Source organism: Pseudoxanthomonas japonensis, from assembly GCF_043632995.1.
GTDB classification, from domain to species: Bacteria; Pseudomonadota; Gammaproteobacteria; order Xanthomonadales; family Xanthomonadaceae; genus Pseudoxanthomonas_A; species Pseudoxanthomonas_A japonensis.
The window spans coordinates 2355669-2469425 of the sequence record NZ_CP171632.1 but is presented as its reverse complement, the minus strand read 5'-3'; the positions used below and the strand labels follow the sequence as shown (position 1 = coordinate 2469425).

99 protein-coding genes and 1 pseudogene (2 of these 100 running past the window's edge) are annotated in these 113757 nt (G+C 68.4%); 21 read left to right on the top strand and 79 right to left on the bottom strand.

The genetic code is table 11. The features are described 5' to 3' along the window. Both ACGHX3_RS11330 and ACGHX3_RS11325 read right to left on the bottom strand, forming a co-directional pair. Positions 1-277 carry the 5' portion of a hypothetical protein gene (locus ACGHX3_RS11330; protein ID WP_394695012.1) on the bottom strand. The gene continues 161 nt to the left of window position 1, outside the view, so 277 of the gene's 438 nt are visible here — the first part of the coding sequence; the start codon lies at positions 275-277; its stop codon lies off the left edge, out of view. Positions 278-522: 245 nt separating this feature from the next. Next, positions 523-876 carry a hypothetical protein gene (locus tag ACGHX3_RS11325; RefSeq protein ID WP_394695011.1) on the bottom strand — a complete coding sequence of 118 codons (354 nt, stop codon included), beginning with the start codon at positions 874-876 and terminating at the stop codon, positions 523-525. 179 nt (positions 877-1055) lie between these two features. Between ACGHX3_RS11325 and ACGHX3_RS11320 the strand changes: the two genes are divergently transcribed. The 10 genes and pseudogenes from ACGHX3_RS11320 to ACGHX3_RS11275 all read left to right on the top strand — a co-directional run. After that, entirely contained in the window at positions 1056-3476 is a 2421-nt protein-coding gene (locus tag ACGHX3_RS11320; protein ID WP_394695010.1) for a DEAD/DEAH box helicase, read from the top strand. After that, complete coding sequence (locus ACGHX3_RS11315) at positions 3473-4336, top strand: ribonuclease H-like domain-containing protein (protein ID WP_394695009.1); 864 nt, start codon at positions 3473-3475, stop codon at positions 4334-4336. Before ACGHX3_RS11320 ends, ACGHX3_RS11315 begins: the two co-directional genes overlap by 4 nt. Positions 4337-4387: 51 nt before the next feature. Next, entirely contained in the window at positions 4388-5242 is an 855-nt protein-coding gene (locus tag ACGHX3_RS11310; RefSeq protein WP_394695008.1) for a hypothetical protein, read from the top strand. A gap of 173 nt (positions 5243-5415) precedes the next feature. After that, complete coding sequence (locus tag ACGHX3_RS11305) at positions 5416-6537, top strand: HDOD domain-containing protein (protein ID WP_249720310.1); 1122 nt, start codon at positions 5416-5418, stop codon at positions 6535-6537. 159 nt (positions 6538-6696) lie between these two features. Next, complete coding sequence (gene lexA, locus ACGHX3_RS11300; RefSeq protein ID WP_394695007.1) at positions 6697-7302, top strand: LexA family transcriptional regulator; 606 nt, start codon at positions 6697-6699, stop codon at positions 7300-7302. A gap of 1 nt (position 7303) precedes the next feature. Next, positions 7304-7930, top strand: coding sequence for a translesion DNA synthesis-associated protein ImuA (imuA, locus tag ACGHX3_RS11295; RefSeq protein ID WP_394695006.1), 627 nt, complete (start codon positions 7304-7306; stop codon positions 7928-7930). Between the two features lie 9 nt (positions 7931-7939). Beyond that, positions 7940-9358, top strand: a complete 1419-nt coding sequence (locus ACGHX3_RS11290; RefSeq protein ID WP_394695005.1) for a Y-family DNA polymerase — start codon at positions 7940-7942, stop codon at positions 9356-9358. After that, the gene (locus ACGHX3_RS11285) at positions 9355-12615 is read left to right on the top strand and encodes an error-prone DNA polymerase (RefSeq protein ID WP_394695004.1); all 3261 of its coding nucleotides are present in this window, start codon (positions 9355-9357) and stop codon (positions 12613-12615) included. Before ACGHX3_RS11290 ends, ACGHX3_RS11285 begins: the two co-directional genes overlap by 4 nt. 7 nt (positions 12616-12622) lie before the next feature. Continuing rightward, positions 12623-13258, top strand: a complete 636-nt coding sequence (locus ACGHX3_RS11280) for an alpha-ketoglutarate-dependent dioxygenase AlkB (RefSeq protein WP_394695003.1) — start codon at positions 12623-12625, stop codon at positions 13256-13258. A gap of 3 nt (positions 13259-13261) precedes the next feature. Next, positions 13262-13514 (top strand): annotated as a pseudogene (locus ACGHX3_RS11275) (alpha-ketoglutarate-dependent dioxygenase AlkB); the annotation flags it as partial. A 323-nt stretch (positions 13515-13837) separates the two neighbouring features. On the opposite strand, the gene flgL reads toward ACGHX3_RS11275, so the two are convergent. The 12 genes from flgL to ACGHX3_RS11215 all read right to left on the bottom strand — a co-directional run bounded on the left by flgL (position 13838) and on the right by ACGHX3_RS11215 (position 26565). Beyond that, positions 13838-15040, bottom strand: a complete 1203-nt coding sequence (gene flgL, locus ACGHX3_RS11270; RefSeq protein WP_394695002.1) for a flagellar hook-associated protein FlgL — start codon at positions 15038-15040, stop codon at positions 13838-13840. Then, on the bottom strand, positions 15037-16920 hold the full coding sequence (gene flgK, locus ACGHX3_RS11265; RefSeq protein ID WP_162337300.1) for a flagellar hook-associated protein FlgK: 1884 nt from the start codon (positions 16918-16920) through the stop codon (positions 15037-15039). The genes flgL and flgK overlap by 4 nt, the downstream gene beginning before the upstream one ends. 14 nt (positions 16921-16934) lie before the next feature. Then, on the bottom strand, positions 16935-17990 hold the full coding sequence (gene flgJ, locus ACGHX3_RS11260; RefSeq protein WP_394697276.1) for a flagellar assembly peptidoglycan hydrolase FlgJ: 1056 nt from the start codon (positions 17988-17990) through the stop codon (positions 16935-16937). A 10-nt stretch (positions 17991-18000) separates the two neighbouring features. Next, complete coding sequence (locus ACGHX3_RS11255; RefSeq protein ID WP_394695001.1) at positions 18001-19182, bottom strand: flagellar basal body P-ring protein FlgI; 1182 nt, start codon at positions 19180-19182, stop codon at positions 18001-18003. 10 nt (positions 19183-19192) lie between these two features. Beyond that, positions 19193-19879: a flagellar basal body L-ring protein FlgH gene (flgH, locus tag ACGHX3_RS11250; protein ID WP_213602456.1), complete on the bottom strand. Its 687-nt coding sequence runs from the start codon at positions 19877-19879 to the stop codon at positions 19193-19195. A 31-nt stretch (positions 19880-19910) separates the two neighbouring features. Next, complete coding sequence (gene flgG, locus ACGHX3_RS11245; protein WP_162337303.1) at positions 19911-20696, bottom strand: flagellar basal-body rod protein FlgG; 786 nt, start codon at positions 20694-20696, stop codon at positions 19911-19913. Positions 20697-21658: 962 nt separating this feature from the next. Then, on the bottom strand, positions 21659-22411 hold the full coding sequence (locus ACGHX3_RS11240; RefSeq protein WP_313927133.1) for a flagellar basal body rod protein FlgF: 753 nt from the start codon (positions 22409-22411) through the stop codon (positions 21659-21661). A 114-nt stretch (positions 22412-22525) separates the two neighbouring features. Next, positions 22526-23746 carry a flagellar hook protein FlgE gene (flgE, locus tag ACGHX3_RS11235; RefSeq protein ID WP_394695000.1) on the bottom strand — a complete coding sequence of 407 codons (1221 nt, stop codon included), beginning with the start codon at positions 23744-23746 and terminating at the stop codon, positions 22526-22528. Between the two features lie 37 nt (positions 23747-23783). Next, entirely contained in the window at positions 23784-24467 is a 684-nt protein-coding gene (locus ACGHX3_RS11230; RefSeq protein WP_394694999.1) for a flagellar hook capping FlgD N-terminal domain-containing protein, read from the bottom strand. A gap of 27 nt (positions 24468-24494) precedes the next feature. Then, positions 24495-24902 (bottom strand): flagellar basal body rod protein FlgC, encoded by a 408-nt coding sequence (gene flgC, locus ACGHX3_RS11225; protein WP_213602451.1) that lies wholly within the window; start codon positions 24900-24902, stop codon positions 24495-24497. Between the two features lie 11 nt (positions 24903-24913). After that, a complete protein-coding gene (flgB, locus tag ACGHX3_RS11220) occupies positions 24914-25300 on the bottom strand; it encodes a flagellar basal body rod protein FlgB (RefSeq protein WP_162337308.1) in 387 nt (128 codons plus the stop codon). Between the two features lie 311 nt (positions 25301-25611). Next, the gene (locus ACGHX3_RS11215) at positions 25612-26565 is read right to left on the bottom strand and encodes a chemotaxis protein (protein ID WP_162337309.1); all 954 of its coding nucleotides are present in this window, start codon (positions 26563-26565) and stop codon (positions 25612-25614) included. Between the two features lie 142 nt (positions 26566-26707). Here ACGHX3_RS11215 and flgA point away from each other — a divergent pair, with 142 nt between their 5' ends. The 4 genes from flgA (at position 26708) to ACGHX3_RS11195 (ending at position 29522) form a co-directional block, all read left to right on the top strand. Then, positions 26708-27355, top strand: a complete 648-nt coding sequence (gene flgA / locus ACGHX3_RS11210; RefSeq protein ID WP_394694998.1) for a flagellar basal body P-ring formation chaperone FlgA — start codon at positions 26708-26710, stop codon at positions 27353-27355. A 168-nt stretch (positions 27356-27523) separates the two neighbouring features. Then, a complete protein-coding gene (gene flgM, locus ACGHX3_RS11205) occupies positions 27524-27832 on the top strand; it encodes a flagellar biosynthesis anti-sigma factor FlgM (RefSeq protein ID WP_162337311.1) in 309 nt (102 codons plus the stop codon). Between the two features lie 5 nt (positions 27833-27837). Continuing rightward, positions 27838-28182, top strand: coding sequence for a flagellar protein FlgN (locus tag ACGHX3_RS11200; protein WP_313927130.1), 345 nt, complete (start codon positions 27838-27840; stop codon positions 28180-28182). Positions 28183-28370: 188 nt separating this feature from the next. Beyond that, positions 28371-29522, top strand: a complete 1152-nt coding sequence (locus ACGHX3_RS11195) for an ATP-binding protein (protein WP_162337325.1) — start codon at positions 28371-28373, stop codon at positions 29520-29522. Between the two features lie 123 nt (positions 29523-29645). Here the strand turns inward: ACGHX3_RS11195 and ACGHX3_RS11190 are convergent, their stop codons facing one another. From ACGHX3_RS11190 to ACGHX3_RS11125, 14 genes are all read right to left on the bottom strand, one after another. Beyond that, positions 29646-29912, bottom strand: a complete 267-nt coding sequence (locus tag ACGHX3_RS11190) for a GIY-YIG nuclease family protein (protein ID WP_394694997.1) — start codon at positions 29910-29912, stop codon at positions 29646-29648. Beyond that, the gene (locus ACGHX3_RS11185) at positions 29905-31551 is read right to left on the bottom strand and encodes an EAL domain-containing protein (RefSeq protein ID WP_162337326.1); all 1647 of its coding nucleotides are present in this window, start codon (positions 31549-31551) and stop codon (positions 29905-29907) included. The genes ACGHX3_RS11190 and ACGHX3_RS11185 overlap by 8 nt, the downstream gene beginning before the upstream one ends. 65 nt (positions 31552-31616) lie before the next feature. Then, complete coding sequence (locus ACGHX3_RS11180; protein WP_394694996.1) at positions 31617-32246, bottom strand: histidine kinase; 630 nt, start codon at positions 32244-32246, stop codon at positions 31617-31619. Between the two features lie 131 nt (positions 32247-32377). Then, entirely contained in the window at positions 32378-33568 is a 1191-nt protein-coding gene (locus ACGHX3_RS11175) for a methyl-accepting chemotaxis protein (protein WP_313927127.1), read from the bottom strand. 231 nt (positions 33569-33799) lie between these two features. Beyond that, entirely contained in the window at positions 33800-34867 is a 1068-nt protein-coding gene (locus ACGHX3_RS11170) for a chemotaxis response regulator protein-glutamate methylesterase (RefSeq protein ID WP_379608873.1), read from the bottom strand. After that, positions 34867-35430 carry a chemoreceptor glutamine deamidase CheD gene (gene cheD / locus ACGHX3_RS11165; protein WP_162337328.1) on the bottom strand — a complete coding sequence of 188 codons (564 nt, stop codon included), beginning with the start codon at positions 35428-35430 and terminating at the stop codon, positions 34867-34869. The genes ACGHX3_RS11170 and cheD overlap by 1 nt, the downstream gene beginning before the upstream one ends. Positions 35431-35465: 35 nt before the next feature. Then, positions 35466-36377 carry a CheR family methyltransferase gene (locus ACGHX3_RS11160; RefSeq protein ID WP_394694995.1) on the bottom strand — a complete coding sequence of 304 codons (912 nt, stop codon included), beginning with the start codon at positions 36375-36377 and terminating at the stop codon, positions 35466-35468. Positions 36378-36477: 100 nt separating this feature from the next. Further along, complete coding sequence (locus ACGHX3_RS11155) at positions 36478-38703, bottom strand: methyl-accepting chemotaxis protein (RefSeq protein ID WP_394694994.1); 2226 nt, start codon at positions 38701-38703, stop codon at positions 36478-36480. 92 nt (positions 38704-38795) lie between these two features. After that, positions 38796-39200, bottom strand: coding sequence for a hypothetical protein (locus ACGHX3_RS11150; RefSeq protein WP_162337318.1), 405 nt, complete (start codon positions 39198-39200; stop codon positions 38796-38798). A 171-nt stretch (positions 39201-39371) separates the two neighbouring features. Next, complete coding sequence (locus ACGHX3_RS11145; protein WP_394694993.1) at positions 39372-41981, bottom strand: EAL domain-containing protein; 2610 nt, start codon at positions 41979-41981, stop codon at positions 39372-39374. 174 nt (positions 41982-42155) lie between these two features. Further along, entirely contained in the window at positions 42156-44405 is a 2250-nt protein-coding gene (locus tag ACGHX3_RS11140; RefSeq protein ID WP_394694992.1) for a methyl-accepting chemotaxis protein, read from the bottom strand. Positions 44406-44622: 217 nt separating this feature from the next. Beyond that, complete coding sequence (locus ACGHX3_RS11135; protein WP_394694991.1) at positions 44623-45111, bottom strand: chemotaxis protein CheW; 489 nt, start codon at positions 45109-45111, stop codon at positions 44623-44625. Between the two features lie 97 nt (positions 45112-45208). After that, positions 45209-47914: a methyl-accepting chemotaxis protein gene (locus tag ACGHX3_RS11130; RefSeq protein ID WP_394694990.1), complete on the bottom strand. Its 2706-nt coding sequence runs from the start codon at positions 47912-47914 to the stop codon at positions 45209-45211. Between the two features lie 164 nt (positions 47915-48078). Next, complete coding sequence (locus ACGHX3_RS11125) at positions 48079-48858, bottom strand: flagellar brake protein (protein ID WP_394694989.1); 780 nt, start codon at positions 48856-48858, stop codon at positions 48079-48081. A gap of 451 nt (positions 48859-49309) precedes the next feature. On the opposite strand from ACGHX3_RS11125, the gene ACGHX3_RS11120 reads away from it, so the two are divergent. After that, the gene (locus ACGHX3_RS11120) at positions 49310-50851 is read left to right on the top strand and encodes a hypothetical protein (RefSeq protein ID WP_394694988.1); all 1542 of its coding nucleotides are present in this window, start codon (positions 49310-49312) and stop codon (positions 50849-50851) included. 48 nt (positions 50852-50899) lie between these two features. Here the strand turns inward: ACGHX3_RS11120 and ACGHX3_RS11115 are convergent, their stop codons facing one another. Then, on the bottom strand, positions 50900-51643 hold the full coding sequence (locus ACGHX3_RS11115) for a CPBP family intramembrane glutamic endopeptidase (protein WP_394694987.1): 744 nt from the start codon (positions 51641-51643) through the stop codon (positions 50900-50902). A 96-nt stretch (positions 51644-51739) separates the two neighbouring features. On the opposite strand from ACGHX3_RS11115, the gene ACGHX3_RS11110 reads away from it, so the two are divergent. Together ACGHX3_RS11110 and ACGHX3_RS11105 are read left to right on the top strand one after the other, a co-directional pair. Beyond that, a complete protein-coding gene (locus ACGHX3_RS11110) occupies positions 51740-52753 on the top strand; it encodes a L,D-transpeptidase (RefSeq protein WP_394694986.1) in 1014 nt (337 codons plus the stop codon). Between the two features lie 210 nt (positions 52754-52963). Next, entirely contained in the window at positions 52964-53725 is a 762-nt protein-coding gene (locus ACGHX3_RS11105) for a hypothetical protein (protein WP_394694985.1), read from the top strand. Between the two features lie 87 nt (positions 53726-53812). Here ACGHX3_RS11105 and ACGHX3_RS11100 read toward each other — a convergent pair whose 3' ends face one another. The 21 genes from ACGHX3_RS11100 to flhB all read right to left on the bottom strand — a co-directional run bounded on the left by ACGHX3_RS11100 (position 53813) and on the right by flhB (position 80187). Then, the gene (locus ACGHX3_RS11100) at positions 53813-56059 is read right to left on the bottom strand and encodes a methyl-accepting chemotaxis protein (protein ID WP_394694984.1); all 2247 of its coding nucleotides are present in this window, start codon (positions 56057-56059) and stop codon (positions 53813-53815) included. 28 nt (positions 56060-56087) lie between these two features. Next, positions 56088-56849 carry a transporter gene (locus tag ACGHX3_RS11095; RefSeq protein ID WP_394694983.1) on the bottom strand — a complete coding sequence of 254 codons (762 nt, stop codon included), beginning with the start codon at positions 56847-56849 and terminating at the stop codon, positions 56088-56090. 213 nt (positions 56850-57062) lie between these two features. Then, the gene (locus ACGHX3_RS11090; RefSeq protein WP_394694982.1) at positions 57063-59711 is read right to left on the bottom strand and encodes a Cache 3/Cache 2 fusion domain-containing protein; all 2649 of its coding nucleotides are present in this window, start codon (positions 59709-59711) and stop codon (positions 57063-57065) included. Between the two features lie 190 nt (positions 59712-59901). Then, on the bottom strand, positions 59902-62148 hold the full coding sequence (locus ACGHX3_RS11085) for a methyl-accepting chemotaxis protein (protein WP_394694981.1): 2247 nt from the start codon (positions 62146-62148) through the stop codon (positions 59902-59904). Positions 62149-62402: 254 nt separating this feature from the next. Then, a complete protein-coding gene (locus ACGHX3_RS11080; RefSeq protein WP_394694980.1) occupies positions 62403-63596 on the bottom strand; it encodes an OprO/OprP family phosphate-selective porin in 1194 nt (397 codons plus the stop codon). An 85-nt stretch (positions 63597-63681) separates the two neighbouring features. Beyond that, entirely contained in the window at positions 63682-65679 is a 1998-nt protein-coding gene (locus ACGHX3_RS11075) for a chemotaxis protein CheA (protein ID WP_213602433.1), read from the bottom strand. Between the two features lie 48 nt (positions 65680-65727). Further along, complete coding sequence (locus tag ACGHX3_RS11070; RefSeq protein ID WP_162338451.1) at positions 65728-66093, bottom strand: response regulator; 366 nt, start codon at positions 66091-66093, stop codon at positions 65728-65730. Beyond that, on the bottom strand, positions 66090-66401 hold the full coding sequence (locus ACGHX3_RS11065) for an STAS domain-containing protein (RefSeq protein WP_213602431.1): 312 nt from the start codon (positions 66399-66401) through the stop codon (positions 66090-66092). The genes ACGHX3_RS11070 and ACGHX3_RS11065 overlap by 4 nt, the downstream gene beginning before the upstream one ends. A 173-nt stretch (positions 66402-66574) precedes the next feature. Continuing rightward, entirely contained in the window at positions 66575-67675 is a 1101-nt protein-coding gene (locus ACGHX3_RS11060) for a chemotaxis protein CheW (protein ID WP_394694979.1), read from the bottom strand. Next, on the bottom strand, positions 67672-68454 hold the full coding sequence (locus ACGHX3_RS11055) for a ParA family protein (protein WP_213602427.1): 783 nt from the start codon (positions 68452-68454) through the stop codon (positions 67672-67674). The genes ACGHX3_RS11060 and ACGHX3_RS11055 overlap by 4 nt, the downstream gene beginning before the upstream one ends. Then, complete coding sequence (gene motD, locus ACGHX3_RS11050; protein WP_213602425.1) at positions 68454-69413, bottom strand: flagellar motor protein MotD; 960 nt, start codon at positions 69411-69413, stop codon at positions 68454-68456. The genes ACGHX3_RS11055 and motD overlap by 1 nt, the downstream gene beginning before the upstream one ends. Positions 69414-69431: 18 nt before the next feature. After that, complete coding sequence (locus ACGHX3_RS11045) at positions 69432-70172, bottom strand: flagellar motor protein (protein WP_162338456.1); 741 nt, start codon at positions 70170-70172, stop codon at positions 69432-69434. Between the two features lie 217 nt (positions 70173-70389). Continuing rightward, positions 70390-72138: a chemotaxis protein CheA gene (locus tag ACGHX3_RS11040; RefSeq protein ID WP_394694978.1), complete on the bottom strand. Its 1749-nt coding sequence runs from the start codon at positions 72136-72138 to the stop codon at positions 70390-70392. Positions 72139-72165: 27 nt separating this feature from the next. Further along, complete coding sequence (locus ACGHX3_RS11035; RefSeq protein ID WP_162338458.1) at positions 72166-72303, bottom strand: hypothetical protein; 138 nt, start codon at positions 72301-72303, stop codon at positions 72166-72168. A 37-nt stretch (positions 72304-72340) separates the two neighbouring features. Then, positions 72341-72958, bottom strand: coding sequence for a protein phosphatase CheZ (locus ACGHX3_RS11030; protein WP_162338459.1), 618 nt, complete (start codon positions 72956-72958; stop codon positions 72341-72343). Then, entirely contained in the window at positions 72958-73338 is a 381-nt protein-coding gene (locus tag ACGHX3_RS11025; protein ID WP_162338496.1) for a chemotaxis response regulator CheY, read from the bottom strand. Before ACGHX3_RS11025 ends, ACGHX3_RS11030 begins: the two co-directional genes overlap by 1 nt. 204 nt (positions 73339-73542) lie before the next feature. Beyond that, entirely contained in the window at positions 73543-74295 is a 753-nt protein-coding gene (locus ACGHX3_RS11020; protein ID WP_394694977.1) for an RNA polymerase sigma factor FliA, read from the bottom strand. Next, positions 74292-75170 carry a MinD/ParA family protein gene (locus tag ACGHX3_RS11015; protein WP_162338461.1) on the bottom strand — a complete coding sequence of 293 codons (879 nt, stop codon included), beginning with the start codon at positions 75168-75170 and terminating at the stop codon, positions 74292-74294. Before ACGHX3_RS11015 ends, ACGHX3_RS11020 begins: the two co-directional genes overlap by 4 nt. After that, a complete protein-coding gene (flhF, locus tag ACGHX3_RS11010) occupies positions 75160-76821 on the bottom strand; it encodes a flagellar biosynthesis protein FlhF (RefSeq protein ID WP_394694976.1) in 1662 nt (553 codons plus the stop codon). The genes ACGHX3_RS11015 and flhF overlap by 11 nt, the downstream gene beginning before the upstream one ends. Before the next feature lie 154 nt (positions 76822-76975). Beyond that, on the bottom strand, positions 76976-79060 hold the full coding sequence (gene flhA / locus ACGHX3_RS11005) for a flagellar biosynthesis protein FlhA (RefSeq protein ID WP_162338463.1): 2085 nt from the start codon (positions 79058-79060) through the stop codon (positions 76976-76978). Then, positions 79057-80187: a flagellar biosynthesis protein FlhB gene (gene flhB, locus ACGHX3_RS11000; RefSeq protein WP_162338464.1), complete on the bottom strand. Its 1131-nt coding sequence runs from the start codon at positions 80185-80187 to the stop codon at positions 79057-79059. Before flhB ends, flhA begins: the two co-directional genes overlap by 4 nt. 111 nt (positions 80188-80298) lie before the next feature. Between flhB and ACGHX3_RS10995 the strand changes: the two genes are divergently transcribed. The 4 genes from ACGHX3_RS10995 to ACGHX3_RS10980 all read left to right on the top strand — a co-directional run bounded on the left by ACGHX3_RS10995 (position 80299) and on the right by ACGHX3_RS10980 (position 86498). After that, entirely contained in the window at positions 80299-80685 is a 387-nt protein-coding gene (locus ACGHX3_RS10995) for a DUF2946 family protein (protein ID WP_313928673.1), read from the top strand. Positions 80686-80747: 62 nt separating this feature from the next. Next, positions 80748-82037, top strand: coding sequence for a TolC family protein (locus ACGHX3_RS10990; protein ID WP_394694975.1), 1290 nt, complete (start codon positions 80748-80750; stop codon positions 82035-82037). Continuing rightward, positions 82034-83284 carry an efflux RND transporter periplasmic adaptor subunit gene (locus ACGHX3_RS10985; protein WP_162338467.1) on the top strand — a complete coding sequence of 417 codons (1251 nt, stop codon included), beginning with the start codon at positions 82034-82036 and terminating at the stop codon, positions 83282-83284. The genes ACGHX3_RS10990 and ACGHX3_RS10985 overlap by 4 nt, the downstream gene beginning before the upstream one ends. A gap of 25 nt (positions 83285-83309) precedes the next feature. After that, entirely contained in the window at positions 83310-86498 is a 3189-nt protein-coding gene (locus tag ACGHX3_RS10980; RefSeq protein WP_394697275.1) for an efflux RND transporter permease subunit, read from the top strand. 491 nt (positions 86499-86989) lie between these two features. Here the strand turns inward: ACGHX3_RS10980 and ACGHX3_RS10975 are convergent, their stop codons facing one another. From ACGHX3_RS10975 to ACGHX3_RS10835, 29 genes are all read right to left on the bottom strand, one after another. After that, positions 86990-87970, bottom strand: a complete 981-nt coding sequence (locus tag ACGHX3_RS10975; protein WP_394694974.1) for a diguanylate cyclase — start codon at positions 87968-87970, stop codon at positions 86990-86992. A gap of 331 nt (positions 87971-88301) precedes the next feature. Beyond that, entirely contained in the window at positions 88302-88892 is a 591-nt protein-coding gene (locus tag ACGHX3_RS10970; RefSeq protein ID WP_162338469.1) for a TetR/AcrR family transcriptional regulator, read from the bottom strand. A 211-nt stretch (positions 88893-89103) separates the two neighbouring features. After that, on the bottom strand, positions 89104-89895 hold the full coding sequence (fliR, locus tag ACGHX3_RS10965; protein ID WP_162338470.1) for a flagellar biosynthetic protein FliR: 792 nt from the start codon (positions 89893-89895) through the stop codon (positions 89104-89106). A gap of 18 nt (positions 89896-89913) precedes the next feature. Continuing rightward, the gene (locus ACGHX3_RS10960; RefSeq protein ID WP_162338471.1) at positions 89914-90183 is read right to left on the bottom strand and encodes a flagellar biosynthetic protein FliQ; all 270 of its coding nucleotides are present in this window, start codon (positions 90181-90183) and stop codon (positions 89914-89916) included. 133 nt (positions 90184-90316) lie between these two features. Next, positions 90317-91087 (bottom strand): flagellar type III secretion system pore protein FliP, encoded by a 771-nt coding sequence (gene fliP / locus ACGHX3_RS10955; RefSeq protein ID WP_394697274.1) that lies wholly within the window; start codon positions 91085-91087, stop codon positions 90317-90319. 55 nt (positions 91088-91142) lie between these two features. Next, positions 91143-91535 carry a flagellar biosynthetic protein FliO gene (fliO, locus tag ACGHX3_RS10950; RefSeq protein WP_394694973.1) on the bottom strand — a complete coding sequence of 131 codons (393 nt, stop codon included), beginning with the start codon at positions 91533-91535 and terminating at the stop codon, positions 91143-91145. 10 nt (positions 91536-91545) lie between these two features. Then, positions 91546-91893 carry a flagellar motor switch protein FliN gene (gene fliN, locus ACGHX3_RS10945; RefSeq protein ID WP_162338474.1) on the bottom strand — a complete coding sequence of 116 codons (348 nt, stop codon included), beginning with the start codon at positions 91891-91893 and terminating at the stop codon, positions 91546-91548. Next, the gene (fliM, locus tag ACGHX3_RS10940; protein ID WP_162338475.1) at positions 91890-92933 is read right to left on the bottom strand and encodes a flagellar motor switch protein FliM; all 1044 of its coding nucleotides are present in this window, start codon (positions 92931-92933) and stop codon (positions 91890-91892) included. Before fliM ends, fliN begins: the two co-directional genes overlap by 4 nt. Positions 92934-92948: 15 nt before the next feature. Further along, positions 92949-93473: a flagellar basal body-associated FliL family protein gene (locus tag ACGHX3_RS10935; protein ID WP_162338476.1), complete on the bottom strand. Its 525-nt coding sequence runs from the start codon at positions 93471-93473 to the stop codon at positions 92949-92951. Positions 93474-93710: 237 nt separating this feature from the next. Continuing rightward, complete coding sequence (locus ACGHX3_RS10930; protein ID WP_394694972.1) at positions 93711-94910, bottom strand: flagellar hook-length control protein FliK; 1200 nt, start codon at positions 94908-94910, stop codon at positions 93711-93713. Continuing rightward, the gene (gene fliJ, locus ACGHX3_RS10925; protein WP_162338478.1) at positions 94910-95362 is read right to left on the bottom strand and encodes a flagellar export protein FliJ; all 453 of its coding nucleotides are present in this window, start codon (positions 95360-95362) and stop codon (positions 94910-94912) included. The genes ACGHX3_RS10930 and fliJ overlap by 1 nt, the downstream gene beginning before the upstream one ends. 18 nt (positions 95363-95380) lie before the next feature. Then, entirely contained in the window at positions 95381-96778 is a 1398-nt protein-coding gene (locus ACGHX3_RS10920) for a FliI/YscN family ATPase (protein WP_394694971.1), read from the bottom strand. After that, positions 96775-97392, bottom strand: a complete 618-nt coding sequence (locus ACGHX3_RS10915; protein ID WP_394694970.1) for a FliH/SctL family protein — start codon at positions 97390-97392, stop codon at positions 96775-96777. Before ACGHX3_RS10915 ends, ACGHX3_RS10920 begins: the two co-directional genes overlap by 4 nt. Further along, positions 97389-98399: a flagellar motor switch protein FliG gene (gene fliG, locus ACGHX3_RS10910; RefSeq protein ID WP_162338481.1), complete on the bottom strand. Its 1011-nt coding sequence runs from the start codon at positions 98397-98399 to the stop codon at positions 97389-97391. Before fliG ends, ACGHX3_RS10915 begins: the two co-directional genes overlap by 4 nt. Next, on the bottom strand, positions 98392-100068 hold the full coding sequence (gene fliF / locus ACGHX3_RS10905) for a flagellar basal-body MS-ring/collar protein FliF (protein ID WP_394694969.1): 1677 nt from the start codon (positions 100066-100068) through the stop codon (positions 98392-98394). Before fliF ends, fliG begins: the two co-directional genes overlap by 8 nt. 44 nt (positions 100069-100112) lie before the next feature. Next, a complete protein-coding gene (gene fliE / locus ACGHX3_RS10900; RefSeq protein WP_192267821.1) occupies positions 100113-100472 on the bottom strand; it encodes a flagellar hook-basal body complex protein FliE in 360 nt (119 codons plus the stop codon). Positions 100473-100549: 77 nt separating this feature from the next. Beyond that, the gene (locus ACGHX3_RS10895; RefSeq protein WP_394694968.1) at positions 100550-102016 is read right to left on the bottom strand and encodes a sigma-54 dependent transcriptional regulator; all 1467 of its coding nucleotides are present in this window, start codon (positions 102014-102016) and stop codon (positions 100550-100552) included. Beyond that, positions 102009-102389 carry a response regulator transcription factor gene (locus ACGHX3_RS10890; protein ID WP_162338485.1) on the bottom strand — a complete coding sequence of 127 codons (381 nt, stop codon included), beginning with the start codon at positions 102387-102389 and terminating at the stop codon, positions 102009-102011. The genes ACGHX3_RS10895 and ACGHX3_RS10890 overlap by 8 nt, the downstream gene beginning before the upstream one ends. Positions 102390-102404: 15 nt before the next feature. Beyond that, on the bottom strand, positions 102405-103829 hold the full coding sequence (gene rpoN, locus ACGHX3_RS10885) for an RNA polymerase factor sigma-54 (protein WP_394694967.1): 1425 nt from the start codon (positions 103827-103829) through the stop codon (positions 102405-102407). A 237-nt stretch (positions 103830-104066) separates the two neighbouring features. After that, positions 104067-104699 (bottom strand): response regulator transcription factor, encoded by a 633-nt coding sequence (locus tag ACGHX3_RS10880; protein ID WP_162338487.1) that lies wholly within the window; start codon positions 104697-104699, stop codon positions 104067-104069. 215 nt (positions 104700-104914) lie between these two features. Further along, entirely contained in the window at positions 104915-105505 is a 591-nt protein-coding gene (locus tag ACGHX3_RS10875; protein WP_394694966.1) for a PilZ domain-containing protein, read from the bottom strand. Between the two features lie 3 nt (positions 105506-105508). Beyond that, a complete protein-coding gene (locus ACGHX3_RS10870) occupies positions 105509-105814 on the bottom strand; it encodes a hypothetical protein (RefSeq protein ID WP_162338489.1) in 306 nt (101 codons plus the stop codon). Further along, entirely contained in the window at positions 105811-106227 is a 417-nt protein-coding gene (fliS, locus tag ACGHX3_RS10865; RefSeq protein ID WP_394694965.1) for a flagellar export chaperone FliS, read from the bottom strand. Before fliS ends, ACGHX3_RS10870 begins: the two co-directional genes overlap by 4 nt. Positions 106228-106277: 50 nt before the next feature. Then, entirely contained in the window at positions 106278-107645 is a 1368-nt protein-coding gene (fliD, locus tag ACGHX3_RS10860) for a flagellar filament capping protein FliD (RefSeq protein WP_394694964.1), read from the bottom strand. 410 nt (positions 107646-108055) lie between these two features. Next, positions 108056-109255 (bottom strand): flagellin, encoded by a 1200-nt coding sequence (locus tag ACGHX3_RS10855; RefSeq protein ID WP_394694963.1) that lies wholly within the window; start codon positions 109253-109255, stop codon positions 108056-108058. A 174-nt stretch (positions 109256-109429) separates the two neighbouring features. Next, positions 109430-110590 (bottom strand): flagellin, encoded by a 1161-nt coding sequence (locus ACGHX3_RS10850; RefSeq protein WP_394694962.1) that lies wholly within the window; start codon positions 110588-110590, stop codon positions 109430-109432. 187 nt (positions 110591-110777) lie between these two features. Next, positions 110778-111995, bottom strand: coding sequence for a flagellin (locus ACGHX3_RS10845; protein WP_394694961.1), 1218 nt, complete (start codon positions 111993-111995; stop codon positions 110778-110780). 79 nt (positions 111996-112074) lie between these two features. Further along, a complete protein-coding gene (locus ACGHX3_RS10840; RefSeq protein ID WP_394694960.1) occupies positions 112075-113277 on the bottom strand; it encodes a flagellin in 1203 nt (400 codons plus the stop codon). 79 nt (positions 113278-113356) lie between these two features. Continuing rightward, on the bottom strand, positions 113357-113757 hold the final stretch of the coding sequence (locus ACGHX3_RS10835) for a flagellin (protein WP_394694959.1). It continues 796 nt past the right edge of the window; 401 of the gene's 1197 nt are visible here — the last part of the coding sequence; the start codon falls outside the window, past its right edge; its stop codon occupies positions 113357-113359.

Here is a 113757-nt window from a genome sequence, read left to right as displayed (position 1 = left end):
ACCAGTCCAGGCGCGCGCCACGCGCCAGCGCGGCCTCGTAGCGCGCGGGCAGGGCGGGGAGCAGTTCCTGCAGCGGACGGCGGTGCGAGAGCAGGTAGATGTCGAAGGCGAACTTCAGCGTGGGCACGTAGTGGCGGAAGGCCAGGCCGGGGCGGTGGAAGGCCTGGCGTGCGTAGGTCGCTTCCCAGAAATGCAGCTCTGTCTGGATATCGACCACGGCACAGGGCATCGCCGCCTCGTTCCAGGCATGGGCGAGCGGATCGGGCTGGCAGGACATGGATTCCCCTCCATGGCACAGGGCCTGGCGAGGAGGAAACCCGCGGAGAACCACGGTCTGCGCTGCGGGCACGCGAGAGCGCCGGCCGCACGGTGTCGCCGCAGTCGTGACGTGCAACCCTCCGGGAAGAGGCGCGAGGTTCCTGCCTGGTCGGCGCTTGTCGTTATGGTGGCCCCTGCTTCCATGGACACGCAGGGGCACGGCGCGAGCGGCCAGCCGTTCGTCGTTCCTGCAGCGGCGAGCCCTCAATGCATGCGGGGCTGGATGGCGCCGTGCTCGTCGAGCCAGCGCCAGGCCTCGCGCAGCAGGGTGCGGGCGACCGGCCAGTCGGGACCGGCGTCGCCGCTCAGGCGTTCCCAGTGGTCTTCCAGTTCGAGTTCCGTATCGGGATCCAGGTCGCCGGCATGGTCGGCGTGCGACGCGGCTGCGAACGCATACGCACGGCAGGCGTCCTCCCAGGCGACATCCGGATGCAGGCGGCGCCGGCGACCGTAGTCGTGCACCGTAAAGGCAGCGAAGGCATCGCGGGTCGCTACCGGTGCGCGGGGCGGCAGCTGACGGAGCGTGTCGAGCTGGTCGCGGTAGAGCTGTCGGTCCATGGGGGAGCCTCCGTGGGGCTCATGCCGTGGTATCGCGCCGGGCGTTATCGACCAGTGAGAAATCCCTTCGTTGCCTGATCACAAAGCTGAGGTCGCGGTGCGCGATCAGTCGGCAGTCAGTCTCAGCGGTTGAGACGCGCCGCGCGTCAGATGGCGGTCTGTCGCCCTCAAGGACCGCCATGCCTGCCCAGACCGCCCTGATCCGCCGCCATGCCGACGAGGCTTCCCTGCTGCCGGCGGCCAGCGCCAACGGCGGTGCGCTGGCCGAACGCCTCGCCGGCAAGTACCGCGATCGCGTGACCGGGCAGTTCGTCATTCCCGCGCGCGAAGGACGCTACGAGGCGCTGCCCGACGACCTGCCGGCGGCGTTGGCCGGCGCGCTGCGCCAGCGCGGCATCGGGCAGTTGTATTCGCACCAGGCCGAGGCGTGGCGGCAGGCGCAGGCAGGCGACCATCTGGCCATCGTCACGCCGACCGCCTCCGGCAAGTCGCTGTGCTACACGCTGCCGGTGGTGGCGTCGGCGCTGTCGAAGCGCGGCAAGGCGCTGTACCTGTTCCCGACCAAGGCGCTGGCGCAGGACCAGGTGGCGGAGTTGCTGGACCTGAGCAGGGCCGGCGACCTCGGCCTGAAGGCCTTCACCTTCGACGGCGACACGCCGGGCGACGCGCGGCAGGCGATCCGTTTGCATGGCGACATCGTGGTCAGCAACCCGGACATGCTGCACCAGGCCATCCTGCCGCATCACACCAAGTGGGCGCAGTTCTTCGAGAACCTGCGCTACGTGGTGATCGACGAAGTGCATACGTATCGCGGCGTGTTCGGCAGCCATGTGGCCAACGTGCTGCGCCGGCTCAGGCGCGTCTGTGCGTTCTACGGCGCTACGCCGCAGTTCATCGTCTGCTCGGCCACCATCGGCAATCCGCAGGCGCATGCCGAAGCGCTGCTGGAACTGCCGGTGCATGCGATCACCGAGTCCGGCGCGCCGAGCGGCGAGAAACACGTGCTGCTGTGGAATCCGCCGGTGGTCAATCCGGATCTTGGCCTGCGCGCCTCGGCGCGGTCGCAGAGCAACCGCATCGCGCGGCTGGCGATCAAGGCGGGGCTGAAGACGCTGGTGTTCGCGCAGTCGCGCACCATGGTCGAGGTGCTGACCAAGTACCTGAAGGACGTATTCGACAGCGATCCGCGACTGCCGGCGCGCATCCGCGCCTACCGTGGCGGCTACCTGCCAACCGAGCGGCGCGAGGCCGAGCGCGCGATGCGCGACGGGCGCGTGGACGGGATCGTCTCCACGTCCGCGCTGGAACTCGGCGTGGACATCGGCAGCCTGGATGCGGTGGTGTTGAACGGGTATCCGGGCTCGATCGCCGCGACATGGCAGCGGTTCGGCCGGGCCGGGCGTCGCCAGCAGGCGTCGCTGGGCATCCTGGTCGCCAGCTCGCAGCCGCTGGACCAGTACGTGGTGCGGCATCCGGAGTTCTTCGCCGACAGCCCGCCGGAGCACGCACGCATCGCGCCGGACCAGCCGATGGTCCTGCTCGACCACGTGCGCTGCGCGGCGTTCGAGCTGCCGTTCCTCGCCGGGGAACCGTTCGGCCCGGTCGATCCGACGCCGTTCCTGCAACTGCTCGACGAAGACAGCGTGGTCCACCGCGAAGGCGACCGCTACGAGTGGATCGCCGACAGCTATCCGGCCAATGCGGTGAGCCTGCGCTCGGTGGCGGACGGCAACTTCGTCGTCGTCGATCGCACCGACGGTCGCCAGGTGATCATCGCCGAGGTGGACTTCAGTGCCGCACCGCTGACACTGTACGAAGGCGCCATCCACATGATCCAGTCCACCCCGTACCAGGTGGAGCGGCTGGACTGGGAAGGGCGCAAGGCCTACGTCACCCGCACGCACGTGGATTACTACACCGATGCGATCGACTACACCAAGCTGAAGGTGCTGGAGCGCTTCGACGGCTGCATCGCCGGGCAGGGCACCTGCCACCACGGCGAAGTGCACGTGGTGCGGCGCGTGGCCGGCTACAAGAAGATCCGCTACTACACGCACGAAAACATCGGCTACGGTCCGGTGAACCTGCCGGACCAGGAGATGCACACCACCAGCCTGTGGTGGCAGCTGCCACCGGCACTGCTGGAGTCCGCCTTCGAGTCCCGGCAGGACGCGCTGGATGGCTTCCTCGGTGCGGCCTACGCGCTGCACATCGCGGCCACGGTCGCAGTGATGGCCGAAGGTCGCGACCTGCAGAAGGCGGTCGGCGACGGCGACGGTGCGTGGTTCGCGTTGCCGGATACGCAGGGGCGTGGCCAGCTGCGTGGCACGGAGAGCCAGGTGCTGTCGCCGGTGTCGGGCGAGCGCTTCATTCCCACTGCGTACCTTTACGACAACTATCCCGGCGGCATCGGCCTGAGCGAACCCTTGTGGCGGCGCCAGCGCGAACTCGTACAGCGTGCGGTGCAACTGGTGTCCGCATGCGACTGCAAGGCCGGCTGTCCCGCCTGCGTCGGACCCGTGCTGGCGAACGACGAGGACGCAGAGACCACGCCGCGTGCGCTGGCGGCACGCGTGCTGCACCTGCTGGATGCCGCATGAGCGTCAGCCTGGAAAAGCTGCAACGGCTGCGGCGCCAGGCCGGGCATGAAAGCACCACGGCGCCTGCTCCATTGCCACCGGTGCACGATCCTTTGCCTGCACTGCGGCGCATGCTTGGCATCCGTGAGCGCGCACGGCCTGCGGCGGTCGCGCGCGCCTGTGATCGTGCGCTGCCGGGCGAGGAGATCGCACCGGGTCTGCTTCGCCTCGAACAGGTGCTGCCATTCGACGACGTCGCATCGCACATCGACGGCACCTTCGCGCGGACCGATGCGTTGCCGACGCAGGGCATGCTGTTCTTCGACACCGAAACCACCGGCCTGTCCGGCGGCACCGGCACGCGCGCTTTCATGGTGGGCGCGTCGGATTTCGTGCCGGACGGCCTGCGTATCCGCCAGTTGCTGATCACCCACCTGTCGGCCGAGCCGGCGATGCTGCGCGAATTCTCGCGCTGGCTGTCGGAAGACACCCGGCTGGTCAGCTACAACGGACGTTGTTACGACGCGCCCTTGCTCGCCACCCGCTACCGGTTGGCGCGGCAGGGCACGCCGCTGGTCGGCATCGAGCATCTCGACCTGCTGTTCCCCACGCGACGGCGCTACCGCGGCGTGTGGGAGAACTGCCGGCTGGCGACCATCGAACGCAACGCGCTCGGCATCGTGCGCGAGGACGACCTGCCCGGGTCGGAAGCGCCCGGTGCGTGGCTGCAGTACCTGCGTGGCGGCGATGCCGGCCTGCTGCGGCGCGTCCTGCAGCACAACTTCCAGGACGTGGTGACGCTGGCGCACCTGCTGCTGCACCTGGCGGCGCCGGATGATGCCCGGACCGGGGGGAGCGTAGCCGCCTGCAATCCGCCTTGACCTGGCACGGAGGCGGGCGGATGCTGGCTGCGTCGGAACCCACGAAGACGCATGACCCGTCTGCCCTGCCACGGGAGTCATCCCTTGCCTCGTCGCTTCGTCCTCTGCCTGCTGCTCGCAGGCGCATCGTCCACTGCTTTCGCCCAGGACGTCCTGCCGCCCGTCGACCGTTTCCATGTCGGGGCGGGGCGCTACTGGGCCGACCATGACCTCGACACCCGCTGGGATGCCAGCGACGGCTCGATGGGCACACAGGTCAACTTCCAGCGCGATCTCGGCTTCGTCGACCGCCAGGATGCGCTGGTGTGGAACATCGGCGGCAGCGTCGGCGAGGAACGCCGGCATGCCTTCGACGCCTTCGGTTACGACTACGACGACGACACTGCGCGGCTGCTGGACCGCACGCTGCGGATCGGCGACAACGCCTATCCGGTGGACGCCGACCTGGCCGGGCGCATGGACCTGAAGGTCACCGGCGTCTCCTACACCTGGTTCTTCCACCAGGACGGGCGGCGCGCTTTCGGCGTTGGCCTGGGCGCGATGCGCTACGAGGTGGACATCGATCTCGATGCCACGGCGACGGTCGCCGGTTCGCCGGCCGCCTATGCCAACACGCTGTCGGAGGACGAGTGGGCGCCGATGCTGCGCGCGGACTATGCGCAGGTGCTGTCGCCGCGCTGGCGCTGGGGCGCATCGCTGGCCTACACGAAGAAGAACGGCGGCAACGTCACCGGCGATGCGCGCGACGTGCAGCTGCGGCTGGAGTACTTCCCGTGGCAGCACGCCGGGTTCTCGCTGCGCTACAACTACAACGACGTCGACCTGGATTTCGAACGCACGCGCTTCGACGGCAGCCTGAACCTCAACAACCGCGGGCCGCAACTGCTGGCCATGCTGCGTTTCTGAATCCGCGCGCTGTCGGGGCGCCACCGACAGCGGAGTGTGAAGCGCTGCGCATTCCCCGCATCGCGCCTCAAGAATGCCCCGGCACGGCCGACACCCTTGCTAGATTCCATGGGTCCGTGCCTCCCGGAGCGGGAGGCATGCAATGAACTTGCAAGAAAAAAAGGGGACGTGCCTTGCGCATTCTGTACGTTGGCGACACCGCCTGCCTGCCTGACGATCTGGCCGACTACATCGGCGACATGGGCGACGAGTGGACCGTCGAAACGGTGGCCGACGGGAAATCGGCGATGTTCGCGGTCGCCAACGGGCCCGTCGACGTGGTGATGGTGGGGCCGGCGTTGCCGGACCTGCCGCCGGCCACGCTGCTGGGCCAGATCCGCACGCTGCGGTCGGAAACCATCCGCATCGCTCTGCTGGAAGGCAGCGCCGACAGCCTGGCGGCGCCGATCAAGCTGATCGGCGTGGCGCACCGTTTCCTGCCGTTGCCGCTGACGTCGGAGACGGTGCTGGAATCGATCCACAGCCTGGAAGAGCTGCGCGACCTGCTGGACAGCCCGCGCCTGCGCCGTGCGATCGGCCGCGTCGAACACCTGCCGTCGCCGCCGCACCTCTACTTCGCGCTGACGCGCGCGCTGGAAGAGGATGAAGGCACCGCCAACGACATCGCCAAGCTGGTGGCGGGCGACCCGGCCATCGCCGCCAAGGTGCTGCAGTTGTGCAACTCGGCGTACTTCTCCAATGGCCGTTCCATCACCGACCTGCGGGCGGCGGTGACGCGCCTTGGCCTGGGCACGCTGCGCGACCTGGTGCTCGCCAGCGAGGTGTTCTCGATGAAGACCACCTCCAGCGTCGACCGCGGCGCGCTGCAGCAGCGTGCGCTGCTGGCCTCGCGGCTGGCGGCGAAGATCCTGCCGCGCACGAGTTCCGAACTGGGCGCCACCGCCGCGCTGCTGGCCGACATCGGCCTGCTGCTGCCGGGGGTGCGCGACGAGCGCGATACGCCGGCCACCGAGGACGACGACCGCCCTGGCCACACCGAGGCGGGCGCCTACCTGCTCGGCCTGTGGGGCCTTCCGATGCCGATCGTCGAGGCAGTGGCGTTCCACCGCCAGCCGCAGCGTTCCAGCCTGCGCAGCTTCTGGGTACCGGGTGCCGTGCACGTGGCCGGCGCGCTGGCCAGCAACGAGCCGGTGGACGAGAGCTACCTGAAGTCGCTGGGCGTGCTGGACCAGCTGCCCAACTGGCGGCAGATGGCCGAAACCATGGTCGAGCGGGCCGAGGAACAGGCCGCCTGACATCCACGTAGCCCGGGTAAGCGAGCGCACCCGGGAGACGTGATGCATCAGGAACCCCCGGGTGCGGCCGATGGCCTTACCCGGGCTACGGACTAGCCGATAGCCGGCGGCTCCGCCAGTCTCGCCCTGAGCGACGGAAGGGTGTACAAATGTACACCCATGAATCCCATCGACCTGCCTCCGCAACGTGCCGCCGTCCTGGCCTTCCTGCGCCGGGAGCTGGCGGCCGGGCGCGCGCCCAGCCTGGCGGACATCGCCGACGCGTTCGGCTTCGCCTCGCGCAATGCCGCGCAGAAGCACGTGCAGGCGCTGGTCGCCGACGGTCTGCTGGAACAGGCGCCCGGGCAGAAGCGTGGCCTGCGCTTGCCCGGTGGCATGGCCGACCTGCTGCCGTTGCCGGTGCTGGGACGGGTGGCCGCCGGCCAGCCGATCGGCGCCGACATCGGCCTGGACGAACAACTGTGGCTGGATCGCCGGCTGTTCTCGCCACAGCCGGATTATTTGCTGAAGGTGCAGGGCGATTCGATGATCGACGACGGCATCGTCGATGGCGATCTGGTCGGCGTGCACCGCACCCCGGACGCGCGCGACGGACAGACGGTGGTGGCGCGCATCGATGGCGAGCTGACCATCAAGCGGCTGCAGCGCGAACGCCGCCGCATCCGCCTGCTGCCGCGCAATCCGGCGCACGCGCCCATCGACGTGCAGCCGGGGCAGGACTTCGCCATCGAAGGCGTCTACTGCGGTCTGGTGCGGCGCGGCTGAGATGGGCGCCGTCGTCGCCCTCGACACGCTGCTGGCCGCGCGCACGCTGTGGCATGCGGGGCGCAGCGCCGCCATCGCCGCCGATGGCGAACCCACCGGCCACGACGCGCTCGATGCGCTGCTGCCGCAGGGCGGCTGGCCACGACGTTCGCTGACCGAACTGCTGCTGCCCGCCGACGGTGTGGGCGAACTGGCGCTGCTGCTGCCCACGCTGGCGCGGATGACCCAGGCCGGCAGCACGGTGGCGGTGATCGCGCCGCCGTATGTCCCGTATGCACCGGCGTGGCAGGCCGCCGGCGTGGACCTGTCGTTGCTGGAAATCGTCGACGCCGCGCCACGCGATGCATTGTGGGCGTTCGAGCAATGCCTGCGCAGCGGCGCCTGCGCGGCGGTGCTGGGCTGGCCGGTGCAGGCCGATGGGCCTGCGCTGCGCCGCCTGCAGGTGGCCGCCGACAGCGGCGAATGCCTCGGCTTTGCGTTGCGCGACCGCCGCCATGCCGCCAATCCCTCAGCCGCCGCGTTGCGGTTGGAAGCCGTCAGCGATGCGCAGGGCGGCAGTACCTGGCAGGTGCGCAAATGCCGCGGTGGGCCGGCGCCCGCGCAGACCTTCGCGCTGGTCGCGCATTGAGGCCCACCGATGCTCTGGGCCTGTGTACTGCTGCCGCAGCTGGCGCTGGACGCCGTCCTCCGGCGTTTGCCTGATCCCGACGCGCCGCTGGCGCTGGTCGGTGGTCCGCTGCAATTGCGTACCCTGCATGCGGTGAACGCATCCGCTGCGCAGTCGGGTCTTCGTGCCGGCATGCGCCTGACCGCCGCGCATGCGCTGCTGCCGGAGTTCGCAATGGTCGAGCACGATCCGTCGGCGGAAGCACGCTGGCAGCGCTTCCTCGCGTCATGGGCCTACCGGCACAGCTCGCTGGTCAGCGCGCAGTGGCCGGGCTGCCTGGTGCTGGAGGTGCGCGCCAGTTTCCGCCTGCTGGGGCCGTGGCCGCGTATCGAGGCGCGGTTGCGCGAGGAACTCGTCGGGCTCGGTTTCCAGCACCGCATCGCCTTGGCACCCACGCCGCGTGCGGCGCATGTGTTCGCCGGCCTGCGCGATGGGCTGGCGATGATGCAGGCCGAGGCGATGGCCGATCTGCTGGATCGCGTGCCGGTGCGGCGCGCGCGTCTGCCGGACGACACCGGCGAGCGCCTGCACCGCATGGGCATCCGCGACCTGCGCACGTTGCGCGGTCTGCCGCGCGACAGCCTGCGCCGCCGCTTCGGCCTGCCGGTGCTGGAACACCTGGACCGGCTGTACGGGCAGGCCGACGATCCGCTGGCGTACTACGCGCCGCCGGACCACTTCGATGCGCGGGTCGAACTCGGCTACGAAGTCGAGAGCCACATGGCGCTGCTGTTCCCGCTGCGCCGGCTGATCGGCGACCTGTGCACCTACCTGTCCATCCGCGACGGCGGCGTGCAGCGCTTCGTGTTGCGGCTGGAACACGAGGAAGGGCACACGGACGTGGAGGTCGGCCTGTTGGCCGCCGAGCGTGAACCGGCGATGCTGTTCGAGCTGACCCGCAACCGGCTGGAGCGCGTGCAGATCGACCGGCCGGTGGTCGGCGTGCGGCTGTTGGCGCGCGAGCTGCCGCCGTTCGTGCCGGCCGCGCGCGATCTCTTCGATACGCGTCCGCAGCAACAGCTGCCTTGGCCGCAGCTGCGCGAACGCTTGCGTGCGCGCCTCGGCGACGACGCCGTGCATCGCGTGGCGCCTGCCGGTGACCCGCGTCCGGAGCGCGCCTGGCGCCGCGTGCAGGGCGATGGCGAACGCATGACGCAGGCACCGGTACGTCCACCGCGACCGGCCTGGTTGCTGCCGCAGCCGATCCCGCTGCGCGATCCGCATCCGCGCATCGTCTCCGGCCCGGAGCGGTTGGAGAGCGGCTGGTGGGATGGCGAGGACGCGCGCCGCGACTACTACGTGCTGGAAACCTCACAGGGCCAGCGCGCCTGGGTGTTCGCGCCGCCGGGTGAGCAGGGCGGCTGGATGCTGCATGGGTGGTTCGCGTGAGCTGGGACGATGCAGTGGATGGCGTCGACCGCGACACGCCCGGCGGGCGTCCGCCGCGCGCGTGGGAGGTCGCGCAACGCCTGCGCCTGTCGATGGCGGCGAACGACGACGGACCGCGCGAGGATGCATGGCCGGCCTACGCGGAACTGCATTGCCTGTCAGACTTCTCGTTCCTGCGCGGGGCGGCCAGCGCGGAGGAACTGTTCGAGCGCGCACGTGATCTTGGATACAAGGCGCTGGCGATCACCGACGAATGCTCGCTGGCCGGCATCGTGCGTGGCTGGGAAGCGGCGCGTGCGACGGAGGTGACGCTCATCGTCGGCAGTGAGTTCACCCTGGCCTGCGGACTGAAATGCGTGCTGCTGGTGGAAACCGCCGCTGGCTATACGCGACTGTGCGAACTCATCACCACCGCACGGCGCGCGGTCGACAAGAAGGGCTACCGGCTGACACGGCAGGACGTTGAGCGCATCGTGTCGGATGTCGATCCGGTGGTCTGCGGCCTGTTCACCCTGTGGCTTCCGTCGCAGCACATCGACGATGGAGAAGGACGCTGGTTGCAGTCGATCTTCGGCGAACGTGCCCATCTGGCGGTGGAGCTGCACCGCGAACAGGACGACGCGGCGCGACTCGCGGGCCTGCTGGACGCGGCTGCACGTCTGCGGATGACGGCGGTGGCAAGTGGCGACGTGCACATGGACGTGCGCCGCCGTCGCGCCCTGCAGGACACGATGACCGCGATCCGCCACGTCACGCCGCTGGCCGACTGCGGGGCGCACCTGTTCCGCAATGGCGAACGCCACCTGCGCCCGCGGCGGGCGCTGGGCAACATCTATCCGCGTGACCTGCTGGATAACGCCGCGTCCTTGGCGCGACGTTGCCGCTTCGACCTCAAGCGCGACATCCATTACCGGTATCCGGCGGAACTGGTGCCGGAAGGGCATACGCCGACGACGTGGTTGCGCGAGCTGACCGAGCGCGGCATGCGTGAGCGGTGGCCGGAAGGGACGCCGCCGGTCATCGTGCGGCAGATCGATGGCGAACTCGCGCTGATCGAAGAACTGGAGTACGAAGCATTTTTCCTGACGGTGGAGGACATCGTCCGTTTCGCCAAGGACCGAAAGATTCTTTGCCAGGGACGTGGTTCGTCGGCGAACTCCGCGGTGTGCTTCGCGCTTGGCATCACAGTGGTGAATCCGGCCGAGAGCCGGCTGCTGATGGCCCGCTTCCTGTCGAAGGATCGTGGCGAGCCACCCGATATCGACGTCGACTTCGAGCACGAGCGTCGCGAGGAAGTGCTGCAGTACGTCTACGGCAAGTACGGTCGACACCGCGCCGCGCTGGCGGCGACCGTGATCCGCTACCGCGGGAAGAGCGCGGTGCGCGACGTGGCCAAGGCGTTCGGTCTGCCGCCGGACCAGATCGCGTTGCTGGCCGAATGCTATGGCTGGGGCAATGGCGAGGCGCCGATGGAGCAGCGGCTGCGCGAAGCCGGCTTCGATCCGGAAAATCCGTTGATCCGGCGGGTGTTGGCGGTGACCGACCAGTTGCGCGACCACCCGCGCCACCTGTCGCAGCACGTGGGCGGCTTCGTGATCGGCGATGCACCGCTGTCGACGGTGGTGCCGGTGGAAAACGCCTCGATGGACGATCGCACCATCATCCAGTGGGACAAGGACGATCTGGAGACCATGGGTCTGCTCAAGGTCGACTGCCTGGCGCTGGGCATGCTGACCTGTATCAGGAAGGCGCTGGATCTGGTGGAGAAGCATCGGGGGTTCAAGCCGGATATCGCGAAGCTGCCGAAGGAGGACGAGCCTTCCACGTTCGCCATGATCCAGGCCGCCGACACGGTCGGCGTGTTCCAGATCGAGTCCCGGGCGCAGATGAGCATGCTGCCGAGGCTGAAACCCAAGACCTTCTATGACCTCGTCGTCGAAGTCGCGATCGTGCGTCCCGGCCCGATCCAGGGCGGCATGGTGCATCCCTACCTGCGGCGCCGGCAGGGCAAGGACCCGGTGACGTACCCCTCCGAAGGCATCGAGGCGATCCTCGGCAACACGCTGGGCATTCCCCTTTTCCAGGAACAGGTCATGGAACTGGTGATCCACGCGGGCTACTCACCCTCGCAAGCCGATGGCTTGCGGCGTTCGATGGCGGCCTGGAAGCGCGGCGGCGACATGGAGCCGCACCGCGTGCGCATCCGCGATCTGATGGAAGGCAAGGGCTATTCGTCGGACTTCATCGACCAGATCTTCGAGCAGATCAAGGGCTTCGGTTCCTATGGATTTCCACAGAGCCACGCGGCCTCGTTCGCCAAGCTGGTCTACATCAGCTGCTGGCTGAAACGCCACGAGCCGGCGGCGTTCGCCTGCGCGCTGCTCAACGCGCAGCCGATGGGCTTCTATTCCGCCGGCCAGATCGTGCAGGACGCGCGGCGCGGCAAGGGTGGGCGCGTGGGCATCGACGTGCGGCCAGTCGACGTGCTCCACAGCGACTGGGACAACACGCTGGAAGGCGGACACGAACGGCGCGGGATCGATGACGGAGGACAGGCCGCATTGCGGCTCGGCTTCAGGCAGGTGGCAGGACTGTCGGAAGAGGTGGGCGACGCCATCACGGCGGCGCGTACGCAACGCATGTTCACCGACGTGCGCGACCTGTGCCTGCGTGCGCGTCTCGACGAGAAGGCGCGCAACGCGCTGGCGGAAGCGGGTGCGCTGAAGTCGCTCGCCGGCCATCGCCACGCCGCCCGCTGGGCGGTCGCCGGCATCGAACGGCAGCGCCCGCTGCTGCCCGGCAGTCCCGACGAGGACGCGATCCTCCTGCCGGTGCCGATGGCGGGCGAGGACGTCACCGCGGATTACCGCATGACCGGGCTGACCCTGGGCGAACACCCCTTGTCCTTGCTGCGCGAACGCCTGCGCCGGCAACGCGTGGTCGACTCGCGTCAGCTGCGCGGCCTGCCGCACGGGCGCGGCGCGTTCGCTGCCGGCATCGTCACCCAGCGGCAACGGCCGGCGACGGCGAAGGGCACGATCTTCGTCACGCTGGAAGACGAGCACGGCATGGTCAACGTGGTGGTGTGGTCGCACGTGGCGCTGCGCGACCGCAAGGCGCTGCTCGGTGCGCGGTTGATGGCCGTTCGCGGACGCTGGGAGCAGGTGGATGGCGTGGAGCACCTGATCGCGCGCCGGCTCGAGGATTTCAGTCACCTGCTGGGCGAGATCCAGCCCGGTTCCCGCGACTTCCACTGAGGCGATGATGCGCGCCCTCGCCACCCTGACCGACGACCTGTTCGCGCCCGCGATGGTGCAACTGGTGCACGATGCCGAAGGCGGGATCCGCTACTGGCCGGAGGTCATCGATCCGCTGACGGCACGCGCCTGGTTCGACAGGCTACGGGCGAGCGCGGCGTGGACGCACCTGCAGCGGCCAATGTACGACCGCATCGTCGACGTGCCGCGGCTGCTGGCGAACTACGCCGTGGACGCATTGCCTGACGACTTGCCTCTGGTGCACCTGCTCGCCTGCGTGCAGGCGAAGGCACCGGCGCCGTACTCGCACATCGGCATGAACCTGTACCGCGACGGCCACGACAGCGTCGCCATGCACGGCGACAAGCTGCATACCGTGGCGGCGCATCATCCGATCACGCTGGTTTCGCTGGGTGCACCGCGGCGCATGCTGATCCGTGCACGTGAAGGCAAGCGTGAGACCGTTGCGGTCGACCTCGCGCCGGGCAGCGTGCTGTCGATGAGCCATGCCTCGCAGAGCACGCATGAGCATGGCATTCCCAAGACGCGCCATGCGCAAGGACCGAGGATCAGCGTGGTATTCCGGGTGAGGCCGCCGTCGCCTGTGGGAACTGGCGGGGTGGTCGGTGTGGGAGCGACGTAAGTCGCGATGAGGCGTTACCGGTGGCCCATCGCGACTTACGTCGCTCCCACGACCGTTTTCCATCAAAAGCAAAACACTCGACGTGGATCTCGCGCCGGGCAGCGTGCTGTCGATGAGCCATGCCTCGCAGCGCACGCATGAGCATGGCATTCCCAAGACGCGCCATGCGCAAGGACCGAGGATCAGCGTGGTGTTCCGGGTGAGGCCTGTTTCTCCCTCGCCCCGCGTGCGGGGAGAGGGTGCCGAAGGCGGGTGAGGGGCGAGCGGAGAGGAGATGCATCCGCCGAAATCGACGGTCAGCATTCGTCTGTCATAAGAGCGCGGACGTTCTGCGCGAAGCGCGCCCTTCATCCGCCCCCGTATCAAGTACGGGGCAGGCTCTCCGGGCACCTTCTCCCCGCAGACGGGGAGAAGGGATAAGCGAATCTCGTGGGAGCGACGTCAGTCGCGATGGCATAACCGTAACGCTCCATCGCGACTTGCGTCGCTCCCACAACTGTTTTCCTCTTCCTCAAAAAAATCGCCGCGAGGGCGTCGCGGCGTGGAGGGCAAGGACTGCTTGAAAGAGGGGTGCTGTCGTCAGCCCATCAGCTTGAACAGCGACAGCTGCTGCATCTGCATGAAGACCGTCTGCGCGGCCTGCAAGGCGGTGTTTTCCATCTGGTAGCGGCCGATGGCCTCGGCCCAGTCCAGGTCGCGCAGTCCGGACAGCGTGTCCTTCAGGGTGATGTTGTTGGCTTCACGCAACGAGGCGGCGGTCTCGATGGCCGACAGCTGCGCGCCGCCGCTGGCGCGCGCGTCGATCATCCTGCCCTGTGCGGTGCCGATGTCGCGCATCGCACCCTGCAGGCTGTTCTGCATGGCGGCGCGCTGTGCGTCCGTCGTCGGACTGGTGTCCAGCGTATCGATCAGCCCCTGCACGGTGGCGAAGATGTCGCGGCTGCCCGACGGACCCAGCGTGAAGCTGTCACCGTTGGCGGGCTGGCCATCGATCTTCATCTGCACGCCGGCGAAGGCGATGCTTTCGCCCTTGGCGTACGTTCCCGACGTCACAGGATTGCCGCCCGCGTCCGTCACCTGGTAGGTGTTGCCGGCGCCGAACGACAGCGTGTACGTGCCGCCGTTCCACACCGTGGAATCGGTGATGCTGAAGCCCATCAGCAGGCCGGTGCCGGTGTTGCCGCTGGCGGGCGCGCCATCGATGCGACCGTCGCCGGTGCGCAGGCGCAGGAAGACATCGCTGCCGGGCAAGGTGTCGGACACGAACATGTCCGGCGCCACTTCCACCTGCCGCTGCGTCTGGTCGCCGCTGTAGATCACGCCGCCGCCGCTGAGCGCGAACGGCGCGCTGCCGTCGCTGGTGCCGCCGAACAGGTAGCGGCCGGCGCCGTCGGTGCTGTTGGCCAGGTCGAGCAGGCCGGCATGGATCGCCTTCAGTTCGGTGCTGATCGCGTGCCGGCTGTCGTCGCCCATGGCGGCGTTGTTGGCCTGGATGACGAGCTCGTTGATGCGCGCCATCGCGTCGCCGACGCGGGTCAATGCGTTTTCCTGCAGGCCCAGACGGTTCTGCACCGCGTTGGCGTTCTGGCCGAAGCGTTCCAGTTCGGCGACCGCGCGGTCCAGTCCGACGGCGGTGCCGGCGGCGACGGGATCGTCCTTCGCCGTCACCAGCCGCTGTCCGCTGGCGAGCTGCTGCTGGGTGTGCGCCAGCTTCGCCTGCTTGGCCAGCATCGTCGAGATCGACTGCTGGTACATCATGTTGGTCGAGATGCGGTAGTTCATCGGCGGGTCGCAGCCAGGAGCGATTGGAACAGGGTGTCGGCGGTGGCGATGATCTGCGACGCGGCCTGGTAGGCCTGCTGCAGGCGCATCAGGTCGGCCGCTTCCTCGTCCAGGTTCACGCCGGAAATCGCATCGCGCGAGGCCTGCGCCTGATCGTGGATGACCTGCTGCGCCTGCGCGGAATAGTCGGCCTGCCGTGCGGCGGAACCGACCTGCGTGGTCAGGCCGCCGATGGCGCCGTTGAGGGTCAGCGTGCCGCCGTTGAGCACGCGGGCGTCGTCCAGGTTCGACAGCAGCTTCGCGTTGCCGTTGTCGCTGGAATTCGCGCCTGTCGGGCCCACGCGGAAGCTGTCGCCCGCGGCGGGCGCGCCGTCCAGCACCACGCTCCAACCGTTGTACGCGACGGTCTGACCCGGCGTGTACGGGAACGGACCGGTGCCGTTGATCGTGTACTGGGTGGCGTCGAGGAAGTCGATGTCCACCGGGGCCAGCAGGTTGGCGTTGGCGGCATCGGTCACCGTCAGGCCGCTGAGCTTGCCGCTGCCGGTGTTGGCGAGGTCGGTGGTGGTCTTGACCGGCGTCGCCGCGGCGATGCGTGCGGGATCGGTGATGGCCACGCCGAGGTTGCCGGCCGCGCCCGCGGTGGGTTGCAGCAGGAAGCGGTCGTTGGTGCCCGGCGTGGTGCCCGGCGCCAGTCGCAGCTCGATGCCATTGACCACCAGCGGATCGGTGGCCGTGCCGGTGCCGGTCATCGGGATGCTGGCGCCGGTATCGGGATTCGTCGCCACCCAGGCGGCGCCGTCGAAGCGCAGCAGCACGTTCTGCGCATTCAGTGCGCCCACGCTGCCGACCGAGGTCTGCAGCACGGCGTTGCCGCTGTTGCCGGCGTTGGACGAGATGCGCGGTGCGGGCAGCGAGAAGAAATCCGCGCCCAGCTGGCCGTACTGGTCCATGCCGGCGCGGTGGCCGGCGTTGAACGTCTGCGCCAGCGAGGTGGCGACGCGGCCGAGTTCCGCCGCGGCCGGGTCCAGCACGGTGGTGCGGAATTCGATCAGGCCGCCGATCTGGCCGCCGAGCGCGCGCTTGTCCAGCGTGGTGCGCTGGCCGTTGGTTTCCAACGCGACCTGCAGGCGCTCGGGACGGTACGGATCGGGCACGGTCACCAGGGTGCTGGCGGTGGCACCCACCACCAGCGGCTGGCCGCCGGCGCTGAAGACGTTGACCAGGCCGCCGTCCTGCACGACCGCGTTGCCGCCGGTGTAGCCCACCAGTTCGCTGATTAACTGGTCGCGCCGGTCCAGCAGGTCGCCGGAGGGACTGGTGCTGCCGCCGATGCGACCATTGAGCTGTGCGATCTCTTTTGCCAGCCGGTTCACTTCGCCGGTGGCGGCGGTCAGGCCGGCATTGACCTCGATATCCAGCCCGTCGAGATGCTTGTCGATCTGGTGGAAGCGGGTGACCAGCGCATTGGCCTGCGCCAGCACGCTTTCGCGGTCCGCCGAGCCGGCGGCATTCGACGACAGCGCGTTGACCGAATCGAAGAAGCTCGACCATGGCGCGCTGATGCCCGTGGCCTTCTCGGAGAACAACTGGTCCATGCGCGTGGACAGCGTGGACAGCTGCTGCAGGCGCGCGAGTTCGCCACCGCTGTCGAGCAGGCGCGAGGTGGCCAGCGAGTCGGCCATCCGGCGCACGTCGACGATCTGCACGCCGTTGCCCTGGTAGCCGTAGCCGAAGTAGGTGCCGTCGCGCGATTCGAACTCCACGCGCTGCCGCGAGTAGCCCGGCGTGTTGATGTTAGCGACGTTGTGACCGACCGTGGACAGGGCGCGCTGGAAAGCGATCAGGGCGCTGCTGCCGGTGGCGAGTAGGTTCGACATGCGTATTCCCCAGGTCAGCGCCGCAGCGCGTTGCCGATGGCGTTGCCCACCACGCTGCCGACCTTGCCGCCGACGGTGTCGCCGATGGCCGACAGCACCTTGCCCAGCGTGGGTCCGTTGGCGATGGACGCGATCTTGTTGGCGTAGGTCGGATCGGTGGCGTAGCCGGCGCGCTGCAGGCCGCGTGCGAAGCCGGCGATGTCCTTGCCGGCCGACAGTGCCTGCTGGTAGCGCGGGTTGTTCTTCAGCAGCCGCACGTAGTCGGCGAAGCTCTCGGCGGGCGAGGCGTACGCGCGGAAATCCGCGGTCTCGGTGTGCTTCACGCCGTTGCTGTACTCGTGCGTGGCGGTACGGGCACGTTCGCCCTTCCAGCCGGTGGCCTTGATGCCGAACAGGTTGTGCGCGCTGCCGCCGTCGCCGGTCTTGATCTGGCGCTTGCCCCAGCCGGTTTCCAGCGCCGCCTGCGCGACCAGCGCCCGCGGGTCGACGCCCAGCTCCTTCGCCGCCTGCTTGGCGTGGTCCCAGATCTCGGCGACGAAGCGTTCCGGCGTGTTGCGTGCGTACTTGGACGGATCGGCCGACGCGACCTGTTCGACCTCGTCGCACGCCGCGGCGTCGGGACGCACGGTGATCGTATCCAGCGTGATCGTGCCGGGCAGCGAGGTGGCGTCGCGCGCACCCGTGCCGATGCCGCGGCCGGCGATGGCGTCGAGCATGGAATCCGCTTCGCCACCGGGCAGCAGGCGCTTGTAGGCCGACAGCGCAGTGCTGGCAGGCACGGCAGGGGTGTTCGTGTCGGTGGCGCCCAGCTGGCGCGCGATCATCGGCGCCAGGCCCAGCCCGCGGCCCTGCGACATCGCGGTAGCCAGCTGCTGGTCGTACATGTCGCGGAAGACCTGGTTCTCGCCCGGGAACAGCGAGTCGCCGAAGCCGGCTTCGCGCATGCACTTGATCATCATCTGCGCGAACTGGCCTTCCAGCTTCTTCGCGACGTCGTGGATGCGCGCGTTGTCCGGCGTGCCGCCGACATCGGCCAGCGGCAGGGCAGGATTCAACGTTCCGATGGGCATGCTGGCCATGTCAGATCACCTCGAGCTCCGCGCGCAAGGCGCCGGCCTGCTTCAGGGCTTCCAGGATTGCGATCAGGTCGCCGGGGGCGGCGCCGACTTCGTTGACGGCGCGGACGATCTCGTCCAGCGAGGTGCCGCCCTCGAACTTGAACATACGGCTGCCTTCCTGGCTGACCGAGACGCTGGACTGTGGGGTCACCACGGTCTGTCCGCCGCGCGAGAACTCGTTCGGCTGGCTGACGTTGGCCGCTTCGGTGATGGTCACCGTCAGCGAACCGTGCGTGACCGCGGCCGGCATCACCTGCACCTGCGCACCGATGACGACGGTGCCGGTGCGCGCGTTGACGATGACCTTGGCCGGCGCGCTGCCCGGCGTCAGCTCCAGGTTTTCCACCTGGGCGAGGAAATTGATGCGGCGCGAGATGTCGGCGGGTGCGCGCACGGCCACCGTCACGGCGTCGATCGCGGCAGCGCTGCCGCTGCCGAAGTTCTGGTCCAGCGCCGCGACCATGCGCGACACGGTGGTGAAGTCGGCGCGGTGCAGGTTCAGCGTGATGGTGCCTTCGCCGCTGTCCAGCGCATTGGGAATCGCGCGCTCGACGGTGGCGCCGTTGGGAATGCGGCCCACGCTGGGCACGTTGACCGACACGCGCGAGCCGTCCTTGCCCTGCGCGCCGAAGCCGCCGACCACCAGGTTGCCCTGGGCGATGGCGTAAACCTCGCCGTCGGCACCGCGCAGCGGCGCCATCAGCAGGCTGCCGCCGCGCAGCGACGTCGCGTTGCCGATCGACGACACGGTGATGTCGATCGGCTGGCCGGGCTTGGCGAAGGCGGGCAGGTCGGCGTGGATGGCCACGGCCGCCACGTTCTTCAGCTGCGGATTGACGTTGGCCGGGACGTTGACGCCCAGTTCGCCCAGCATGTTCTTCAGGCTCTGCACGGTGAAGGGCGCCTGGCTGGTGCGGTCGCCGCTGCCGTCCAGGCCCACGACCAGGCCGTAGCCGACCAGCGGGTTGCTGCGCACGCCGCCGACCTGGGCCAGGTCCTTAATGCGTTCGGCACGCGCGGCCGGCGCCAGGCAGATCAGCACCAGGCCGATCCACGCCAGCAGGCCGAGCAGGGTGTAGGTGTCGATGCGGCGCCGCTTTTTCGCGGGCGTCGGCGCGGCGTCGTTGGTGTCGTTGGCGGCCATCACGCGAGGCTCAGTTCGGGAAGATCGGGGAATTGAAGAAGCGGCCCAGCCAGCCCATCGAATTGGACTGCGCGATGGCGCCGCGACCGCCGTAGGCGATGCGCGCGTCGGCGACCTTGCCGGAGGAAATGGTGTTGTCCGGGTTGATGTCGGCCGGGCGCACGATGCCCTGGATCTGCACCAGCTCGTCGCCCTGGTTCAGGCGCATGTTCTTCTGGCCCTGCACGACCAGGTTGCCGTTCGGCAGGCGCTGGATCACGGTGACCGTCACGCTGCCCTGCAGGCGGTTGCTCTGCGCGCTGTTGCCGGTGCCGTTGAAGCCGCGATCGCCGTTGACCGAGGCGCTGAGGATGTCGCGACCGTTGAGGGTGACCGGTGCGCCGGCGATGTTCGGTGCCGCCAGCGCGATCTCGCTCTTCTTGTCGACCGAGGTGGTGGCCGAGGTCTGCGCGGCGGTGTTCTCCACCAGGTTGATCGTCAGCAGGTCGCCGACGTCGCGTGCGCGGCGGTCGGCGTAGAGGTTCAGGCCGGGGCCGGCGCGGTAGATGGAACCGGCGGTGGCCGGCGCCGTGGCCGCGACGACGGGCTGGATCGGCTGCATCGGCGCGTAGGGGCGGACGTCGCCGTAATAGCGCGCACAGCCCGGCAGCAGCATCAGTGCGCAGGCGAGGGTGGTGGCGGACGTGGAGCGCTTCATGGCGTATCCCGTAGCGTGACGAGGGCAGTCGTCAGACGTTGTTGTTGAGGTAACCGAGCATGGAGTCGGTGGTGGAGATGGCCTTGGCGTTCATTTCGTAGGCACGCTGGGTCTCGATCATGCTGACCAGCTCTTCCACCACGTTGACGTTGGAGCCTTCCAGCGAACCCTGCACGACGCTGCCTAGGCCGTTGAGGCCGGGCGTGCCGTTCTGCGCGGGACCGGACGCGGTGGTCTCGACGTAGAGGTTCTCGCCCTTGGCCTGCAGGCCGGACGGATTGACGAAGTCGGTGAGCGTCAGCGAGCCGATCTCCAGCGCCTGTGCCTGGCCGGCCATCGTCACGCTGACGGTGCCGTCGTTGCCGATGGTCAGCGACTGCGCGCCTTCGGGCACCTGGATGCCGGGCTGCACGGGATAGCCGCTATTGGTGACCAGTTCGCCCTGTGCGTTGATCTGGAACGAGCCGTCGCGGGTGTAGGCGGGCGAGCCGTCGGGCAGCAGCACTTCGAAGAAGCCGCGGCCGTTGACCATGACGTCGAGCGAACGGCCGGTCTGCTGCGGGTTGCCCTGCTGGAAGTCCTTGGAGGTCGACACGACGCGCACGCCGGTGCCGAGCTGCAGGCCGGACGGCAACTGGGTCTGCGAGGAGGTGGAGCCGCCGGGCTGGCGGACCTGCTGGTACAGGAGGTCTTCGAAGCTGGCGCGGTCGCGCTTGAAGCCGGTGGTGTTGGTGTTCGCCAGGTTGTTGGAGACCACGGACATGCGCGTCTGCTGCGCGTCCAGTCCGGTCTTGGCGACCCAGAGGGCCTGGTTCATGGCGGGGTTCCTCGCGGATGGAAGGGCGGAAGCGCGCGATGCGGTTCCTCGCCTCCTCTCAGGCAAGTCCTGTGCCGGAACGGGTGTCGTGGTTCTGGCGCTGGTGTTTCGGCCGAAGTGCGACCTTAGTCATGGCCCGTGGCCGGTACCGGCATTTTTCTGACGGGATGCCTGCTCAAGCCCCTCTCCCTGCACCTGAGCCCCTCTCCCTGCGGGAGAGGGGTTGGGGAGAGGGCCAACGAAGTCCAATGCCCTCGATCCGCCCGTCGTCGGCACCACATCCGCCACGGGCTCTGCTTTTGCTGGCCTTGCGGGAGGCGCCTTCCACGTATTGAACATGGCGCCGCTCGCCGCGGGGGCCTTCTTTCTTTGCTTGTGCAAAGAAAGAAGCAAAGAAACACACCCCAGGCGGCACGCCCTCCGCGCTGCGCGCTCCGGGTTCGCAAGCTGGCCGGGAATTTTCGTAAGGCACATCCATGTGCCATACGAAAACGCCGTCATCCCTGACGGCGCCCTTCGGGTTGTACCCGGCCCACTCGCCGTGCCTCATGGGGACCCGGAAAGCGTGAGCAACAGCGAAAGCGGCTCTTGGGCCCCCTGAGGTCCGGCAGTCACGGCGGGTAAAACCCCGCAGGGGCGGCGCACAGGACGTGCGCCGTTTTCGGCCAGGGCAGGATGCCCTGTCCGAAAATTCCCGCCGGGACTGCGCACCCGCCGCGCAGCGGCGGGCGGACCGCCGGGGTGTGCTTTCTTTGCCTACTTTCTTTGCACAAGCAAAGAAAGAATGCCCCCGCGGCGAGCGGCACCCTGCATGAGAAAGAAGATCCATCCCGCAAGGCCATCGAACTGGAAGGTTCGCCGCGGACGTGATGACCGCCAATGGTGGCCTGGAGACATGGTCTCCGTTGCCCCTCACCCCAACCCCTCTCCCGGTGGGAGAGGGGCTCAAGAATCAAGAAGCATCAGCCGCCGAGGCGCAGCAACTGGTTCGACGACTGCGCCATCTCGTCGCCGCTGCGGATCACCTTCACCTGCATCTCGAACTGACGCTGCAACTGGATCATCTGCACCAGTGCACCGGCCGCATCCACGTTGCTGCCTTCCAGCACGCCCATCGTCAGGCTGTTGCCATTGGCCACCGGCAGCGCCGGCGCCTGCGGATCCTTTGGACGCATCAGGCCATCGCCACCGCGGGCCAGCTGCGACTGCGCCGCTTCCACGATGCGCATGCGGCCGACCACGGCCATCGTCTGCGGGCCTTCGCCCTGCGGGATGATCGAGACCGTGCCGTCGGCGCCGATGTCGATCGACTGCGCGGGCGGCACCGCGATCGGGTTGCCGTTGTCGTCCAGCACCGCGCGACCACCCGCGGTGACCAGCTGGCCGTTCGGGGTGACGCTCAACTCGCCGTTGCGCGTATACGCCGTACCGCCATCGGCGGCCTGCACGGCCATCCAGCGGTTCGGCTGCAGCGAGATGTCGAGCGAACGCCCGGTGACCATCTGCGAACCGGTGCGGCCATCGAAACCGGGATCGATCAGCACCGCGTCCACGCGCGAGGGAAAACCCTGGCCCTGGATCTTGAACGCCTCGGTACCGGCCAGCGCGGCCTTGAAGCCCTTGGTGTCCACGTTGGCCAGGTTGTGCGACACGGTGCCCTGCGCCTGCAGTGAAGCGCGGGCGCCGGTCATCGCGACGTAAAGGGCTTTGTCCATGAGGCGAGTCCAGAGTTAAGAGGAGTGAGAAGTGAGTAAAGGCGGAAGCGGCAGGGAGAAGGGCAGACGTCACGCATTTCCCTCACTCCTCACTCCTCTCCACTCACTTCTGCTTTACCTGATGTTGATCACGGCCTGGGTGATCTGGTCCTGCGTAGACAGGGCCTGCGAGTTCGCCTGGAAGTTGCGCTGCGCCACGATCATGTTGACCAGCTGCTCGGTCAGGTCGACGGTCGAGGCTTCCAGCGCGCCGGAGGCCACCTGGCCGAAGTCCGACGTGCCCGGTGCGCCGATGCGCGGCTCGCCCGAGGCGTAGCTGTGCGTCCAGGTGTTGTTGCCCTGCGACACCAGGCCCTGCGGATTGCTGAAGTTGGCCAGCGCCACCTGGCCGAGCGCCTGGTCTTCGCCGTTGGAGTAGCGCGCGTAGACCACGCCGGTCTCGGACACGCTGAATTCGTTGAGCTTGCCGGTGGCGTAGCCGTCCTGGTTCTGGATGCGCTTGGCGAACTGCTCGCCGTACTGGGTGGTGCCGCTGATGTTCATCGTCATGTTCAGCACGCCGGCACCGGTGCTGGGCGTGAACGGCGCCAGCGCGATCAGGCCATTGGCCGGCGCGGTCAGCGTGCCGTTGTTGTCGAACTGCACCGTGGTCGGCGCGCCCATCGTGGCGCCGTCCACGTAGGTGTGCATCTGCCACTCGTTCGGGTTCGGCGTCTTCACGTAGTAGACGGTCTGCTGGTGGGCCACGCCCAGCGAGTCGTACACGGTGACCGAGGTGGTCTCGTTGTAGCTGGCGCTGTCGGTCGGGGAGAACGGCGTGATGGTCGGCTGCGCGGCGTTGCCGGGCAGGGTGACGCCCAGTTCCACGTTGGTGGTCGGCGACGGCGGGCTGTCGGTGGTCAGCAGGCGCAGGTCGGTCATGTTGCCGGTGTCGAAGCCGACGCCGTCGGCACGCGGCGGGAACACCTGCAGGCGGTAGCCTTCCGGCGTGGTCACGAAGCCGTTCGGGTCGCGCTGGAAGTTGCCGGCGCGCGTGTAGACGTTGGTGCCGTTGTTGCTGACCGTGAAGAAGCCTTCCTTGTCGATGGCCATGTCCAGGTAGCGGCCGGTCTGGTTGATGTCGCCCTGCGAGAACTGCTGGGCCACGTTGGTCAGGCGCACGCCGGCGCCGATGCCGTTGCGCATCAGGCCGTAGCCGGTGGACGAGAACACCTCGGCGAACTCCGCACGCGACTCCTTGAAGCCGGTCGTGTTGACGTTGGCGATGTTGTGCGAGGTGACGTTGAGGTCGGCGTTGGCCGCCCTCATGCCGGACAGCGAGCTGTTGAAAGCCATGGAAGACTCCTTGCAGGATGCGGTGGGAGTGAGAGGGTCAGGACGCCGACTTGCCGATGCGCAGCACGTAGTCGAGCGGGGCGGTGCCCAGGCCGGGCAGGTTGAGGTACAGGCCGTCGGAGCCGATGGTCACGCTGTCCACGGTGGCGTCGACGTAGGTATTGAGCGCGGTGGCCGTGCCGTCGCTGCCGGTATGCGTGGCCTTGATCGAGTACTTGCCGGCCTCGGCGCGTTCGCCGTTGGCTTTCAGGCCGTCCCACGAGAACGCGGTCTCGCCCTTGCCGGTGGCTTCGACTTCGACGGTATCCACCACGATGCCGCTGGCATCCTTGATCTCGAAGGTCACCTTGCCGGCGCCCGGCGACATCACCAGGCCGGTCGCGTTGCCGGAGGCGGGCAGGGCGATGGAGTCAGAGGGCACCACCACCGAATGCCCGACCAGCGATGCGCCCTTGAGCACCTGGTCGCCGGTCAGTGCGGCGGTAAACCCGTTGACGGTGCTGTTGAGGTCGCTGATGCCCTGCACGGTGGAGAACTGCGCCAGCTGTGCGACGAACTCGCTGTTGGACAGCGGTTTCAGCGGGTCCTGATTGCTGAGCTGCTCGGTCATCAGCCGCATGAAATCGGCCTGGCCCAGCGTATCGGCCTTCTTCGCCGTGGTCGCGGCGCCGGTGGTACTGGTGTTGAGGGCGGCAAACGGATCGCCGTTGACAGTGGTCATGGGTGTTCTCGGTCAGGGGCGGGCGCGTCAGCGGCCCATCGTCAGCGTGGCCAGGGCGAGTTCCTTGGCCGTGTTCAGCACTTCCACACCGGCCTGGTAGCCGCGCGAGGCGGAGATAAGGTTGACCATCTGCGCGACCGGATCGACATCCGGCGCATAGACGTAGCCGTCGCCGTCGGCCATCGGATGGCCGGGCTCGTAGCGCTTGATCGGTGGTGCTTCGCTCTGGGTGATTTCCTTCACCTGCACCGAGGTCAGCGTGCCGTCCGCGTTGAGCTTGCGTGCCTGGAAGATCGGCTCGATCGGCTTGTAGACCGCGTCCGGCGACGAGGCGATGGAGTCGGCGTTGGAGAGGTTGCTGGCGATCGTGTTCAGGCGCACGGACTGCGCCTGCAGCGCGGAACCGGCGACGTCGAAGATGGGCAGGTTGCTCATGGCATGCCTCCTTACTGGCCGGTGATCGCGGTGAGCATGGTGCGCACCTTGGATTCGATGAAGCTGAGCGAGGCGCGGTATTCCAGCGCCGCGCGGCCGTAGGCGGCGCGCTCGGTGTCGGCGTCGACGGTGTTGCCGTCCAGGCTGGGTTGCACGCCGTCGCGCTCGAAGATGCGCGGCGAGGCGTTGAGCAGCGTCATGTGCTGCTCGTTCGTGCTCTGCAGCGGTGCGGCCTTGGCGGCGGCCTGTTCCAGTGCGGCCTGGAAGTCCAGGTCCTTCGCCTTGAAGTTGGGCGTGTCGGCGTTGGACAGGTTGCTGGCGATCAGCTGCATCCGCTGCTCACGCAACGGCAGTGCCGCGGCGTGGACACCGAGGTAGTTGGAGATGGGATTGGACATGGCACCGCTCCGGCAGACCGTTGCCGGGGCAGCTGCAAGGCGTGTGCCAGAACGTGCGGTCTGCCTCGTCCCGGGGATGCCGGCTCCTCGTCATCCCAGCGAACGCTGGGATCCATCTTGATGTTGCCCTGCACCTGTCATAGCCGAGGCCAGAAGCAACATGGGTCCCAGCGTGCGCTGGGACGACGCTTCAGGCTCTCCAGGCCCCACGTCAGCCCGACTCAGCCGTAGCGTCGAGCTTGCTCGACTGCTTTGCCGGCAGGCCTCCAACCCGGTTCCAACGGCAGCGGAGCAAGCTCCGCTCTACGCCATCAGGCCGCCATTCTTGCCGACACCACCTGGTTCAGCCGGAACAGCACGTGCTCGGCCAGTTCGTGCGGGCTGTACTTGGCCACGAAGGCGTTGGCGCCGACCCGTTCGACCATGGCGTTGTTGAACACGCCCGACAGCGACGTGTGCAGCAGCACGTACAGGCCGGCAAGCCCCGGATGGCGACGGATTTCCGTCGTCAGCGTGTAGCCGTCCATGGCCGGCATCTCGATATCCGAGATGACCATCGCGTAGCGCTCGGCCGGATTCTCGCCGGCCGCGTGCACCTGCAAGAGATGGTCCAGTGCCTGACGACCGTCCGAAAGCAGGGTGGCGGTGACGCCCAGCTGCTCCAGCACGCTGCGGATCTGCGAGCGGGCGACGCGGGAGTCGTCCACCACCAGCACCTGCATCGGCGGGGCATCGGCGGGCAGCGCCATCTCCGGCGCGAGGGTGGCGTCCATGCGCGACTGGCAGATATCGGCCAGCACGCTCTCCACGTCGATCACCTGGATCAGTTCGCCCTGGAACCGCGTTACCGCGGTCAGGAAGCTGTTTTCCGCACCCAGTTCCGGCGGCGGATGGATGTCTTCCACCGCGATGTTGACGATGCGCTCCACGCCGCTGACCAGGAAGCCCTGGACCGAGCGGTTGAACTCGGTGACGACCAGGTAGTTGGGGGCGTTCTCGGGATTCGGGTCGCGCTCGGGGTGGCGGATGCTCAGGCCCAGGTCGAGCACCGGCACCGACCGTCCGCGCACGTCCGCCACGCCGACGAATTCGGTGGGCAGGCCGGGCAGCTGGAATAGCGACGGCCGGCGCAGGACTTCCTGCACCTTGAAGACGTTGACGCCAAAAAGCTGACGCCCGCCCAGGCGGAACAACAGCAGGGCGAGGCGGTTGTGGCCGGCCAGGCGGGTGCGCTGGTCGATGCGGTTGAGCAGGTCCTGGGTCATGCACAACTTATCGGCACCCGCGATCTGCGCTTGAGGAGAGGATGATTTCCCCTCTCCCCGCACGCGGGGAGAAGGGAATGTCAGCGGATTTCTGGCACACCCTTTGCACCTTCCCCCGCCGATGAACCGAAGGAGCCCGCCCATGCTGCTGCGCCTGACCACCGCCCTGATCGGCGGCCTGACCGCGTGCGCCGTGCTGGCCGCGGATTTCCAGCCGGTCGACAGCATCAAGGCCGCCGCCATCGGCGCCCTGCCGGACGGCAGCGAGGCCGAGGCCACGCTCGATCCCGCCCTGCGCCTGCCCCGATGCAGTGCCGCGCTGGTCGCACGCGTGCAGGGCAGCAACAGCGTCGAAGTCGTTTGCCCCGATGGCTGGCGCCTGTTCGTGCCGGTGCGCGTGCGTCGCAGCCAGACCGTCCTGGTGCTGGCGCGTGGCATCGCGCCCGGCGAGACCATCACCGCCGACGCCTTCGTCGCCGAACGGAGGGATGCCTCCCGCATCGTCGGCGCCGCCGTGGCAGACCCCACGCAGGCCGTGGGCCGCGTCGCCCGGCGCATGCTGCCGGCCGGCGCGGTGCTGGCCTCGACCGACCTGGTCGCCCAACGCCTCATCCGCCGCGGCGACAACGTGGCGCTGGTGTCCCGTCGTGGTGGCGTGGAAGTGCGCGTGGCCGGCAAGGCGCTGGCCGATGCCGGCGAGAACGAGCGGGTGACCGTCGAGAACCTGTCCTCGCGCCGGGTGGTGCAGGGCATCGTGGGCGCAGCCGGCGACGTATGGGTGAGCCGATGAAAAAAATTCCCTGTTCGCCCTCAAGATGTTCCGCATGGGGCCGATACCGACGATGGGTGGAAGGACATCGGGCGAAACCCGGCCCTTCCTCGGAATTGTGCGATCCGTCACTAAAGTCCCCCGGGTGGCGGCCGATAACTCCCATGAACCCTGTTACAGGTCACTGACATGAACCAGAAAATCGAAGGCACTCCCCCGGCCGCCGTTCGCAGCACAGGTCCCATCGGAGGCCGCGTCGCCCCGGCGGGCGCCGACCGTTCCGGTCCGGTGCAGGCCAGTGCGGCCGGCGACAGCCTGCGCCTGACCGGCGAAGCCACCAGTCTGCAGGCGATGCAGCGCGAACTGGCGACCGCGCCGGCGATCAACGAAGCCCGCGTGGCGGCCGTGCGCGAAGCGCTGCAGTCCGGCACGTACAGGATCAACGCCGAGGCGATCGCCGACGGCATGCTCGGCCTGGAAGACCAGCTGGGCGGCTGAGCACGATGACGCACGCGTCCCTCCAGCGACTGTCCGCGGCCCTGGAAGAGGAGCGTCGCGCCATCGTCGAGCACGACGTGGAAGCGCTCGTGCGCTGCACGCAGGACAAGCTGGATGCCCTGCGCGCGCTGGAAAGCGCCGCCGCCGGCTTCGGTTTCCCCGACGACCTGCGCGAAAGCCTGGCCGATCTGGCCGAGAAGAACCACGCCAACGGCATCCTGCTGGCGCGCCGGCGCCGTGAAGTGAACTGGGCGCTGCGCCATCTGGGCCGTACCGAAAGCCACGGCGCCTACGACGCGCAGGGTCAGACCTCGACGACCTCCGCACCGCGTCCGCTCGCGGTCGCCTGAGCCCGGTGCCGGATCCGAAAACTGCGACCCCGCACCTTGCCGCTCCCGCGGCCGCGCCGGATACTGGCGCCCCATCGCCGCCACCCGATGCATCCGTGGCCACAGCCCCGCCCCTGAATTCCCCGTCCGCCACGTGCACGGCGGAGGACATCCCCAGCTTCGCCGACCTCAAGGCGCTGGCCGAACTGATGGACGACGGCTACCTGCTGCTCCGTGGCGATGGCCGTCCGCTGCATGCCAACGCAGCGGCGCGCGCGCTGGTCAACGACGAGGACGACGCGCTGCCGGCGCTGTCGGCCCTGTTGCCGGCGGAGGCGATCCGCACCGCACGCGCGACCGGCCGCTGGAATACCGACCTGACCCTGGCCGACGGCGTCGTGCTGCAGGTGCGCGCGTATTTCCACGACAGTCCGGGCGGTGGCCACTGCATGGTGGTCTTCCACGATGTCAGCGAGGCGCATGCGCGCCAGCAGGAACTGCAGCGTCGCCATGCCCAGCTGCGCCAGACGCTGGTGCGCCTGGCCGGTGCGCAGGAACAGCTGGTGCAATCGGAGAAGATGGCATCGATCGGCCAGCTCGCCGCCGGCGTCGCACACGAGATCAACAATCCCATCGGCTACGTGCACTCCAACCTCGGCTCGCTGCAGGAGTACCTGCACAGCCTGTTCTCGCTGATCGAGGTCTACGAGCGCGCGCTGCGCCTGCCGGACCCGAAGGTGATGCTGCCGGAGATCGAAGACCTGCGTGCGCGGTCCGACATCGACTTCATCACCGGCGACCTGCCGCAGCTGATGTCCGAGTCGCGAGAGGGCATCGAGCGCGTCACCGCGATCGTGCGCAACCTGAAGGATTTCTCGTACTCGGGCCGCGACGACAGCTGGAAGTCCGCCGACCTGCACGCCGGCCTCGATTCCACGATCAACATCATCTGGAACGAGCTGAAGTACAAGGTCACGCTGGAGAAGCACTACGGCAAGCTGCCGCTGGTGCAGTGCCGACCGTCCGAGTTGAACCAGGTGTTCATGAACATCCTGCTCAACGCCAGCCACGCCATCGACGAGCGCGGCACGATCACCGTGAGTACGGGCGTGGAAGGCGACGAGGTCTGGGTCGACATCCAGGACAGCGGCCACGGCATCCCCGACGAGATCCTGCAGCGCATCTTCGATCCGTTCTTCACCACCAAGCCGGTCGGCAGCGGCACCGGCCTGGGCCTGTCGATCTCCTACGGCATCGTCAAAAAGCACAACGGCCGCATCGAAGCACGCAACGTGCCCGGCGCCGGCGCCTGTTTCCGGATTACGCTGCCGATCCGGCAGCCGGCCGCAGACGCGGCGTGAGCGAACCGATAGATGGTTCTCGTCGTCCCAGCGTACGCTGGGACCCATTCTGATTTTTCCCGTTGGGCAAAGGGCCACGCAAAATCAAGATGGATTCCGGCGTTCGCCGGAATGACGGCGGGACTATTGAAAGAACGCCAGCTTCTTCGCCCGCGGCAACCGCTTCAGCTGCGCCTCCGCACGCGATGCCGCGCTGCGGTCCGGATAACCGCGGGTCGCCAGTACGCGCACCGGCGGATTCGCGCGGGTGTACTTCGCGCCGGTGCCGGCGACATGCGCGGCGTAGCGTGCGTCCAGCCGGTTGGTGATGCCGGCGTAGAAGGCGCCGTTGCGGCATTCCAGCAGGTACAGGCACCATCCGTCCGGCAGCGGAATGCCGGGCTCAGGCATGCGCGCGGTGGTGTGGCTGGTTCTCGTAGGTGGTGAACGCCTGACGGATGTGTTCGCGCAGGTCGTCGTCGTTCCACGGCTTGGTGAGGAAGCGGTAGATTTCGCCGCGGTTGATCGCCTCGGTGACGGTGGCCAGGTCGGTATAGCCGGACAGCACCAGCCGGATGGTGTCCGGGTACAGCAGGCGCACGCGACCGAGGAACTCGGTGCCGCTCATGTCCGACATGCGCTGGTCGGACAGGATGACCTGCACGTCGTTGGTCGCCAGCAGTTCGAACGCGTCGGTGACGTTGCTGGCGGCGAGGATGCGGTAACCGTCGCGGCGGAACAGGCGCACCAGCGAGCGCAGGATGTTCTCTTCGTCGTCCAGCAGCAGCAGCGTGCGGTCGGGCTTGGTGGCGGCGAATGCGTCGGCGCGCAGGTAGCGGCGGCGCAGCACCGCACCGGCGTCTTCGGCCGACATCGGCTCGCCGAAGAGGTGGCCCTGGAACATGTCGCACTGGTTGCGGCGCAGGAAGCCGAGCTGCGTGTCGGTCTCCACGCCGTGCGCGATGACCTTCATGCCCAGCTGGTGGCCCATCGCGATGATGGCGCAGGTGATGGCGACCTCGCGGTTGCCGGACGGCACGCCCTTCACGAAGTTGCGGTCGATCTTGATCTTGTCCACCGAGAAGCGGACCAGCGAATCCAGGTTGGAGTCGCCCATGCCGAAATCGTCCAGCGTCAGCCGCACGCCTTCGCGGTGCAGCTGCGCCAGCGTGCGGTGGACCAGGTTCATGTCCTTGGCCAGTGCGTTCTGGCGGACTTCCAGCACCACCATCTGCGGCGGGATGCCGGCTTCCTGCATCGCTTCCAGCACCTCGGACACGAAGCTGGGGCGCAGCAGCTGTAGCGTCGACACGTTGACCGCGATCTCGAAGTCGTCGAAGCCCCAGTCGCGCCAGACGCGCGCCTGCTTGAACGCGTTGCGCAGCACCCAGTCGCCGATCTGCACGATGACGCCGAGCTTCTCGGCCACGTGCATGAAGCGCTCCGGCACCAGCAGGCCGAGCGCGGGCGAGTACCAGCGCAGCAGCGTCTCCATGCCGACTACGCGGCCGTCGTGCGCATTGATCTGCGGCTGGTAGAACAGGCGCAACTCGTTGTGGTGGATGGCGTTGACGATCTGTCGGGCGATGATGCTGTCGCTGCGGGCGGTGATCGCCGCGCCGCGCCGGTACAGGCGCACCAGGTTCATGCCTTCGTGCTTGGCCTGCTCCATGGCGCTTTCCGCGCACTGCAGCAGGCTGGACGGCGTGTCCGCATGCTCGGGGCACAAGGCCACGCCGAGCGTGCCGGTCAGGAACAGCGTGTACGGCAGTACCGTCATCGGCAGTTCGATCTGCTCGCGCAGCAGGTCGCCGAAGCGCTCCGGCGGCGGCGTCCCCGGCACGCGCGGCACCGCCACGATGAACTCGTCGCTGCCGTGGCGCCAGGCGCGCGCTTCCGGCCCCAGCGCCTGCTGCAGGCGGTCGCTGAGGATCGCCAGCGCCTCGTCGCCGACTTCCACGCCCATGTTCTCGTTGATCGAACGGAAATGGTCGATGTCGATGTAGAGCAGCATCAACGGCGTCCCGTCCGACGTGGCGGCGTCGACCATGCGCTGCAGGTCGGGTTCGCCGGCGCCGAGGCGCGGCAGGCGGGGCAGGTGGGCGTGTTCTGAATTCACGCGGGATCGGCGGACGCGACGGGCAGGGGCCCATAGGGTAGGCGAAGTCGCCACGATGCGCCTGCGGCCGCGGTCAGCTCGCCGCCCACTGCGCTGGCCAGCGCTTGCAGCAGGGGCAGCTCGGCGATGTCGCCGGTGTGCATCAGCAGGTCGAGCGTGAACGCGCCGGCCGCATCGGTGTCGCCGGCCAGCATCATCGCCGGTGCGCGATCCGCCGCCACGGCGGCCCGCAGCAGGACCTGCGCGATGCGGAACGCCACCAGCGCGGTCTCCGTGTCGGGTGCGTGCGGCAGCGGGGCGAGGGCCAGCGCCGCACCGGGGAAGAGACGTTCGTGCTCGGCCCGCAAGGCGGCGTCCAGTCCGATCGAGTCCAGCTGCGGCGGATGCAGCGTGGCGTGCAGGTCGCGCACGATGGCCACCGCTTCGTCGCTGGCACGGATGATCTCCAGCAGGTCTTCGGCGCGCAGGTCCGCATCGTCTTCCGATTGCACCAGGTGCGCGCCCATCCGGATCGCCGACAGCGCCTGGCCGACCTGGTTGTGCAGGGCGCGGCCGACGCGGTGGCGGTCGGCTTCCTGCAGGCGGAACAGCTGCAACAGCAACTCGGAGGAAGGCGGCGTCGACATGGGCGGTGGGGCAGCGGGAACAGCGGCAGTATGCCAGCGCGCCAGCACATGACGACGCGGCGGCGTCCCGAATGCAACGGGGCGGCCATCGCTGGCCGCCCCGTTGCGTCGTTGCCGGTGGGCCCGGTCGGTCAGAACAACTCGACCGTACCCGCGCCCATGTTCTGCTGCGCGACCGGCTTGTGCGGCGGACGCTCCCATTCCGTGCGCTGGTCGCGCAGGCGGTTGCCGATCAGGCGCAGCGCGCTGAGCAGTTCGTTGTCGGTGGCGCCGCCCGAGCGGTGCAGCAGTTCCTGCAGGGCCAGGGCTTCCTTGTTGATCGCGGTCAGGCGGTCCAGGTGCGTGGTCGCACTGCCCAGCGACTGGGTAGCGATGTCCTCGAACTGCAGCGAGCGGACGGCTTCGGCGACACTGGCGTCGATGGCGTGGCCGCACATCGAGACCTCGCGCATGCCGTCGCCCAGCGAGGCGTTGATCGCGGCGACCTGGTTCAGCATGCCGGCGGCTTCGCTGCGGGCTTCCCGCGAACGGTCCAGGTCGCGCGAGGCCATGTTGGAGACGGTGTCGCGCACCTTGGCGATGGATTCCTTCGAGCTGTGCGCCAGCTTGCGGATCTGTTCGTTGAAGGCGGTGGAGCGTTCGGACAGGTTGCGCACCTCGTCGGCCACCACCGCGAAGCCGCGACCGGCTTCGCCGGCACGGGCCGCTTCGATGGCGGCGTTCAGCGCCAGCAGGTTGGTCTGGTCGGCGATCGACTTGACGTCCTCGAGCAGCGAGAAGATGCCGTCCAGGTGCTGCGCCATGTCGTCGATGTGGTGCACGGTGGTGCCGCTCTGGCCGGCCACCTGTTCCAGCGCCTCGACCAGCTGCTCCATGCGCTGGCTGGCGTTCTGGGCGAAGCGCGCCACGTCCACGCCGGCCCGGTCGCCTTCGCCGTTGCGGTCGATGATGCGGGAGATCGCTGCGCTCTGTTCGCGCGACTTGCGGTTCATCGCATCGAAGCTGCCGCCCAGGTTGCCGACGGCCTCGCGGATCAGTTCGCGGGCGCGGTCGATCTCGCTGCGCGAGCCTTCGATCTCGTTGTTGACGAAGCGGCGCAGTTCGGTCAGCAGCGCATCCTGTTCGCGCACGACGCTGGCGTGCTCGGGGGAGATCTGGTGCGAATGGGTGACGGTCAGCCAGGCGAAGATCAGCCAGGCCAGGGTCAGCGACGTCAGCAGCGCCCATTGCAGGGCGGTGGGCCAGTCGAAGCCGACCGACACCGGGAACAGCAGGGTGAGGATGAGGGGTGCCGCCAAACGAACCAGGATGCGCGAATACATGGGTGCTCTCTGCTGAAGCTCACTGATGAGTATCGGCCGTGCGGATCGGCTCTTTAGGCGGGAAATCCGGCGGTTTCGGGGTTGCGGGCGATCTGTGACGGAGGTAGCCGCTTCCCGGCCACGCTGTTGTGGGAGCGACGTCAGTCGCGATGCTCTTCATTCAGGCATCGACAGCCCGTCATCGCGACTTACGTCGCTCCAACAGCAGTCCCACAGCCGGGATTCCGCTGCTCAGGCGATCGCCGCCGCCAGGTCCAGCAGGCGCTGGGCGATGCGTTCCAGCGGCAGCGCTTCCTTGGCCGCACCCAGCCGCATGGCGGCGCCGGGCATGCCCCAGACCACGCTGCTCGCTTCGTCCTGCACCAGCGTCGGCGCGCCGGCCTGGCTCATTTCCAGCAGGCCGCGCGCGCCGTCGTCGCCCATGCCGGTGAGGATGGCGCCGACCGCGTTGCCACCCGCGCTCTGCGCGACCGAGCGGAACAGCACGTCGACCGCCGGCTTGTGGCGGTTCACCGCCGGGCCGTCGTCGATGCGGGCACGCCAGCGGGCACCGTCGCGGATGATCCGCATGTGCTGGCCGCCGGGCGGCAGGTAGGCGTGGCCCGGCAGGATGGCTTCGCCGTCGCTGGCCTCGCGCACGGCCATCGCCGAATGGCGGTCCAGGCGCTCGGCGAAGGCGCGGCTGAAGCCGGCGGGGATGTGCTGCGTCAGCACGATGGCGGGGGCGTCGGCGGGCATCTGTTCCAGCACCACGCGCAAGGCTTCGGTGCCGCCAGCGGACGCGCCGATGGCGATCAGGCGGTCGGTGGTGCGGAAGCGCAGCGCCGGCGGCGCCGGCAGCGCGGCATCCAGGTTCACGCGCGGCGCACCGGTGCGGGCCAACGGCCGCACGCGCGCTTTTGCTGCGGTCTTGACCTTGGCGATGATCTCGTCGGAATACGACTGCAATCCGCTGGCGACATCGAGCTTGGGCTTGGAGACGAAGTCCACCGCGCCCAGCGCCAGCGCCTGCAGGGTGGTGTCGGCGCCGCGCTCGGTCAGCGAGGAGATCATCACCACCGGCATCGGCCGCAGGCGCATGACGTTCTCCAGGAACGCCAGGCCGTCCATGCGCGGCATTTCCACGTCCAGCGTCATCACGTCCGGGTTCAGGCGCTTGATCTTGTCGCGCGCCAGCAGTGGATCGGCGGCGGAACCGACGACCTCGATGCCGGGGTCGCGGGAGAGGATTTCGGTCAGGATCTGGCGCACGACCGCCGAGTCGTCGACGATCAGCACGCGGCAAGGGGTCGTACTCATCAGAACAGCTCCACGCCCCCGGTGACGGGAGCCCTGGACAGGCGGGCGCGGGCCGCGGATTCGGCGGCCAGCACTTCGGCATCGTGGGCATGCGGCAGGCGCTGCACGACCGCACGGCCGGTGTCGGGGAAGTACCAGACCTTGCGCGGATGGATACCGCGCAGGTCTTCGGCCACCACCGGGATGCGCTCGGCGTCCAGGTAGCGGCGGACGAATTCGGCGTTGCGGGTGCCCACCGGATTGCTGGTGAAACCCTTCAGCACGTTGGCGCCGCCGAACACCTTGGCCTGCAGCCGGCTGCGGGCGGCGCCGCGCTTGAGCAGGTCGTTGATCAGCAGTTCCATCGCGTAGCTGCCGTAGCGCGCGGGCGCGCCGTCGCCGATGTTGCCGTCGGGCAGCAGGAAGTGGTTCATGCCGCCCAGCTTGAGCAGCGGATCGCGGATGCACGCGGCCACGCACGAACCGAGTACGGTGACCAGCGCGGTGTGGTCGTCCACCACCAGGTACTGCGTGGGCAGCAGCTTCGCCGCCTCGGTCTTGAAGCGGATGTCGTGGTAGCGCATCACGCTGCCATCGGCGAAGGCGGCCGCGGCGGCACTCACGCGGAGGCTCCGGCACGCCGGTACAGCGTGCGCCCGCAGGGCTGGATGATGTCGGCCGCGTGCAGATAGTTCTCGGAGTGCCCGGTGTACAGCATGCCGTCGTCGGCCAGGTGCGGCACCAGGCGGGTCAGGATGCCGCGCTGGGTCGGCTTGTCGAAATAGATCATCACGTTGCGGCAGAACATCGCCACGAACGGACCGGCCACGTCGTAGCGCGGCGCCAGCAGGTTGAGCGGGCGGAACTCGATCAGCTGCCGCAGTGCCGGATGCACGCGGCACTTGCCTTCGTTGGGGCCGCTGCCGCGCTGGAAGTAGCGCCGCTTCAGCGCATCGTCCAGACCGGCGATGCGCTCGATCGGATAGACGCCGCGCTCGCCGGTGGCCAGCACCTGCGTGTCGACGTCGGTGGCCAGGATGCGCACCGGCGGCGTCAGCGTGCCGTAGGCCTCGCAGGCGGAAATGGCGATCGAATAGGGTTCCTCGCCGGTGGAGGCGGCGCAGGACCAGATCTTCAGCGGACCGTCGTGGCGGCGCTTGGCCAGTTCTTCCTGCAGGCGTTCGAAATGGTGCGGTTCGCGGAAGAACGAGGTCAGGTTGGTGGTCAGTGCGTTCGTGAACGCCTGCCATTCGTCGCCGCCGTCGCGTTCCAGCTGATCCAGGTAGTCCTTGAAACTGCGCAGGCCGAGCGCGCGCAGGCGACGCGAGAGCCGGCCGTAGACCATGTCGCGCTTGCCGTCGGCCAGGGCGATGCCGGCGCGTTGGCGGATCAGCTCGGCGACGCGGCGGAAGTCGCGGTCGTCGAACTCGAAGTCGCGCGCGCCGGACGCGGGAACGTCGTCGCGGTCGGGCAGGGCGGTGGTCCGTCGTGTCGTGGTAACCGGAGCGATGGAGCGGGTACTGACGGACATGGGCGTCTCGAAAGAGCGGGTACTGATGGAGTACTCGACCGATGCACCGTCACCAGGACGGTGCATCGATCATCGGCCGGACGGATGCAAGCCGCGTGCCTCAGAACTCCTGCCAGTCGTCGCCGTCGGCCAGGGCCGGTTCCAGCGCAGCCTTGGCGGGGACGCGTGCGACCGGCTTCGCCGGGGCGGCAGCAGGAGCCGCCTTGGCCGGCTTGGCGGCGGCCGGTGCGGCATGGGCGTGCAGCTTGAACACCGACACCGATTCGCTCAGGGCCTGCGCCTGTTCTTCCATCGAACGGGCAGCGGCGGACGCCTCTTCCACCAGCGCGGCGTTCTGCTGCGTGGTTTCGTCCATCTGGGTGATGGTCTGGTTGACCTGCTCGATGCCGGCGCTCTGCTCCTGCGAGGCGGCGGAGATCTCGGCCATGATGTCGGTCACGCGCTGCACCGACGCCACGATCTCGGCCATGGTCGTGCCGGCCTGGTTCACCAGCTTGGAGCCGTCGGCGACCTTGTCGACCGAGGTCTCGATGAGGCCCTTGATCTCCTTGGCCGCGTTGGCCGACCGCTGGGCCAGGGTACGCACTTCGGAGGCGACCACGGCGAAGCCGCGGCCCTGCTCGCCGGCACGCGCGGCTTCCACCGCGGCGTTGAGCGCCAGGATGTTGGTCTGGAAGGCGATGCCGTCGATCACCGAGATGATGTCGGCGATCTTCTTCGACGAATGCTCGATGTCGCGCATCGTCGTCACCACCTTGCCGACCACCTCGCCACCCTGCGATGCCACGCCGGCGGCGCCGATCGACAGCTGGTTGGCCTGGCGGGCCGATTCGGCGTTCTGGCGCACGGTGGAGGTCAGTTCCTCCATCGAGGCGGCGGTTTCTTCCAGGTTGGCGGCCTGCTGCTCGGTACGGCGCGACAGGTCCGAGTTGCCCGAGGCGATCTCGCCGGCGGCGGTGTTGATGGAGCTGGAAGCATCCTGGATGCGGCCGACGATGTCGGTCAGCTGCGCCACGGTGGCGTTGGCGTCGTCGCGCATGGTGGCGAACACGCCATGGAAGTCGCCTTCCATCTGGGCGGTCAGGTCGCCGCGCGCGATGGCCTTCAGCAGCTCGGACACCTCGGCCAGGTTCTCGTCGGTCGTCTCCATCAGCTGGTTCAGGCCGTCGATCATGTCGCGGAAGTCGTACTGGTACTTGTCCACGTCGCCGCGCTGGCTGAAGTCGCCGGAGGAGGCGGCCATGGCCAGGCGCTTGATCTCGCCGTTGATCGCCGACAGGTTGGTCTTGGTGGCGTGCATGGTTTCGGTGAGGTTGGCCTTCTCGCCGGGCAGCTCCGGCATGTCCTGGCTCAGGTCGCCCACCGAATAGCGCTGCATGATCTTCAGCGCATCGCCGATCGCCTGCAGGTGCGAGGCGACCAGGGCGTTGGTGTCGCGCACCATGCGGCCGTACTCGCCGGGGAATGCGCTGTCGTCCATGCGGTAGCTGATCTGGCCTTCGTCGTGGCGCGCGGCCATCTCGCTCTGCGCGGCGATCACCGACTGCACCTGCGTCTGCATGCGCTGCATGGCGGTGAGCAGCTGGCCGACTTCGTCCTGGCGGCTGGTGTCGATCCTGCCGTCCAGCTTGCCGGCGGACACGTCGTTGGCCACGCGCACGGCTTCGCCGACCGCATTGGCGATGGCGCGGGCGAAGAACCAGGCCAGGGCCAGGCCGCCGACGATGCCGGCCAGCAGCATGACGATCGTCAGCGTGCTGGAGGCGGTGTAGGTGCTGTCGGCGCTCGCGCTGGCCTGCTTGGCTTCGGCATCGACGATGCCGATCATCGCCGTCAGCGCATCGGCCGCCTTGGTGTGCTGCTCGCGCGTGGCGCCGATGAAGGTGTCCACGGCGTCATCCGGCAGTCCCAGGTCCAGCATTTCCTGCACTTCGCCGTAAGACTGTTTGGCGGCTGCCCAGTCCTTGACGAACTGCTCATACGCCTTCTTCTCCGGGGCCGTGCTGATCAGCTTGGCGTAATCCTTGATGGCCGCATCGATCTCCTTTTCCTGTGCGGCCGCGCGGCTCTTGGCTTCGGCCTTGACGGCGTCGCTGGCGCGCACGTGCTGGCGGTAGGCGGTGGTACGGAATTCACCGAGCATGCCGCGCAGGTCGCCCGCGGCCTTCACGCTGGGCAGCACGTTGTCGGTGACCTGGGTGGTCACGCCGTTCAACGAGTTCAGGCCGACGAAGGCGGCGATGCCCTGGACCAGCATCAGGGCCAGCACGACGCCGAAGGCGAGCATCATCTTCGTCGTCAGTTTGAGGTTCTTGATCCGCTGCATGGGATTCTTTTTCCTTTACCGGGGCGCGCGCCGCGCCGCTCTCAGTGGCAACCAGGACAGGGCAGGGCGTCGCGCCCTGCCCGTGAAGCGGATCAGCGGATCGTGGCCAGCTTCAGGTTGGACGGCGAGTTCACCACGATCTCGGCGCGCGACTGGTCGCGCTCGATGGTGCCGATCACGCAGACGTCCTTGCCTTCCAGTTCTTCCGGGGCCGGCTTGAACTTGGCGCGGGCGTCGCCCGGGATGCGCGCGGTGAAGGTGTGGCGCGGGAAGTTGCCGCCCATGTACAGGAAGGTCGGCGTGCCTTCGGTGTTCTCCGCGAAACGCGCCTTGCCCACCTTGCCGCAGACCGTGCCGGCCTTGCCGGTGAAGCGCGAGGCCATGTCGGCCGGGATGGCGTTGTCGATCTGCGACTGGCTGCTGGCGGGGGCTGCGGGCATCAGCAGGGCGGCGCCGACGACGGCGATGGACAGGGTCAGGACGGATGCGATCTTCATGCCAGTAACTCCGGATGGGCAGGGAAAAGGAGGGAAGGACTCACCGCCTGAGATCGGCCCTGCACCATCAAACTTGAGAAGGCCGTCGCATCGGGCGTCACGGATGTGCGTGATTGGAACCGGGGTCACACTTCGCATGTCCTGGCCCGTCGCCGGACCGCGGGCCGGGAATCACGCCAGCGCGGCGTCGGCCTGGCTTTCGCGCATGGCGGCGTAGCCCTGCGCCTGCAGCCAGTCTTCCAGCGGACCGGGCGGCAGCGGCGGCGAGAACAGGTAGCCCTGCAGCACGGGGAAGCGCTGCTCGGTGAGGAAGCGGTGCTGGGATTCGGTCTCCACGCCTTCGGCCACCACCTTCATGCCCAGGCTTTCGCCGATGCGCAGCACCGAGGACGTCAGCGTGCGCGCGATGGCGCTGGTGTCGATGTCGCGCACGAAGCTCTGGTCCAGCTTCAGTTCGCTGATCGGCAGGCGATGCAGGTGGCTCAGGCTGGAATAGCCGGTGCCGAAGTCGTCCAGCGACAGGCGCACGCCCAGCACGTAGATGGCCTCGATGTTCTCCAGCACGTCCGGGTCCGGATCGAGCATGACGCTCTCGGTGATCTCCAGCGTCAGGTCGTCGGGGACCAGCCCGTGTTCGTCCAGCAGGTCGGAGATCTGCAGCGACAGCTGCGGGTCGCGGAAGTTGATCGCGGACACGTTGACCGACACGCGCGGGATGTCGATGCCGCGCCGGCGCCAGTCCGCCATCTGCGCGCAGGCCTGGCGCAGGACCCACAGGCTGAGGTCGGCAATCAGGCCGCATTCCTCGGCCACCGGCACGAAGCGCGATGGCGGGATGACGCCCAGATCGGCGTGGTGCCAGCGGAGCAGTGCTTCGACGCCGTACAGCTGCTGGCCGCCGCAGCCGCCGACCTGCGGCTGGTACTGCAGGTTCAGCTGGTCCAGCCGCAGCGCATCGCGCAGCGCGGCCTCCAGCGAGACGCGCTCCTGCGCCAGCCGGTTCATGTCGACGCTGAAGAAGCGGAAACCACTGCCGCCGTCGCGCTTGGCGCGGTACATCGCCATGTCGGCATGGCGCACCAGCAGGTCGATGTCGCGGCCGTCGTCGGGGAACATGGCCACGCCGATGCTGGCGCTGGGATGCAAGGTCATCAGGCCGGCGGTGGTGGGCGCGGCGATCGCGCCCAGCAGGCGTTCGGCGACGCTGCCGGCCTGTTCGGCGCTGCACATCGGCAGCACCGCGACGAATTCGTCGCCGGCCTGGCGGCCGACGATGTTGATGCCGCCGAGTTCCTCGCTGAGGCGCGCGGCGACGTCGCGCAGCAGGCCGTCGCCGGCGGCGTGGCCCTGCGCGTCGTTGACGCGCTTGAAGCGGTCCAGGTCGATGAACAGCACGGCGGCGGTGCCGTTGCCCTGCGCGACGTTCGCCAACGCCTGTTCGGCCTTGGCGCTGAACATGATGCGGTTGGGCAGGCCGGTCAGCGTGTCGTAGAACGCGAGCTGGTGCACGCGCTCGTTGGTCTGCTCGCGCTCCAGCGTCAGCGAACACAGGTGCAGGCACGTGTCGGCCAGGCGTTCGTGCAGTTCCTCGGGGCCGCGGTTCTCGCGGTAGTAGAACGACAGCGTGCCGAGCACGCGGCCGCTGCTCGACTTGATCGGGTGCGTCCAGCACGCGCGCAGGCCCAGCGGCGTGGTCAGGTGGCGGGTGTTGGCGCACAGCGGATCGCTGGCGATGTCCTTCACCAGCACCGCGCGGCCACGCCAGGCGGCAACGCCGCTGACACCGGCGCGCGGACCGATCGGCAGGCCATTGATCTTGCGCGCCCACGCCTCCGGCAGGCTCGGCGAGGCGAGGGCATGCATCAGCCCCTCGCTGTCGACGGTGATGATGGACACCGTCAGCTCCGGCGCGATGTGTTCCACCTCGCGGCAGATCAGCGTCATCACGTCGGCGACGCTCCACTCGTGCACCAGCGCGTCCAGCACCTTGTTGTGCAGCACCTGGTGCATCTTGGTCTGGGTGATGTCGCTGAGCACGCTGACCAGGCCCAGCAGCGAGCCGTCCTCGTCGTGCACCGGGTTGATCGCCGCGGACAGCCAGAGCGGGCGGCCCGCCTTGGTGTACAGCAGGACTTCGGTCTGCAGGCCCTCGCCGGCGGCCATCGCGCGGCTGATGCGCTCGTCCAGCGAACCGTCGGTGTGCGGCCCGGACAGCAGGTCCGACGGCTTGATGCCGCGCAGTTCCTCCAGCCGGTAGCCGAGCATGCGGGTGAAGCCGCTGTTGACGTAGACCACCTCGCGGTCGGCCGAACTGATGAAGATCGCGTTGTCGCTGCTGTCCACGACGATGGACAGCTGGCGCAGCCGCGCCAGTTGCCGCTGCTGGTCGCTCGTGTCGCGGACGAAGGCCGTGTGGAACACGTGGTCGCCGATCACGACCTTCGACATCGAGACCGAGCAGGCCGCTTCGCTGCCGTCGGGCCGCAGCAGCGTCGCGTCGCGATGGCTGCCCATCAGGGCCGCCAGGGTCGATTCGGTGGTGCCGCCGGCCTGTACCTCGCTCAGTAGGCGGGTGAACGGCAGGCCGTGCACGTCCTCGCGCCGGCAGCGCCACAGCGCTTCCGCGGCGGGGTTGAACAGCACGACGCGATGGCGGCTGTCGATGACGAACGCGGCGTCGACGGACTGCTCCAGGACATGCCAGAGGCTGTCCTGTGCCGGTTCGACCGGCGTCTGTGCGTCGCGCAGCGGAGTCAGCGCGTTCAGTGTGCGACGAAGCATGCGCTGTCCTTGCCGTGCACCCGGGGCTGGCGGTGGGCGTCGTCGTGGGCGGTGATTGCGACGGTCATCGGGAGCCGGGAAAGGGAGCCTTCTGGTGACATATCGGCCATGGTCCGGGTTACTTGAACGCGGTCACGGGACGGACGTGGAATGCGGCACGTGATCCCTGATGCGTCAGAACTCCTGCCAGTCGCCGTCGGCGAGCGCGGGTTCCGGCGTGCGCGCAAGCGGCTTGCGGGCGACGGCCCTGGCGGCCGGCTTCGGCGTGGCGACGGAGGCGGTGGCGATGGCCTTGCGCAGGGGGGCGCTGGCCGTGGCGTGCAGCTTGAACACCGAGACCGACTCCGTCAGTGCCTGCGCCTGCTCTTCCATCGAGCGGGCGGCGGCGGTGGCTTCCTCCACCAGCGCGGCGTTCTGCTGGGTCACTTCGTCCATCTGGGTGATGGTCTGGTTGACCTGCTCGATGCCGGCGGACTGTTCCTGGGAGGCGGCGGAGATCTCGGCCATGATGTCGGTCACGCGCTGCACGCTGGCCACGATCTCGGCCATGGTCGCACCGGCCTGGTTCACCAGCGCCGAGCCATCGGAGACCTTCTCCACCGACGTCTCGATCAGGCCCTTGATCTCCTTGGCGGCGTTGGCCGACCGCTGGGCGAGGGTGCGCACTTCCGAGGCGACCACGGCGAAGCCGCGGCCCTGCTCGCCGGCACGGGCCGCTTCGACGGCGGCGTTCAACGCCAGGATGTTGGTCTGGAAGGCGATGCCGTCGATGACCGAGATGATCTCGGCGATCTTCCTGGACGACTGTTCGATGTCGGTCATGGTCGTGACGACCTTGCCGACGACATCACCGCCCTGCGAGGCCACGCTGGCGGCACCGATGGCGAGCTGGTTGGCCTGGCGGGCGGATTCGGCGTTCTGGCGCACGGTGGAGGTCAGTTCCTCCATCGAGGCGGCGGTCTCTTCGAGATTCGCGGCCTGTTGTTCGGTACGACGCGAGAGGTCGTGGTTGCCGGAGGCGATCTCGCCGGCGGCGGTGTTGATGGAGCCGGAAGCATCCTGGATGCGGCCGACGATGTCGGTCAGCTGGGCGACGGTGGCGTTGGCGTCGTCGCGCATGGTGGCGAACACGCCATGGAAGTCGCCTTCCATCCGCGCGGCCAGGTCGCCATCGGCGATGGCGCGCAACAGGGCCGACAGCTGGGCGAGGTTGCGGTCGCTGGTGGCCATCATGGTATTCAGGCCCTGCACCATCTGCAGGAAGTCATGGCGGAAGCCGGCTTCGGCGCCGCGAGCCGTGAAGTCGCCGGCCGCCGCGGCCTGCGCGAGGCGCTTGATCTCGCCATTGATGGCCAGCAGGCTTTGCTTGGCGGCGTCCATCGCCTCGTGCAGGAAGGCGCGCGTGCCGGGCAGGCGGCGGGCGTCTTCGCTCAGGTCGCCGTTGGCGTAGCGTTCCAGGATGCCGATGGCGTCGCGGAAGGCATCCAGGTGCTCGAACATCATCGTGTTGATGCCGCCGGCCAGTTCGCCGTACACGCCGGGGAAGTCCTCCGGCATGCGGTGGCCGATGTCCTCGGCCTCGTGCAGGCGGATCATGTCGCGCGTCTCGTGCGAGAAGCGCTCCAGCATGTGCACCATCTCGTCGGTGGCCTTCAGCATCTGGCCGACCTCGTCGCGGCCATGGTGGCCGGTGCGCACGCTCAGGTCGCCGCGCGAGACGCCCTTGATGGCGGACAGGGCGCGCGCCACCGGTTCCAGCACCGACTGGCCGATGACCCAGCTGATCGCCATGCTCAGCAGCACCAGCAGGCCGCCCGCGATCGTCATGATGAAGGTGAACTGCAGCGCCTGCGCCTGCGTGTCGTCGAGGTAGACGCCGGTGCCGACCACCCAGCCCCACGGCTGGTACAGCGCAGCGTAGGAGGTCTTCGGTACCGGGTCTTCTTCGCCGGCCTTGGCCCAGCTGTAATCGACGTGGCCGCCGCCGGCCTTCGCCACGCGCACGAACTCGGGGAAGATCCGCTTGCCGTCGGGGCTTTCCACCTCGCCCAGCGGCTTGCCGATCAGGTCCGGCCGCGACGGATGCATCAGCATCACGGGGGCTTCGTCGGTGACGAAGAAGTAGTCCACGCCGTCGTTGGCCTGCATGGCGGCGAGGGCGGCGAGCGCGCGCGCCTTCGCTTCGGCTTCGTCCAGCGTGCCGGCTTCGGCCTGCCTGGCGTAGCTGCCGATCACGCCCAGCGCCATGTCGGTCTGCGCTTTAAGTCCGGCCTGGCGTGTCGAGTTCAGGTCCAGGTACTGCATGCGCGCCGCGATGACGGCGAGCGCAACCGTGCCGAAGGCGATCAGGGCGGTCTGGATAAGGAAGCGGCGCTTCAGCGGCAGGTTGGAAAGCGTGGTGGCAACGCGGGCGGCAAACGTCATGGCAATCTCGGACGGCGGAATGACAGCAGGGAGGAGGGCGGGACGCGTGGCATCCCTTCAGGGTTATCGGCCGCGACGCGGGAACTTTCAGTGAGTCGACGGGGCATGCGACCAAAAGCGCATGTCCTGCCAGGCGGTTGCCGCAAAAGCGAAGACCGCGGGCCTCGCGGTCCGCGGTCTTCAGGAAACACCCTGCTGCCGGCAGCGTGGCGGAGGATCAGGCGGTCACCTGCTCCGGCAACGGCTGGCCGAGGTCGGCACTGTCGATCAGCGTTTCGATGTCGAGCAGGATCAGCATGCGCTCGTCCACCGTGCCGATGCCCGAGATGAAACGGGTGTCGACGCTGGCGCCGAATTCGGGCGTGGGACGGATCTGCTCGGCGTTCAACGCCAGCACGTCCGACACGCTGTCCACCACGATGCCGACCACGCGGTCTTCCACGTTCAGCACGATCATCACGGTGAAGGCGTCGTAGCGCGCTTCCTTCAGCCGCAGCTTCAGCCGCAGGTCGATCACCGGCACGATAGTGCCGCGCAGGTTGATGACGCCTTTGATGTAGTCCGGCGCATCCGGCAGGCGGGTAACCGAATCGTAGCCGCGGATTTCCTGGACCTTCAGGATGTCCACGCCGTAGTGCTCGTCTCCCAGGGTGAAGCTGAGGAACTCGTCCGCGCTCGCCGCGGCCTGGGTCTTCTTGTCGCTCATTCGTCGGGCTCCTGTGGCAGCCGGTAAGGGGGCGGGGTTCCCGGGGCGGAACCGGTCAAGGCCTAGATCGGCCCCGGGCGGGGTTTCTTTAGCGGACTCAGCTGGCGTGCGGTTCGGACACCAGGCGCGGCGCACCGCCGGCGGCGATGCGGGTGACACGCTCCTGCACCAGCCGCGCCACGCTGCCCTGGCCATCCAGGCGGAAGGTCGACACGGCGTCGGCCAGCGCCTGCGCCTGCTCTTCCATCGAGCGGGCGGCGGCGGTGGCTTCCTCCACCAGTGCGGCGTTCTGCTGGGTCACTTCGTCCATCTGGGTGATGGTCTGGTTGACCTGCTCGATGCCGGCGGACTGTTCCTGCGAGGCGGCGGAGATCTCGGCCATGATGTCGGTCACGCGCTGCACGCTGGCCACGATCTCGGCCATGGTCGCGCCGGCCTGGTTCACCAGCGCCGAGCCATCGGAAACCTTCTCCACCGAATTCTCGATCAGGCCCTTGATCTCCTTGGCGGCGTTGGCCGAACGCTGGGCCAGCGTGCGCACTTCGGAGGCGACCACGGCGAAGCCGCGGCCCTGCTCGCCGGCGCGTGCCGCTTCCACGGCGGCATTCAGCGCCAGGATGTTGGTCTGGAAGGCGATGCCGTCGATGACCGAGATGATCTCGGCGATCTTCTTGGACGACTGTTCGATGTCGGTCATGGTCGTGACGACCTTGCCGACGACATCACCACCCTGAGACGCCACGCTGGCGGCACCGATGGCCAGCTGGTTGGCCTGGCGCGCCGACTCTGCGTTCTGGCGCACGGTGGAGGTCAGTTCCTCCATCGAGGCGGCGGTTTCCTCCAGGTTGGCGGCCTGCTGTTCGGTGCGCCGCGACAGGTCCAGATTCCCCGAAGCGATCTCGCCGGCGGCGGTGTTGATGGAGCCGGAGGCGTCCTGGATGCGGCCGACGATGTCGGTCAGCTGCGCGACGGTGGCATTGGCATCGTCGCGCATGGTGGCGAACACGCCATGGAAGTCGCCTTCCATCCGCGCGGTCAGGTCGCCCTTGGACAGCAACTGCAGCACGCCGGAGACGGCCTCGACGCTGCCGGCGATCGCGGACAGCAGGCCGTTGACCTGCTGCGACAGCATCAGCAGGAAGCCCTGCTTGCCGGTCTCGGCGATGCGTCCGCTCAGGTCGCCCTGCGCGGCGGCCTGCACGATGCGGGTGACTTCCTGTTCGACCATGACCTCATGGGTACGGTCCGCCCACTCGACCACGTAGCCGATGCGCTGGCCGTCGCCATCGGTCACCGGGTTGATGATCAGCTGCATGATGCGGCCGCCGACGGTGATCTGGGCGCGATGGGTGCCCTGCAGCTGCGCCAGCATGCGCGCCTGGTGCTCGGGCTTCCTGTGGAAGATGTCGATGCTGCTGCCGACCACGGTACGCACGTCGAACGCGGGCAGGTCGCGGCGCAGGTCCTGTTCGACATCGGCCAGCATCTTCATCAGCGGGCGGTTGGCATACACGATGGTGCGGTCGGCGTCGGCGATCATGACGTTGGTGGTCACGTCCTCCAGCGCGGTGCGGATACGCAGGCTCTCCTTCGCCACCACGGCGTCGCGCTCGATCCGTTCGCGCAGGTTGGCCTGCATGCTGCGCATGGCCTTCATCAGCGTGCCGATCTCGTCGTTGCCGCTGGCATCGATGTCGCTGTCCAGCTTGCCGCGCGCGATGTCGTCGGCGACGCGCACCGCACCGGCCAGCGGCTTCGCGACCTGGCGGCGCAACAGCCAGAACACCGCGCTGCAGAGCAGGGCGGCGCCCAGCGCGCCAACCGCGATCACCGTCCACAGCACGGCACGGGCTTCCTGCATCAGCACGGCGCGCGGCACCACCACGCCGAGTGCGAAGCGCTCCTGCGCGTCGCCGATCTGCAGCGGCACGTAGGCTTCCATCACCGCTTCACCGCCTGCGTTGGTGGATTCGCGGAACACGGGCTCGCCGGCGGCGATCTGCTTCATCACCTCCGCGGCCTGCGCGCCGGCGAACGGCTTGCCGACCGAGGCGGCATCCTGGTCGGCGATGACCACGCCGGCCGGCGTCAGCAAACGCACGAATCCCGCGTCCATCGGCGTGAGCTTGGCGATGCGCGCCTGCAGCGACTGCAGGGCGAAATCGACGGTCATAACGCCGACGTACTTGCCTTCGTCCAGCACCGGCGTGGACAGGGTCGTCATCAGCACGTCCTTGCCCGCGATCTTGTAGACATAGGGTTCGGCGACGACCTGGCGTTTCAGTTCGCGCGGCCGCAGGTACCAGTCGCCGGCACCGGGGACTTCGTAGTCGCGCAGGGCCTCTTCCAGCGGCGCGCCGTCGCTCCATGCCCAGTAGCTCATGAAGCGGCCGGTATCGTCGTGGCCGGGAGCGGAGACGTAGTCCGCATCCTTGCCGTCGAAGGCGTCGGGCTCCCACAACGTGCCCACGCCCACCCATTCCGGGTGGGCTTCCAACTGGCGCTTGAAGATGGCGCTGGCGGCGGCGCGGCTGATGCCGTCGCCGCTGCGCTGTGCAAGCAGTGCGCCCGCGAGTGCGGCATTGGTGTCGAACGCGCCGGTCAGCTCGCCCGAGATGCGCTGCGCCTCCAGGTTCGCCAAGCCCTCCATCGTGGTGCGCGCACCGGCGAGCAGCGACTGGCTGCTGCGGAGGTAGCTGGCGGCCGCGGCGACGCCGAAGGCGAGCAGGGCGACGATGGCGGTGCCGTACATCACACGCGTGGCGATGCTGCGGGAGGAGAAGCGCGTGGAAGCAGATGACATGGAGACCTCGTTGACAGGTGTGGCGTCGCAACGCCCGCGATCCGGGGTGGGTGGAACCTGTCCGGTATCACGGCCGTGGTACGACCCCTATCGGCGGCACCGCGGCTTCATTGAGTCGGTGCTGGCCCGTACCCGACGAGTGGTGCGGGAAACAGCGATGCCGGTCACGCCGCGCCGCGTTCGCGGGCGCTGCGCTGGCGCTCCAGGCGGAAGATGTAGCGCTGGATCAGCGCATCGCCACCGCGCGGCATGTCGGTGAACTGGCAGCCGGCGCGCCAGCTCTCGCTGCCGTTCTGGTTGAGCTGGCGGTGCAGGCTCTTGACCATCAGGCGCACGCTCAGCGGGCCGCTGTCGGGCAGGTGAAGCTGGCAGCCGGTGAATTCCTTGTAGGGCTGCAGCGTCGGTTCCTCGGCCTGCACGGCCAGTGCGATGCCGCCGCCGCTGATGTCCAGCACGCGGTAGGCGCGGTAGGTCGTCTCGCCGTCGGGATGGCGGGTGGGAATCTCGCAGTCCATCGGCTGGGTGACCGGCACCTGGAGGCGGTAGAACTCGCGCCGCTGCAGGCGCAGGACGCTTTCCGGCAACGGCGCGCGGAAGGCGACCTGGCCGTCCTTCTGCACGCGTTGAAGGTCGTACAGCTTGAACTGCACGTGGATGCGTTCCAGCCGCGACACGCAGGTGACGTGGCTGGCTTCCTCGATGCTGCGGTTGATCGTCTCCGCGGCGCTGCCGTCGATCAGCACGCCGTCCTCATCCTCCAGCACCTCGATGACGGACGTCGGAAAGGTGTGGTTGCGCGGCATGGCGCACCCGCTGACCAGCGCCCGCTTGTCGATCAGCGACTGCAGGATCTGGCGGATCGCGTACTCGCCGTGCACCAGGTACTTTTCTTCGTCGTCGTACCCGACGGGATCGGCCAGGGGGGCGTCGCTGGACTCGGTCATGCGGAGCGGAAACGTCAGGTCAGGGAAGGCGTCACAGGCTGTATCGGCGGGTGTCACAAACTCTTTAACCGGCGCATTCGCCGATGCGGGTGTCCTGGCGTGAAGCCGACTGCCTGCATGTACATGGGTGTAGCAGACGGACGGCACCCTCGAATCACATTTGTCCAACACATGCCGGCGCACGCTGCCCGTCACATCCCGGGAGCGCGTGGCCAGCATGGCGGCGATTCCCGGACGCGCGAGGGACCGCGCTGCTGGCGGACACGGGCATGCGTGACATGCACCGCCGCCGACATCCTCGATCCCTTACGCCGTCATGGGGAGTGCGCCGGGCTGCGCCCGCGATATGAGCGGCGCGACGGGAACCGCCGACCGGAATGCCTGACGCGGTCCGCGCCCACCGACGTTGCCGTGTTGCTCGGGCGGTCGTGGCACAGGGAAGGAGAGCGCCATGTATGGGAATGCGAACGTGCGCCGCGGCGCGCCGCTGCGGCGCTATGTCGTCTGGCTGGCATGGGCCTGCGCGGCAGCGTTGCCGACGGCATGGGCGGGCGAGATCGAGCAGGGCGTCCTGCTGCTGCGCTGGGGCGATGCGCGGCCTGCCGCGCCTGGGCAAGCCGGGCATCCCCCGCGCTTCACGGCGTGGCTGGACGCAGGGCCGGGTGCACACCGCCGGCTCGATGTCGCCCAGGCCACGCGCGCGGCAGGCGACCTCTATGCGCTGGCCAACCGTCGTGTGGCGGTGTCGCACGCCGCCCCCGGCAAGCGTGGGTCACGTCCGGTCATCGACGCCATCGTGCCTGTGGATCACGAGGCGCAACGGGCTCAGGTCGAGGGTGACGACGGCCGCCCGCGGCTGGCGGCACCCGTTCACGGCAGCACGCGCTGGATCACGCTGATGTGCCGATTCGCCGATGTGCCGGCGGAACCGAAGTCGCGCGATTTCTTCCAGTCCCAGTACGGCGATGCGCCAGGTCAGCTGGGCCACTACTGGTCGCAGGTGTCGCAGGGCGCCATCGACCTGGTCGGCAGCCAGCCCTATGGCTGGTATGCGCTCCCGCGCCCGCGCAGCGCCTATACGGGTGCGCAGGCCGATCTGTCGCTGCTGTTCGCCGATTGCGTGGCGGCCGCGGACGGGGAGGTCGACTTCACCGGCGCCATGGGCGCCAACCTGATGTTCAACGAGGAATTGGATGGCTATGCCTGGGATGGCGGCGCATGCGCGATGTTCGATGGCACCTACGACTGCCTGCGCGCCACGTGGAATCCACCCTGGGCGTTCGCGAACCTGGCCGCCCTGGCCCATGAAATGGGGCACGGCTACGGCCTGCCGCATTCGGACAACAGCGATGGCGACGCCGACACCTACGACAATCCCTGGGACCTGATGAGCGACGCGTGGCGCCACGCCGGCAGCGATCCGGTGTACGGGCTGCTGCCCAAATACATCAACGCGTACCAGCGCGAGCGGTTGGGATGGGTGGCGCCAGCCGGCCGGCTCACCGTGCAGGCAGGGGACATCGGCACGCATGACGTCATGCTGGATGTCGTCGATGCACCCGTCGGTTCCGGCGTGCAGTTGCTGGTGCTGGCGTTGCCGACGCAACCCGATCCGTTCGCGACAGTCGTCTACATCGTGGAGGCGCGTCGGCGTAACACGCCCTACGAGTCGAACCTCGCCGGCGATGCGGTCATCATCCATGCCCTGCGTGCGTACGGAACCACCCAGAGCCTGGACAGCGATGTGCCGCCGGCGACGTATTCCGCCAACGAGGGCTCGATGCTCAGGCCGGGCGAACGCTTCCGCCTGCCGCAGGGCCAGCACCAGGTCGACGTCATCGCCGCAACGGCCACCGGCTTCCTGGTGCGCGTAGGGCCGGTGGCGCGCGTGATGAGTTCGCCGTTGCCGGCGCTGGTGCGCGCGGAAAGCGGCGCAGCCGTCTCGTCTCCATCGCGTCCGCTGCGGCGTCCGCACGTGAATCGACACCGCTGAAAGCCCGCTCCGTTCCTGTCCGTGTCGTTGAGCGCGAGGCAAACAGGGTCAGTGCGGCAGTGACCCCAGCATCAGGCTGATGCCGAACAGGGTCCAGTCGTTGAGTACGTGCGCGCCGGTGGACACCCACAAGTTGCGCGAGAACAGATAGGCCAGACTTAGCACCAGCCGGGCGCTGCCGATGATCGCCAGGCACTGCACCAGGTCCCACTGGTAGGTGGGCAGGTGCGCCAGCGCGAACGGGATGGCCGACAGCAGCCACGCCAGCACCACGGCAGTGCGTTTCCGTAGCTTCATCCGGGCATGCAGCCACCACAGCAGGGCGAGCAAGGGCAGGATGGTGAGCAGTTCCTCGCCCAGCAGCTGCGGCACCATCGCCGCGAAGGCCATGACACGGGTGGCGGTATCCGCTTCAGCGATCGACTTGAACGCGGGATTGGCCGACCCATGGTCCAGGCCGTTCATCAGCAGCCCGATCAGCAGCGTGATCACCAGGTTCAATGCGGCGATGCCGACCATCAGCAACAGGTCGCGCCCCCGCAGCCGATGGAACAGCGCGGTCCAGTGTCGTCCTGCCACCAGCGCCAGTGCGGCCAGGGGCACCGTGCAGAACAGCAACGCCGGGATCCACATGCCCCACGCGGGCGCAGGGCGCGTCCACGGGGCGACCAGCAGCCAGAACGCCAATGCCACGCCGGCCAGCACCAGGAGCCACTGCGGTCCGGACAGGCCGATCGGCCGGTTGTCGTAGAAGGGGAAGTCGGGACGATCCTGCGAACCGGTCGGGGGCATGGACGACTCCGGGGACGAACGGCGGCATTTAAGCACGCGCCCGCGCAATGTGTGACACGATCCTGGTGCTCGTGCCATCCCGACAAGGACACCGCGATGATCCGGACCACACGGTTCGCATGGCTGCTGCTGGCGCTGTTTTCCTTCGCTGCGCATGCCGCGCCTTTCTGGGGTGCGAAGACCTCCAGCCCCGCCGGTACGCCGCCGGCCGCGCTCAAGCCCGGCGAATGGGTCTGGGGTGGTGATGCGAAGGACATGGGGCCGATGGCGGTGGTGGTCAGCCTGACCGAGCAGCGCGCCTACGTGTACCGCAATGGCCTGCTGATCGCGGTGTCGACCGTCAGCACCGGCAAGCCCGGGCACGAAACGCCGACGGGGGTGTTCACCATCCTGCAGAAGGACAAGGACCACCACTCGAGCAAGTACAACGATGCCCCCATGCCCTATCAGGAGCGCCTGACCTGGGATGGCGTGGCGCTGCATGCCGGCGGCTTGCCTGGCTATCCCGAGTCGCACGGCTGCGTGCACTTGCCCACCGAGTTCGCGCGACTGTTGTTCGACGCCACCACCATGGGCATGGTGGTGGTGATCGCGAAGGAGGGCATGGCCCCTGAAGATCTTGTGCATCCGCCTGTCGCCAGCCCCATCGATCCCAGGACCGGGGCCGAGGATGCTGCCCAGCTACTGGGCGCGGCCGAGTCCTTCCGCTGGGAGCCGCAGAAATCGCCGACCGGTCCACTGTCGATGGTGATGAGCACGGCGGACCGTCGCCTGTTCGTCTTCCGGAACGGTATCGAGATCGGGCGGGCGCGGGTGGATTTCCGGGATGGTCCGGCGCCGCAAGGAACACATGCATACCTGGTCTCGGCCGCCACGCCCGGGCAGCCGCCCGCGTGGCGCCGGATCGGCATTCCCGGCCGCGAAGACGAGGCCGGACAGGATGTCGCCGCACGGGATGTGGCGCGGGTCGTCGTCCCGCCTGCATTCACTGCAGCGGTTTCACCGCTGCTCCGGCCAGGCGTGGTGCTGCTGCAGACCGACCTGCACGTGTTGCCCGACACCACGGGACCCGCGCTTCAGGTGCTCAATGCGGATGTTCCCGCCCTGTAGCTGCGTGATCGGAGGGCATTCTTCACGCCATCTTGGTGACGAGGAGGGGATGCTCCGCGCGCGACCATCACACGCTCCGCCCCGCAGTGCGCCGGGACGTGGCGTGAACCGCAGCAGACAGAAGTCCACCGCGGGCAGGGAATGCACCGCACATCCGATCGTCGATCCAACCCGCTACAGCCGTCGTCGAAACCCACCAGGAGAGTCAACATGCGTCTTGCCCGCCGTGGTTCCGCCTGCCTTGTCACACTATTCGCCGCCTCCTTCGCCGCGTCCGCGCAGACGCCGCCCGATGTGGAGGATCTCGTTGGTGCGCGTGGGGCAGGGGGCGAAACCCAGCTGCAGTCGCGCGGCTACGAGCAGCGCGATTCCAATACCGTGCGCGACCAGCGCTTCACCTTCTGGTGGAACGCGAAGCGGAACCAGTGCATCTCCGTGTCCACCATGGACGGCCGCTACGCCTCGATCCAGTCCGTGCCGGCGGCAAACTGTGGTGCATCGGGGGGTGGAACGGGTGGGGCATCGCCGCGCCCATATCCTTCCACCGAGCGTGATCCCAATTCGCTCGTGCTGGTCTGCTACGGCGCCGGTACCCGACCGACGGTGACCAGCGAGCCCAACTACAGCTGGGACGACAAGCGCAACAAGTGGCACGAAGCCGATACCGTGCGCGCCACTACCGAGGGTTTCAACAGCGACGTGCAGATCGAACTGTACGGCGACCACGGCCGCATCCATCTGGGTGCGCCGCTGATTCCGCCGATCAACTCGCATGGCGACCACGGCTGGTGGGACCTGGAGAACCTGCAGGTCGGCACGGACCGCATCACCGCCACCTATCGCCTCAATGGCATGAACAAGCCGCGCCTGACCGTCGACCGCCGCTCCGGCCGCATCAACATCGAGGGCGGCACCACGTTCTCCGGCCAGTGCGACATCGGCAACTACGGCGGTGGCCAGCGCCGGTTCTGATCGCCTCCAAGCAAGGGGGACCGTCTGGCGCGCATGGCGCCCGGGTCGTCTGCTGCATGGACCGTTGAGTGCCCGCGGTGAGGCGGATCAGAACTCCTGCCACTCGCTGTCGTTGGCGAAAGTCGGATCGGTCCTGCCGGGTGCCGGCTTGCGGGCGGCGGTCCTGGGTTTCGCGGCTGGCGCGGCGGGCGTGTCCTTGCCGTGGGTGGCGGCCGCAATGGCGTGACGCACCGGTGCGCTGATGGTGGTGTCCAGCGTGAACACGGCGACCGACTCGGCGAGCGCGCGTGCCTGTTCCGCCATCGACGTGGCGGCAGCCGAGGCTTCTTCCACCAGTGCGGCGTTCTGCTGGGTCGCTTCATCCATGTGGGTGATGGTCTGGTTGACCTGCTCGATGCCGGCGGATTGTTCCTGCGACGCGGCGGAGATCTCGGCCATGATGTCGGTCACGCGCTGCACCGAGGACACGATCTCGCTCATCGTCGTGCCGGCCTGGTCGACCAGCGTCGATCCTTCGGCCACCTTGTCCACCGAGGTTTCGATCAGGCCCTTGATCTCCTTGGCGGCGTTCGCCGACCGCTGGGCGAGCGTACGCACTTCCGAGGCGACGACGGCGAAGCCGCGGCCCTGTTCGCCGGCGCGTGCCGCTTCCACGGCGGCATTCAGCGCCAGGATGTTGGTCTGGAACGCGATGCCGTCGATGACCGAAATGATGTCGGCGATCCGTCGCGACGATTGCTGGATGTCGGACATGGTGGCGACGACCTTGCCGACGACGTCGCCGCCCAGCGAGGCCACCGAAGCGGCACCCATCGCCAACTGGTTGGCCTCGCGCGCGGACTCCGCGTTCTGGCGCACGGTGGAGGTCAGTTCCTCCATCGAGGCGGCGGTCTCCTCCAGGTTGGCGGCCTGCTGTTCGGTGCGCCGCGACAGGTCAAGATTGCCCGAAGCGATCTCGCCGGCGGCGGTGTTGATGGAACCGGAGGCGTCCTGGATGCGGCCGACGATGTCGGTCAACTGTGCCACGGTGGCGTTGGCATCGTCGCGCATGGTGGCGAACACGCCATGGAAGTCGCCTTCCATGCGCGCGGTCAGGTCGCCGCGGGCGATCGCCTGCAGCAGCGCCGAGACTTCGCCCAGGTTGCCGTGGGTGCTTTCCATCAGCGAATTGACGCTGGCGACCATCTCGCGGAAGTCATGGCGGTACTGCGCCACGTCGCCGCGCTGGGAGAAGTCGCCTTCGGCGGCGGCTGCAGCGAGGCGCTTGATGTCGCCATTGATCGCCGACAGGTTTGCCTTGCACATGTCCATCGCCTCGGTGATGACGGCCTTCTCGCCCGGGAGGCGATCCATGTCGGCCGAGAGGTCGCCGACGGCGTAGCGCTGCATCAGGTCGACCAGCCGCATCTTCATGTCGACGTGCGCGGCCACCAGTGCATTGGTGTCGTGCACCATGCGTCCGTAGTCGCCGGGGAATGCGGCTTCGTCCATCCGGTAACTGATCGTGCCCTGCTCGTGGCGTTCCGCCATGTGGCGCTGCGCCACGATCACCGCCTGCACCTGTTCCTGCACCTGCTGCATGCTGTGCGCCAGGCTGCCGCGATCGCCGTCCCGCAGCGCGACGCTCCGGCTGAAGTCGCCGGCGGCGATGCGGCGTGCGATGTCCGCCACGTCGGCGGGTTCGCCGCCGAGTTGACGGCGCAGCGCGCGTGCGATCCAGCCACCCAGCGCCGACAGCGCCAGGATGGCGAGCACCGCGCTGAGCCACTGCCGGCGTGCGACACCGGCGGCGCGGGTATCCGCCTCGGCATGCGCGACGCGGTCGGCGGCGGTGATACCGTCGCTGATCGCCGCCATCCGCGTTTCGAGTTCCTCGAAACTGGCGATGAAGTCGGCATAGGTCCGGTCGACGGTGGCGACGCCTTCCTCCACCTGGCCGATCACGGTGCCGGCGTGGCCGATGTAGCCATCCAGCGCGGGGCCGATCTCCTGCATCGTCCTGGCTGTGGCGGCATCGAGGTGCAGTTTCGCCTGTGCATTGGCGGCGATCGCCTCGCGGAACGTGGCCGCGTGTTCCTGCCAGGCCTGCCGTGCCGACGCGACGCCGGCGGTATCGTCCTGGCGGCCGGCGAGCATCGCGGCCAGCACGTCGCCGCGCAGCGCGTCGTGCATCATGTCGGCCTGCATGTGATGGCGCAGCGAGAGCGCACTGGCGTTCTGGTCTTCCAGCGACGCCAGCAGGTCGCGCTGGCCGAGATGGCCGATCACGCCCATCGCCACCAGCCCCAGGAGGGCGGCGGCGATCAGCGTGGCGAGCATGTGGGTGGTCTTCATGGTGGTTGTCCGGTCGGGGCGGTGACGGTCAGAAGCGTGCCGACACGCCGACGGTCACGGCGTGGTCGGGCGTGCGGCGATTGAGGCCCGCGCTGTACGCTAGGTCGAGTTGCACGTCGTCGTTGAGCAGCCAGGCGCCGCCCAGGTCCAGCGTGGCGATGGTGCCGCCGTCGTTCGCGCGTGCGATCTGCGGGAGCGCGACTTCGGCGAACGTGCGGAACCGGTCCGTCCACGCCTTGCCGACGACCACGCCGAGGATGCCGGCGGTGTAGCGGCGGCCCTCGTCGTCGCTTTCGCGTACCAGGCCGGGCATCACGCCGAGGGAATAGTCGTTGGCCAGTTCCCACTCGGCGACGAAGCGCACCGACGGATGAACGCCGTGCCCGCGGAACGCGCGGTCGCCGCTGGGCAGGTCGGCGTGCACCAGCCAGGCCAGCGACGGCCCGCGTTCGCCGGAGCCGGCGACGTGGTACTTGGCACCGACCGAGACATCGGCCAGGCCGCTTTCGCGCTCGCCGTCCGTCGTGCTGCGCAGCCAGCCGTCGCCCTCCAGGCGGAGTTCCCAGTGGTCGGAAACACCGAGGCGCAGCAGCGTGGGGGTGGCGAACGTGCGCGCGTCGCCGTCCTGCTCCCATGCGACGCTGGTTTCGACTTGGACACGATGCGCGCCCACGGTCAGGCTGGACTCGACGAAGTCGGGGCGGTCGGTGGCGATGGGTTCGGCGGCCCGCGCATCGGCGATCGTGATGGCGAGCAGGATCAGGGGGAGGAAGCGGCGTGCGTGCGGCATGGGAAGTCACCAGGTCGGGTGGATCCGGTCCGTCATCGGGCCGGTGGCTCCGTAGCTATCGGCCCGGCCGGCAGGCGCTTGAATCACATATTTCCCTGTTTATCAGTAACTTGCATAACGTTTGGCGGCGCCATAATCGCGAAAAAGCAGACGGCCCGGACAATGCCGGGCCGTCGTGTACGCGATGCCTGCGCCAGGGCGCGGGCCCTGCGGTCAGAACTCCCGCCAGCCGTCGTCGTCGCCGTCGGCGAGTACGGGTGCTGGCACGCGCGCCGGGATGGCGCGGACCTGCTTCTGTTCGACACTGCGCCGCGCCGCAGGTGCGACGTGCGTGGACGTTCTGCGGACAGTGCGGTCGTCCGCATGCAGCTTGAATACCGCGACGGACGTGCTGAGCGCCTGTGCCTGCTGCTCCATCGAGCGCGCGGCGGCGGTGGCTTCCTTCACCAGCGCAGCGTTCTGCTGGGTGGTCTCGTCCATCTGCACGATGGTCTGGTTGACCTGCTCGATGCCCGACGACTGCTCCTGCGACGCCGCCGAAATCTCGGCCATGATGTCGGTCACGCGCTGCACGCTGGCCACGATCTCGGCCATCGTCGCGCCGGCCTGGTTCACCAGCGCGGAACCGTCGGCAACCTTGTCGACCGAGGTTTCGATCAGGCTCTTGATCTCCTTGGCGGCGTTGGCCGAACGCTGGGCCAGCGTGCGCACTTCGCTCGCCACGACGGCGAAGCCGCGGCCTTGCTCACCGGCACGCGCGGCTTCCACCGCGGCGTTGAGCGCCAGGATGTTGGTCTGGAAGGCGATGCCGTCGATGACCGAGATGATCTCGGCGATCTTCTTCGACGACTGTTCGATGTCGGTCATGGTCGTGACGACCTTGCCGACCACGTCACCGCCCTGCGAGGCCACCGACGCCGCACCGATGGCCAACTGGTTGGCCTGACGGGCCGACTCGGCGTTCTGGCGCACGGTCGAGGTCAGTTCCTCCATGGAGGCGGCGGTTTCTTCCAGGTTGGCGGCCTGCTGTTCGGTACGGCGCGAGAGGTCGTTGTTGCCACTGGCGATCTCGCCGGCGGCGGTGTTGATGGAGCCGGATGCGTCCTGGATGCGGCCGACGATGTCGGTCAGCTGGACGACGGTGGCGTTGGCATCGTCGCGCATGGTGGCGAACACGCCGTGGAAGTCGCCTTCCATCCGCGTGGTCAGGTCGCCGCGGGCGATGTCCTTCAGCAGTCGGGAGACCTCGGCCAGGTTGTCATCGGTGGTCTCCATCAGGTGATTCAGTCCACCGACCATGTCGCGGAAGTCGTGCCGGTATTTTTCGACCTCTCCACGCTGGCTGAAGTCGCCGGCCGAAGCCGCCATGGCCAGGCGCTTGATCTCGCCGTTGATGGCCGAAAGTGTGGTCTTGCAGGCATCCAGTGTTTCGGTGATGAACGCTTTTTCACCTGGCAGGCGGTCCATGTCTTCCGACAGGTCGCCGTCGGCATAGCGTCGCATGATGCCGACCGCACGCATCTTCACCGCGATGTGCGCAGCGACCAGCGCGTTGGTATCGCGCACCATGCGTCCGTACTCGCCCGGGAACGCGCTGTCGTCGATGCGGAAACTGATGTTGCCTTCGTCGTGGCGATGCGTCATCTCGCTCTGCGCGGCGATCACCGACACCACCTGGGTCTGCACCTCGTGCATCGCGGACATCAGCTGGCCGACTTCGTCGGTACGCGAGGTCTCGATCCTGCCGTCCAGCCGGCCGGCGGCGACGTCCTTGGCGATGGCGACCGCCGAGCGCAGCGGACGCGAGACGACGCGACGCACGCCGACCGCCGTGAGCACGCCGATCACGACCAGTGCGAGCAGCGACAGCGCGAGGATCGCCACCGTCAGCGAGCGGCTGGCGGCCAGCACGTTGTCGCGCGGCTCCACGGCGACCAGCGCCCATTTCCACGGGGCGAAACGCTGGACCGCCACCAGGGCGGGCACGGCCGGCTCGCCGGCCCTGGATGCGATGTCGAGGACCGCATGGCCCTTGTCCTGGTCGAGCAGCGCCTTCATCGCCGGCACGGAGCCGGCGTCGACCACGTCGGTGTAGGGGGATTCCTGGCTGGCAGGATGTGCCGCCAGCGTGCCCTGGTGGTCTCCCTCGGCCAGATCGACGACGAAGAAGTAGCCGGCCTTGCCGAGTTGCGTCGTGCGCAGCTTGTCCTTCAGCGCCGCCAGTCCGTCACCGTAGTTCTGGCCGACGAACAGGATGCCGACGGTCGTGCCTCCGGCATCCTGGAGGGGCTGGTAATGGGTCATGTAGTCGCGGCCGAACAGCCGTGCGCGACCGGTGTACGGCTTGTCTTCCAGCATCAGCGCATAGGCCGGGTGCTTGTGGTCGAGCGCGGTACCGATGACGCGCTGGTCCTCGGTATTGCGCAGCGACGTGGTGGCGCGGATGAAATCGTCGCCCTGGCGCACGAAGAGCGTGGCGACCACGCCGGTGGCGTCGGTGAACCGGTCCACGTGGGTGAAGTCGAGGTTCATCGTCTGTTCGCCGAAACGCAGCGCGGGCACCTCGGCATCGCCGATGGGCGCGCTGGCGGCCGTGTCCACCGACACGTCGCCCGAAGGCAGCGACGCGCGGAAGCTGCGCGCCATCCGCTGCGTGGCGTCGGTCAGCGTGCTGTCGTACAGCGCGACGGATTCCAGCATGACCTGCGCGGCGACATCCAGGTCGGCGAGCGCACGCTCCTCGATGGCGCGGCTGGACTGCCGCTGCACCACGAACGCGAGCAGGGCGAGCACCACCGCGACGGCGACAGTGACCTGGAGGGAGAGTTTGCTGCCGAGGGAAAGACGCGCGAGTCGGGTCATGGGGCAGGGAGGTGGTTGAGGTATCCAGACCGGTATCGGCGTTGCACCTACCAAATTGAGCGCTGCGTCAGAGTTTCCCCGACGAACGGTAAACGCGTGTACGTTAAGTGGTGTCCTCTGCTCAACGCACACGGCCCGGACATGCCGGGCCGTGTGCTTGACGCGAACGCTGGATGGCCTGGGGGCGAGCTCAGAACTCCTGCCAGTCTCCGTCGGCCAGCGCAGGTTCCGGCGTGCGCGCGGGCTTGCGGGCGACGGCCTTGGCGGCGGGCTTCGCCTTGGGCGTGGCGACGACCGCTGCCGCCGCAATGACCGTGCGCACCGGAGCGGTCACCGCGCCCTGCAGCTTGAACACCGACACCGATTCGGTCAGCGCCTGCGCCTGCTCTTCCATCGAGCGGGCGGCGGCGGTGGCTTCCTCCACCAGCGCGGCGTTCTGCTGGGTCACTTCGTCCATCTGGGTGATGGTCTGGTTGACCTGCTCGATGCCGGCGGACTGTTCCTGCGAGGCGGCGGAGATCTCGGCCATGATGTCGGTCACGCGCTGCACGCTGGCCACGATCTCGGCCATCGTCGCACCGGCCTGGTTCACCAGCGCCGAACCGTCGGAGACCTTCTCCACCGACGTCTCGATCAGGCCCTTGATCTCCTTGGCCGCGTTGGCGGAGCGCTGGGCGAGGGTGCGCACTTCCGAGGCGACCACGGCGAAGCCGCGGCCCTGCTCACCGGCCCGCGCCGCTTCCACCGCGGCGTTCAGGGCCAGGATGTTGGTCTGGAAGGCGATGCCGTCGATGACCGAGATGATCTCGGCGATCTTCTTCGACGACTGTTCGATGTCGGTCATGGTCGTGACGACCTTGCCCACGACATCACCGCCCTGCGAGGCCACGCTGGCGGCACCGATGGCGAGCTGGTTGGCCTGGCGCGCCGACTCGGCGTTCTGGCGCACGGTGGAGGTCAGTTCCTCCATCGAGGCGGCGGTTTCTTCCAGGTTGGCGGCCTGCTGCTCGGTGCGGCGCGAGAGGTCGTTGTTGCCGCTGGCGATCTCGCCGGCGGCGGTGTTGATGGAACCGGAGGCGTCCTGGATGCGGCCGACGATGTCGGTCAGCTGCGCCACGGTGGCGTTGGCGTCATCGCGCATGGTCGCGAACACGCCATGGAAGTCGCCTTCCATGCGCGCGGTCAGGTCGCCACGGGCGATCGCCTTCAGTATTTCGGAGACCTCGCCGAGATTGGTGTCGGTGGTTTCCATCAGGCGATTGACGCCGTCGACCATTTCGCGGAAATCGTACTCGTACTTCCCGGCGTCTCCGCGCTGGCTGAAGTCGCCCGCGGATGCGGCGGTGGCCAGACGCTTGATGTCGCCGTTGATCGCCGACAGGTTGGCCTTGCACATGTCCATCGCCTCGGTGATGACGGCCTTCTCGCCAGGCAGGCGATCCATGTCCATCGACAGGTCGCCCACCGCATAGCGGCGCATCACGTCCACGGCGCGCATCTTCACGCCGATGTGCTGGGCGACCAGGGTGTTGGTGTCGCGCACCATGCGGCCGTAGTCGCCGGGGAAGTCGCTGTCGTCGATGCGGAAACTGATGTTCCCTTCGTCGTGGCGGCGCGTCATCTCGGCCAGGGCCGCGATCAGCGCCACGACCTGGCGCTGCATGCGCTGCATGGCGGACAGCAGCTGGCCGACCTCGTCGGTGCGCGAGATGTCGATCTTGCCGTCGAGCTTGCCCGCGGCCACGTCGTTGGCCGTGCGCAGCGCTTCCCCGACCGATCCCGAAATGGAGCGGCTGATGCTCCAGCCCAGCAGGCCCGCCAGCGCCAGTACCAGCACCAGGCCGCCGACCAGCGCCAACACGGTGCGGTCGTGCGCCTTGCGCGACGCTTCCACGTTCTTCGCCAGGTTGTCGACGTTGTATTGCGACAGCGTCTTCAGGTGGTCGAACAGCTCGCGACGCAGCTTGCGCGAATCGCTGCCGGAAATCGCCTTGGCGGTCTCGAAATCGTCCGCCGCGATGGCGGCGGCGATGCGGTCGTGGGCCTCGAAGTAGGCGGCACGCGCAACCTCGACGTTCTTGTACAGCGCCAGTTCTTCCGGCGAGGACTCGGCGGGGATCGCGTTGTAGCCGGCCTCTTCGGCATCGATCTTGGCGCGGGTGTCCTTCAGCCGCTTGTCGTAGTCCGCGAGCTCGGCGGCATCGCCCTGCTTGGTCAGCTGCGCCTGTTCGAACGTGCGGAACTCGCCCAGCTGCGCGCGCATCTCGCCGAGATGCTGGACGGCGGGCATCCAGTTGTCGTTGACCGCGCGGATCTGCGCCTCGCCGGCATTCAGCCGCCACAATGAGAAGCCGCCGAGCAGCAGGGTCAGCGCGGTGGTGATGGTGAAGGCCAGCGCCAGCTTGCGGGCGATGGACAGGTTCTGGAACCAGGTCATCTGAAGTCTCTCCGGTAAAACATCAACGCCCAGCCAATGGCCGGTATCCACGACAGGGCAGGGCTGCGAAGGGCGTCGGAGAGAGGGGGTCTCGCGTCGGTGCAGCGCGGTATCGCACTGTCTGCACCCGGGGTAACGGCTTCATGTGACACTTCTTTACGACCGTTCGGCGGCGTAGCCTGCGCGAACGCGGGGAAGTGCACCGATTCCCGCGCCGACCGTGACCGGGTGCGCGGGACGCGGTGTCGTACGCCTCAGAAATGCATCTGGGCGCGCAGCTGGAACACGGTCGGATCGGCGGAGAACGCACCGCGCGAGGCATCCGTCTCCACGACGTTGGCCTGGAACTTGAAGTACGGCGTCAGGTACCAGTTGGCGCCCAGTGTCCAGTTGTGCTCGCGCCCGCCAGCGACGCCGTCGCTGTCCAGGTCGATGCGGCTGTAGCGGGCCAACAGTTCCAGCGCGCCGTACTTGCCCTTTGGCTTGGGGTTGGCGACATTGCCGCCGCTGTAGCCACGCGACTCGCCGGTCGCCAGCCAGCTGGCGAACACGTAACCGCCATCGGCCGAGTAGGACGGCAGGCCGAGCTCGCGCGTGGTCTTCTGCCGCAGGTACTCGCCCTGCAGCGACCATGGCCCGTGGATCCACAGCGCTTCCAGGCCGGTGCGGTCGATGCGGTCCACGCGGATGAGCGTGCCCGAATCCACCAGGCGCACGCCGGTGAGCGAGGCTTCCGGCTTGGCGCGCCAGCGCACGCTGGGATGCACGGTCACACCGAGCCCGTTGACCTCGCTGTCCGGACGTTCCTGCGACCCGGCGATACCGAGGTGCAGCACATCGCCGGCCGCCTTGCGCGGCGTCCACGCCAGGCGCAGCGCGGCCGTGTCGCCCTTGTTGTTGCCGAGCAGGTCGGATTCGAAGAAATAGCCGGCGTTGGCGAGGTAGCGCTCGCGCTCGAAGGCCCAGTCGATGCCGCTGCGGCGGTTCTCGTAGAACGCCTGCGTCGGCAGTGCGCCTTCCAGGAAGCTCACCGCACGCGTGCCGGTATTGCCTTCGAAACCGAGCGGCACCTTCATCTGGCCGATGCGGACCTTGCCGACGTCGCGGCCGAACAAAGCCTTGGTCTCCACCCGCAGCGCCACGTCGTTCCAACTCTTGGCGTGGAAGTCGTAGGTGACGCCGAGGTCGTACACGCCCTTCCGGCGCAGGGTGATGCCGAGCTCCTGACGGCGCCAGGCGTCGTCGTCGTCCAGCGCGGCGCCGTTGTAGCCCTCGCCGGAGAAGCGGTTGAGGTCGTACTGCAGGTTGCCGCCCAGGCTCAGCTCGGTGCCGCCGGCGAAGGTGATCTTCGGCGGCCACGCGCTGGCGCTGGCCTTGCCGTCGTCGGCAAGCGCACCGGCGTGTACGGCCAGCAGTGAGAGCGCGAGGATGGAGAGGGCGTACTTCATGCGGTTACCGGTAGTGTAGGCGCGTGCGCCAGCGGGCGTCGCCCGGCGCGGGCGACGCATGCGAAGGCAACGCGGGGGAATGGGCTCAGGCGGCCTGCTGCATCCGGCGCGTGCGCACCAGGCCGCCGACGTCGACGATCAGGGCGACGCGGCCATCGCCGAGGATGGTGGCGCCGGAGATACCGTCGATGCGGCGGTAGTTGTTCTCGAGGTTCTTCACCACGACCTGCTGCTGGCCGATCAGTTCGTCGACTTCCAGCGCCAGCTTCTGGCCATCGGCTTCCACCACCACCACCAGTTGGTCGGCGTTGCGGTGGTCGCCGTAGCGGTAGTACTCGTTCAACGCGACGATCGGCAGGTACTCGCCGCGCACGCGCAGCACGCGTCCGTCGCCGGCCACCGTGCGCACGTCTTCGTCCTTGGGCTGGAGCGCTTCCAGCACGTAGGTCAGGGGCAGGATCAGGGTTTCGTCGCCGACCGACACGGCCATGCCGTCGAGGATGGCCAGCGTCAGCGGCAGGCGGATCACCACGCGGGTGCCGTGGCCGGCGGCGCTTTCGAGCTGCACTTCGCCACCGAGCGCCTGGATGTTGCGGCGGACCACGTCCATGCCGACGCCACGACCGGACAGGTCGGTGACGGCTTCGGCGGTGGAGAAGCCCGGCTGGAAGATCAGGTCCCAGACCTGCGCGTCGGTCGGGTTCTCCGGCACGGCGAGGCCGCGTTCGGCCGCCTTGGCGAGGATGCGGTCGCGGTTGAGGCCGCGGCCGTCGTCGCTGACTTCGATGACGATATGGCCGCCCTGGTGCGAGGCTGCCAGCGTGATGGTGCCGGTCTCGTCCTTGCCCGCCTGCGCACGCACGTCGGGCATCTCGAGACCATGGTCGATCGAGTTGCGCACCAGGTGCACCAGCGGATCGGCGATGCGTTCGATCAGGCCCTTGTCCAGCTCGGTGCCTTCGCCGATGGTGCGCAGGCGCACCTGCTTGCCGAGGCGCGCGGACAGGTCGCGGACCAGGCGCGGGAAGCGGCGGAACACGGCGTCCACCGGCAGCATGCGCACGCCGATGACGGCTTCCTGCAGGTCGCGGGTGTTGCGTTCCAGCAGATCCAGGCCGGCGAACAGGCGCTCGCACTGGGCCTGGTCGAGCAGGCCGGAGACCTGCTTCAGCATGGCCTGGGTGATGACGAGTTCGCCGACCAGGTTGATCAGTCCGTCGATCTTGTCGACGCTGACGCGGATGGAGGTTTCGGCGGCATCGTTGGCGGCCGGTGTGGCGGCTGCGGCAGGCGCCTGTGCGCCACTCGCGGCGACGGCGGCCACCGGTTGCGCGGCGACGGCAACGGCCTCCACCGGCACGGCGGTGCGCTGCATCGGCTGGATGTCGAGTTCGCAGTCGTCGACGACCCAGGCGAACACGTCATCCACCGCGCTGCGCGGCACCTTGCCGATCAGGCCGAGATCCCACGCCAGATAGGCTTCCAGCGGATCGATCTGCTCGAAGCCGGGCAGGCGTTCCATGCGGCACGCGATCTCCAGCGGGCCGAGGTGTTCCAGTTCGCGCAGGATGCGCAGCGGATCGTTGCCGCTCATGAACAGCGACGGCGCCGGGGTGAAGCCGATCTTCCAGCCGTCGGGTTCGGCATCGGCGACCGCTGCGGCGGCGGGTGAGGCGGCGGCAGCTGGCGCATCCTGGCCGGACAGCACCGCGTTGAGGCGGTCCTTCATGGCCTGCACGGCAGCGGGATCGGCCGGCGTACCGTGTTCGGCTTCGGCCAGCAGGGCGCGCAGCACGTCGACCGAGGCGAGCATGGCGTCGACGGCGGGCGGGCTGACCGCACGCTGGCCGGCACGCAGTTCATCCAGCAGCGTTTCCAGCACGTGGGTCATGCCGGCGATGGCATCGAAGCCGAACGTCGCCGAGCCGCCCTTGATGGAGTGCGCGGCGCGGAAGATGGAGTTGATCAGGTCGCCGTCGCGGTTGCCCTGTTCCAGCGACAGCAGGCCGGCTTCCATGGCTTCCAGTCCTTCGCGGCTTTCCTCGAAGAACGTGGCGTGGAAGCGCTGCATGTCCATGTTCATTGCGACGGTGCCCTGGTGCGGTCGGAAGGGAAGCGGAGGAGGGTGGGATCAGCCAAGGACTTTCTGGACGGTGGCGACCAGCTGTTCCGGGTTGAACGGCTTGACCAGCCAGCCGGTGGCGCCGGCGGCCTTGCCTTCGGCCTTCTTGTCGGCAGCCGACTCGGTGGTCAGCATCAGCATCGGCGTGAACTTGTAGTCCGGCAGGCCACGCAGCGCACGGATCAGCGAGATGCCGTCCATGTTGGGCATGTTGACGTCGGTGACGACGGCATTGAACTTCTGTCCCTGCGCGCGCCCCAGCGCCACCTGGCCGTCCTCGGCCTCATCCACCGCGAAACCCGCCGAGCTCAGGGCGAAGGCGACCATCTGTCGCATCGAGGCCGAATCGTCCACTACCAGAATGCGTGCGCTCATGCGGCGTTCTCCACTTGTTGCGTGTTGTGTTCGTTGTCGTTGGCCAGCCCGAGCTGGGGCGCGAGGCCGAGCAGGCGCGCGGCGTCGCGGAAGCTCTGGCTGACCGCACTGAAATCGGTGGCCAGGCCGGCCTGCTCGCGCTGGCGCACGAAGCTGCACAGCACCTGCAGGCTGGCGGTATGCACGCGCTGCACGGTACCGGCGTCCAGCGCCAGCGGTTCCGGCTGCGCGACGTGCGGGGCCAGGTGCTGCTTGAGGTCGGTGGCGGCCTCGATACCGAGGTCGTCACCCAATGGCACAGCGCTCATCGTGTCTCCGGAAAGGCGGCTCTAACGAGGTATCGGCGCGGCGGAGCCGCTCTTGAGGGATGGGTGTGAATGTGTGACGGAGTTGGATAATGCGGGGAATGAGGGAGAGGAGCGAGGAGGGGCTGGGCGTCTGCTTTTCCTCACTTCCCACTCCTCTCCACTCGTTGCTGGCTTCACTGCAGGATCCGCGAGGCGTCCAGCAGGATCACCGCGCACTCGTTGAGCCGTGCGACGCCGCGGAACAGCGGATTGGACATGCGGCCGACGCGTGCGTTGTCGGGCGATTCGATCTGCTGGTCGGTGAGGTTGGCGACGTCCTCGACCGCAGTCACGCGCAGGCCCAGGGTCTCGCCGTGTTCTTCCAGCACCACGATGCGGGTGATGGTGTCGGGCTCGATTGCACGCCGGCCCAGGTACAGGCCCAGGTCGATCACCGGCACCACCTGGCCGCGCAGGTTCATCACGCCCAGCATGTGCGGGGCGGCGCCGCGCAGCGGCAGCAGGGTGGCGGGACGTACGACTTCCTGCACCTTCAGCAGTTCCAGCGCGTAGTGCTGCTGGTCGCAGCGCAGCCGCAGCCAGCGGGTCTTGCGTTCGGTGGCGCGGCGACGCTCGCCCGTGTCGATCGGCGTCTGCATGAAGGGCTTGGCCGGCAGCGGCACGGCGGCATAAGGCAAGGGTGCGGCGGGCCTGGCCGGCGATGGAGCCGGCGCAGACACCGCTGCCGGTGATGCGACACGCGAGGTCGGCGCGGCGCCGCCATGCAGGTCGTCAAGCAGGGCTTCGAACTCGTCGTCGTCGATCATGTCCGCGCCTGCGCGGACCGGCGTCACGGCAAGCGCGGGAGCGGTGGCCGCCGCTGCGACGGGCGCGGCCACGACGGCCGTCGGCACGCCGTCGCCATGCAGTTCGTCGAGCAGGGCTTCGAACTCGTCGTCGCTGATCAGGTCGGCTTCGCTGCCGGCGCGCACGGGCGCGACCGCGAGCGATGGCGCGGGAGCAGGCGCAGAGGCTGGCGGCGCCGGATCGGCGATCGTTTCGCCCGGTGCGGCGTCGCCATGCAAGGTGTCGAGCAGGGCCTCGAATTCGTCGTCGGTGATCAGGTCGGCTTCGCTGCCGGCGCGTACCGGTGCGATGGCCAGTACGGGCGCAGCGGCCACTCCGGGATCGACGGCAGGCGCAGCGGCCACCGGCTCGGCGGCCTGTGCCGGCGGCGCGGCGACGTCGCCGAGCAGGTCGAGCAGGTAGTCGTCGAGGACGGCGGGGGTGGTCATGCGGCCTGTTCCGTGTCGCGGGCTTCGGTCAGCAGCAGCCAGTCGAGCGCGCGCCGGTACGCCGACAGTCCACGGCCCGGGTAGGCCGCGGCGGGGCTGGAGCGCGTCAGCACGTCGACGCTGCAGATGCGGGTGTCGTTGGGGATGGCGTCGTTCCAGACGCGTTCGCCGTATTCGTCCTGCATCGCCTTCAGCGTGTCGGCGCCGGTACGCGTGCGCTTGTCGTACAGTGTGGGCAGGATCGAGACCGGCAGCTCGCGGTGACGCGAGCGCTGGATCATCTCGGCGGTGCGGCACATGCCCTTGAGGCCGTGCAGCGCGAGCGGCTCGGTCTGCGTCGGGATGATGACGTGGTCGGCCGCGGCCAGCGCGTTGACCATCAGCAGGCCGAGCGTGGGCGGGCAGTCGAACAGCACGTGGTCCCAGGCATGACCGCCGCGCGCCAGTGCATTGGACAGTGCCAGGCCAAGGCCCGGTTGGGTCGCGCTGCGGCGTTCCAGCGTCGCCAGCGGCGTCTGCGCGGCGACGAAGGAGAGGTTCTCGATTTCGGTGGTACGCGCCACGCTGGCCAGCGTCGGCGGCTGTTCGTCGAACAGGTCCAGCACGCCGGTCGGCTGCGGGTCGGTGGCGACACCGAAGGCGCGCGTCAGCGACGCATGCGGATCCAGGTCGACGAGCAGCACGCGATGGCCGCGCATGGCCAGGCCGCGGCCGAGGGCGAGGGTGGTGGTGGTCTTGCCGACGCCGCCTTTCTGATTGGCGATTGCCCACACGCGCATCACTGGACTCCTTCATGGACCTGGGGCGCCGGCGGCGCTCCGGGCATGGGCGACGCGGCGTGGGCCGGCAGCGGCGGCAGCGAGATCACCGACGGCGGCGGGGCCTGTTGCTGTGCATGCAAGTCCGGTGCCGGACCGGTGGGGCTGGCCAGGATGATCAGCAGCACGCGGCGGTTGGCATTGCGGCCTTCCTGGGTGGCGTTGTCGGCGATGGGGCGGAACTCGCCGTAGCCGATCATCGCCAGCCGCTCCGGCGGAATTCCGTCGCGCACGAACAGGTGCACCACGCTGGCCGCGCGTGCGGACGACAGCTCCCAGTTGGAGGGGAACTGCGAGGTGCGGATCGGGCGATCGTCGGTATAGCCCTCCACCCGTACCGAGTTGGGCACGTTGCCGAGCACCGCGGCGAGCTTGCCGACGGTCTGCTGGGCCTGCGGGTCCAGCGCGGCGGAGCCGGTGGCGAACAGGATGTCGCTGTTGATCTGCACTTCCAGCCACAGTGCCGAGCGCTTGATGGTGACCAGCTTCTCGTCGATCAGCGGCGCCAGCGCGCGCTCGAGATCGTCGGCGATGCGCTTGAGTTCGCCCTGTGCGGCCTGCAGGCCCTTGGCGTCGAGCGACATGTTCATCTGCGACGCCATCGCCGCCAGCAGGGTGACGTTGGGCGACGGCGAGGGCGCGGACGGCCCCTTCTTGGCGCCGGACTTGATCGGCGACGGCCGGTCGTAGTCCGCGCCCTGCAACTGGTGGTTGCCCACCTGCACCGGATTGATCGTGCGCGGTGCACCGCCGAAGGCGGCGGTCAGCGAATCGGCCACCACCCGGTACTTGCCCTCGTTGACGGTGGAGATGGCGTACATCACCACGAAGAAGGCCAGCAGCAGCGTCATCAGGTCGGCATAGGGGATCGCCCAGGCCTCGTGGTTGGCGTGCTCTTCGTGCTTCTTCCTGCGTGCCATCGCCGTCGTCCCGCGGGCTCAGTGCAGGAAGCCGGCCAGCTTGGCCTCGATGTTGCGCGGGTTCTCGCCCTGCGCGATGGCGATCAGGCCTTCGATGATCATTTCCTGCTCGCGGCTGCGGCCGCCGATCACGCTCTTGAGCTTGCTGGCGATGGGCAGGAAGAACAGGTTGGCCGAGGCGATGCCGTAGATGGTCGCAGTGAACGCAGCGGCGATGCCGTGGCCCAGCTTGCTGGGGTCGGCCAGGTTCTTCATCACCGCAATCAGGCCGAACACGGCGCCGATGATGCCCAGCGTGGGCGCATACACGCCCATCGCCTCGAAGACCTTGGCGGCGGCCAGGTCCTGGTGTTCCTGGCCGTTGAGGTCGATTTCCATCATGTGGCGGATCGCCTCCGGCTCCACGCCGTCGACCAGCATCTGCAGGCCCTTCTTCAGGAACGGATCGTCGAGCTGGTTCACGACCGGCTCGAGTCCCAGCAGACCCTGCTTGCGGGCGATGTTGCTCCATTCGACGATCTGCGCGACCAGCGCGTCGCCTTCGGTGCCGGGCGGACGGATGATCCAGCGCACGATCGCCAGGGCGCGCTTGAACACCGGCGGCGGCGTGTGCACCAGGATCGCGGCGATGGTGCCGAGGATGACGATGACGAACGCCGCCGACGACCAAAGCGACGACAGGCCCGCGCCCTTGAGGATGCTGCCGCCCACCAGGGCGACCAGCGCCAGCAGGAGTCCGATGAGGCTGAAGATGTCCATGTAGCGATCTATCGGCCCGGTTCAGGTGGACTTGAGGTGGTGCGGGTGTGAGGCGACGCGACTCGCGACCCGCATCACACCAGGATCTCTGCTGTGGGAGCGACGTAAGTCGCGAGCTCTTTCCTTCCGGCATCGAGACCCGGTTCCATTCCGTCTCGCGGCTATCGCGACTTACGTCGCTCCCACAACAGCCCGGGTCCCACAGCCCGCCATCGCGTCACGCCGTCGCGCGCAGCCCGTCTACATCGAGGATCAGCGCCATGCGGCCGTCGCCGATCAGAGTTGCGCCGGCGTAGCCGGGCAGGCCGCGCACGGCGCGCGGCAGGGGCTTGATGACGACTTCCTCGCGCCCGCGCACCTGGTCGACGATCAGGCCGAAGCGCTGTTCGCCCATCTGCAGCACCACGATGGTGAGCAGCGGCGCCATCACCGGGTCCACGCGCAACCATTGGCGCAGGTCCACCAGCGGCAGCGTGTGGCTCTGGCGGTCGAGTACGGCCTGGCCGTCGAACCAGCGCAGGCTTTCGGACGGCGCATGCAGCACTTCCATCACGCGCGCCAACGGCAGGGCGTAGACCGGCTCGCCGGCCTGCACCAGCAGCGTGGGCAGGATGGCCAGCGTCAACGGCACGCGGATGACGAAGCGGCTGCCGCGACCCACGTCGGAATGGATGGTGATCTGGCCGCTGAGTTCGCGGATGCGCGATTGCACCACGTCCATGCCGACGCCGCGGCCGGAGATGTCGGTGACCACGGCCTTGGTCGAGAAGCCGGCCATGAAGACCAGTTGCAGGCATTCGTCGTGGGTCAGGCGGGCGGCGGCCTCCGGGTCGATCAGCCCCTTCTCCAGCGCCTTCGCGCGCAGGCGTTCGGGGTCGATGCCGGCGCCGTCGTCGCGGATCTCGATGGTGACGAAGTCGCCTTCCTGCTGGGCCGACAGGCGCACGTGGCCCTGTCGCGGCTTGCCGCAGGCCTCGCGCAGCGAGGGCACTTCGATGCCGTGGTCGATGGCGTTGCGCACCAGGTGCACCAGCGGATCGGCCAGCGCCTCCACCAGGTTGCGGTCGAGTTCGGTGTCGGCGCCGACCAGTTCCAGGTCGACTTCCTTCTGCAACTGGCGGGCGACGTCGCGTGCGACCTTGGGAAAGCGCGAGAACACCTTGCCGACCGGCTGCATGCGCGTGCGCATGACCGCGGTCTGCAGGCGTGCGGTGGCGATGTCCAGGCTGCTGACGGCGCGGTCGAGTTCCTCGTCGCGGATGCGCGCGCGCAGGGTCTTCAGGCGGTTGCGCGACAGCACCAGTTCGCCCACGAGATTGACGATGGCATCCAGCCGCTTGGTGTCCACGCGGATGGTCTGTTCGGCTTCGCCGCCGGCTTTGGTCGCCGGCTTGGGCGTCGCGGGTTTCGCCGGCGCCGGGACGGCCGCGACGGGTGCGGATGGCACGACGCTGGTCGGTGCGCCGCCGCCATGCAACTGGTCGAGCAGGGCCTCGAACTCGTCGTCGCCGATCAGGTCGCCGCCGGCCTGCGGTGCCGGTGCGGCTGCCGCTGCCGCCGCGGGTTTCGGCGCCGGTGCGGGTGCGCTGCCGTGCACGTCGAACTGCTCGATCAGCGCTTGCGGCGCGTGCGGCGGTTCTTCGCCGGCGCCGACGGCGTCCAGCATCTGCTGCAGCCAGTCCAGCGATTGCTGGGCGGCGTCGAAGTGTTGCGCTTCCAGCGTCGCCTGGCCCGCGCGCACGAGCCCCAGTGTTTCCTCGGCGGCATGGCAGAGGTTGACCATGGCCTGGATGCCGAGGAAGCCGGCGCCGCCCTTCAGCGTGTGGAAGCCGCGGAACACCGCATTGAGCTGGCCGCTGTCGGACGGGTCGTGTTCCAGCGTCACCAGCTGTTCGCCCAGCCGGTCGAGGATCTCCTGTGCTTCGATCAGGAAGTCGGCGGCGATTTCGGGCGTGACGGCGGACATGGGCGGGGCGTTTACCGGTGCGGACGATCAGCGGGAGGAATCGAGCAGGGGCATCGCGTTTCCGTGGCGGCGGCGCAGGAAGCGCGCGACCACGACATCGCAGACCAGCAGCAATCCCACGAACAGCAGGACGACGGGGTGGCGGGAACGACGGGCGGCGGGCATGGCAGGTCTCCGGTTCCGCAGCGCGCGTCCCCCGGGGCTACAACCCCAGGCCGGACAGCAGGTCGTCGGCGTCGTCCTGCGAGAACGCGTTGCGGTCAAGACCAGCAACGGCCGGGCCGGCGAGTTCTGAAGGCTTGTCGCGGTTTTTTTCCGGCGGCGGCAGGCCGAGCGCGCCGAAACCCTCGTGCACGCGGCGCACGATGCCGGCGACGCGGCGGATGATCTGGCCGGTCAGGTCCTGGTAACTCTGCGCCAGCGCCATCTCGGACAGCCCCTTGCCGATGCGGTCCACCAGCGCGGCCTGTTCGGCCGACAGCGCGGTGCCTTTCAGCTCGGTGGCATAGCCACGGCACTGTTCGGCCAGGTCGAGGGTCTTGTGGCTGGCCTGCTCGGTCATCTCGACCACATGGTCCAGGCGCGCGCAGGCATCGTCGAGTTCGCCGGCTTCCGGCGGCGGCAGTTCGCCCAGCGTCTGCGCCAGCTCACGGGCCAGGCGGCCCAGGCCCTGCATCATCGGCTGCGTGCGCCAGGCGGCGATGGCATCCAGTTCGCGGCGCCAGCCGGCTTCGTCGCCGTGTTCCAGCGCGTCGAGCGCGCTCTGAAGTTTCTCCACCAACGCCGCGCGGGCACTGGTGGCGTCGGCGACGGCGTTCATCAGGCGGCCGCTCCCAGGCGTTCGAAGATCTTGCCCAGCTTCTCTTCCAGCGTCTGCGCGGTGAACGGCTTGATGATGTAGCCGTTCACGCCGTTCTGCGCGGCCTCGATGATCTGTTCGCGCTTGGCCTCGGCGGTCACCATCAGCACCGGCAACGTCTTGAAGCGGTCATCGGCGCGGATCGCCTTGAGCAGTTCGATGCCGGTCATTCCCGGCATGTTCCAGTCGGTGACCACGAAATCGAAACTGCCCTGGCCCAGCGCGGTCAGCGCGGTGGTGCCGTCGTCGGCCTCGGCGGTGTTGGTGTAGCCGAGGTCGTTGAGCAGGTTCTTGATGATGCGGCGCATGGTGGAGAAGTCGTCCACGATCAGGATGCGCATGTTCTTGTTGGTCACGGAGGCTCCGGTGTTGCGTGGACGGTGGGACTGGTGGGGATATCGGCCGGGGGCGGGAAAGGTTTAGGGAGCGGGGAATCGGGAATAGGGAATGGGAAGGTGGGCGGTGTTGTCGCGTCCGGAGCAACGCTGACCTGCAGACGACGCAGGGCTCCGTTCCCCATTCCCAATTCCCCATTCCCCGCCTCTTCACTCATCGTCTTCCAGGCCGGCGTCGGCCTTCTCGAACACCTGCAGGCGACCGCGCAGGCGCACCATCGACTGGCCGTGGATCTGGCACACGCGCGATTCGCTGACGCCGAGCACCGCACCGATCTCCTTCAGGTTGAGTTCCTGCTCGTAGTACATCGACAGCACCAGTTGCTCGCGCTCCGGCAGCTGGCCGATGCACTTGACCAGCTGCTGGCGGAACTCGCTGCGTTCGAGGTTCTGCTGCGGCGAGGGGCCGCCGGTACGCGAGGTGTTCGGTTCGCCGTGGTCGTCGATGTGCGATTCCAGGCTCAGCACCTGGCCGCGCGCGGCGTCTTCCATCAGGCGCAGGTATTCGGGCAGCGGCATCTCCATCGCGCTGGCGACCTCGGTGGCGATGGCGGCGCGGCCGGTGCGTTGTTCGATCTCGCGCACGGTGGCGGCGGCCTGGCGCGCGCGACGGTGCACCGAGCGCGGCACCCAGTCGCCACGGCGGATCTCGTCGATCATCGAGCCGCGGATGCGGATCGACGCATAGGTCTCGAACGACGCGCCCTGTTCGGCGTCGTAGCTGCGCGAGGCTTCCAGCAGGCCGATCATGCCGGCCTGCACCAGGTCGTCGATTTCTACGCTGGCCGGCAGGCGCGCCGCCAGGTGGTGGGCGATGCGGCGCACGAGGTCGGCGTGCTGGGTGACGAAGTCGTTCGCGCTGGCGCGTTGCACGGCGCGGTACTGGGCGGCGGCGGTGTTCATGCGGCCACCCCGCGCTGGATCAGGCGTTCGACGAAGAACTCCACGTTGCCGCGCGCACCCACCGGCGGTTGCCAGCGCGCGGTGGTGCGCGCGATGTCGGTGATGGCGCGGGCGGACGGGCTGCCAGGGTAGGCCTTCACGACGGGCTGCTGGCGCTGCACGGCGCGGCGCAGCCAGTCGTCCTGCGGCACCGCACCCAGGTAATGCAGGGCGACATCGCCGAGGAAGCGTTCGCAGACGCGGGCGAGCTTCTCGTACAGCTTCCGGCCCTCGTTGGGGTCGCGGACCATGTTGGCGATGACGTGCACGCGGTCCAGGCCGCGCTCGCGCGCCAGCACCTTGATCAGGGCGTAGGCGTCGGTGATCGAGGCCGGCTCGTCGCAGACCACCACCACGGTGTCCTGCGCGGCCTGGCAGAAGGTCAGCACGCTGTCGCTGATGCCGGCGGCGGTGTCCACCACCATGAAATCGAGCGCGCGTTGCAGTTCGGAGAACACGTTGACCAGGCCGACATGCTCGGCCGGCGTCAGTTCGGCCATGTGGCGGAAGCCCGACGAAGCCGGCACCACCAGCACGCCCTCGGGGCCTTCCAGCAGCACGTCCTCCAGGCCGCAACGGCCGGCGATCAGGTCGGCCAGCGTGAACTTCGGCGACAGGCCGAGCAGTACGTCCACGTTGGCCAGGCCGAGGTCGGCGTCCATCAGCAGCGTGCGCTTGCCCATTTCGGCCAGCGACACGGCGAGGTTGACCGACACGTTGGTCTTGCCCACGCCGCCCTTGCCGCCGGTGACGGCGACGACGCGCACGGGATGGAACGCGCCGGGCAACGGCGGGGTGCTGCGGGGGTTGGTCTGCAGCGGGTGATCAGGCGACATGGGTGGCCTCGGTGGAGCAGGGTTCGTCGGCTTCGCGGCGCAGCTGGTCCAGCCGCAGCACGAGGTGGGCGCTGTTGGCGCGGTGGAGGTCGTCGGGGACGCGCTGACCATCGGTCACCCAGGTCATCGGCAACTGGTGGTCGACGACCACGCTCAGTGCGCTGCCCAGGCGACCGGTCTCGTCCAGCTTGGTCAGCACCACGCCTTGCGGCTGCACGGTGCTGAAGCGGCGGACCACTTCGTCCAGGTCGGAGAAGTGCGAATTGGCCGGCAGGCACAGCAGCGTCTTGACCTGGCCCGACGCGCGCAGCCAGTTGAGCTGGCCGACCAGGTTGCGGTCGCGCTGACCGAGGCCAGCGGTGTCGATCAGCACCAGCTTGTAGTCGCGCAGGCGTTCCAGCACCAGCGCCAGGGTCTGCGCGCTGTCGGCCTCGTGCACCGCGATGCCGAGCTGGCGGCCGTAGCCGTGCAGCTGTTCGCGGCCACCGACGCGTACGGTGTCGGTGGTGACCAGCGCCACATCGCGGGCGTTGTGGCGCTGCGCGAAGCAGGCCGCCAGCTTGGCGATGGTGGTGGTCTTGCCGGCGCCCGTCGGGCCGACCAGGGCGATGACGCCGCCGGTCTCCAGCAGGTCGGTGTCGAGCACCGGCAGCTTCTTCGACAGCAGGCCCAGCATCAGGCCGCGGCCGCGGTGCAGTTCGGTGTCGGCGGGGATCTGCAGGGCGATGTCGCGGGTGATGCCGGCGTCGAAGCCGTAATCCTCCATCAGTTCCATCGCCTGCATGCGCACCGGCGAGCCGCGCAGGCGCTCGTCGGTGAGGCGGTGCATCTCGCGCTCGATCATCTCGCGCATGGCGGACAGCTCGCCGCGCATCTGCACCAGTTGCTCGTCGCTCTCGCGCGCATCGGCGGCGTTGTCGGTGACGACCGTCAGCGTCGGCACGGTGACGGCAGCGGGCGCCGGCGTGGGGGCGGCGGCCGTGACGCGCGTGGCGTGCAGCGCTGCAACGGGTGCGGGCTCGGGTTCGGGCAGCGAGAGCGGCGGTGCGATCGACGGCAGCAGCGCATCGAGATCGAGCGTGTCGTCGATCTCGCCGCGCGGCGCGGCCGGGCGGCGCGGGGTCGCGACCGGTTCGTTGGCGGGCGCGGCCGGCAGGCAGGCGGCCAGCTTGGCGGCGAAGGATTCGGGTTCGATCAGCAGCGGCGCGATGTCGCGCACGACCGGTGCCGGAATCTCGGCGGCCGGTGCCGGTGCCGCGATCACCGGTGCGCGCGGCGGCGCGATCGGGGCGGGTGCGGCGGCGATGGGGGCGGGCTTCGTCGGCTCGGCACGGGGCGCGGTCGGCGCGGCCGGCTGGCGACGGGAGAAGTAACTGGCGGCGGCCTCGGCCGGCGACAGGGTCGGCGCGTTGGCGGCCGGTGCCTGTGGCGTCGGGTCGAGCAACGGATGCAGCGGTGCGGCCGGCGCGGCCGGGCGCATCGCGTCCAGCGTGCGCTGCACCAGCGCTTCGTCGTAGTTGCTGGCGGCGACGATCTCGACGCCGTCCTCGGTGACCCGGTTGGACAGGATCACCGCGTCCGGACCATGTTCCTGCCGCACCATCGCGAAGGCGGTGCGCATGTCGGGGGCGACGAAGCGTTTGATTTTCATGGCTGGCTGCCGGGAGTAGGGAATAGGGAATGGGGAATAGGGGTGGAGCAGAGCTTTCGTCGGTGCGCTTCGCCAGATTTGTTCGTTCTCATCGGTCCTCCTCCGGGTGGGTCATCGCCTTCGATTCCCCACTCCCTATTCCCCATTCCCGGCCTCAGCTGATCGTGCCGACCAGCTTCAACCGCTTGTCCTCGGGAACCTCGCTGTAGGCCAGCACCGACAGCGAGGGGACGCTGTGGCGGACCAGGCGGGCGAGGGCGGCGCGGACCGTTCCCGGTACCAGCACCACCGCAGGCTCGCTGCGGGCTTCCTGCTTGGTCACCACGTCGGCGAGGCTCTGGTGCAGGCGTTCCGCCAGTCCCGGTTCCAGCGCCGCGCCGGTTCCCTGGGTGCTGTCCTGCAAGACGCGTTCCAGATTCGGCGCCAAGGTATAGACGGGCAGTTCCGGCGCCATCCCGGAGATCTCCTGCACGATGAAACGGCCCAGCGAGGTGCGCACGGCGGCGGTGAGCGCGGCGGGGTCGGTGTTCTGCGGGGCGAACTCCACCAGCGACTCGGCGATGCGGCGCAGCTGGCGGATCGGCACGCGCTCGATCAGCAGGTTCTGCAGCACGCGCACCACGGTGGCCAGCGGCAGCGCCTTCGGAGTGAGGTCCTCGACCAGCTTCGGCGCGCTGCGGCCCAGCTGGGCCAGCAACTGCTGCACTTCCTCGTGGCCGAGCAGTTCCGGTGCGTGTTCGCGCACCAGGTGAGAGAGGTGGGTGGCCATCACCGTGGCCGGATCGACCACGGTGTAGCCCAGCGACTCGGCGGTGGCCTTCTGGTGCGACTGGATCCACACCGCATCCAGCCCGAAGGCGGGATCCTTGCCGGGGATGCCGTCGATGGTGCCGAAGGCTCCGCCCGGGTCGAGCGCCAGCTCGCGGTCGGGATGGATTTCCGCCGACGCCACCGGCACGCCGTGCACCAGCAGGCGGTAACCGTTCGACGGCAGTTCCAGGTTGTCGCGGATATGCACCGGCGGCACCAGGAAGCCCAGGTCCTGGGTCAGCTTGCGGCGCACCGCCTTGATGCGCGACATCAGCTCGCCGCCCTGGTTCTTGTCGACCAGCGGAATCAGCCGGTAGCCGACCTCCAAGCCCAGCGGATCGACCGGACGCAGCTCGTCCCAGGTCAGTTCGGCATTGCGGTCGGGCGCGGCGCCCGGTCCGGCCAGCGCGGGCACGTCGCCGGTTGCGGCCTCGGGTCCTTCCTGGGTGCGCTTCCACATCTTCCAGGCCAGGTAGCCGATGCCGGCGGCCAGCGTCAAAAAGGCGACGTTGGGCATGCCGGGCACCAGCCCGACCAGGCCCAGCACGCCGGCGGCCACCGCCAGCGCCTTGTGCTGGCCGAAGGCCTGGCCCATCACGGCCTGGCCCATGTCTTCCGAGCGCGAGGCGCGGGTGACCAGCATGGCCACGGCCGACGACACCAGCAGGGCGGGCAGCTGGGCGACCAGGCCGTCGCCGATGGACAGCAGCGTATAGGTCGAGGCGGCTTCTGCCGCCGGCATGCCGTGCTGGAACATGCCCACGGCGAACCCGCCCAGCAGGTTGATGAACAGGATCAGGATGCCGGCGATGGCGTCGCCGCGGATGAACTTGTTGGCACCGTCCATGGAACCGTAGAAGTCGGCTTCCGCGCGGACTTCCTCGCGGCGGGCCTTGGCTTCCTCGCGGGTCAGGATGCCGGCGTTGAGGTCGGCGTCGATGGCCATCTGCTTGCCGGGCATCGCGTCCAGGATGAAACGCGCCGACACTTCGGCGATGCGGCCCGCGCCCTTGGTGATGACCACGAAGTTGATGATGGTCAGGATGGCGAACACCACGATGCCGACCGCGTAGTTGCCGCCCACCACGAACTCGCCGAACGCGGCGATGACCTTGCCGGCGGCGTCGTGGCCGTTCTGGCCGTTGAGCAGGATCACGCGCGTGGACGCCACGTTCAGCGCCAGGCGCAGCATCGTGGTCATCAGCAGGATGATCGGGAAGATGGTGAAGTCCAGCGGCCGCTTCACGTAGATCACCGCCAGCAGCACCACCAGCGAAATGGCGATGTTGAAGCTGAAGAGCGCGTCGAGCACCGGCGCCGCCAGCGGCACCACGATCATGGCCAGCAGCGCCAGCACGACCAGCGGCGCGCCGAGGCCATTCTTCAACATCTCCATCCAGCGCAGGCCGCCGGCCGGTTGTGCGCTCATGCCTTGCCTCCGTGCTCGTCGATGTCGACGGCGGGCAGGTCGGGCAGGGGGGCTTCGCCCACGCGCCAGGCACGCAGTTGATAGACGTAGGAGAGGATCTGGGCGACGGCGGCGTACATTCTCACGGGGATTTCCCGGCCAAGCTGACCTTCGCGATACAAGGCGCGTGCCAAAGGCGGCGCCGACACGATGGCGATGCGATGGGCGTCGGCGACCTCGCGGATGCGCATGGCCAGTTCGTCCACGCCCTTGGCGACGACGGTGGGGGCGCCCATCTGGCCGGCCTGGTACTTCAGCGCCACCGCGTAGTGGGTCGGGTTGACCACGATCACGTCGGCGGTGGGTACGTCCTCCATCATCCGGCGCTGCGACATCTGGTGCTGCATCTGGCGGATGCGGCCCTTCACCTCGGGGCTGCCCTCGCTCTCCTTCATCTCCTTGCGCAGCTCTTCGCGGGTCATCTTGAGCTTCCGCAGCCAGTTCCACTTCTGGTACGGGGCATCGATGGCGGCCAGCAGGATCAGCCCACCGGTGGTCGCCAGCAGAAGGGTGCTTGTGAATGACAGACCGCTGCGCACCGCCTGTTCCAGCGGCATGGTCAGCAGCTCACGCAGGGGGTTCAGGCCCAGCTTCAGGCAGATGGTCGCCGCGCCGCCGATCAGGGCCACGCGTAGCAGGGATTTCAGCAGTTCGGCCAGGCCCTCGGGGCCGTACAGGCGCTTGAGGCCGGAGGCGGGATTGAGCCGCTTGAAATCGGGCATCAGCGATTTCTGCGAGAACCGCAGGCCGCTCATCGCCACCGGCGCGGCCAGGCCCGCCACCACGCAGATCGCGGCGACCGGGGCGATGGCGGCCAGCAGCTTCAGCATCATCAGGCCGACGTAGCCGAACAGCTGGTCCGGCTGGCGCATCAGCAGCGGGTCCGGGGTGAGGGCGACCTTCATCCAGCCCAGCGCGTTGCGCGCCAGCCCCGGCCCCATGGCGATGATCGCCAGCACGCCCGCACCGAACACCGCCGCCGTCGCCAGCTCGCGCGAACGCGGGATGTTGCCCTGTTCACGGGCTTCGCGAAGCCGTTTTTCGGTGGGTAATTCAGTGCGTTCGCCGCTTTCGTCCTGCTCAGACATGGCGTGGTTCCGACGGGGTCGGTTGCCTCGCTGCAAGACCCGTTCCAGTCCGGGACGGGAAAACGGCGTGGAATTGTCTAACGCAGCAAGGCGCGGCTACGATGTCGCCCGATGTTCCGTCTGCTTCGCCACCGCCGTTGCTTGCTGCTGCGCCTGCCTGCGCTGGCGGTGCTGTTGCTGGCGGTGCTGGCCAACCCGGTGTTCGCCTCGCTGGGAGACCTGCACGAGCTGGGCAACGGCGCCGCCCATCTGCATGTGGTGGGCGAGCACGAAGGCAATGCGGCCGGTCATGAGCACGATCACGACGAGGCGGATCCGGGCGACCTGCTGCATGCCTTGATGCATGCCAGCCATTGCTGCGGCCACCTGACGGCCATCATGCCGGCGCCCATGCGCGTGCCGGCGTTGATCCTGCCCATCGCGGCCCCCGTCATGGCGACGGTGCCGGTGGCCTACGCCCCCCGCGCTTCGCTGCTGCGTCCTCCGATCTCCGCGTGATGCCGCGGCCGGCCTGACTTCGCGTCGCGCCGGCGTTCCATCACCGATTCCGGAGACTTCCCATGTGGTTGCGACTGGCGGCAGTGGCCGCCTTCGCGATCGCGCCGTGCGTGCACGCACAGGCGCCATCGCCTGCTGTTCCCCCTGAAACCCTGACGCTGGACGATGCCATCGCGCGCGTCGCCCGCGTCCATCCCGATCTGCGCCTGTTCGGCGCGCGCACCGGAATCCTGCTGGCCGAACGCGAGGTCGCGATGCTGCGTCCCGCGCTGCGCGCCGGACTGGACATCGAGAACGTGCTGGGCACCGGCGACGCCAGCGGCGTCCGCCAGGCCGAAGTCACGCTGACGCTCGCCGGTGTGCTCGAACGTGGCGGCAAGCTCGATGCGCGCCGCGCGCTGGCGCAATCGCGCATCGATGCCTTGGCCATGCAGCGCGAGACGCAGCGCCTGGACCTGCTGGCCGATGTCGCCCGCCGCTACCTCGCCGTCGCCGGCGCACGGGCGCAGCAGCGCATCGCCGAGCAGGACATCGCGCAGCGGCGGCGTACCGTCGCCGGCGCCCGTCAGCGTCTGCAGGCCGGTGCATCACCGGAGTCGGTCGTGCTGACCGCGCAGGCGGCATTGGCGCGGGCCGAACTGGCCCTGGTGCGTGCCGACCAGCAGCACGCCGCCGCGCGCCAGCATCTGGCCGCGCTGTGGGGCGAGCGTGCACCGCGCTTCGAGGTAGTCGTCGGCGATCCGCTGGCATTGCCGGTGATCGACAACGTGGAGGTGCTGGCATCGTTGCTCGAAGGCACGCCCGAACTGGCCCAGTTCGCCGACGAGCGCCGCATCCGGGAAGCGCGGGTCCGGCTGGCACGGAGCGCGTCCACGCCCGATCTCGACTGGCAGGTCGGCGTCCGTCGGATGCAGGACAGCGGGGACACCACCCTGGTCGGTGGTGTGTCGCTGGCACTGGGCGGTGCCCGTCGCGCCGCACCCGACATCCGCGCGGCCGAAGCGGACCTGGCAGCTTTGGAGATCGAGCGCGAATCCCGCGATATCGCGCTGTACTCCACGCTGACCGATGCGCACGGCCGCTACCGCGTCGCCCAGCTCGAGGTCCAGCGCACGCGCGACGATGTGCTGCCGCGCCTGTTGCGCGCGGAGCAGGCCGCCGAGCGCGCCTACCGCGGCGGCGCCATCAGCTACCTGGAATGGGCCCAGCTGCAATCCGAGACCACGGCGACGCGTCGCCTGCAACTGGACGCCGCGCTCGATGCGCAGGCGGCCCTGATCGAACTCCAGCGGCTCACGGGGCAGGCGTTCGTCGCTGCGCCTGCCGCCCAAGAAGAAGGAATGATTCCATGACATTGCGTCCCCTGATGAGCGCGCTGGCGCTTTCGCTGATGCTGGCCGCCTGCGGTGGCAAGGACGACCACGCCGACGACCACGGCAGCGAAGCCGGCCACGGCGAAGAAGAAGCGGTACGCGGCGAACACGGCGGCCGCCTGCTGGAACAGGACGGCTATCGCGTCGAACTGGCCATCGCCGAGTCCGGCACGCCGCCCGCGTACCAGGCCTGGCTGTACCGCGACGGCAAACCGCTGCCGGCGACGGCGGGCAGCGTGGAGGTCCGCGTGGTCCGCCTCGGCAACGTGCGCGAGAACCACGTACTGCAGCCACAGCCCGATGGCAGCTTGCTGGCGAAAAGCGTGGTCGGCGAGCCGCATTCCTTCGATGTCGAAGTGCTTGCGAAGGTGGAAGGAAAATCGCTGCGCTGGGCCTACGACAGCTATGAAGGCCGCACCACCATCGGCGCGAAAATCGCGGAAGACTCAGGCATCCGCGTCGCGCCGGTGCGGGCCGGCACGATCGCCGACGAGCACGAGGTGCAGGGCCTGCTGACGCCGGTCGAAGGGCGCGTGGCCAATGTCGCCGCGCGCTTCCCGGGCCCGATCCGCCGTCTCGCCGTCAACGTCGGAGACCGCGTACAGGCTGGCCAGACGCTGGCGACGGTCGAAAGCAACCTCAGCCTGACCACGTACTCCGTCACCTCGCCGATCAGCGGCGTGGTGCTCGCGCGCAACGCCAGCGTCGGCAGCGTGGCGGGCGAGGGCGCCACGCTGTTCGAAGTCGCCGACCTGTCCTCGCTGTGGGTCGATCTGCACATCTTCGGCTCCGACGCGCAGCACATCGTGCCGGGCGTACCGGTGACGGTGACGCGCCTGAGCGATGGCGCGACCGCGCAGACCACGCTGGAGCGCGTGCTGCCGGGCACCGCCACTGCCAGCCAGAGCACGGTGGCGCGGGCGACGCTGGAGAACGCAGATGGTCTGTGGCGCCCCGGTTCCGCGGTGAAGGCGCGCATCACCGTCGAACAGCAGCCGGCGGCAATGGTCGTGCCGCTCGCCTCCTTGCAGACGTTCCGCGATTGGGACGTGGTGTTCGTGCGCGTCGGCGATACCTACGAGATCCGTCCGGTCGAACTGGGCAAGCGCGATGCGCAGCAGGTCGAAGTGCTGTCCGGGCTGAAGGCGGGCGACCAGGTCGTGGTGGAGCAGAGCTATCTGGTGAAGGCGGACATCGAGAAATCGGGGGCTTCGCATGATCATTGAGCAAGGCACCCTGCAACCGAACGGCCTGCTCGAGCGCATCCTGCGGTTCGCCATCACGCACCGCTGGCTGATGCTGGCCTTGACGCTGCTACTGGTCGCGGTGGGCGTGTGGAGCTTCGGCAAGCTGCCGATCGACGTCACCCCCGACATCACCAACGTGCAGGTGCAGGTCAACACCGAGGCGCCCGGCTACTCGCCGCTGGAAGCAGAACAGCGCGTGACCTTCACCCTGGAGACCGCGCTCGCCGGCCTGCCGGGCCTCGACTACACGCGTTCGATCTCGCGCTACGGCCTGTCGCAGGTGACGGTGGTGTTCAAGGACGGCACCGACGTCTACTTCGCCCGCCAGCAGGTCGGCGAACGCATCCAGCAGGTGAAGTCGCAACTGCCCGCCGGCCTGGAGCCGGAGATGGGTCCCATCGCCACCGGCATGGGCGAGATCTTCATGTACACGGTGGAAGCGGAGGAGAAGGCGCGCAAGGAGGACGGCACGCCGTACACCGCCACCGACCTGCGCACGCTGCAGGACTGGGTGGTACGACCGCAGCTGCGCAACGTGCCGGGTGTGACCGAGGTCAATACCATCGGTGGGTTCGCACGGCAGATCCACATCACGCCCGATCCGGCACGGCTGGTGGCGCTCGGCTTCACCCTGCACGACGTGGTGCAGGCGGTGTCGCGCAACAACCAGAACGTCGGCGCGGGCTACATCGAGCGCAATGGCCAGCAGTTCCTCGTGCGTGCACCCGGGCAGGTCGCCGATCTCGACGGCATCCGCGACATCGTGCTGGACCGCCGCGACGGCGTGCCGATCCGCGTGCGCGATGTCGCGCAGGTCGGCGAAGGACCGGAACTGCGCACCGGCGCGGCGACGCTGGACGGCAAGGAAGTCGTGCTGGGCACCACCTTCATGCTGATCGGCGCCAACAGCCGCGAGGTATCGCAGGCGGTCGCCGCAAGACTCGCCGAGGCCAACCGCAGCCTGCCATCCGGTGTGCGCGCCGAGCCGATGTACGACCGCACGTCGCTGGTCGACCGCACCATCCGCACCGTGGCCAAGAACCTGGTCGAAGGCGCGATCCTGGTGATCGTGGTGCTGTTCCTGCTGCTGGGCAACATCCGTGCGGCACTGATCACGGCCGCGGTGATTCCGTTGTCGATGCTGTTCACGCTCACCGGCATGGTCCGCGGCGGCGTGTCGGGCAACCTGATGAGCCTGGGTGCACTGGACTTCGGCCTGATCGTCGACGGTGCGGTGATCATCATCGAGAACTGCCTGCGCCGCTTCGGCGAACTGCAGCATCGGCTCGGACGCTTGCTGACGGACGAGGAACGGCTGGATGCGACGGCGTCCGCGACGGCGGAGGTCATCCGGCCCAGCCTGTTCGGCCTGGGCATCATCACCGCCGTGTACCTGCCGATCTTCGCGCTCACCGGCGTGGAGGGAAAGATGTTCCATCCCATGGCGATCACCGTGGTGCTGGCGCTGACCGGCGCGATGCTGCTGTCGCTCACCTTCGTGCCGGCCGCCATCGCGCTGTTCCTGCGAGGCCGCGTGCAGGAGAAGGAAACGCGCGTGATGGTCTGGGCCCGTCGCGCCTATGCGCCGGTGCTGGCATGGGCGTTGCGTGCGCGGCTCGTCGTGGCCGGCGGCGCGTTCGCGCTGGTCGTGCTGTGCGGCTTGCTGGCGACACGGCTTGGCACGGAATTCGTCCCCAGCCTGGACGAGGGCGATATCGCGATGCACGCCATGCGCATTCCCGGCACCAGTCTGGACCAGGCCGTGCGCATGCAGTCCACGCTGGAGGCACGGATCAAGCAGTTCCCGGAAGTGCACCGCGTATTCGGCAAACTCGGTACGGCGGAAGTGGCGACCGATCCAATGCCGCCGTCGGTGGCCGACACCTTCGTCATGCTGAAACCGCGCAGCGAACGGCCGGACCCGCGCAAGCCGAAGGCGACACTGGTGGCCGAGATCGAGAAAGCGGTCGCCGAGATCCCCGGCAACAACTACGAGTTCACCCAGCCCATCCAGATGCGCATGAACGAGCTGATTTCCGGCGTGCGTGCGGACGTGGCGATCAAACTCTACGGGGACGATCTCGACACGCTGGTGGAGGTGGGCGAGCGCATCGAAGCCGTGGCCAAGTCCGTCGACGGTGCGGCGGACGTGCGCATGGAGCAGGCCACCGGATTGCCGTTGCTGACCATCACGCCGGATCGCCAGGCGCTGATCCGTTACGGCCTGAATCCGGGCGACGTGCAGGACACCGTGGCGACGGCGGTGGGTGGCGAGGTGGCGGGGCAGCTGTTCGAAGGTGATCGCCGTTTCGACATCGTCGTGCGCCTGCCGGAAGCGATGCGGCAGGATCCCGCCGCGCTGCACGACCTCCCGATTCCTCTGGGCGGCGCCGGCAACGAGGACGAGTCGACGCGCTCGGCCAGCTGGCGTTCCGGAACGCCGGGCACGGTGCCGTTGCGCGAGGTGGCGAAGATCGAGACCACGCTCGGCCCCAACCAGGTCAACCGCGAGAACGGCAAACGCCGCGTGGTGGTGACGGCGAACGTGCGTGGCCGCGACCTGGGCGGCTTCGTGGACGATCTGCGGGATCGCATCGCGAGGGAAGTGACGCTTCCCGCCGGATACTGGATCGACTACGGCGGCACGTTCGAGCAGCTGATCTCCGCCAGCCAGCGTCTCGCCGTCGTCGTACCGGCGACGCTGGTGCTGATCTTCGCGCTGCTGTTCTGGGCATTCGGATCGGCGAAGGACGCAACCATCGTCTTCACCGGCGTACCGCTGGCGTTGACGGGCGGCGTGGTCGCCTTGGCGCTGCGCGGCATTCCGCTGTCGATCTCCGCCGGCGTCGGCTTCATCGCGCTGTCGGGCGTGGCGGTACTCAATGGCCTGGTGATGATCGCCTTCATCCGCAAACTGCGCGAACAGGGCATGCGCCTGGACGACGCGGTCGTCGAGGGCGCACTCGGTAGGTTGCGCCCGGTACTGATGACTGCACTGGTCGCCTCGCTCGGCTTCCTGCCGATGGCATTCAACGTGGGTGCGGGCTCGGAGGTGCAGCGACCGCTGGCGACAGTGGTGATCGGCGGCATCGTGTCGTCGACGTTGCTGACGCTGGTGGTGCTGCCGATGTTGTACCGGTGGTGGTGGGCAAGAAGCGGGTCTTCGACGGACGTCCGTTCTATCGGCGGATGACCCCGATACCGTCATTCCAGCGAACGCTGGAATCCATTGCGGGTGGCTACCGATGTTTCGGGATCAAGAGCAGATGGGTCCCAGCTTTCGCTGGGACGACGGCGGAGGTCGACATCGCGTGGGTTCCGTCATTCCAGCGAAAGCTGGAATCCATTGCGGGTGGCTAACGATGTTTCGGGATCGAGAGCGAATGGGTCCCAGCTTTCGCTGGGACGACGGCGGAGATCGACATCGCCTGAGTTCCGTCATTCCAGCGGATGCTGGAATCCATTGCGCGTGGCTACCGATGTGTCCGGATCAGGAGCGAATGGGTCCCAGCTTTCGCTGGGACGACGGCGGAGGTCGACATCGCCTGGTCCCGTCATTCCAGCGAACGCTGGAATCCATTGCCCGTGACTGCCGAGGTGTCCGGATCAGGAGCAGATGGATCCCGGCTTTCGCCGGGACGACGGAGGCGCTACGGCGGGAGATGGAGGCGACGCCCCGTGGGCCTAGAACAGGTCGTCCGCGATGACGTAGCTGTCGCGGCCGGCCATCTTCGCGCGGTACAGCGCGGCGTCCGCGCGCGAGAACCAGTCGTGCCAGGTCTTTTCCTGTTCGCGCAGCAGCGCCGCGCCCAGCGAGATGGTGATGCGGCCGCCCGGTCCGCGCAGGGAGCCCCTTACCGACTTGCGGATGCGTTCGGTGGCGGACTCGAGTGCGTCGCGGCTGTCCAGTTCCAGCAGCGCCACGAACTCTTCGCCGCCGAAGCGGAACACCTGGTCGTTGCGGCGCATCTCGAACCGCAGGATCGAGGCCAGGTCGGCGATGGCGGCATCGCCCGCCGCATGGCCGTACTGGTCGTTGACGTCCTTGAAGTGGTCCAGGTCCAGCACCACCAGCCCGAAACAGCACTCGTCGCGCTGGAACCGGTCCACGGCTTCGCTCAGTGCGCGCTCCATGCTGCGACGGTTGGGCACGCCGGTCAGCGCATCCATGGCCGCCAGCCGTTCCAGCTGCACGCGGTCGTCCTGCGTGCGGGCGGCGAAGATCAGCGAGAACACCGTCACCAGCACCGCGCTGACCGCCATCGACAGCGCATGCACGCCGTCGTGGAAGAACCCCGGCAGCAATTGCATGGCGACGATCAGCAGCAGGTTGCAGATCACTGCCGTCCAGCGATGGGCGATGAAGAAGTTGGTGAGCAGCACCAGATAGGTCCAACCGAGTGCGGTGTGGCCCAGCATCACGCAGGCGCCGAACGAAGCGCCGGTATTGAGTACCGCCAGCACGTTGCCGGCGCGGGCATCGCCGGTCCGCCAGGCGTAAGCGACCGGCGAGGCCACCGCGAGCACGACGCCCAGGTCGAACACCGCCATCGCCCATTGACCTTGCCAGCCGCGGTAGAGGCCGAACGACGCGATCGTCACCGCCGTGATGGCGCCCAGCAGGACGATGATGTCCAGGCGGAAGTCGCGGCGTTTCGGCTTCATCGAGAGGGCCGGTTGCGGACGCTCGGGGTCGGAGGGTGGCGTGTTCAAGGGGATCGGGTAAACGGACGGAACAGCGCCGCGAAGGCTCGCGCAGTGTAGGGCGTCGCGTGATCTCCGGGGTGATGGAGATCACGCTTGGCGCGAGCACGGCGCGTGCGGCGTGCACGTTCCGCGCGATGCCGTCGCGCGTTCGCGGTGGACGCAAACCCCTCGTCCGCTTTGTCGGAAGACCTCATCGTGCGAGGACATCGAAGGCGGTGGTCGACAACGCAAACGGCCTCCCGAAGGAGGCCGTCCGCAGGGGGTGCATGCGCGCCCGGTGGGCGCCGCCTCAGGCCGACAGCGCTTCCAGCGTCTTGAACACCTGCGGCACCGCCATCGCCGGCGTGCCGCCGTTCACCGACACGGCACGCAGGCCATGCTGGTAGCTCTGCCAGATCATCTCGTCGGCATGCTGGATGTCCAGGCCGCGGAACTCGCCCGCACCCATGCCGCGGCTCAGCTCCAGGCGGACCGGTTCGCGCATGCGGCGCAGTGCGGTGTTCATTTCGGTTTCCACCGCCGGCGACCAGCGCGCCGACACGCTCCAGAGCGCGGGGAAGGCGATGAAGTTGGCCGCGTCTTCGCGGGCCATCCAGAAGTAGAAGTCGAGGATGCGCTGCGCATGCGTCGATCCCTGCGGACGCTCGACCATCGGCGCCTTGCGCGCCGTGTAGTCGCGGATCAGCAGCGTGGCGATGATGTCGGCCTTGGTCTCGAAATGCAGGATGACGCCGCGCGCGCTGAGCCCGGTTTCCTCGCCCAGGTCCATCAGCGTGGTCTGGTCGAATCCCTTGGTGAAGAAGAGCCGGCGTGCGGCGGCGAGCACGGCCTCCCGCGTTTCCTGGCTGGTGCGTCGCTTGTGGGTGGGGCTGTGGCTCACAGGCAATCTCCGTTTCGCGGGGGAGCGCTGCTGTCTGGGGCTGGATCTTTCCAGTCCATGCGCTTGCGTACGTTGCAGCTCCCTCGTCCCCATTCTGCACAACTTCGTGCATTTTGTGGAACAGCCGACGCAAATGAGATGTGAAACCAGCCATCGGCCCGCCGTCAAACGTGCGTTCCGACACCTTTTCACGTCGATGACGCGCGTTCCGTCAGCCGGTGATCTGCCGCGCTGCGTCAAACGACAGGTCGAAGACGCGCTGCACCGGTGGCCCCAGTTCGCCGGCCAGCAGCGCCAGCAGGAACAGGCCCAGCAGCAGGGCCGTGGGCAAGCCGAGCTGGATCGGATTCAGCGCTGGCGCGGCGCGACCCAGCACGCCGAACGCGAGGTTCACCGCCAGCATCGCCACCATGACGGGCAGCGCCAGGCCGACGGCGGCACGCAGGATGTGGGTGAACAGCATCGGTGCGATCTCCAGCACCTGCTGCACGTCGGGCAGCGCCGTGCCGATCGGCAGCGATCGGTAGCTGTCCACGAGCAGCGACACCAGCGCGAGGTGGCCGTTGGCGGTGAAGAACAGCAGGCCGAAGGCGAGGTAGAACCACTGGCCGACGACGCCCGAGTTCACCCCGCGCAACGGATCTGACATCTGCGCGAATGCCAGACCGGTGCCCTGCGAGATCAGTTCGCCCGCCATCGCCCCGGCTTCGAAGGCGAGCCGCAGCATGAAGCCCATGCTGGCGCCGACCGCGAGTTCGCGCGCCACGTTGAGCACGGTGCTGGCGTCGAAGGCGATGCGGTCCGGCGTGCCCGGCAGCAGCGGTGCCAGCGCCATCGCCAGCGCGCCGGCGATGATCACGCGCACGCGCACCGAGACGGCGCGCGTGCCGATCAGCGGCGCCGCCATCAGCAGTGCGCCGGTGCGCAGCATCGTCCACAGGATCGCGTTGATCATGCCGAAAGCCTGCTGGCCGTCGATCACCATCTGGGTGGCGGCATCCATCGCGTCGCGTCCGCGCCGTCAGCCGATCAAATGCGGCAATCGCTGGAACAGCGTCGTCGTGTATTCCACGAGCACGCCGAGCAGGTAGCTGCCGGTGGCGAACAACGCGGCGGTCAACGCGATGGCCTTGGCGACGAAGGCGATCGTCGGCTCGTTGAGCTGGGTGGCTGCCTGGATCACGCCGATGACCACACCGACGACCAGGACGACGAGCAGCAGCGGACCACCGACCCAGAGGGCGATCTCGAGGCCACCGCGGAGTTCGGTGAGGGCGGTTTCGGGGCTCATGGGAAGGCCGGGAACAGGGAATAGGGAAAGGGGAATGGGAGAGCGCGAAGGTGATGGGCCATGAGGGGAAGGAGGCGGGTCATGCGAATGGCCACTCCCGATTCCCCATTCCCGATTCCCGGCTTCAACGCGGTCATACCGCGTTGAAGCTGGCGGCCAGCGAACCGACGATCAGCACCCAGCCGTCCACCAGCACGAACAGCAGGATCTTGAACGGCGCGGACACCAGCATCGGCGACAGCATCATCATGCCCATCGACATCAGCACGCTGGCCACGACCAGGTCGATGATCACGAACGGGATGAAGATCAGGAAGCCGATCTCGAACGCGGTCTTCAGTTCGCTGGTGATGAAGGACGCGACGACGATCGGGAATGGCACCGCGTCCGGGCCGGTGTAGCTGCCGTGACCGGCCAGGCCGGCGAACGTCATCAGGTCGGTCTCGCGCACCTGCGCCAGCATGAAGTCGCGCAGTGGGCCTGTGGTCAGCGTCCAGGCGGTGGAGAAATCGATCTGGCCGTTGAGATACGGCGCCATGCCTTCCGCCCAGGCCTTCTCGCCGACCGGCATCATCACCAGCATGGTGAGGAACAGCGCCAGGCCCACCAGCACCTGGTTGGAAGGCGTCTGGCCGGTGCCGAGCGCCTGCCGCAGCAGGCCGAGCACGATGATGATGCGGGTGAACGCGGTCATCGCCAGCAGCGCGGACGGGATCAGCGTGATCGCCGTCATCAGCAGCAGGGTCTGCAGCGGCAGGCTGACGGTGTTGTCGCCGACCTGGCCGACGTTAACCTTCGGCATCGATGGCAGGGTCGGTGCCGAAGGCGCGGCGGGTGCCGCAGCGGCCGGTGCGGCAGCGGGCGCCGTGGCAGCCTGCGCCGTGGCAGCCTGCGCGAACGCCATCGTCGGCGCGGCGAGCCACAGCAGGCAGATCAGGGAAAGGAGGAAGCGACGCATCTCAGGACTCTTTGCGCAGGCGCTTGGCCAGCAGTTCGGCGAAGTTGGGCATCGTCGGCGCGGGCGCGACGACCAGCGGTTCGGGCAGGGTGTGCAGGGCGGTGATGCCGCCGGCGCTCACGCCGATCAGCAGCTGTTCCTTGCCCACTTCGATCACCATCACGCGCTCCTTGGCGCCGACGGACAGCATCGACACCACGCGCAGCTGTTCGCTGGGGCGGATGCCGAGGCCGGCGCCGGGCATGCGCTTCAGCAGCCAGGCCAGGCCGAGGATCAGGCCCAGCACCAGGATCAGGCCGACGAGTGCGCCGCCGATGCCGGGCGTGGACGGTGCGTGCTGGCCGATCTTCTGGGCAGGCGCCGCGACGGTGGCGAGCAGGGCGAAGGCGTGCATGGCGATCGGCTCAGCGCAGGCGGCGGATGCGTTCGCTGGGGCTGACCACGTCGGTCAGGCGCACGCCGAAGCGGTCGTTGACCACCACGACTTCGCCGTGCGCGATCAGCGTGCCGTTGACGAACACGTCCAGCGGCTCGCCGGCGCCGCGCTCCAGTTCCACCACCGAGCCCTGGTTGAGCTGCAGCAGATTGCGGATGGGCATGCGGGTGCGGCCGACTTCCAGCGACAGCGTCACCGGCACGTCGAGGATGACGTCCAGGCTCATGTCCGCGTCGTGGCCGGCGTGGGCGCCGTTGTCGGCAAGCTCGGTGTCGCCGAAGGCGGTGGCGAGGGCTTCTTCGTTCTCGGGAATCATGGCGTGGCGTCCTGGAAGGCGACGGGTGCGAGGGTGGGGCGGGCGTTCGCGGTCTGCTGGTGGCGGCCGCCGGGCGGATGGTGGGCGGTGATCTTCACGGCGTTCTGTCCGTTGGAAATGCCGAATTCGCCGGTGAAGACGGGCACCTGCTCGACGCAGACCGGCACGGACTTGGGCACGTCGATGGGCAGGATGTCGCCCACTTTCAGGCGGGTGAGTTCGCGCAGGTTGATGCGCTTCTCCGCCAGCACGCTGGAGACGGTGACTTCGGCGGTGCGCAGCTGTTCGTGCATGGTCACGCGGAAGCTGTCGTCGTCGTGCACGCGGTCGGACTGGATGCCGGCGTCGAGCAGTTCGCGGATCGGCTCCAGCATCGAGTAGGGCAGGGTGACGTGCAGGTCGCCGCCGCCGCCGTCCAGTTCCACATGGAAGCGGCTGACCACGACGTACTCGCGTGGGCTGACGATGTTGGCGAAGTGCGGGTTGACCTCGCTGGTGATGTACTCGAAGTCGACCGGCATCACCGGCGCCCACGCATCGATCAGGTCGGCGAAGGTCTGCTTCAGCAGCAGTTGGATCACCCGCATTTCGGTGGCGGTGAACTCGCGGCCTTCGATCTTGGCCGGGTAGCGACCGTCGCCGCCGAAGAAGTTGTCCACCATGGTGAACACCAGCTTCGGTTCGAACACGATCAGGCCCACGCCGCGCAGCGGCTTGAACTTCACCAGGTTGAGGTTGGTGGGCACGTAGAGCGAATGCAGGTAGTCGCTGAACTTGACGGTCTCGATGCCGCGCACCGACAGCTCGGCCGAGCGGCGCAGCAGGTTGAACAGGCCGATGCGCCACGTGCGCACGAAGCGCTCGTTGATCATCTCCAGTGTCGGCAGCCGGCCGCGCACGATGCGGTCCTGGCTGGCGAAATCGTAGGTCCGCGCGATGCTGGGATCGTGCGGCGGCTCTTCGGTCTCGATCGCACCCGTGTCGACGCCGTTGAGCAGGGCGTCGATCTCGTCTTGCGACAGCAGGTCACTGGTCATCATGGCGGCGGGGTTCCGTCACTGCATCACGAAGCTGGTGAACAGGAGCGACTCGGCGGCGGGCTTGCCGGTCTCGGCGACGAGCAGCGCCTTGACTTCGCCGAGGGCGGCGCTCTGCAGACGCTCCTTGCCTTCGCGCGACATCAGGCTGGTGGCGTCCTGCTGCGCGAACAGCATCAGCAGGCGCGCGCGGATGGCGGGCGCATGCAGCTGGATGGCGGTCAGCGCTTCGGGATCGCGCGTCATCAGCTGCACTTCCACCTGCAGGTAGCGCGCACCGCCGGCTTCGCCGACGAGGTTGACGACGAAAGGCGGTTCCAGCGCGAAGTACTGGGCCGGCGCGGGCACCTGGCCCGGCTTCTTGGCCTTGGGCTCGCCCGCGTTCTCCTCCTTGGCGCCATGGCTGGTGAAGTACCAGGCGCCGCCGCCGGCGGCGCCGGCCGCGATCACGGCCACCAGTCCGATGGTCAGCAGCGACTTGCCACCCTTGGGCTTGTCGCCCTTCTCGGGCTTGGACTTGCTTGCGTTCTTGTCGGCTGCCACGGCGGTGCATCTCCTGAGGGGTCAGCCTGGGTGATGCAAGCGGTGTGCCGTGGTGGTGCCAGAGTCCCGTCGGGGTTTTGACGGGGGCGCCTCCTGTAGGAGCGACGTGAGTCGCGACCGCACGTCATGGCGGTCCGGAAACATCATTCACGCAGGGATGGTCGCGTGGTGCGGCGTCCGCGGTGCCGAAAATCTACGGTCGCGACTCACGTCGCTCCTACAGGAACAGCAGGCCCATCAGGCGTAAGCGTCCACCAGACCACGCGCTGTCATGCGGACGGTGCGGGGCGTCTCGATCGTGGTTTCGGCACCGTCGCCACTGCCTTCGCCGATGCGGGCACCGCCGCCGCCCTGCGACGGCGGCGCATGCTGCTGGCCCACGTCGGCATGGGCCAGCTGGAAGCCATGCTGGCCCAGCATGTCGCGCAGGCGGGGCAGGCTGCTTTCCAGGGCCTGGCGAACCTCGGCCTGCGCGCTGGTGAAGTCGGCGTGGACGCGGTCGCCTTCCAGGCGCAGGCGGATTTCCACCGTGCCCAGGTCGTTCGGGGTCACCTTGATATGGGCGTGGCCGATCTTCTGGTCGGCCATCCAGCGCACGGCGTCGCCGATGTCCTCGTCGAAGTGGCCACCCTGCAGGTCGGCGCTCGGCGTTTCCATCGCATTGACGGTCTCGGTGCGCGACAGGCCCAGCGCCTGGTTCGATGCGCCGACGCCGGCCAGCAGGTTGCCGGTTGGTGCGGGCGCGTCGCCGTCTTCGCTGCGGAAGGCATCGACGAGGTCGCGCCCCAGGTTGATCGCGTCCGGCACGGCGGCTGCCATCTGGCCGGTCGCCAGATGCGTGGCGAAGGACAGCAGGTTCTGCAGGGGCGCCTTCGCCTCGGTCGTGGTGGCGGCTGGCGGTGTCGCGGTCGCCTCGGTGGCGACGGCCTGGCCGGTGTCGGCTGTCGTGATGGCACCCGGCAATGTGGCCGGGACCGCGGCGCGAGCGCCGGCCAGCAGGTTATCGGCAGAAATGGGCGTGTTCGCCGCGGGTAGTGCGCCGGCGAGCAGGGGATTGGCGAGCGGATCGGTCGGCACGGCGGCCATCGCATCCGCAGGCAGCGCTGCCTGGAGCGAAGGCAGTTCCATCAGGAGCGGCGGTACCGCGGATGCGACGGTGGCGTCTTCGGGCTTGTCGTCGTCGGCAGGTGCGCGTGTCGCCTCGTCCTGCTTGCCTGCGATCGCCTTGTCTGGACGCTGCCGAACGGGTTCCTTCGCTTCCGCGTTGCGCGTGTGCGGTGCACGCGCCGCGTCGTCGCGCTTGCCGGAGCGACGCATCATGTCGTCGAACGCCGGCTTCTTCGCGGAGGCCTCATTCGTGTCGGCATCACGGGCCGGCGCCGATGACGGGGACGGCGCCTTCACGGCCAAGTTCAACGCGGACGTCGGCGACGGCATCAGGCGTCCTCGTTCTCTCGCGTGGTCGCGGCCAGGCGGGCGCGACGGGCGCCCACGTCGTCCATCTCGCGCTGGTCGCGGCGGTCGACGATCAGTTTTTCCTGCACGCGGTAGCTGGCGGCCAGTTGCTCCAGCACCTGCTTGTCGCGGCTGGCGAGCAGCAGGCGGTCGCGTTCGATGTCGACGCTGGCGCGGCTGCGGTCGACGTTCTGCAACTGCTGCTTCAATGCCTGGTCGATGCGCTCGAGGAAGGCGCGGCGGTTGGCCAGCTGGGCCGGACTGGTGGCGGCCATCTGGCTGTTGGCGTAGTCCTCGGCGTACTGGCGCAGTTCCTCCAGCCGGGATTCGTGCTGCGCCAGCGTGTTCTGGCGCTCGGCCAGCTCGCGGGCGACGGAATCCTCGTGTTCCTGCGCACGGCGCAGCAGGGGATCGATTCGGCGGGACTGCATCATCGTGGGGGTTCCTTTGCGTTACTGCAGGCCGGGCGGCAGCGGAGCGCCGGCGGCGAGGTTGCGTTGGATCAGGGATTCCAGGGCGGCGCGGCTGCCCGGCAGGTCGGCGGCGTGCGCCACGTCCTGGCCGAGGAATTCGACGATCTCCGGCCAGCGCTCCAGCGCCTCGTCCACGGTCGGATCGTTGCCGCGCTGGTAGGCGCCGATGGCGATCAGGTCGCGGTTGCTGTTGTAGGCCGACAGCAGGCGCTTGAGCTTGCGGATGCGGTCGCGCCAGGTCTCGTCGGCGATCTCGGTGACCACGCGGCTGACCGACGATTCCACGTCAATGGCCGGGTACAGGCCGGCGTCAGCGACGCGGCGCGACAGCAGGATGTGGCCGTCGAGAATGGCGCGGGCGGCGTCGGCGATCGGATCCTGCGGATCGTCGCCTTCGGTCAGCACGGTGTAGAAGGCGGTGATCGAGCCACGGCCCTTCGCGCCGTTGCCCGCGCGTTCCACGAGCGCCGGCAGGCGCGCGAACACGGAAGGCGGATAACCGCGCGTGGTCGGCGGTTCGCCGACCGACAGGCCGATCTCGCGCTGCGCCTGCGCGAAGCGGGTCAGCGAATCCATCAGCAGGAGGACATTCAAGCCCTGGTCGCGGAACCACTCGGCGATGGCGGTGGCGCGGTAGGCGCCCTGCAGGCGCGCCAGCGGCGGCCGGTCGGCCGGGCTGGCGACGACGACGGCGCGCGCCAGGCCCGCCGGGCCGAGCGTGGTCTCGACGAAATCGCGGACTTCGCGGCCACGTTCGCCGATCAGGCCCACGACGATCACGTCGGCGGCGGTGTACTTGGTCATCATGCCCAGCAGCGTGGACTTGCCGACGCCGGAGCCGGCGAACAGGCCGACGCGCTGGCCGCGACCGATCGGCAGCAGCGCGTTGATCGCGCGCACGCCGACATCGAGCGGCTGGGTGATCGGCTCGCGCGACAGCGGATTGATCGCCATGCCGGCCAGGCTGACCGTGCCCTCGGCGCGGATCGGGCCGCGGCCGTCGAGCGGGATGCCGTCGCTGTCGATCACGCGGCCCAGCAGGCCTTCGCCGACCTCCACGCCGCCGCGGCGGCGCGAGGGCACCACGCGCGCATTCGGCAGCAGACCGTGCAGTTCGGCGCTGGGCATCAGGTAGGTACGTTCGCCGGAGAAGCCGACCACTTCGGCATCCACCCAGCCGCCGTCGACGACTTCCACCTTGCAGGTGGCGCCCATCGGCGCTTCGCAGCCGATGGCTTCCAGGGTCAGGCCGACGGCGCGGCGCAGGATGCCTTCGCGGATCAGGCCGCGGCCGCCGAGTTCGGGATTGATCTGCGACAACCGCGTCGACAGGCGCAGGTCGCGCGCGGTCAGCCACTCCAGCGGCTGGGCGCTCATGCGCGCGCTCCGCGGTTGAGGACGGTGTCCAGCGCGCCGCGCAGGCGGGCTTCCAGCGTGCCGTCGATGCGCACGCTCTCGGCGTGCACGCGCAGGTCGCCGCGGCTCAGCGAGGTGTCCGCGGTGAGGCGCGTGTGGGCGCTCATCGCCAGCACCGGTGTCAGCGCGGCGATGTCGTCCGGATGCAGGCGCAGTTCGACCTCGCGCTGCGAGCCGCCGACAGCGTCCAGCGCGGTGGTCGCCAGTTCCTGCAGCAGGACCGGATCGGTCTGATAGGCGCGACCGACCAGTGCACCGGCGATGCGCACGGCGAGTTCGGACAGCGCGGCGACGACCTCGTTCTCCAGCCGGTCGAGCGGGCGCGAAAAATTGTCGAGGATGCCTTCCATCTGCGCGGCGAGCCGGCGTACTTCCGCCTGGCCCTGGGCGAAGCCCTCGGCATGGCCTTCGGCCAGTCCACGTTCCAGGCCTTCGCGGTAGGCGGCGTCCTGGATCGCCTGGATCTCCTCGAGCGTCGGCGGCACCAGTGGCGCGGCGTCCTGTTCGACGATGGCATCCGAGACCACCGCGTTGAGCGGGGCCGGCATCCAGCGCAGCGGCGAGGGCGCGCTCATACCATTTCCTCGGCGCTGGCGGTGAGGGCGATGACGCCCTGGTCAGCCAGCCGGCGCACGATGGCGAGGATTTCCTTCTGCGCGCCTTCCACGTCGGACAGGCGCACGGGGCCGCGCGCTTCCATGTCCTCGAGCAGGATCTGGGCCGCGCGCTGCGACATGTTGCGGGTGATCTTTTCCTTCACCTTGGCGTCGGCGCCGCGCAGCGCCAGGCCTAGGCGGTCGTTGGGCACTTCGCGCAGCAGCGCCTGCAGTTCGCGGTCGCCGAGGTCGGCCAGATTGTCGAACACGAACATCAGGTCCTGGATGCGCGCGCCGAGATCGGCGTCGACCTGGGTGATGCTGCCCAGGATCACCTGGTCCTGGCCGGAATCCATGAAGTTGAGGATGTTGGCCGCCACCTTCACGCCTCCGATGCTGGAGGCCTTGAGGTTCTGGTTGCCGGCGAACTGGCGCTCCATGATTTCGTTGAGTTCGTTCAGCGCATTCGGCGGGATGCCGTCCAGCGTGGCGATGCGCAGCAGCACGTCGGTGCGGGTGCGCTCGGCCAGCAGCTTGAGCGTGTCGGCGGCCTGGTCGCTGTCCAGGTGCGCCAGCACGATGGCGATGATCTGCGGATGTTCGTTGCGCACCAGGTCGGCGATCGCGCGTGGATCCATCCACTTCAGCGTGTCCAGGCCGGTGGTGTTGCGGCCCAGCAGGATGCGGTCGATCAGGCTGCCGGCCTTGTCCTCGCCCAGCGCCTGCACCAGCACCTTGCGCACGTAGTCGTCGGCGCCCATGCCCAGCGAGGTCTGCTTGTCCAGCGCCTCGCCGAAGTTGGACATGACCTGCATCACCTGCTCGCGGCTGATGCCGGAGATGGTGGCCATGGCGATGCCGAGCTTCTGCACCTCCTTGGCGTTCATGTGCTTGAGCACTTCGGCGGCGTCTTCCTCGCCCAGCGAGAGCAGCAGCACGGCGGCGCGCTGCACGCCGCTGAGGGCGGTTTCCGGTGCGTTATTCATCGCTGGCCACCCAGTCCTTGACCACCTGCGCGACCTGCTTGGAGTCGGTCTTCACCGCTTCGCGCGCCTGGCGCAGGCGGTCTTCGTAGGCGTCGGAGGGCAGGGCGCGCATCGGCGGCGCGTGTTCGTGCGAGAGGGTGGCGACCACGCCGTCCTCGTCCCCGTCGTCCACGACATTGACGTCGATGCCGTCGTCGGTATCGCGCTTGTGCTTGGCCGCCGGGCTGATGATCTGGCGCATGGCCGGGCGCAGCACGCCGAACAGCAGCGCGATGACGACCAGCGCGCCCAGGCCGTAGCGCGCGATGTCGCGCACCATCGGGTTGTGCAGCCACGGGCTTTCCCAGAACGGCACGTCGACCGGGGCTTCGGTCTCGCGCACGAACGGGGCGTTCATGACCGACACGGAGTCGCCGCGGGCGGCGTCGAAGCCCACGGCTTCCTTCACCAGCGCTTCGATGCGGGTCAGGGTGGCGGCGTCCAGCGCGGTCATCACGACCTTGCCGTTCTCGCCGGTGCGCGGCACGTGGTCGACCAGCACGGCTGCGGTGACGCGGCGCACGCGGCCAGCGGGCTGGCGCGTGTGCTGCAGCGTGCGGTCCATCTCGAAGTTGCGCGTCGCACTGCTGCTCGTCTCGACCGGCGCGGCGGGATTCGGCGCAGCGGCGGCCGCGGCGTTCGGGCCGGGCGGGGTATTGCTGGTGGCGCCGGGCACGCCCTCCGGACCGCTGCCGGCGCTGGTGGTGTTCTGGCTGACCTGCTCGCTGCGGATCTTGGCCGGGTCGTTGGCGAAGGTCTCGCGGGCTTCCTCGGTAACCGAGAAGTCCATGTCGACGGCGACTTCGGCGTTGACGCGGCCGGGGCCGGTCAGCGGCTCCAGCAGTTCGCGGATGCGGTCGTTGAACGAGGTTTCCAGCTTGCGCACGCGTTCGAACTGCGCGGCGTTGAGCGCGGCTTCGCTGTTCGGGTCGCTGATGGTCAGCATGCGGCCGCTCTGGTCGACCACGGTGACGCGCTCGGGCGCCAGGTCGGGGATCGACGACGACACCAGGTGCACGATGGCGTCCACCTGGTTGCGTTCGAGCATCGCGCCGGAGCGCAGGTCGAGCACGACCGAGGCGCTGGCCACTTCGCGCTGGCGGGTGAAGGCGCTGGGCTTGGGAATGGCCAGGTGCACGCGGGCGTCGCGCACCGGGCGCAGCGTGGTGATGGTGCGGACCAGTTCGGTTTCCAGCGCGTGCTGGTAGCGCGCGTTCTCGACGAACTGGCTGACGCCGAAGCCCGGGTCGCGCTCCATCATCTCGAAACCGAGGCGGCCGCTTTCGGCCAGGCCGGCACCGGCCAGCTTCAGGCGGGCGTCGTGCAGGTTTTCCTCGGGCACGGAGATCGCGCCGGTAGCCTGGTCCAGCTGGAACGGGATCTTCGCCGCGCGCAGCATGTCGGTCGCTTCGGCGGTGGCCTTGGCGTCCAGGCCGGTGTAGAGCGGGGTGAAGGCCGGCTTCTGCGACCAGAAGAACACCATCATGCCCACCGCAACCGCGCCGGCGATCAGCAGCAGCGTGCCCATCTGCCTGAACACGCGCGCGTCCTGGATCTTGGTCAGCGCCGCGCCGGCCTTGTCGGCGGTCAGCGATTCCTTCAGGGCTTCCTTGGAGAGCGTGAGGGCCATGGCGACGGGTCGGTTCTAGGTGGAAAGGTGGAGAGGGCGCCGCCTTACAGCGGCATGTTCATGACGTCCTGGTAGGCCTGCACCAGGCGGTTACGCACTTCGACGGTGGCGCGGAAAGCGACCTGCGACTGCTGTGCGGCCACCATCACCCGCGCCAGGTCCGCGCGCGGATCGCCCAGTTCGAAGGCCTGCGCCAGCGCGCCGGAGGTCTTCTGGGCGTTGTTCACGCCTTCCAGTGCGTTCTGCAGGGTGTCGCCGAAGCTGGGCGCCTTGACGCCCGGCTGCTCCAGTCCCACCCGGTTCGGGGTGAAGGCCCCCGGATTCGGCATCGGCTCGAGGGCGCGCGTACCGACCTGGTGCTGGTAACTGCGGATCTGCGAGAGGATGGAAGTGACGTCGGACATGGGCGGGTGCTTCGGTCGTCGGAATGTCTTGCCTGATCAGTTGCAAGACCCGTGCCGGAAACCGCGCCCGTGGCCAGTCAGTTTTCCGTCGCCAGCGCCACGTCCTCGCGCTCGATGCCGTACTTGCGCAGCTTTTCCACCAGCGTGGTGCGGCGCAGGCCGAGCAGCTGGGCGGCATGCGCCACCACGCCGCCGGCGCGGTCCAGCGCGTCGCGGATCAGGTTCAGTTCGATCTGCGCGATGTGCTCGCGCAGGTCGATGCCGGCGTCCGGCAGGCGGTCGGGCGGCGTCGCGGCGGCGGCCACCACGGCCGACGGCAGCGGGGCCGCGATGGCCGGTGCGGCGGCTGCGGGCGCCGGCGTCTCGATGACCGGGGCCGCGTCCACGCCTTCCGGCTGGTAGCGCTTGGGCAGGTCGGCCACCTTCACAAGTCCGCCGGGATGCAGCACGGCGAGGCGCTCGACCAGGTTGGTCAGTTCGCGCACGTTGCCCGGCCAGGCGTAGCTGCGCAGCGCCTGCAGGGTGTCGCTGGCGAAACGGACTTCGCCACGACCGGTGCGGGACAGCTGCGCCGCGATGGTCATCACCAGGTCGGGCAGGTCGTCGGCGCGCTCGCGCAGCGCCGGCATCTCGATGGGGAACACGTTGAGGCGGTAGAACAGGTCTTCGCGGAAGTGGCCGTCGGCGATCCGCGTTTCCAGGTTGCGGTGGGTGGCGGCGATCACGCGCACGTTGCAGCGGATGGTCTGGTTGCCGCCGACGCGCTCGAAGCTGCGCTCCTGCAGCACGCGCAGCAGCTTGACCTGCATCGGCAGGCTCATGTCGCCGATCTCGTCCAGCAGCAGGGTGCCGCCCTCGGCCATCTCGAAGCGGCCCTTGCGCGCGCTCAGCGCGCCGGTGAAGGCGCCCTTCTCGTGGCCGAACAGTTCGCTCTCCAGCAGGTCCGGCGGGATGGCGCCGCAGTTGATGGCCACGAACGGCCCGTCGCGGCGCGGCGACTGGTCGTGGATGGCGCGCGAGACGACTTCCTTGCCGGTGCCGGATTCGCCCAGCACCAGCACGGTGGTGTCGAAGCTGGCGACCTGCTCGATCATGCGGCGCAGGCGGACGACGGCCGGGCTGTTGCCGGTCGGGCCGCTGGTGCTGACCTGCTGCGCCTGGTGTTCGGTATCCAGCCGCTTCAGGCTGGCGCGGCGCAGGCAAGCTTCCAGCTGCGCATGGCGGATCGGGCTTTCCAGCGCCCAGACGCCGGCCTCGTGCAGGCCGTGCGCGGCGGCGAAGCCGGCGGTGTCGCCTTCCAGCAGCAGTACCGGCGGCGGCAGTTGGGCCTTGCCCAGCCAGGCGAAGAACGCGTCGGCGGCCTTCCGGTCGTCGAGCGAGCCGACCACCACCGCCAGCCAGTCGTGCTGGCGCGCGCGGCGGACATCCACGTCACCGGCGCTGGAGACCCAGCGGGGTGTCAGGTCCATGAATTCGAGCAGTCCGGCCAGGCGTTCGGCACGGGCGGCGTCGGCGTCGATGACGAGGATGCGGGATTCACTCATGGCGGCGGTCTTTGAATTTTTCGAGGATGGGCAAGACTTCCTGGATGTAGGAAAGCTTGCTGACGAAGTCGTCGGCGCCGGCGCGCATCGCGTGTTCGCGGTGCTCGGCGTCGTCGAAGTGGCTGGCGATCACGATGAAGGGTGGTGCGTCCTGGGTCTTGATCAGGCGGGTGGCCTGCAGGCCGCCCATCTCTGGCATGGCCAAGTCCATCAGCACCACGTCCGGACGCAGGGTCTCGGAGCGTTCGATGGCTTCCAGGCCATTGCTGGCGCGGCCCACGACCTCCAGCCACTCCACCTTGCGCAGGTGGCGCAGGGCGGCGTTGATGAAGCCTTCGTGGTCGTCCACCAGCAGTACGGTGATCTTGCTCATTGCGGTCGTGCTCCGTTATCCAGCGTTTGCCAGGACGGATACGGTAGCGCGTCGGCGTTCCCGGGCGGGAGCGATATCGAGCTGTTCCCGGTACTTGGCCACGGTCCGGCGGGCGATATGGATGCCCTGGCGCGCCAGCAGGCCGGCGATCGCTTCGTCGGCCAGCGGCTTGCCCGCCGGTTCGGAGTCGATCAGGCGGCGGACCATCGCGCGCACGGCCGGGCCGGACACGTTGGCGCCTTCCAGCCGCACGGCGAAGAAATGCTTCAGCTCGAACGTGCCGCGCGGGGTCTGCATGTACTTGCCGGTGGTGATGCGCGAGACGGTGGACTCGTGCATGCCGATGGCGTCGGCGATCTCCTTCAGCGTCAGCGGCGCCATCGCTTCGTCGCCCTGGGTCAGGAAACCGGCCTGGCGTTCGACGATGGCGCGCGCGGTGCGCAGCAGGGTGTCGTAGCGGATGGACAGGCCGCGGGTCAGCCAGCGGGCTTCCTGCAGCAGTTCGCGCAGCTTGCCGGCGCCTTCGGACGGCTCGGCCTGGTCCAGCGCGCGTTCCTGCATGGCGTTGACGCGCAGGCGCGGCGTGGTGGCCGGGTTCAGCGCCACGCGCCAGGCGCAGTCGGCGTGCCAGGCGACCACGTCGGGGACGATGTAGCCGGTCGGCGCCGGGGCCAGCGAGGCGCCCGGGCGGGCATCCAGCGACAGCACCAGGCGCACGCCTTCCATGACCTGGTCGAGCTCGAGGTCCAGCAGGCGGGCGAGGGCGTCGTACTCGTGCGCGGCCAGCAGCGCCATGCCGTCGGTGACGATGCGATGGGCGATGTGGCGGCCAGGGACGCGGCCCTGCAGGCAGTCCAGCTGCACCTGCAGGCATTCGCGCACGTCGGCGGCGGTCAGGCCGGGGAATTCGCCGCGCAGCAGGCGGTCGCGCAGGGCGAGTACGGCGTCGGTGGTCAGGTCGAAGCGGGCCGAGGCCAGCAGCGCCAGCGTGTCGGGCGCCTGTTCCAGATAGCCGGCGTCGTTGGTGTGTTCCAGCCAGAAGGCGACCACGTCGAGCGCGCGGTCGTCCAGTTCCAGCGCCAGCCGGTCCAGCACGCGTACGTGTGGGTCGCTGGATTCGCCGGCCTCGACGCGCTGCATGCGGTCGTCGTCGCCGTCCTGCCAGCCCGCACCGGGGACGTCCCACAGGCTGGATTCGGGCAGTTCGTCGAAGGCCGCGGTTTCCAGCGTGGCGACGTCCTGCGCGGGCAGCACCTCGATCTCGCCACTCTGGTCGGCGTCGTGGGTCTCCTCGACTTCGAGCAGCGGATTCAGGTCCAGCGCGCGGCGCACTTCCAGCTCCAGCTGCAGGCCATCCAGCTGCAGCAGCCGGATCGACTGCAGCAGTTGCGGCGTCAGGTGGAGTTGCTGCCCGAGCTGGGTGGAAAGTCCCGTCTTCATTCCCGTGGTCCCCGATTCGATGGCGTGCCGAGGCGGCTTCACATCGTGTTGACACTGTGCGGGGCGGGTGACGGAAAAAAAATCAGGGCATTTCTGGTTGTGCTGCGGGCACGCCCGACGCGCCGTCAGGGTTTCCCCTACGACGTCGGTTCAATGGCGGGAATGGAGGCCCGGGGAGGACGCGCTGCAACGGAATTCCGTCACGGAACGGGCATTGCCCGGGGTGTACTGCAAGGCTCAGGCCAGTTCGTTCTGGTGGCGCGCGGCCAGCAGCAGCAGATCGTTGGCGCGACGGCAGCCCAGCGACTCCATCATGCGCGCGCGGTGCGTTTCGACTGTCTTGACGCTGATGCCCAACTGCGCGGCGATTTCCTTGCTGCTCATGCCGCCGCCCAACTGGCGCAGGATTTCGCGCTGCCGTGGCGACAACGCGGCGATGCCGGTGGGACGCTGCGGATTGAGCATCGGTGCCAGCATCTTCGACGACACCTGCGGGCTGAGGAACACCTGGCCGCTGGCGGCGGCGCGCAGCGCGAGTTCCAGTTCCATCGGCGCCGCTTCCTTGACGACGAAGCCTGCGCAACCGCGATCGAGCGCCACGCGCACCTGGGTGGGATCGTTGTGCATGGACATCATCACCACGCGCGTCTGCGGCAGCGAATCGCGCAGCAGCGGCAACAACTCCAAGCCGCTGCGATCAGGGAGCGACAGGTCCAGCAGGATCACGTCGGGGCGATGGATCGCCGCCATGTCCAGCGCCTGTTGCGCATTGCAGGCCTCGGCCACGACATCGACATCGGGCAACGCCTGCAGCAGGCGTCCGATGCCGGCGCGGACCAGGGTGTGGTCGTCGACGATGAGTACACGCACGGGAGAAATCAGTGGCTGTCGCGTTGCAGGGTCAGGTCACGATAGCGGCGCGATGCGTCCACGCCAATTCACAAACGCGATGGAGATGTGAAATGTCGACGTGGTTCACACTTGCTGGCTCGCCAGCGTCGGTAAAACCACCGATTCCGCAAGACCGTCGCCAGCATGCGGCGCGTGGCAGGTGGCGTCGTCGCGCACGGTTGCGCGAAACGCGTTCACGTCCGTGTCGCGTGCAACTGTTGCCGCGCTTCGGCCACCTGACGGCGATGCAGGCGGAAGAGATGGCGATCCATCGCTTCGGCCAGGCCGGCGTTCAGACCCTCGAACTGCAACCACAGATGATGCAGGCCGTGCGTGCCTTCGACGTGATCCAACACCTTCACCGGCAGTTCGATCTGGTCGCTCAGCCAGGCCGCGGGTTGCAGCATGACGACACCTACGGTTTCCGCAGAATGCGCCGCTGGTGAGACCGCATCCAGCCGCACGCCGCGGTGCGACCAGCGCAACGCGGTGACAGGCAGGGTGTCTTCGTGCCGTCGCGCCAGGCGGCCCAGCAACGACAGCACCAGGTCGAGCTTGGCTTCGATGCGCTGCTGGCTGGGCGTGGCTTCCTTGCGTTCTTCCGGGTCGTCGCCACGCACATCCTCGGCGACGGCGAGCCCTTTCAGCAGGGCCTCCGACGGCGCCTGCATCACGGCACGCGCGCCGGCATCGAAACGCGCCGGCAGCACGACATCGCAGGTGAGCGCGCCGTCGAAGAGCGCGTGCTCGGCGGGATGCTCCACCAGGATGATCGACGTGCCCATGGCTCAGCCCTCGACGACGGACAGGTAGGCGCGCGCGGCGCGATCCGCGCGCTGGGTGGCGTGCATGCGGACGCGCGCCTGTTCGCGTGCATCCTGCATGGATTTCTGCAGCTCGAGTTGCGCGCGCAGCAGTACGGCCAGTGCGTCGTAGCCGGCGGTCCTGCCGCCGTCGGCATGCAGGAAGGCACGCACGTCATGGTCGTGCCGGTTGAGCAGGCGCTCCACGTCTTCCAGCTCGCCGGCGTGCAGCGCATGCCGCATGCCGTCCAACTGGGCGAACAGGTCGTCGAGGGCCGGCGCGGCGCTCATCCTGCCGCGGCCATCGCCGGCACTTGGCGCTGTTCGCTGGGGATCGCGTTCCAGGCCGATTCGATCTCGCCCAGCAGCTCCAGCGACTCGCGCAGGGCGGCAGGATCGTTGTGCAGGTTGGCCTCGATCAGCCGCGTCTGCACGTAGTCGTACAGGGCCGACAGACTGCTGGCGATCTCGCCGCCGGCCTCATGGTCGAGCGAACCGTTGAGGTGGCCGATGATGGCGCTGACTTCGCCGATCGCCTTGCCCTTGCGCGCCAGGTCGCCGCGCACCACGCAGGCTTCCGCCAGGCGCAGGCGCTCGCAGGCGCCCGACAGCAGCAGGGCGACCAGGCGGTGCGGATCCGCTTCCATCACGGCGCTGCTGAGGCCGGTGTTGCGGTACTGCGCGGCGTAGGACTGAAGTGACATTCCATTTCTCCTGGAGATCCGGTCGCGGAGGCGATCCGGACCCGCGGTGATTAACTGCTCGTCTGAGCGGTGAGCGACGCCAGCTGCTGGGCGAGGGCCGAGCTGGTGGTGTTCATCTGCGAAATCATGCTGTCCAGCGCGACGAACTGCGCCTTGTAGCGGTTGCCGACGGCTTCCATGCGCGCATCGAGCGCGGTGCGCTGCGCGGTGACGTCCTTGATCTGGGCGTTGAGGCCGTTGGTGCGCAGGGTGAAGGCGCCATCGGTGCCGATGTAGCTGCCGACGGCCGTCTGCAGGCGGCCGGCGAACGCGGTGTCGCCGGTGAAGGCGGTGCGGATCTTTTCCGGATCGGCGGTGAGCGCGGCGGTGAATTTGCTGCTGTCGAACACCAGCGTGCCGTCCGAGGTCGGATAACCCTTGGTCTGCAGGCCCAGTGTCTTCGCGTCCAGCCCCTGCGCGGCCAGGCCGCCGAGCAGGTCGCCCATCAGGGCGCGCAGCTGGCCCGACGCGCTGCGCATCTGCGCGTCGCCGGTCAGCGCCGAAGGTTCGTTGCTCTCGGCGTTGTACTTGGTGCTGGCGTTGATCGCGTTGATGGCGGTGTTGTACGCCGTCACGAAATCCTGGATCAGCTTGCTGGCAGCGGCGCTGTCGGTGGACACGGTGACCGTGGTGGTGCCCTTGGTCTTCAGGTCCAGGGTCAGGCCGGGCACGGCTTCGGTGATCTTGTTGGTGCTGGCGGTGACGGTCAGGCCGTCGATCTTCACCTCGGCGTCCGCGGCCGGTACGCGCTCCTGCAGGCTGGCGGCGAGCGACTGCAGGTCGCTGCCGCCGGAGGTGAAGGCGAGGGTGAAGCCATTGGCGGCGCCGGTCTTGTCGGCGGACACCGACAGGTACTGGCCGTCATTGGATGTCAGCACGCTGGCCTGCACGCCCTTGCTGCGCGCGGCGTCGTTGATCGCGCTGCGCACGTCCTGCAGGGTCGCGCCCTCGGCGATGTCGATGGCGAGCGACTCGCCGCCGACGGTCAGCGTCAATTGGCCGGCGCCGAAGGTCTGGGTGGCGGTCACCGGGGTGTTGGTGATCCATTTGTTGGCGGTGGCCAGTTCGACCACCTCCACGTTGTAGATGCCGTTGGGCGTGCCGCTGGAGACGCTGGCGCCGGCGACCGTGTCGGTCCCCGACTTGACCGTGCGCACGTCGAAGGCGGTGGGCGCCTTGAGCGCCTTGAGCGCCGTATCCAGCGTGCTGAACGCCGAACTGACGGTGCCGATGGCGGACAGCTTGAACTTGGCCTGGCTCTCGATGCGGTTAAGGCGGTTGTCGGCCGGCTTGCGATCGGCCGCGACCAGCTGTTCGACCATGCCGGTGATGTCCAGCCCCGAACCGATGCCGCCGTAACCCAGCGAATAATCTGCCATTGCCCTGTCTCCTGTCTGGCCCTTTCCGCAAAAAGGGAGGCCGGGCGGGCCGCCATCCGATGACGAATGGGACCCGCCCGTGCAGTACCAATAACGGCCCGGCTGAGCCGTTCTTTAGCCGCATTTCTCCGTCTCCCACCGCCGCCGTGGGTCCGGCGTGCTGGTCAGAAATGCAGGCAGGGGAGGGAATGCAGGGTTTGTGCCAATGGAGCCGTGATTGGTGATTGGGGATTGGCGAGGCGGAGAAGACCGGCTGTTTCCAACCAATCACGAATCACGAATCACCCATCCCCAACGCCCCAAAAAAAGACCCCCGCCGTTGCCGGCAGGGGCTGGGGTACTGCCAAACGGAGGGAGACGAATCCGTCCGGGACGACAGGGAACTATCAAGGAGGGTGGAGCGGCAGTGCCTAGCGCAGCAGCGACATCACGTTCTGGGGCACCTGGTTGGCCTGGGCCAGCATGGCCGTACCGGCCTCCTGCAGGATCTGGGTGCGGGTCAGTTCGGCGGTTTCCTTGGCGAAGTCGGTGTCGCGGATGCGGCTGCGCGAGGCGGCCAGGTTTTCCGAGCTGGTCTGCAGGTTGGCGACCACCGAGGTGAAGCGGTTCTGCACCGCACCGAGATCGGCGCGGGCCGAGTTCACGACCGTCAGCGCCTTGTCGACGATGGTCACGGCGCGCGAAGCGTCGAGGTACGAGGTCACGTCCAGATCGGACAGGCCCTTCACTTCGCCGGCACCCGGCGTACCGCCGTTCACGCCGCTGCCAGAGACGATGCCGGCCGCACCGCTGGTGCCGTAGACGATGCTGATCGCCGCGGGCGCCCCACTGGCGTTGACGGCTTCACCCACGGTGTAGAACGACCCCGAGGTTCCGGTCGATTCGGCGTAGATGCCGTGTTCGCCGATCTTGGCGTTGATGGCGCCCATCACCTTGGCGGTGACCTGGGCGCCTGTGTCGCCGGCCTTTACATCGACGTCGTCGATCGCGAACGTCTTGCCCGACGCGTTGGTCACCGAGATGGCGGTGATCTTGCCGTCCGCCGTGGCGGTGCCGGTCATGACGTTGACGCCGCCGGTGGACCCGAACTGGGCCTTGCCCAGGGCGGTGGACTTGGCATCCACCACCTTGTCGATGGCGATGGCCTGGCCGGCATTGGCGCCGACCTGGAACAGCTGGCTGGAGAACGAACCGTCCAGCAGCTTGGTGCCGTTGAACTCCGACTGCTTGGCCACGCGATCGATCTCGGCGGTCAGCTGCTTGACCTCGGCGTTCAGCGCGGCGCGGTCGGAGGAGGAATTGGTCGCGTTGGACGATTGCACGGCCAGTTCGCGGATGCGTTGCAGGTTGTTGCCGATCTCGGTCAGCGAACCTTCGGCGACCTGCGCCAGCGAGATGCCGTCGTTGGCGTTGCGCACGGCGACATCGAGGCCGCGGATCTGGGTGGAGAAGCGCTCGGAGATCGCCAGACCGGCGGCGTCGTCCTTCGCGCTGTTGATGCGCAGGCCGGACGACAGGCGCTGGATGGTGGTGGCGAGCGAGGCGCCGCTGGTGCTCAGGTTGCGCTGGGCATTCAACGACATCGTGTTGGTGTTGATGACCTGTGCCATGACGCGGACCCGGGTGGAAGGAAAGGGGATCTACAACGGAGAAGGAAGGCCCGGCGCCGACCACCAAGCCGGTGGAGGGCGGAAGAAGGGGCCAGCCCTTCTTCCCGGCGTCAATCGGAGGGAGACGAATCCATCCGGGACGCCTGCGCCAGGCAACGATTCCTGTAAAGCGGTTTAGCGCAGCAGCGACATCACGTTCTGCGGCACCTGGTTGGCCTGGGCCAGCATGGCCGTACCGGCCTGCTGCAGGATCTGGGTGCGGGTCAGCTCGGCGGTTTCCTTGGCGAAGTCGGTATCGCGGATGCGGCTGCGCGAGGCGGCCAGGTTTTCCGAGCTGGTCTGCAGGTTGGCGACCACCGAGGTGAAGCGGTTCTGCACCGCACCCAGGTCGGCGCGGGCCGAGTTGACCGACTTCAGCGCTTCATCGACCACGTCCAGGGCCTGCTGTGCGCCCTTCACGGAACTGATGTCCAAGCTGGAGATGACGGTCGCGGTCGCGGTGGCGGCTGCGGTGACCGACTGGCCGGCGGTGAACCCGGAATTGGCCGGCGTACCGGCGATGGTCAGGTCCTTGCCGGCCTTGACCGATGCCAGCGTGACCTCGTTGTTGCCGGCGCCACCCACGGTCGCATACACACCGGTTTCGCCCATCTTGGCGTTGATCGCCGTGGACAGGGCCTTGGCGATATCCGCACCTGCGGCGCCGTTCTTGTACTCCACCGTATCGATGGTGACACCGTTGAGTGTCATGCCGGTGATGCTGCCGTCGGCGCCGGCGTCGGCGATGGCGGCACTGGTCACGTCGGCGGCGAACTTGACGTTGCCCAGCGAAGCGGCCTTGGCGTCGACCACCTTGTCGATGGCGATGGCCTGGCCGGCGTTGGCACCGACCTGGAACAGCTGGCTGGAGAACGAGCCGTCCAGCAGCTTGGTGCCGTTGAACTCCGACTGCTTGGCGACACGGTCGATTTCGGCCGACAGCTGCTTCACTTCCGCATTCAGCGCGGCGCGGTCGGACGAGGAGTTCGTCGCGTTGGCCGACTGCACCGACAGCTCGCGGATGCGCTGCAGGTTGTTGCCGATTTCGGTCAGCGAGCCTTCGGCGACCTGCGCCAGCGAGATGCCGTCGTTGGCGTTGCGCACGGCGACATCGAGGCCGCGGATCTGGGTGGAGAAGCGCTCGGAGATCGCCAGACCGGCGGCGTCGTCCTTCGCGCTGTTGATGCGCAGGCCGGACGACAAGCGCTGGATGGTGGTGGCGAGCGAGGCGCCGCTGGTGCTCAGGTTGCGCTGAGCGTTGAGCGACATCGTGTTGGTGTTGATGACCTGTGCCATGACGGGGTCCTGGAAAATGGAAGGGTAAAGCCTGGGGCTCGGGATTGATGCGGAGAGGAACGCCCGGCGCCGACCACCAAGCCGGTGGGAGGCGGAGGAAGGGTTGGGCCCTTCCTCCCGGCGTCAATCGGAGGGAGACGAATCCATCCGGGACGCCCGCGCCAGTCAACGATTCCTGTAAAGCGGTTTAGCGCAGCAGCGACATCACGTTCTGGGGCACCTGGTTGGCCTGGGCCAGCATGGCCGTACCGGCCTGCTGCAGGATCTGGGTGCGGGTCAGCTCCGCGGTTTCCTTGGCGAAGTCGGTGTCGCGGATGCGGCTGCGCGAGGCGGCCAGGTTTTCCGAGCTGGTCTGCAGGTTGGCGACCACCGAGGTGAAGCGGTTCTGCACCGCACCCAGGTCGGCGCGCGCGCCATTGACCGCGTTCAACGCCTTGTCGACGATCTGCAGCGCACGCTGCGCACCGGCGAAGCTGGAGATGTCCAGGTCGTCCGCGAACTTGGCGTCGCCAGCGGCGATGGCCGTGTTGGTCAGCGTGCCACCTGCCAGCGTGCTGGTGATCTGGTCGCCGACGGCGCCTTCCTTCCAGGACGAGAACGAGACAGCGCCGGTCGTGGCGTTCACTTCGGCCGTTACGCCGGTGTCGGCCGTCTTGGCGTTCACCGCGGCGGCGATGGCATTGCCCTGCGCGATCTGGCTGGCGACGCCTGCCTCTGCCGCCGTGGCATAGGTGGCACCTGATGCGGCGACATCGATCGCATCGAAGCTGACCGTGTTGCCGCCGTTGGTCACCGTGAAGGCGGCGATAGTGACGGCATTGTGGCTGTACGGGCCGGCACCCGCCGTGCCGGCGGCGGTGGCGGTGAAGCTGGCGCTGGCGAACAGCGAGCCGCCCAGCGCGTCGGCCTTGGCGTTGACCACCTTGTCGATCGCGATGGCCTGGCCGGCGTTGGCACCGACCTGGAACAGCTGGCTGGAGAACGAGCCGTCCAGCAGCTTGGTGCCGTTGAAGTCCGACTGCTTGGCGACGCGGTCGATTTCGGCCGTGAGCTGCTTCACCTCGGCGTTCAGCGCGGCGCGGTCGGACGAGGAGTTCGTCGCGTTGGCTGACTGCACCGACAGCTCACGGATGCGCTGCAGGTTGTTGCCGATTTCGGTCAGCGAACCTTCGGCGACCTGTGCCAGCGAAATGCCGTCGTTGGCATTGCGCACGGCGACGTCGAGGCCACGGATCTGGGTGGAGAAGCGCTCGGAGATCGCCAGACCGGCCGCGTCGTCCTTGGCGCTGTTGATGCGCAGGCCCGACGACAGACGCTGGATGGTGGTGGCGAGCGAGGCGCCGCTGGTGCTCAGGTTGCGCTGGGCATTCAACGACATCGTGTTGGTGTTGATGACTTGTGCCATGGAGGGTTCCTCAAGGCGTTGGAGAGGTGGGCATCAGGCGTGCGGGGAGAGAATCGCCCGCCCGATGCCGTTCAGCGGCTTAACGCAGCAGGGACATCACGTTCTGCGGCACCTGGTTGGCCTGGGCCAGCATGGCCGTACCGGCCTGCTGCAGGATCTGGGTGCGGGTCAGTTCGGCGGTTTCCTTGGCGAAATCGGTGTCGCGGATGCGGCTGCGCGAGGCGGCCAGGTTTTCCGAGCTGGTCTGCAGGTTGGCGACCACCGAGGTGAAGCGGTTCTGCACCGCACCCAGGTCGGCGCGCGCGCCGTTGACCGAGGTCAGCGCCTTGTCGACGATTTCAAGCGCCTGCTGCGCACCCTTGACCGAGCTGATGTCCAGGTTGCTGGCGAACTGCCTGGCGGGTGCCGAGGCGGCGACGGTCGCCGTGTAGGTCTGGTTCGTGTCGGCGGCGTTGGTGCCCGCCCAGGTACCCACGGTGGCAGTGATCGCCTTGAACGAGCCGTCGGTGTTGCTGCTGTCCTTGACCGAGGTCAGGGTCAGCCCGGTGGTACCGTTGACTTCGGCATACACACCGGTTTCGCCCATCTTGGCGTTGATCGCCGTCGCGACGGCGGTACGCGCGGCCGCGGCCGTGGCCGCACCGTCCGCACCCTGCGTGACCTGCACGCTATCGATGGCCACGCCGTTGATCTGCAGACCGGAGATGCTGACGTTGGCGTTCGCGGTAAGGTCGGCGAGCGTCAGCGCATTGCTGTCGAAGCGGGCGCCGCCCAGGGCGTTGGCCTTGGCGTCGACGACCTTGTCGATGGCGATGGCCTGGCCGGCGTTGGCGCCCACCTGGAACAGCTGGCTGGAGAACGAACCGTCCAGCAGCTTGGTACCGTTGAAGTCGGCCTGCTTGGCGACGCGATCGATTTCGGCGGTGAGCTGCTTGACTTCGGCGTTCAGCGCAGCGCGGTCGGACGAGGAGTTCGTCGCGTTGGCCGACTGCACCGACAGCTCACGGATGCGCTGCAGGTTGTTGCCGATCTCGGTCAGCGAACCTTCGGCGACCTGTGCCAGCGAAATGCCGTCGTTGGCGTTGCGCACCGCGACGTCCAGGCCGCGGATCTGGGTGCTGAAGCGTTCGGAGATGGCCAGACCGGCCGCGTCGTCCTTGGCGCTGTTGATGCGGAGACCCGACGACAGACGCTGGATGGTCGTGGCCAGCGAGGCGCCGCTGGTGCTCAGGTTGCGCTGAGCATTCAACGACATCGTGTTGGTGTTGATTACCTGTGCCATGAGAAGTTTTCCTTAGGCGTGTGTCGCACGGGGGGATGGAGGGTTCGCTTCCCGGCCGTGCAACCCGGGACGCAAAGGCTTAGTTCCGCAGCAGGGACATCACGTTCTGCGGCACCTGGTTGGCCTGGGCCAGCATGGCCGTACCGGCCTGCTGCAGGATCTGGGTGCGGGTCAGTTCGGCGGTTTCCTTGGCGAAATCGGTGTCGCGGATGCGGCTGCGCGAGGCGGCGAGGTTTTCCGAGCTGGTCTGCAGGTTCGCAACGACCGAGGTGAAGCGGTTCTGGATGGCACCCAGGTCGGCGCGCGCGCCGTTGACGGCCGTCAACGCCTTGTCGACGATTTCAAGCGCCTGCTGGGCACCCGCGAAGTTCGAGATGTCCAGGTCGGATACGAACTTCGGCACCTCGCTGGTGGCAGCAGCCGTCGCGGTATAGGCGCCACCCGTGATGGCGACGCCGAAGGCTGCGAAGTCGCCATTGG

What these genes read in the sequence shown, in the direction of transcription:
- ACGHX3_RS10870 (WP_162338489.1), bottom strand. Translation starts at nt 105,814, where the DNA reads ATGAGCGCCGCGCCGGCCCTCGACGACCTGTTCGCCCAGTTGGACGGC.
- fliD (WP_394694964.1), bottom strand. Translation starts at nt 107,645, where the DNA reads ATGGCAGATTATTCGCTGGGTTACGGCGGCATCGGTTCGGGGCTGGAC.
- fliG (WP_162338481.1), bottom strand. Translation starts at nt 98,399, where the DNA reads ATGAATAACGCACCGGAAACCGCCCTCAGCGGCGTGCAGCGCGCCGCC.
- ACGHX3_RS11015 (WP_162338461.1), bottom strand. Translation starts at nt 75,170, where the DNA reads ATGTCGCCTGATCACCCGCTGCAGACCAACCCCCGCAGCACCCCGCCG.
- ACGHX3_RS11020 (WP_394694977.1), bottom strand. Translation starts at nt 74,295, where the DNA reads ATGAACACCGCCGCCGCCCAGTACCGCGCCGTGCAACGCGCCAGCGCG.
- ACGHX3_RS11085 (WP_394694981.1), bottom strand. Translation starts at nt 62,148, where the DNA reads ATGACCTGGTTCCAGAACCTGTCCATCGCCCGCAAGCTGGCGCTGGCC.
- ACGHX3_RS11185 (WP_162337326.1), bottom strand. Translation starts at nt 31,551, where the DNA reads ATGGTCGACGCCGCCACGTCGGACGGGACGCCGTTGATGCTGCTCTAC.
- ACGHX3_RS11145 (WP_394694993.1), bottom strand. Translation starts at nt 41,981, where the DNA reads ATGCTTCGTCGCACACTGAACGCGCTGACTCCGCTGCGCGACGCACAG.
- ACGHX3_RS10855 (WP_394694963.1), bottom strand. Translation starts at nt 109,255, where the DNA reads ATGGCACAGGTCATCAACACCAACACGATGTCGTTGAATGCCCAGCGC.
- flgE (WP_394695000.1), bottom strand. Translation starts at nt 23,746, where the DNA reads ATGGCTTTCAACAGCTCGCTGTCCGGCATGAGGGCGGCCAACGCCGAC.
- ACGHX3_RS11115 (WP_394694987.1), bottom strand. Translation starts at nt 51,643, where the DNA reads ATGCCCCCGACCGGTTCGCAGGATCGTCCCGACTTCCCCTTCTACGAC.
- flgC (WP_213602451.1), bottom strand. Translation starts at nt 24,902, where the DNA reads ATGAGCAACCTGCCCATCTTCGACGTCGCCGGTTCCGCGCTGCAGGCG.
- ACGHX3_RS11100 (WP_394694984.1), bottom strand. Translation starts at nt 56,059, where the DNA reads ATGAAGACCACCCACATGCTCGCCACGCTGATCGCCGCCGCCCTCCTG.
- ACGHX3_RS11130 (WP_394694990.1), bottom strand. Translation starts at nt 47,914, where the DNA reads ATGTCATCTGCTTCCACGCGCTTCTCCTCCCGCAGCATCGCCACGCGT.
- ACGHX3_RS10920 (WP_394694971.1), bottom strand. Translation starts at nt 96,778, where the DNA reads ATGAGCGCCCAGCCGCTGGAGTGGCTGACCGCGCGCGACCTGCGCCTG.
- ACGHX3_RS11280 (WP_394695003.1), top strand. Translation starts at nt 12,623, where the DNA reads ATGCGCGCCCTCGCCACCCTGACCGACGACCTGTTCGCGCCCGCGATG.
- fliF (WP_394694969.1), bottom strand. Translation starts at nt 100,068, where the DNA reads ATGGCCCTCACGCTCTCCAAGGAAGCCCTGAAGGAATCGCTGACCGCC.
- ACGHX3_RS11310 (WP_394695008.1), top strand. Translation starts at nt 4,388, where the DNA reads ATGACCCGTCTGCCCTGCCACGGGAGTCATCCCTTGCCTCGTCGCTTC.
- ACGHX3_RS11040 (WP_394694978.1), bottom strand. Translation starts at nt 72,138, where the DNA reads ATGTCCGCCGTCACGCCCGAAATCGCCGCCGACTTCCTGATCGAAGCA.
- ACGHX3_RS11290 (WP_394695005.1), top strand. Translation starts at nt 7,940, where the DNA reads ATGCTCTGGGCCTGTGTACTGCTGCCGCAGCTGGCGCTGGACGCCGTC.
- flhA (WP_162338463.1), bottom strand. Translation starts at nt 79,060, where the DNA reads ATGAGCGCACAACCGGCCGGCGGCCTGCGCTGGATGGAGATGTTGAAG.
- ACGHX3_RS11315 (WP_394695009.1), top strand. Translation starts at nt 3,473, where the DNA reads ATGAGCGTCAGCCTGGAAAAGCTGCAACGGCTGCGGCGCCAGGCCGGG.
- ACGHX3_RS11200 (WP_313927130.1), top strand. Translation starts at nt 27,838, where the DNA reads ATGACGCACGCGTCCCTCCAGCGACTGTCCGCGGCCCTGGAAGAGGAG.
- ACGHX3_RS11160 (WP_394694995.1), bottom strand. Translation starts at nt 36,377, where the DNA reads ATGTCCGTCAGTACCCGCTCCATCGCTCCGGTTACCACGACACGACGG.
- fliM (WP_162338475.1), bottom strand. Translation starts at nt 92,933, where the DNA reads ATGATGACCAGTGACCTGCTGTCGCAAGACGAGATCGACGCCCTGCTC.
- lexA (WP_394695007.1), top strand. Translation starts at nt 6,697, where the DNA reads ATGAATCCCATCGACCTGCCTCCGCAACGTGCCGCCGTCCTGGCCTTC.
- flgB (WP_162337308.1), bottom strand. Translation starts at nt 25,300, where the DNA reads ATGTCCAATCCCATCTCCAACTACCTCGGTGTCCACGCCGCGGCACTG.
- ACGHX3_RS11080 (WP_394694980.1), bottom strand. Translation starts at nt 63,596, where the DNA reads ATGAAGTACGCCCTCTCCATCCTCGCGCTCTCACTGCTGGCCGTACAC.
- ACGHX3_RS10990 (WP_394694975.1), top strand. Translation starts at nt 80,748, where the DNA reads ATGTGGTTGCGACTGGCGGCAGTGGCCGCCTTCGCGATCGCGCCGTGC.
- fliO (WP_394694973.1), bottom strand. Translation starts at nt 91,535, where the DNA reads ATGCACGCCTTCGCCCTGCTCGCCACCGTCGCGGCGCCTGCCCAGAAG.
- ACGHX3_RS11255 (WP_394695001.1), bottom strand. Translation starts at nt 19,182, where the DNA reads ATGGCCGCCAACGACACCAACGACGCCGCGCCGACGCCCGCGAAAAAG.
- ACGHX3_RS11110 (WP_394694986.1), top strand. Translation starts at nt 51,740, where the DNA reads ATGATCCGGACCACACGGTTCGCATGGCTGCTGCTGGCGCTGTTTTCC.
- flgK (WP_162337300.1), bottom strand. Translation starts at nt 16,920, where the DNA reads ATGTCGAACCTACTCGCCACCGGCAGCAGCGCCCTGATCGCTTTCCAG.
- ACGHX3_RS10915 (WP_394694970.1), bottom strand. Translation starts at nt 97,392, where the DNA reads ATGAGCGCGCCCTCGCCGCTGCGCTGGATGCCGGCCCCGCTCAACGCG.
- ACGHX3_RS11175 (WP_313927127.1), bottom strand. Translation starts at nt 33,568, where the DNA reads ATGTATTCGCGCATCCTGGTTCGTTTGGCGGCACCCCTCATCCTCACC.
- ACGHX3_RS11170 (WP_379608873.1), bottom strand. Translation starts at nt 34,867, where the DNA reads ATGAGTACGACCCCTTGCCGCGTGCTGATCGTCGACGACTCGGCGGTC.
- ACGHX3_RS10930 (WP_394694972.1), bottom strand. Translation starts at nt 94,910, where the DNA reads ATGCCGTCGCCGACGTCCGCGTTGAACTTGGCCGTGAAGGCGCCGTCC.
- ACGHX3_RS10995 (WP_313928673.1), top strand. Translation starts at nt 80,299, where the DNA reads ATGTTCCGTCTGCTTCGCCACCGCCGTTGCTTGCTGCTGCGCCTGCCT.
- ACGHX3_RS11230 (WP_394694999.1), bottom strand. Translation starts at nt 24,467, where the DNA reads ATGACCACTGTCAACGGCGATCCGTTTGCCGCCCTCAACACCAGTACC.
- flgJ (WP_394697276.1), bottom strand. Translation starts at nt 17,990, where the DNA reads ATGCCCATCGGAACGTTGAATCCTGCCCTGCCGCTGGCCGATGTCGGC.
- ACGHX3_RS11215 (WP_162337309.1), bottom strand. Translation starts at nt 26,565, where the DNA reads ATGACCCAGGACCTGCTCAACCGCATCGACCAGCGCACCCGCCTGGCC.
- cheD (WP_162337328.1), bottom strand. Translation starts at nt 35,430, where the DNA reads ATGCGCTACCACGACATCCGCTTCAAGACCGAGGCGGCGAAGCTGCTG.
- ACGHX3_RS11095 (WP_394694983.1), bottom strand. Translation starts at nt 56,849, where the DNA reads ATGCCGCACGCACGCCGCTTCCTCCCCCTGATCCTGCTCGCCATCACG.
- ACGHX3_RS11030 (WP_162338459.1), bottom strand. Translation starts at nt 72,958, where the DNA reads ATGAACGCCGTCGCCGACGCCACCAGTGCCCGCGCGGCGTTGGTGGAG.
- motD (WP_213602425.1), bottom strand. Translation starts at nt 69,413, where the DNA reads ATGGCACGCAGGAAGAAGCACGAAGAGCACGCCAACCACGAGGCCTGG.
- rpoN (WP_394694967.1), bottom strand. Translation starts at nt 103,829, where the DNA reads ATGAAGACGGGACTTTCCACCCAGCTCGGGCAGCAACTCCACCTGACG.
- imuA (WP_394695006.1), top strand. Translation starts at nt 7,304, where the DNA reads ATGGGCGCCGTCGTCGCCCTCGACACGCTGCTGGCCGCGCGCACGCTG.
- flhB (WP_162338464.1), bottom strand. Translation starts at nt 80,187, where the DNA reads ATGTCTGAGCAGGACGAAAGCGGCGAACGCACTGAATTACCCACCGAA.
- fliS (WP_394694965.1), bottom strand. Translation starts at nt 106,227, where the DNA reads ATGTCACTTCAGTCCTACGCCGCGCAGTACCGCAACACCGGCCTCAGC.
- ACGHX3_RS10840 (WP_394694960.1), bottom strand. Translation starts at nt 113,277, where the DNA reads ATGGCACAGGTAATCAACACCAACACGATGTCGTTGAATGCTCAGCGC.
- ACGHX3_RS11045 (WP_162338456.1), bottom strand. Translation starts at nt 70,172, where the DNA reads ATGGACATCTTCAGCCTCATCGGACTCCTGCTGGCGCTGGTCGCCCTG.
- ACGHX3_RS10850 (WP_394694962.1), bottom strand. Translation starts at nt 110,590, where the DNA reads ATGGCACAGGTCATCAACACCAACACGATGTCGCTCAACGCTCAGCGC.
- ACGHX3_RS10985 (WP_162338467.1), top strand. Translation starts at nt 82,034, where the DNA reads ATGACATTGCGTCCCCTGATGAGCGCGCTGGCGCTTTCGCTGATGCTG.
- ACGHX3_RS10890 (WP_162338485.1), bottom strand. Translation starts at nt 102,389, where the DNA reads ATGAGCAAGATCACCGTACTGCTGGTGGACGACCACGAAGGCTTCATC.
- ACGHX3_RS11325 (WP_394695011.1), bottom strand. Translation starts at nt 876, where the DNA reads ATGGACCGACAGCTCTACCGCGACCAGCTCGACACGCTCCGTCAGCTG.
- flgH (WP_213602456.1), bottom strand. Translation starts at nt 19,879, where the DNA reads ATGAAGCGCTCCACGTCCGCCACCACCCTCGCCTGCGCACTGATGCTG.
- ACGHX3_RS11060 (WP_394694979.1), bottom strand. Translation starts at nt 67,675, where the DNA reads ATGACCACCCCCGCCGTCCTCGACGACTACCTGCTCGACCTGCTCGGC.
- ACGHX3_RS11320 (WP_394695010.1), top strand. Translation starts at nt 1,056, where the DNA reads ATGCCTGCCCAGACCGCCCTGATCCGCCGCCATGCCGACGAGGCTTCC.
- ACGHX3_RS11070 (WP_162338451.1), bottom strand. Translation starts at nt 66,093, where the DNA reads ATGAGCGCACGCATTCTGGTAGTGGACGATTCGGCCTCGATGCGACAG.
- ACGHX3_RS11180 (WP_394694996.1), bottom strand. Translation starts at nt 32,246, where the DNA reads ATGTCGACGCCGCCTTCCTCCGAGTTGCTGTTGCAGCTGTTCCGCCTG.
- ACGHX3_RS11025 (WP_162338496.1), bottom strand. Translation starts at nt 73,338, where the DNA reads ATGCGCATCCTGATCGTGGACGACTTCTCCACCATGCGCCGCATCATC.
- ACGHX3_RS11035 (WP_162338458.1), bottom strand. Translation starts at nt 72,303, where the DNA reads ATGCCCGCCGCCCGTCGTTCCCGCCACCCCGTCGTCCTGCTGTTCGTG.
- ACGHX3_RS11195 (WP_162337325.1), top strand. Translation starts at nt 28,371, where the DNA reads ATGGACGACGGCTACCTGCTGCTCCGTGGCGATGGCCGTCCGCTGCAT.
- ACGHX3_RS11065 (WP_213602431.1), bottom strand. Translation starts at nt 66,401, where the DNA reads ATGAGCGCTGTGCCATTGGGTGACGACCTCGGTATCGAGGCCGCCACC.
- ACGHX3_RS11240 (WP_313927133.1), bottom strand. Translation starts at nt 22,411, where the DNA reads ATGGACAAAGCCCTTTACGTCGCGATGACCGGCGCCCGCGCTTCACTG.
- ACGHX3_RS11105 (WP_394694985.1), top strand. Translation starts at nt 52,964, where the DNA reads ATGCGTCTTGCCCGCCGTGGTTCCGCCTGCCTTGTCACACTATTCGCC.
- fliE (WP_192267821.1), bottom strand. Translation starts at nt 100,472, where the DNA reads ATGTCCGACGTCACTTCCATCCTCTCGCAGATCCGCAGTTACCAGCAC.
- ACGHX3_RS10960 (WP_162338471.1), bottom strand. Translation starts at nt 90,183, where the DNA reads ATGAGCCCCGAAACCGCCCTCACCGAACTCCGCGGTGGCCTCGAGATC.
- ACGHX3_RS11125 (WP_394694989.1), bottom strand. Translation starts at nt 48,858, where the DNA reads ATGACCGAGTCCAGCGACGCCCCCCTGGCCGATCCCGTCGGGTACGAC.
- ACGHX3_RS11075 (WP_213602433.1), bottom strand. Translation starts at nt 65,679, where the DNA reads ATGAACATGGACATGCAGCGCTTCCACGCCACGTTCTTCGAGGAAAGC.
- ACGHX3_RS11055 (WP_213602427.1), bottom strand. Translation starts at nt 68,454, where the DNA reads ATGCGCGTGTGGGCAATCGCCAATCAGAAAGGCGGCGTCGGCAAGACC.
- flgA (WP_394694998.1), top strand. Translation starts at nt 26,708, where the DNA reads ATGCTGCTGCGCCTGACCACCGCCCTGATCGGCGGCCTGACCGCGTGC.
- ACGHX3_RS11120 (WP_394694988.1), top strand. Translation starts at nt 49,310, where the DNA reads ATGTATGGGAATGCGAACGTGCGCCGCGGCGCGCCGCTGCGGCGCTAT.
- fliR (WP_162338470.1), bottom strand. Translation starts at nt 89,895, where the DNA reads ATGGATGCCGCCACCCAGATGGTGATCGACGGCCAGCAGGCTTTCGGC.
- ACGHX3_RS10895 (WP_394694968.1), bottom strand. Translation starts at nt 102,016, where the DNA reads ATGAGTGAATCCCGCATCCTCGTCATCGACGCCGACGCCGCCCGTGCC.
- ACGHX3_RS10845 (WP_394694961.1), bottom strand. Translation starts at nt 111,995, where the DNA reads ATGGCACAAGTCATCAACACCAACACGATGTCGTTGAATGCCCAGCGC.
- fliN (WP_162338474.1), bottom strand. Translation starts at nt 91,893, where the DNA reads ATGATTCCCGAGAACGAAGAAGCCCTCGCCACCGCCTTCGGCGACACC.
- ACGHX3_RS11190 (WP_394694997.1), bottom strand. Translation starts at nt 29,912, where the DNA reads ATGCCTGAGCCCGGCATTCCGCTGCCGGACGGATGGTGCCTGTACCTG.
- fliP (WP_394697274.1), bottom strand. Translation starts at nt 91,087, where the DNA reads ATGGCGTTCGCGCAGGCTGCCACGGCGCAGGCTGCCACGGCGCCCGCT.
- ACGHX3_RS10875 (WP_394694966.1), bottom strand. Translation starts at nt 105,505, where the DNA reads ATGGGCACGTCGATCATCCTGGTGGAGCATCCCGCCGAGCACGCGCTC.
- fliJ (WP_162338478.1), bottom strand. Translation starts at nt 95,362, where the DNA reads ATGATGCAGTCCCGCCGAATCGATCCCCTGCTGCGCCGTGCGCAGGAA.
- ACGHX3_RS11135 (WP_394694991.1), bottom strand. Translation starts at nt 45,111, where the DNA reads ATGAGCGACAAGAAGACCCAGGCCGCGGCGAGCGCGGACGAGTTCCTC.
- flhF (WP_394694976.1), bottom strand. Translation starts at nt 76,821, where the DNA reads ATGAAAATCAAACGCTTCGTCGCCCCCGACATGCGCACCGCCTTCGCG.
- ACGHX3_RS11140 (WP_394694992.1), bottom strand. Translation starts at nt 44,405, where the DNA reads ATGACGTTTGCCGCCCGCGTTGCCACCACGCTTTCCAACCTGCCGCTG.
- ACGHX3_RS10975 (WP_394694974.1), bottom strand. Translation starts at nt 87,970, where the DNA reads ATGAAGCCGAAACGCCGCGACTTCCGCCTGGACATCATCGTCCTGCTG.
- flgM (WP_162337311.1), top strand. Translation starts at nt 27,524, where the DNA reads ATGAACCAGAAAATCGAAGGCACTCCCCCGGCCGCCGTTCGCAGCACA.
- flgL (WP_394695002.1), bottom strand. Translation starts at nt 15,040, where the DNA reads ATGAACTACCGCATCTCGACCAACATGATGTACCAGCAGTCGATCTCG.
- ACGHX3_RS11090 (WP_394694982.1), bottom strand. Translation starts at nt 59,711, where the DNA reads ATGACCCGACTCGCGCGTCTTTCCCTCGGCAGCAAACTCTCCCTCCAG.
- flgG (WP_162337303.1), bottom strand. Translation starts at nt 20,696, where the DNA reads ATGAACCAGGCCCTCTGGGTCGCCAAGACCGGACTGGACGCGCAGCAG.
- ACGHX3_RS11150 (WP_162337318.1), bottom strand. Translation starts at nt 39,200, where the DNA reads ATGAAGATCGCATCCGTCCTGACCCTGTCCATCGCCGTCGTCGGCGCC.
- ACGHX3_RS11155 (WP_394694994.1), bottom strand. Translation starts at nt 38,703, where the DNA reads ATGCAGCGGATCAAGAACCTCAAACTGACGACGAAGATGATGCTCGCC.